This window comes from Sphingopyxis sp. (genome assembly GCF_035998965.1).
Classification (GTDB): Bacteria; Pseudomonadota; Alphaproteobacteria; order Sphingomonadales; family Sphingomonadaceae; genus Sphingopyxis.
The window spans coordinates 1-81,292 of record NZ_DASYHE010000039.1 but is presented as its reverse complement, the minus strand read 5'-3'; the positions used below and the strand labels follow the sequence as shown (position 1 = coordinate 81,292).

Genomic DNA, 81,292 nt, shown 5'->3' with positions numbered 1-81,292 from the left:
GGCGCTGGTTTCAGCGGCGTGGACGGCCGGAGTGGCCAGAGCGAAACATGCTGCGGCGCAGATTGCGACTTGATGCAACTTCTGCGTCAGAAGAGTGTTTATCAAAATACGACCCCGCGTGTGCCATGTCGCCAAAGTCATCAAAAGGCTTTGGCGCCGGTGTTTGTTGGTTTGGATGATTGCTCATCCCCCGCGAAGCCTGTGTGCTGCCGCAATGGTTAAGACGCAATAACAGCATAGTATTCTTGCGTTAAACCGGCGTCGTGGCGCGCCGAGTCGTTGAACGGAGCTTTGAGCGCCCCGCGAAAGCGCGCTTTTACGAGGGCGTGCCACGTTTGGGCGGCGTTGAATCCCCGTTCGTCGCACTTCCAGCCGAACCAGACCGTCCCCGCGCGCACATGGCGGATTTCATCGTTGTAAATGCGCGATAAAATCTGCGCCGATGTCTCGTCGCCCGCTTCGCGAAAGCGCCCAATCGTCGGCGGCGTCACATCGAGCCCGCGCGCCTCAAGCACCATAGGCACGATCGCGAGCCGGGCCAGCACGTCGTCGGCGGTGACCTGCGCCGCCTCCCACAATCCCGCATGGGCTGGCAATGCCCCATAATGGCTGCCGAGTTGGCGCAGGCGGCGGTCGAGCAGCGCGAAGTGCATGGCCTCGTCGGCGGCAACACCAATCCAATCATCGATAAACGGACGCGGAAATTCGTCGCCAAAGCGGCCGATCAGATCGACAGCGAGGTCGATCGCGACAAATTCGATGTGCGCCAGCGCATGGAGCAGCGCGATCCGGCCCCGTTCGGAGCCGCCCTTGCCGCGGCGCGGCATCCGGCTGGGTTCAAGCAATTCAGGCGCGCCAGGCCAGGCGGGCTGGTCGGGCATCGCGGTGTCACAGCGATGGTCGAGCCGACCCTGCCGCCACGCCCGCGCCAGACTCCGCGCGGCGCGGCGTTTGTCGTGCGGGTCCGGCGTCAGCAGGACCGCGCGCGCAGCTTCACCCAATGTTGGCATTTACAGCGCCTTGGCTGCCTCCAGCACCGCGTCGGCGTGACCCTTGACGCGTACCTTGCGCCACTCCTTGGCCAGCTTGCCGTCGGCGCCGAACAGGAAGGTCGAGCGTTCGATCCCCATATAGCTGCGACCGTAATTCTGCTTTTCGACCCAGGTACCAAACGCTTCGCACACCGCGCCATCTTCATCGGACGCGAGGCGGACGGTCAGGCCATATTTGTCGCGGAACTTGCACAGTTTTGCGGGTGCGTCGCGCGATACCGCGAGCACCTGCGCATTGAGATGCGCGAATTCGGGAACAAGGCGGGTGAAATCCTGCGCCTCAGTGGTGCAGCCGGGGGTATCGGCCTTCGGATAGAAATAGACGACCAACGGCGCGCCCGCCATCGCGGCGAGATCGATCGTCGCACCATCGGCGTCGAGAAGTTTCACCGCGGGAATGGCATCGCCCAGTTTCAGACCGCTCATTTTTCACTCTCCTGCTGCGGGCGAATCGACGCCCACCAGTCGGCAATCTCCTGCCGCGCCGCATCGTGCGCGGCAAGCAGTTGCGGCCAGCCGGGTTCGCCGCATTGGCTGGCGACGAGTTGCCGCGCCGCCGCGGTCGGCGGCTCGCCACCGGGCGCGGTCAGGCGCAGCATCACGAGCATCCGCGCAAGCAGGCCATGCGCTTCGCAGACGCCATCGGGCGCCAGCCCCGCCGCCTTCAGACAGCCAAGCGCGGCAGCGATATTGGGGTCGTGACATTGGCCGCTGGCCAGTTGCGTAACCTGCATCGCAAATTCCAGATCAACGAGCCCGCCGGGGCCGCCCTTGATGTCGAGCGCGCCCTGCGGCGGTTTGTGCGCAGCGATCTTGTCGCGCATATCGGCGGCATCGGCGCCCAGCTTAGCCCGATCACGCGGCGCTGCGAGCAGTTCGGCGATAATCCGCTCGACCTCGGCGCGCGCCTTGTCCGACCCATAGACCGGCCGCGCGCGGAGCAATGCCATATGCTCCCACGTCCACGCCTCCTCGCGCTGATAGCGTTCGAAGCTGTCGAGGGTGACGACGAGCGGCCCCTGCGCGCCCTGCGGCCGGAGCCGGGTATCGACATCATACAGCTTGCCCGCCGCGGTCGGCACCGACATCGCCGCGGTCACCCGCTGCGCCAGGCGGTTGTAATAGGTCGTGGCGCCGAGCGGGCGCGGCCCGTCGGATTCGGCGAGATGGTCGCCGGTGAACAGATAGATGAGGTCGAGGTCGGAGGCATGGGTCAGCGCCCGGCCCCCGAGCCGCCCGAGCGCGAGCACGACCAGCTCGCTGTCGGGAATGCGTCCATGGGCGGCGACAAATTCGGCAACGGTGGCGTCGGCAAGGACACACAGCGCGGCCTCCGCGAGCTCGGAATAGCCGCCCGCAATCACCAGTGGATCGGTCGACCCGGCGACAAGCTGCACCCCATAGGCAAAGCGCCGCTCGCCGACGAGATCGCGCACCCGGTCGAGCAGACGTTCATAGTCGAGCGTCGCCAGTCCCGGCGCCCATTCCGCCAGCAGCTGTGTCTTCTCCGCGGGCGCATCGAAGGCACGGCTGTCGATGAGCCCCTCGATCAGTTGCGCGCGGGTACCGAGCGCGTCGGCGAGCGTCGGCGCAAGCGCCAGAACGCGCGTGGCGATGCGTGCCAGCGCCGGTTGCGCCGCGAGCAGGTGGAAGAAATTGATTGCGCTCGGCAGCCCTGCGACGAGTTTGTCGAAACGCGTGAGCGTCGCGTCAGGATCGGGCGCCGCGCCCAGCGCCTTGACCAGTTCGGGCAGCATCGTTTCGAGCGCGTCGAGCGCAGCGGCGCTACGCAACGCACGCAATTTGCCGCCGCGCCATTCGGTGATCGTGCGCAGCGCCGCATCGGGCGGATCGAACCCCGCCGCCAGCAATGCCGCGGCCAGACTGTCATCGTCGCGCGGCAAGCCGGTGGTCACTGCGCGTTCGGCGACGAGCCGGTCGTAGCAGGCGCCGACATCGGCGGTGACGGGTTCGAGCAGCGCGAGCAGCGCAGCGCCGTCGGCCACGCCGTCCAGCCGCGCGATAGTGTCGAGCGCGGCGGGCTGGGTCGGCAAACAATGCGTCTGCTGGTCCTCGACCATCTGCAAGCGATGTTCGATCCGGCGCAGCGTCGCATAATGGCCCAACAGGCGCGTCGCGACCTCGGGTTCGATCCGCCCCGCCGCGGCGAGCGCCGCCAGCGCATCGACCGTCGCCGGAACCCGTAGCGACGGATCGCGCCCGCCATAGATCAGCTGGTGGACCTGCGCGAAAAATTCGATCTCGCGGATACCGCCGCGCCCGCGTTTCAGGTCGTAACCTGGCCCGAATGCCTGCCCCTGCGCGAAATGGTCGCGGATCCGGTCGCTCATCGCGCCGATTTCCTTGAGCTGGCGGAAATCGAGGCTGCGGCGCCAGATGAACGGCTGGATTGCCGACAGGAATTGTTCGCCGAGCGTGCGGTCGCCCGCCGACGCGCGCGAGCGGATGAACGCCGCCTGCTCCCACGCCAAGGCTTCGGATTCATAATAGGAAATGGCGGCATCGACAGGCAGCACGATCGGGGTGACCTCGGGATGTGGCCGTAGGCGCAGATCGACGCGCAAGACATGGCCGTCGCCGGTGCGCGCCGACAGGATTTCGGTCATTCGCCGCGCAATCCGCACTGCCGCCTCGGTCGGGTCGTCGCGCGACCGGCGCGGCAACGTGTCGGGGTCGAAGATCAGGATTGGGTCGATGTCGGACGAATAGTTGAGTTCGTGGCTGCCGAGCTTCCCGAGCGCAATCACCGACAGCCCGCGCGGCGCCTCACCCGGAACACGCTCGGCAAAGGCGGCGGCGAGCGCGGCGTCGCACGCCTGATCGGCAAAGTCAGACAGCAGCCGGGTGGTGGTCGCGACATCATGCTCACCCGACAGGTCGCCGAGCGCGAGCAGCAGCGCCATGCGGCCGCGCCACTGGCGGAGTGCGCGCATGATGTCGTCGTCGGCGGGGGGCGCAGAGACCCCTGCCAGTGCGGCGTCGGTGCCATCGGTCAGGAAGCGCGTAACGTCATCGGGGTTGAGTTCGGCGAGCCGCGCCAGAAACGGCGCGTTGGCGGTGAGCCGGTCGAGCGCCGATTGGCGGTGGGATGCGTCGAGGATGGTCATCGGCGGTGGCTATCGCCCGCGATGGCATTTCACGCAAGGCGGCTCAAAGTATCGTCGCCCCCGCGCAGGCGGGGGCCGCCACCGGTTTACGCAGCAAAGCCGAGGACGAAATGCCAGCCGCCCCCGCCTGCGCGGGGGCGACGGATTGGCCTCAGGCCGGAACCGTGCTTTCGTCGAAGAACAGCACCTGCGAAATCGCCGCGCGCAGCGTTGCCGGCTGATAGGGCTTGGTCAGCAGGAATGCGGGCTCAGGCCGATCGCCGGTGAGCAACCGTTCGGGAAACGCGGTGATAAAGATAACCGGCACATGCAGGCCGGTCAGGATTTCCTGCACCGCCTCGATCCCCGAGCTGTTGTCGGCGAGCTGGATGTCGGCGAGAACGAGCCCGGGTTGATGCTTTTGTGCTTCGGCTACGGCTTCACGGTGTGTGGTTGCGACCGCAACGACGTCATGGCCCAGATCGCGGACGATCATTTCGATGTCCATCGCGATGATCGGCTCATCCTCGATAATCAGGATGCGGGCGCGGGTCTGGCGATCGATCTCGTCGGTCGCTTCGGCGATCAGCGTTTTCACTTCGTCGGTATCGCGGCCGATGATGCGGCCGGTATCCTCGGCGTTGAAACCCTCAACCGCGGTCAGCAGCAACGCCTGGCGCGCCAACGACGGAATGCGGCGCAGGCGCGCGTCGGCGATGGCGATGTCGCTGAGGTTGGCGTCGTCATCGGACGTCGCCGCGCTGGCCATCAATCCGAAATTGTCATGCACCATCCGGTACAGCTGGATCCGCAGGTCATTGCCGGTATCGACCGCCCCCGGATTGGCCACCAATGTTTCAAGCAAACGCGCGACCAGCGCGTCGCCATTTTGCTGGCTACCCGAAATCGCCCGACCATAACGCCGCAGATACGGAAGATGCGGCGCGATCGCCTGACCCAATGACATATATTTCCCTCCTGAAACGGGACATAACCCGCCAAAAAACCAGCAAACGCGGCCCAAACCGGCGTCCGCTGGCATAATTTTACCCCATGGGAACGATTTAGCCGCAAATTAGTTTCATGGGGAAGAACAAACGCGCCATTGCGGTTTGATAAATGCGCGGTTAGCAACAGGCCCCATGTTAAGCGGATGCCCCGATAATGTCATCTAGAACCGGTTCGCCACAGGGTGCGACGTCGGGGAAGGACGCGGAAAAAAAACCGGCTGCCAAGGCGCAGGACGTCAATGGCGCCCTGCGCCGTGCGTATGAGTCGACCGTGGATGAAACAATTCCGCAGTCTTTGCTGGACCTATTGAGCAAACTCGACTGACGTCAGCGCTGATAGCGCGCGTCGAAATCACTCTGAAATGTAGCGAACTGCCCCGCGGCAATGGCATCGCGCATCGCCTGCATCAGATCCTGATAAAAATGCAGATTATGCTGTGTCATCAGCATGGCGCCCAGCATCTCGCCCGAGCGGACGAGGTGATGCAAATAGGCGCGCGACCAGGTCGTACAAACCGGGCAAGTGCAAGAGGGGTCGAGCGGCGCCTGATCCTCGGCGAATTTGGCGTTGCGAATGTTGATCGGCCCGTCCCAGGTAAAGGCCTGGCCGTTGCGCCCCGACCGCGTCGGCAGCACGCAATCGAACATATCGACCCCGCGCGCGACCGCGCCGACCAGATCGTCTGGCTTGCCGACTCCCATCAGGTAACGCGGACGGTCGGCAGGTAGCTGGGCGGGTGCATAGTCGAGCACGCCGAACATCGCTTCCTGCCCCTCGCCGACCGCGAGGCCGCCGATCGCATAGCCATCGAACCCGATGTCGGTCAGCGCCGCCGCCGAGCGCGCGCGCAGCTTTTCGTCGAGCGACCCTTGCTGGATGCCGAACAGTGCCGAGCGCGCCGCATGGTCTTCGCCCGCGTCAAACCCCGCGCGGCTGCGCGCCGCCCAGCGCATCGAGCGCTCCATGCTCGCCTCGGCGCGTTTCGCATCAACCCCGTTCGGCGGGCATTCGTCGAATGCCATCACGATGTCGCTGCACAGCAGGCGCTGGATTTCCATCGAGCGTTCGGGAGTCAGCATGTGGCGCGAGCCGTCGAGATGGCTCTTGAACGCCACCCCCTCTTCGCTCTGTTTGGTCAGCGCCGACAGGCTCATCACCTGATAGCCGCCGCTATCGGTGAGGATCGGGCGGTCCCAGCCCATGAATTTGTGCAATCCGCCCAGCCGCGCCATGCGTTCGGCGGTCGGGCGCAGCATAAGATGATAGGTGTTGCCAAGGATGATGTCGGCGCCAGTCGCGCGTACCTCGGCGGGGCGCATCGCCTTTACCGTTGCCGCGGTGCCGACGGGCATGAAGGCGGGCGTGCGGATTTCGCCGCGCTTCATCGTAATCGTGCCGGTGCGCGCGGCGCCGTCCGTCGCGGCGATGGAAAAGGTGAATCTGTCGGTCATCGCGCGCGCCTATGGCGGGGACGGCCGATAAAGTCGAGGTTTCGCCTTTAGATCATCATCCCGGCGAAGGCCGGGATCTCGACGCGGATGCCATACGCACGGGCGAGATCCCGGCCTTCGCCGGGATGACGAACGGTGGGATTATTCCTTTGCGTCCTCGCTCGAAGGCTCATCGGCAGCCGCCTTGGCCTTCTCCTTCGGCTTTTCTTTCTCAAAGATCGCCAGCAGCTCTTTCTTCTTCGCCTCGGACAGGCCTTCCTCGGCTTCGGGGAACATTTCTTCTTCCTCCTCCTCGATATGGTGGAGGTAGCGGTCCTTCATCGTGCGAAAGCGGGTTAGCCAGCCGGTCGAGGCAAAGTCCATCTCGTACAATTCGGTCAGCAGATCGTCGATTTCCTTATGCTCGGAAACACTGTGCTGCGCTTCTTCGCGCAGATTGGGCTTACCGAGCATGGTCGCATAGAGCGACATTTCTTCGGACGCCGCGTGCGCGGTCACTTCGATGCGAAACGCCTCGAACAGCTTTTCGCGCTCGGGGCTGTCGCCCTTGGTTTCGTCGATCTGATCGAGCAGCTTGCGGTGACGGTCATGATCGGCCTTCAGCCGCGCAAAGATTTTCGTATCAGCCATGGTCTTCTCCTGTTTGGGAGCAGAACGGGCGATCGCGCGGACGGTTCCACGCCTCTGATCAGGGAGCTTTCCAGTCGTTCGTCGTCGTAAACATCGGCAGCGCCATCGCGGCGGTCGATTGCGTCGCGGCGGCGATCAGATAGGGTGACACGCGGTGCCGTGTACACAGCCCGCCATTGCCATCGCTTACCATCGTCTGTTCGAATTCGATGCCCTGCTGGTGCTTCATCGATCGGCGCACGGTGGCGGTGACGAGCTGTCCCTCGCCGAAATCGACAACAAATTGGGTGCCGAGCGGGACATCCAATATCCCCTCGATAAAGGCGCCGGTCGACGACAGATTGCGGATGACGACATCATAGCGATGATTGTCATGGATCGCGCCGACCTTTCGGAACAGCGAGACACGATCGTTGCGCTGGCGGGCAGGCCCAGCGGGTTTGATCATCCACGACCCGGCCTCGGCATGGTCGAGCAGTTCGGCATGGAGAACGGGTTTGCTGTACACATAACCCTGCACATGGCTGACGTTGAGTTTGCGGATCAGGTCAAGCTGGTCGAGCGATTCGATACCTTCGGCGGTTGTTTCCATCTCCAGCGCTTCGGCCAGGGCGACGATCGCGGCAATGATCGCGCTGTTACGCGACCCCGGCTCGGTCGCCCCGCGCACGAAACTTTGGTCGATCTTGATCTTGTCGAACGGCGCCGTCTGCAAATAGCTGAGCGACGAATAGCCGGTGCCGAAATCGTCGAGCGCCAGCCGCACGCCCAAACCCTTGAGCGCCTTGAACATCTTGCCGGTATCGGCCGAATCGCCCAGAAACACGCTTTCGGTGATTTCCAGCTCAAGCCGGTCGGGCGCGAGCCCGGTCGTCGCCAATGCGCTTGCGACAATTTTGGGCAGATCCTCGTTGGCAAACTGGATCGGCGAGACATTGACCGCCACGCGCATGTCGCCCGGCCATTTGACCGCGTCCTCGCACGCGCGCCGCAACACCCATTCGCCGATCGACCAGATCAGATTGGCTTCCTCGGCAATCGGGATGAACACGGCGGGCGAGATCACCCCGCGCTCGGGATGCGTCCATCGCACCAGCGCCTCAACCCCCGTCACCAGGTTCGATTTGGAATTGACGACAGGCTGATACCGCAAGTCCATCTCGCCGCGCACCAGCGCGTCGCGCAGATCGCCTTCCAATGCGCGGCGGATTTCGGCCGCCTGATGCAGGTCGCTGGAGTAAAAACTGAACCGTCCGCGCCCGTTACCCTTCGCCGCATACAGCGCGAGATCCGCGTTTCGGACCAGATCGTCGCTGCTCAGGCCATCAAACGGCGCGATCGCAACCCCGACCGAGGCGCCGATGATGCAGCGGCTGCCCTCGACCGAATAGGGTTGCGACAGGCTGTTGATGATGTCGGCGGCCATGTCGCCGAGCTTCCCGCGGTCTTCGAGATCGGGAAGAATGATCTGGAATTCGTCACCGCCCAGGCGGCTCACCATTTCCTTGTCCCCGACGATCTTCAACAGCCGCTGCGCAACCTGTTTGAGCAACGCGTCGCCCGCCGGATGGCCCAGCGTGTCGTTGACCTGTTTGAAGCGGTCGAGATCGAGCAGCATGATGGCGCACGAGCGCTGCTGCTGCGCAAAGGTGGACAGCGTCGTGTCGAGCTTTTTCGAGATGTTGAACCGGTTGGCCAGCCCGGTCAGCGAGTCATAAAGCGCCAGGCGCGAGGCATCTTCGGCAGATCGCCGCTGCGCTGTGATGTCCGTCCCGCTGCCGCGATAGCCGGTAAATTTGCCGCTGCCGTCGAAGTGCGGCCGCCCCGAAATCGCCCACCAGCGATCATCGCCCTCGAACGCGCTGCGCAATGGCAGATCGTCGAATTTCGACTGTTTGGTCAGCAGGAAAGGCAAGGTCCGCTGGCGCTCGCCATGACTGTCGACCGGCAGGAACAGCTCGGTAAAGATCGTCCCGAGCAGCTGGTCGCTCGGCCGGCCCATCAGCCGCGCAACCGAATCGGTGATATAGGTCAGCCGCCCCTTGGCATCGGTGGACCAGAACCAACCCTGCCCGCTTTCTTCATAATTCTGGAGCAGGAGCAGCGCCTCCCGGGTGTGCAGATTCGGCGCGGCATCGCCGCGCGGTTTGCCGATCCGCGCTCCGATCAAGCCGAAAAAGCCCTTCTGGCCCTCCTCGACACTCTCATCCTCCCGCTCGCCGGACATGATCCGCGATGGTATTTCCATCAAATCAATCTCTTGCTGATCCCCACGCTGTAACCGCTATGCGCGGAAGGGATTGCGATAGTGTAAATAAGGCAGGAACCACGCCAAGTGGGTGCGCGCAAATCGCCGCGCCGCTAACGATCTCTTAATCCGCCGCGTTGACGAAGGAGATCATGGCTATCCCGGCATATCTCGACACATCGGCGCCATCGGTCACCAGACGCCGGAGCGCACGACAGAAGCTGCGCCTGCAGCTGCAAAGCACGCAGGCGAGCGGGGTCGAAAGGGCGGTGCTGGTGCACAATATCTCGGCGACCGGACTGCTGTTCGAGGGCGCGGTGACGCTGGCGACGGGCGACACGATCGAAATCGGGCTGCCGCAGGCGGGGCCGACTCCGGCGACGATAGTCTGGACCAGCGACACCCTTTATGGCTGCCAGTTCGATACACCGATCTCGCCCGCAACGCTGAGCGCGGCGCAATTGCGCGCCGTGGTCGGCCCCGATCGCGGCGAGGCTTTCCTATCCAGCGCAACGGCAACCGAAAGCTTCGGTGACCGGCTCCACCGGTTCCGCACCGCAAGGCGATTGACACAGAGTCAGCTCGCCGCCGAATTGGCGGTGAGCGAACAGTCGATATCAGCGTGGGAGCAAGGCAAAGCGCGGCCCAAGGCGGACCGGATGGAAGCACTGGCGACGCTGCTGGGGATCGATTTGGCCGAGCTGCTCGGGCTCGACGCCCCTCACAGCCTGAACGATGTCGTAGCCCGCGCCAAAGCGCAGGTGGCCGAGGCCGCCGCGGTCAGCACCGACAATGTCAAGATCGTCATCGAGATTTAGCCGGGCGGCGCCAACCGCGGCAACCAGCCTATGCTGGGCGGTCAGGTAGCAGCAAGCTGGCATCGCCATAGCTGTAAAAGCGGTAATCGCGCGCGATGGCATGGGCATAGGCCGCCTGCATCGTGTCCAATCCCATAAGCGCGCTCACCAGCATGAAGAGTGTCGAGCGCGGCAGGTGGAAATTGGTCATCAGCCCGTCGATCGCCCTGAACCGGTAACCGGGGGTGATGAAGATCGCGGTGTCGCCCGCGAACGCGGTGATCGCGCCGTCTTCCTGTGCCGCGCTTTCGAGCAAGCGCAGGCTGGTGGTGCCGACGGCGATGATCCGGCCACCCGCAGCGCGCACCGCGTTCAGTCGCGCCGCCGTATCGGCTTCGATCCGTCCCCATTCGGCGTGCATCACATGGTCTTTGGTGTCGTCGGCCTTCACCGGCAGGAAGGTGCCCGCGCCGACGTGCAGGGTCAGCGTCTCGGTCGCGACGCCTGCCTCCGTCAGCGCGGCGAGCAGGCGCGGCGTGAAGTGGAGCGCTGCAGTGGGCGCGGCAACGGCACCATCTTTCGCCGCAAACATCGTCTGGTAATCGGAACGGTCGTCGTCATCGGTCGCCCGCTTGCCCGCGATATAGGGCGGCAGGGGCATCGTGCCGGCACGTTCGAGCAGGACCTCGACGGGTTCGTCGCCTGCGAACGCCAGGATGAAGCTGCCGTCAGCCAGCCGTTCTTCGGCCAGCGCGGATACGCCCGACCCGAAATCGACCGTCTCGCCGACGCGCAGCCGTTTGGCGTTGCGGACAAACGCCTGCCAGCGCCGCAGGTCGATCCGCTTGTGCAGCGTCGCACCGATTTTGGCGTCACCGCGGCGTCCTTCAAGCTGGGCAGGAATGACGCGCGTATCGTTGAACACCAGGCAGTCGCCGGAGCGCAGCCATGTCGGTAAGTCGCCGACCCCGGCATCGGCGATCCTGTCGCCCTCAACCACCAGCATTCGCGCCGCGTCGCGCGGTCGCGCTGGGCGGAGCGCGATCCGTTCGTTCGGCAGGTCAAAATCGAAGGCGTCGACGCGCATGAAGGTTCGCGCCGCCGAAGGGTTTAGCGGATCGGCGCGTTGAGCTGGTCGGCGGTGATTTCGGCGGCGGGCGCGGGCGCCGGAACCGCTTCGACCAGAGCCGACGCCGGGGGGACCGGCTTGTTGTCGGCGGCGACCGACACCTGGACCATGCGCGACATCACCGCGGGCGGCTCGCCCTTCTGGATCGCATCGACATATTGCATGCCCGACACGACGCGGCCGAACGCCGTGTAGCGGCGGTCGAGCGCGAAGCGCGGCTGGAGCATGATGAAGAACTGGCTGTTCGCGCTGTCTTCATTCTCGGCCCGCGCCATCGACAAAGTGCCACGCAGATGCGGGGTTACATTGAATTCAGCCTTGAGGTCGGGAAGCTGCGAGCCGCCCTGCCCGGTCGCGGTCGGATCGCCCGTCTGTGCCATGAAGCCGTCGATGACGCGGTGGAACTTGATCCCGTCATAGAATCCGGCGCGCGCCAGTTGCTTCAATCGCTCGACATGGTTTGGCGCGACATTGGGATAAAGCTGGATCACCACCCGGCCGCCCGTCGAAAGGTCGAGGTTGAGCATATATTCGGGGTTATTGATGTACTGATCGGGCGTCATCGTCGGCACCGCCGGGGTTGCCGCGGCCGCAGGAGCGACCTCGGTCGCCGCAGGGGCTTCGGCGGCGGGCGGGGTTTCGACCGGCGGCGCGGGCGTTTCGACCGGCGGCGCAGGCTGGGCCGTTTCAGGCATCGGATTCGGCGCCGGCGGCGCTTCCTGTGCGACGGCCGACGCCGCGAGACCGAACGCCATCGCCGAAAGGATCATGGGGCGGAAGGATAATTTCATGCTGGATCGGCCTCTGTCAGAAAATCGGATTTGCGCCCCGTTGGCGCGCCCTAGCGGGAAAAAGCTGAACGCTCAATGATCGGTCGTTTCAAATGTTGGCGGGAGCGGGCTGGTGCCGTGTTCCTCTAACGCTCGCCCTGCAGCAAGCCGCGCTCGGCGATCCGCGTCACAACGGCCTCGCGCACCGCTGGCGTCACGAATTTCTGGATGTCGCCGCCAAAGATCGCGATTTCCTTGACAAGCCGCGATGCGATCGGCTGAAGACTGACATCCGCCATCAAAAAGACGGTTTCGACACGGGCGTTGAGTTGGCGGTTCATGCCCGTCAGCTGATACTCATATTCGAAATCGGTGACGCCGCGAATGCCACGGATGACGATCGACGCACCCTGCGCATCGGCGAAATCCATCAGCAGCGAATTGAACCCGACGACCTCGATATTCCCCTCGATCCCCGCGACTTCGCTCTGCACCATCGCGATCCGCTCGTCATCGTCGAACAAGGGCGATTTTGCGATGTTGGTGGTCACCCCGATGATCAGCCGGTCGACCAGCTTGGCGCCGCGGCGGATGATGTCCATATGGCCCAGCGTGATCGGGTCGAAGGTTCCGGGATAGACCCCAATGCGCATCAACGGTCCCTTTCCACGACATAGCGGGCGATGGCCCGCAGCAGCGTCGCCTCGTCACCAAAGCTCGCCAGATGCCCGATCGCTTGGTCGACCAGCGCCGTCGCCTGACCGCGCGCGCGTTCCAGCCCCATCAGCGTGACAAAGGTACCCTTGCCCGCCGCCGCATCCTTGTGCAGCGCCTTGCCCGCCAGCGCCTCGTCGCCCTCGACATCCATGATGTCGTCGGCGATCTGGAACGCCAGGCCGATGTCGCGCGCATAGGCGCGCAGCGCGGTGCGCCCTTCGGGCGGAATGCGCGCCAGGATCGCGCCGGCTTCGACCGAAAAGGCGATCAACGCCCCGGTCTTGAGCTGTTGCAGCCGCGTCACCGTCGGCAGGTCGAAATTAGCGGTCTCGGCGGCCAGGTCCATCATCTGGCCGCCTGCCATGCCCGCCGGTCCCGCCGCGCGCGCCAGTTCGCAACACAGCTCGCCGCGCACGAAGGGGTCGCTGCTGGTCGCAGGGTCACACAGCCATTCGAACGCCAGCGCATGCAGCGAATCGCCCGCCAGCACCGCGGTCGCTTCGTCGAATGCCTTGTGCACCGTCGGCTTGCCGCGGCGCAGATCATCATCGTCCATGCACGGCAGATCGTCGTGGATCAGCGAATAGACGTGCATGGCCTCGACCGCCGCGCCGACGCGCAGGCTGAGCCCGCGATCGACATGGAACAGGTCGCCCGCGGCGCGGACGAGGAGCGGGCGCAGCCGCTTTCCGCCCGCGATCGCGGCGTGGCGCATCGCTTCATACAGCGGCGCGCGGGGGTCATTGGGGACGGGCAACAGCTGATCATAGAGCCGGTCGATGCCCGCCATCACCTCGGCCTGCGTGCTCAGCAGCAATTGTGTTCCGCTCGAAAGATCGTCGCTCGTCGATGCCATGATCGCTCAGCTTTCGCCAAACGGCGTGGTGCCCGTCGGGCGCCCGTCGGCCCCCAGGCTCACCTGTTCGATGCGCGCCTGCGCCGCGGCGAGCCGCGCCTCGCAATGCCCGCGCAGCGCATGGCCTCGTTCATAGAGCGCCACCGATTCCTCCAGGCTGACATCGCCGCTTTCCAGCCGCCGCACGATCGTTTCGAGCTCGCCCATCGCGGCTTCGAACGACAGCGCGGTGATCGCAGGGTCGGGGGCGAGCGCAGCAGCGGTTTCGGGGGTGTCCGTCATCCCCATGCTTTGGCCCGTTCGCCCCCCAATGGTCAAGTGCGGTCAAGCTTGACGTCGCACGGTGCGCGCCTACGCTGGCGTATCCACAATCGGCCGGAACAATCGTCGGACGGTCGCCATGAAAGTTCCGCCATGAGCTTGCAAACCATCGCCGCCTATATCGCCACCGCCATCATCTTCGGCATCCTCGACGCGATCTGGCTGCGCACGATGCTGCTCAAAGTCTATCGCCCCGAGATCGGCGCGCTGCTGATGGACGGCTGGCGCCCTGCCCCGGCGCTGATCTTTTATGCGCTCTACATGCTGGGCATCCAGATTTTCGCGGTCGCGCCTGCATTGGCCGCGGGCAAATGGCAGGTCGCGGCGCAGTGGGGGGCGATGTTCGGCTTTTTCTGTTACATGACTTACGACCTGACCAACCATGCGACGATGAAGATCTGGTCGACCAAGGTGACGCTGCTCGACATCGCCTGGGGGACGCTGGCGACGGGATTTGCCGCTGGAGCCGCGGCGTGGCTGGTGCTGACCTTGCTGCCGCGAACCGCGTAGCGCCGCCTGGCCTTTAAGCCTTTCGAGCAGCTATCTGTTCCCCGGCGGAAGCCGGGGTCCAGAGCATCATCGAGCAGCGCCTGCTTTTGGACGCCCTGGACCCCGGCTTTCGCCGGGGAACAGCTCCTCACTTGTCTCGAACGCGTATGCGCCCACCCGCTTCACTTTCGACAATCACGATTCCGCTTTTTGCAATTGCCGTGCGGCGCGCGGCCAATCATGCTGCATTGCACAAGAGAGAGGGGCGTAAAGGCAAGTTTTGTTCTTCCAAACAAGGACTTGCATCATGAAAAAGATTGTTCTCCCCATTCTGGCGCTGTTCGCCGCCGTTCCCGCCACCGCCCATGCCGAAGACGCCGCCACGCAGCGGTTCGAGCATAAAGGCAGCACCTACAGCTATACCGTCACCCAAGTCGGCGACGTCCGCGTGATCAGCGGCGTCGAGGAACGCACCGGCAAACCCTTTACCCTGCGCGTCGGCACCCACCGCGTCCGCGGCACCGTCGGATCGCAGCAGGTCAGCTTTCCGCTGCGCGACGTCGAGCCGCTCGCCAAGCCCGCGACCACCCTCGCCTCGCGCTGAGACCACACCGACCGCAGACCCCATGGCGCAAAATGCGCTATGGGGTCTGTTCGTTTTGCGCGCACATCGCTAAAGGCGCGCCATGACTCAGACCGCACCCGCGCCCGCCTCCGTCATCACCCCTCAGGTCGTTGCCGAACACGGCCTCTCGCCGGAAGAATATGAGCGCGTCCTCGCCGCGCTGGGGCGCGAGCCGAACCTGGTCGAACTCGGCATCTTCTCGGTCATGTGGTCCGAGCATTGCAGCTACAAGAGCTCGCGCTTGCACCTCAAGAAACTGCCGACCGAGGCGCCGTGGGTAATCTGCGGCCCCGGCGAAAATGCCGGCGTCATCGACATCGGCGAAGGGCCGGACGGCAAGAAGCTCGCCGCGATCTTCAAGATGGAGAGCCACAACCACCCGTCGTATATCGAACCCTATCAGGGCGCGGCGACCGGGGTCGGCGGCATATTGCGCGACGTGTTCACGATGGGCGCGCGCCCCGTCGCCAACCTCAACGCGCTGCGCTTCGGGCGCCCCGACCACCCGAAGATGAAGCACCTCATCTCGGGCGTCGTCCACGGCATCGGCGGCTATGGCAATTGCGTCGGCGTCCCCACGGTCGGCGGCGAGGTCAATTTCCACAAGGCCTATGACGGCAACATCCTCGTCAACGCGATGACCGTCGGCGTCGCCGAACAGGACAAGATCTTCTATTCGGCGGCCAGCGGCGTCGGCAATCCGATCGTCTATGTCGGCTCGAAGACCGGCCGCGACGGCATCCACGGCGCGACCATGGCGAGCGCGGACTTCGGCGAGGATGCCGAGGAAAAGCGCCCGACGGTCCAGGTCGGCGACCCCTTCACCGAAAAGCTGCTGATCGAGGCGTGCCTCGAACTGATGGCGTCGGACGCGATCGTCGCGATTCAGGACATGGGCGCCGCGGGTCTCACCAGCTCGTCGGTCGAAATGGCGTCGAAGGGCGGCGTCGGGCTTCACCTCAAGATGGACGATGTACCGCAGCGCGAAACGGGCATGACCGCATATGAGATGATGCTGTCCGAATCGCAGGAACGCATGCTGATGGTGCTGAAGCCCGGCCGTGAGGATTTCGCCGCCGCGATCTTCCACAAATGGGAACTTGATTTCGCGGTCATCGGCACCGTCACCGATACGGGCCGCATGGTGCTGGAGCATCATGGCGAGATCGTCTGCGACATCCCGCTCGCCCCGCTCGCCGACGACGCGCCGCTCTACGACCGCCCGCATGTGCCGACGCCGAAGCAACCCCCGCTGACCAACGTCCCCGAAACGACCGACGTCGCCGCCGACCTCAAGACCTTGATGGGCACCCCCGACATCGCCAGCCGCCGCTGGATCTGGGAACAATATGACAGCCAGGTCGGCGCCGACACGGTGCAGACCGGCGGAGACGCCGCGCTTGTCCGCATCCACGGCACCAACCGCGCGCTCGCCATGTCGACCGACTGCACCCCGCGCTATTGCTACGCCGATCCCGTCGAGGGCGGCAAGCAGGCGGTCGCCGAAACCTGGCGCAACATCAGCGCGGTCGGCGCCACGCCGCTCGCGATCACCAACTGCCTCAATTTCGCCAACCCGCAGCGCCCCGAAATCATGGGCCAGATCGTCGGCTGTCTCGACGGCATGGCGCAGGCGTGCCGCGCGCTCGACTATCCGATCGTGTCGGGCAACGTCAGCCTGTATAACGAGAGCAAGGCGACCGGCGGCGGCAGCGCGATCCTGCCGACTCCCGCGATCGGCGGCGTGGGCGTGATCGAGGATCTGAACAAGGCGGTCGGCATCGGCTTCAAGCGCACCGGCGACATCGTGCTGGCGGTCGGCGAACGTGCCGGGCATCTCGGCCAGTCGATCTGGCTGCGCGAAATCCACGGCCGCGAAGAAGGTCCGCCGCCCGAAGTGAACCTCCGCTGCGAAAAGCGCACCGGCGACTTCATCCGCCATGCGATCAATGCCGGCTGGATCACCGCCTGCCACGACGTGTCGGACGGCGGCATCGCGGTGACGCTCGCCGAAATGGCCTTGAAGTCGAATATCGGCGTGCTGATCAGCGAAGAACAGCCCTTCGGCATCGCCGAAAGCTTCTTCGGTGAGGATCAGGGGCTTTATCTCGTCACCGTCTGCGACACCTGCCTCGCCGACTTCCTAGACGCCGCGGGCCGCGCCGACGTGCCGGTTGATCCGCTCGGCCGCACGATCAAGGACCGGATCGTGTTCGAACTGCCCGATAGCGATCATGAGGTGACCCTCGCGGAACTGCGCGAGGCGCATGAGGGGTTTTTTCCGGCGTTGATGGGCGCCGACGCGGCTTTGGCGTAACAACCCCACCCCGTCATTCCGGCGAAGGCCGGAATCTCGCCGGAGCGGCAAAACGCGACGATGAGATCCCGGCCTTCGCCGGGATGACAATAAGAGGTGGAGGAGACGGCCTTATGAGCATCCACATCGGCGTCGGCGGCTGGACCTTCGACCCATGGCGCGGTACCTTCTACCCGCCCAAACACCCGCAGAAACGCGAGCTCGAATATGCCGGCCAGCATCTGACCGGGATCGAGATCAACGGCACCTATTACAGCAGCCAAAAGCCCGAGACGTTCGCGAGTTGGGCCGCATCGATCCCCGACGGCTTCCAATTCAGCGTCAAGGCGTCACGCTTCACCACCAACCGCAAGATCCTGGCCGAAGGCGCAGCATCGATCGAGAAATTCCTCACGCAAGGCCTCACCCGCCTCGGCGACCGGCTCGGGCCGATCCACTGGCAGTTTATGGCGACGAAGAAATTCGACCGCGATGATTTTGCGGGGTTTCTCGACTTGCTCCCTGACAGCCAGAATGGCGTGCCGCTGCGCCACGCGATCGAGGTGCGGCACGAAAGCTTCCGCGACCCGATGTTTATCGACATGCTGCGCGAGCGCAACATGGCGATCGTCTATGCCGACAGCGACGAATTTCCGTGCATCGACGAACAGACCGCCGATTTTACCTACGCGCGATTGCAGCGCAGCCAGGAAGATGTCGAAACGGGCTATGACAATAAGGCGCTCGACCATTGGGCCACGCAAGCGCGCGATTGGGCCAAGGGCGACCGCGATGTCTTCATCTTTTTCATTTCGGGCGCGAAAGTCCGCAATCCGGCTGCGGCGCAGGCACTGATCGCGAAGCTAAAATAGATCCTCCCTGTCGCGCAGCGATGGGGAGGGGGACCGCTCGCGCAGCGAGTGGTGGAGGGGCCGCGACGTCGCGTCATTGCCCCTCCGTCAGTGCTCCGCGCTGCCACCTCCCCATGGCTTTGCCACAGGGAGGATCTTAAATCAGGCCGCAACCGCCTGCTGTGACGCCAGGAAATTATACGGATCGATCCCGCGGCTGCGATACGCGCGGTGCGCTTCGTGATACAGCGTCGGTTCGCCAATCCCCAGCCGGGCGCGGGCCGCGTCGAGCGGTTCGGCGAGCAGTGCGCGGATGTCCTGTTCGATGATCGCCTGTGCCGCCTTGCCGTTTCGCTGACCCTGACGGATCGCGCCGAACACCGGCGCCTTGGCTTTCACGCCGCGCTTCACTTCATATCCGCCGGCGTAGGCGATGAAGAAATTGCCGTAGTTGCCGGTCTGGCCATAGGTGAAGCCCAGCACGCATTGTTCGCCCAGCGCGTCGCGGCCATAGCCGGTCAGGATGTGGAACAGGTCGTGCGTGTCACGCAGGCGGTTGGCGTACCATTGCACCTGATCGTCGAACTTGGGGCGGCCCATCTTGTCGGCTTCGGCGACCAGCCCCGCGGCCGACAGCCCTTCGCGGCGCATGAAGGTGACATAGGCGTGTCCTACCGTTCCTTCGGGCAGCGCGTCGATCCAGCTATGATCGTCGAGCAGGTCGGGCAGATAGGGTTCGCTCGCCATCAGCCGGCGGCCCTTGTCGCTTTCGACGAAGGCGCGCGCGTCATCCATGAAGCCCTTGCGCGGCAAGCTTTCGAAGATGTGGAATACCTGCTCGGTATCCTCCTTGTCCTTGATCAGTTTGCGAAAGTGCGACAGCGCCTTGAACGGGCGAAAGGTCGGCATCTTGCGGTCGGGATGGGAGAAGATGGTCGGGGTCATGGCTGCTCTCATGCGAATCTGGCGATGATGATCAGATAGCATTACTGACATGGATGTCAATAGTGAGTTAATCGCGAGGCCTGTGTTTCAGAAACCGCTCGACGCTGGCAGCGATGAACGATAGCCCCTGTATCGATATCGCAACGGGGATTGGGCATGATAACGGGGACGAGAATCGAAAGTCTCGACGCGATCCGCGGCGTTGCGGTGATGGGCATCCTGGCGATGAACATCGTCGCCTTCGCGCTGCCCTTCCCGGCTTATTCCAATCCTGCAGCGGGCGGGCCGCCGGGCGATCTCGACCTGGCGACCTGGTTCTTCAACTTCGTCTTTGTCGATTCCAAGATGCGCGGCATGTTCTCTTTGCTGTTCGGGGCAAGTGCGCTGCTGGTGATCGATAGCGCCGTAACGGCAGGCCGCCGTCCCGCGGGTGCGCATTATTCCCGTATGTTTTGGCTCGCGCTGTTCGGCCTCGCCCATTTCTACCTGATCTGGTTTGGCGACATCCTGTTTCTTTATGCGGTGTGCGGGCTGTTGCTGTTTCTGTTCCGCAACCTGTCGGTCAAAGCGCTACTGCTCTGGTCGCTGCCGTTTTTCCTCATCGGCATCGGCATTCCGGCAAGCCTGTGGGCCATGCTGTCGATGGCGCAGGCCGGAACGCTACCCGGCGAAGCGGCGGCGGGAATGCAGGAGGCGCTGCGTCAGATGAACGCCGAAATGGGGCCTTCGACACCACTTTATGCTCAGGAAACCGCGCTTTATCTCGGCAGCTACGCCAGCATCCTGGGCCACCGCACCGGTGAAATGGCGGGCGACCCGCTGTTTTTTGTCGGGATGTTCCTGTGGGAAACAATGGGGCTGATGCTGATCGGCATGGCATTGTATAAATCGCGGATGCTGACCGGCGAATGGGATATGGCGCGCTATCGCAAATGGGCCGTCGTTTGTTTCCTGATCGCAACCCCGCCGCTGGTTGCTTTGGCGCTATACCAAATGCAATCGGACTATGGCGCAGTGTCGATTTTTGGCGCTTCGATGGCGCTGTCGATACCCTTCGACACGCTAATGACCGTCGGCTGGACGGCGCTGATCATGCTGCTGATCAAGTCGGTCGCCAGCGACGCGGTGCGCACGCGGCTCGCGGCAACCGGGCGCATGGCATTCACCAATTACCTCGTCACCTCGATCATCATGACGACGATTTTTTACGGCTATGGGTTGGGGCTGTTCGGCAGCGTCGGGCGCGCCGCGCTCTACCTGTTCTGCTTTGGCATGTGGGCGGCGATGTTGCTGTGGTCGAAACCCTGGCTGGACCGCTTCCAATATGGGCCGCTCGAATGGCTGTGGCGCAGCTTGTCGCGCTGGCAGGTTCAACCGATGCGAAAAGCGCCAGTCGCTCAGTAACCGACGGCGCGGCCGAATCCGGCTGGGCGGCGCTGGACGAGCGGATTCGCTTCGCGCTCCAGCGCGCTCAGCGTTTCCTCGAACAGCCGCCGCAGTTCGACGACGCGCGGCAGATATTCTTCGGGGCTGATCTGGCTTTCGACGCAGTGGCGGCCGAACATTTCGATGTCTTCGGCGACCTCGCCGAGCTTTTCGCCGCCGAACTGGCGTGCTTCGCTTTTCAGCGTGTGCGCGGGCATCACGAGGCCGCGCGCGTCGCGGGCGCGCATCGCCTCTTCGATCGCCGCCACCGATTTGGTGCCGTCTTCGCGGAAATAGCCCAGAATGCGCACGAACGCCGCCCCCAGCTGGGTGCGCGTGGCGCGAAATTCATCCCAATCGACCAGGATTTCGTCCAATGTAATGTCCCTTGGTATGCAAAGTCGGTCGTGGTCCCTTCCGACCCATGCCCAAGTTCGGTAAAAAAGAGGTTACGACCGGCGGCGCATGCGACCGAAACCGGCCCATTTTGGGTCAGCGGCGCACGCGCCAGCGGCCAGCGTCGTCGGTCGCGGCTTCCTCCTCGACCAACCAGCCATGCTCGTTCGCGAGCGCGACGACTTCGCGCCCCGCCTGCGGATCGTCGGCGATCAGCAATACGTCGGCGGCATCGCGCATGGCGCGCGCCAGCCGCAGCGCCGGCCAGGGGCAGCGCATCCCGCGCGCGTCGACGATCAGCGTCTCCCCGGCGTTACGTCCGGTCATTCGTCATAGGGGTTGCGCGAATTGCGGAAATTCAGCCGCACCGGCACGCCCTGAAACCCCAATTCCTTGCGCATTCCGTTGACCAGATAGCGCGTGTAGCTGCCCGGCAGGCTGTCGGTGCGCGTCCCGAACACGACAAAGGTCGGCGGCCGGGTGCGCGCCTGGGTGATGTAACGCAGCTTGATCCGCTTGCCGCCCGGCGCCGGCGGCGGATTGGCATCAACCGCGCGTTCGAACCAGCGATTGAGCGCCGAGGTCGAGACGCGGTTGGTCCAGATCGCCCGCTGTTCGAACGCCACGCGCACCAGCGTGTCGATCCCCTTGCCGGTCGCGCCCGAAATCGTCAGCACCGGCACGCCCTTGACCTGGCTGAGCCCGTCTTCCAGCGCGGCGCGAACGCCGTTGAACAGCGACGATGGTTCTTCGGCGACGTCCCATTTGTTGAGCGCGACGACCAGCGCGCGGCCTTCCTGCAACACGCGGTCGGCGATGTGCAGATCCTGCGCCTCCAATCCCTTGGTCGCGTCGAGCAGCAGCACGACGACCTCGGCAAAATCGACCGCGTGCAGCGCGTCGGCGACCGACATCTTCTCCAGCTTGTCCTGGACCTTCGCGCGCTTGCGCATCCCGGCGGTGTCGAACAGCTGAATCTCGTGAACCTCGCCGTTGTTTTCCCATTTCCAGTCGACGCGGATCGAATCGCGGGTAATCCCCGCTTCGGGTCCGGTGATCAGCCGATCCTCCCCGATCATCCGGTTGATCAGTGTCGATTTGCCCGCGTTCGGTCGGCCGACGATGGCGAGCTTCATCGGGCCGAGCGGCGCGTCCTCGTCTTCGGAGGCGGCGGCGACTTCCTTTTCGATTTCGTCAAACGGCTCGACGATCGGGCGCAGCAGGTCGAACAGATCGACCATGCCGTCGCCATGTTCGGCGCTGAGTGCGACCGGATTGTCGAAGCCAAGCGAATAGGATTCCATCAGGCCGTTTTCGCCCTGTTTGCCTTCGGCCTTGTTGACCACCAGGATGATCGGCGTGTCCTCGCTGCGCAGCCAGCGGGCGATTTCCTCGTCGAGCGGCACAACCCCGGCGCGGCCGTCGATCATGAACAGCGCCGCATCGGCCTCGCGCACCGCCTTTTCGGTCTGGACGCGCATCCGGCCGGGCAAGGTCGCCGCGTCCTGATCCTCGAACCCTGCGGTATCGACGATACGAAATTCCAGCCCGAGCAGATTGGCGTCGCCCTCACGCCGGTCGCGCGTCACCCCGGGCTGATCGTCGACCAGCGCCAGCCGCTTGCCGACCAGCCGGTTGAACAGCGTCGATTTGCCCACATTCGGGCGGCCAACAATGGCGATCGTCGCGAATCGCGACATGACAATTTATCCCTGTAGTTGCGCCGGGCCGCCCCGGCCCGGACGCGTGTCAGCGCCAGGCCGTGATCTGCCCGTCGTCCGCCAAAATATACAAAATATTATTCGCCACCACCGGCGCCTGCGACAGTGATGATTTGAATTCGGTCGATCCGAGCAACGTCCCATCGGTCGGCGAATACTCCGCCATAATCCCTTCGCTGTTGACCGCGATCAGGCGGCCACCCGCCAGGATCGGGCCCGTCCAGCGAATCGGATCCTTTTTCTTCTTTTCGGTTTCGACGCGGAAGCGCGCCAGCTGTTGCAGCCAGCGCACCTTGCCCGAAGTGCGCGCGACACACAGCAGCTTGCCGTCGTCAGTCATCGCATACACCCACTCGCCGACCACATAGGGCGTCGAGATGCCCGCGATCGAGATTTCCCAAGTACGCTGCCCGGTGAGCAGTTCATAGCTCGCCATGCGCCCACCCTGGCCCAGCGCAAAGACGCGGCCATTGTCGACGACCGGATCGGCATCGACGTCAGTGAGCGTCGACACCGACAGCGCCATCGAGGTGCGCGCCAGCGCGTCTTCCCACAGGTCGCGGCCGTTTTCGTAACGATAGGCCTGAACCTCGCCCGACGAGAAGCCGGCGACGATTGTCCCCTGCCCCGCCGCGGGCGATGCCGCGCCGAACACACTGCCGGGTTCCAGCGACGCCGTCGCCTGCCACAGCACCGCACCATTGGCGGCGTTGAGAGCGATGATCTGGTTGTCCTGGCTGATCACATAAACACCGCCAAAGGCAATCGTCGGCGCGCCGCGCAGCGGACCCGCGGGCTTCACCTTCCAGATCACCGATCCATCAGCGACGTTCAGCGCCGCGACGTCGCCCGCGCCACTGGTCGCATAAACGACATTGCCGTCGACCCCGGCGCCGCCGCCGAACAGCGAATCCTTGAAATCCTTGCCCGTGCTGCCGATCGCGGTGCGCCACAGCGGCGCGCCGGTGTCGGCGGCCAGGGCGGTGACGACGGCATCGGTGCCGACGGCAAACAGGCGGTTATCGGCGATCACCGGCGACGCGGCGAGCCGCTGTTTGTTGGTGCTCCCGGCGATATTGCCCTGCCACAGCATGCTGCGCGTCGCGCCCAGCGCCGGGTGGCCCATCGATTTCGACGCATTGCCGCCCGACTGCGCCCAAGCGGCGTTGACCGCGGGTTCGGGCAAGACAACCGCGATCGCCGCGGTCGCCGGATCGACCTTGATGCTGGCGTCGTTCGACAGAATCGACACGCGATCGCCGATCGTCGGGGTCTTTGGCCCGCCGTCGCCCTTGAACACGCCGCAACCTGTGAGCGACAGCGCCAGCAGCGCTGCGGTCATTCCTAAACGCGTCTTCCGCATATTATTTCGTTTCCTCAACTGGGGCGGCTGCCGCCGCTTTCGGCGCGGCATTGCCTGTCTGGTCTTTCGCGGCGCTTTCGGCCGCACGATCGGCGACGGCATCGACGCCGAGCATCCCTGCCATCTGGACCGATCGCGATTGCAGCGATTTGGCGACGCCGGGCAGCTTGGCGATACGGCCGTACAGCGCGCCCGCCTGATCATATTGGCCCAGTTGGTAATGGGCGGTCGCCGACAGTTCGGCGGCGCTGGCGAACCAGCTCGACACCGGATCCTTGGCATCGACCAGCGGCTTCATGCGCGCAATCGCCGCTTCGGGTTTCAGGCTGTCATATTCGAACGCCGTCTGGCGGATCAGCGCCAGATCGCGCAGCGCCTGATCGAGCTTGGTATCGGCGGCAACCTTGGCCATCAGCGCCGCGGCCGCTTTCAGATCACCGGCCTGCGCCTTGATATTCGCCTGTTGCATCATCGCGACGGCACGATAGGCGGGCTCGCCGCCCGCGGCCAGCTTGTCGAGTTCGGCGGACGCCGCGCGCGGCTGGTTCGTCGACAGCTTTTCGAACGCTGCGATCAGTTCTTCGGCCCGCTCGCCGCGCACCGCGTCCTGGCGATGGTCCCAGTAAAGATAGCCGCCGAACGCCAGCACGGCGGCCAACACCCCGCCAATGATCCAGCGGCCATAGCGCTGCATGATCGTGTCGAGGCGGTCCTTGCGGACGGCTTCATCGACTTCCTGCAACAGCGCGGCATCGTTGGTCGGGCTCAAGGCCAATCAAACCTCCATATATCGTTCAGGGCTTTGGGCATAAATCCCACCGCGGCTTCCTTAGCGACGGCGCAGAAAAAGGCCAAGCGATTCACTTGGCCTGTATCCTTGCAATACGCTCGGGTCAGCCAGCGTAGATCTGATCCTCGGTCGGGAATGAACGAGACCTGACCTGGTCGGCATATTCCTTCACCGCACCGCTGACCACGCCCGCCATGTCCTGATAGCGTTTGACGAACTTCGGGACGCGTTCGAACATGCCCAGCATGTCCTCGGTCACCAGCACCTGGCCGTCGCATTGCGCCGACGCGCCGATGCCGATGGTCGGGCAGGCAACCTTGTTGGTGACTTCGATCGCGATCGATTCGAGCACGCCTTCGATCACCAGCGAAAAGGCGCCCGCCTGCGCCACCGCCACCGAATCCTCGACGATCGACCGCGCCTCTTCCTCGCTCTTGCCGCGCACGCCATAGCCGCCGAGGATATTGACCGCCTGCGGCGTGAGCCCGACATGCCCCATCACCGGGATGCCGCGCTGGGTCAGGAATTCGATCGTCGGGGCGAGCGCGCGCCCGCCCTCCATCTTGACAGCCGCGGCGCCGGTTTCCTTCAGCAAATGCGCCGCGTTGGTGAACGCCTGTTCCGGACTCGCTTCATAGCTGCCAAACGGCATGTCGACGATGACCGCGGCATGATAGCTACCGCGCACCACCGCGGCGCCGTGCAGCGCCATCATTTCCATCGTCACCCCCACCGTGTGCGGCAGGCCGTAAATCACCTGCCCCAGCGAATCGCCGACCAGCAGCATGTCGCAATGCGGGTCGAGCAGCTGCGCCATGCGGACGGTATAGGCGGTCAGCATCACGATCGGCTCGCCGCCCTTGCGCTGGCGGATGCGCGGCACCGTCAGGCGCTTCATCGGCTGCGGCGTCGGGTTCGCGCGGCTGGTCGAGGTGTCGAAGGTGAGCGTTTTGGGCAGGGTGGACATGGGGCGCGGGCTTAGCGGCTAATGCTGCGGTGCGAAAGCGGCAAAGCTTGGTCATGTTATTAGTGATTGACTCAATGTTAAAAATAATCGACATAAAGTTTGAATCATATGACATGGAGTGGCTGACATGACCTTTCGTGAAAAGACACATTGGGTGGCACTGGTGGTGATGATCGCGGCCTTTGGCTGGTATTTCTTTCGCCTGCATACGGCGCTGCCGTATGGCCCCGGAAACATTGCGGCCAGCGGCAGCTTGCTGACGGTCGTCACCATCGGCATTATCGTGGCCATGTCGATCATCATCGGTGTGATCGCCGCGCGCAGCCCGCGCGAGGCCCATGCCGCCGCAGACGAACGCGAGCGCGCGATCCATTGGCGCGGCACCCATTATGCCTATTACCCGATCGTGATCGGCGTCTGGCTATGCATCTGGATGATCTTTGCGGGCTAATCGATGCCGACCTTGCTCAACACCATGCTGGCCGTGGTCGTGTTAGCCGAATTGGTTCGCATCGGAGCGCAGCTCTATCTCTATCGCCGGGACGGCTGAGCGATGGCGCTCCCCTTCACCAACGACATTCGCACCCTGCGCTTTCTGGCGGGCGAAATGACGCAGGGCGACCTTGGCGACCGCGTCGGCGTTACGCGGCAAACCATCGCCGCGATCGAACAGGGCAAATATTCGCCGTCGCTGGAGGTCGCGTTCCGCATCGCGCACGTATTCGGCAAGCCGCTCGAAGCGGTGTTCCAATGGGAGACCGGAACCGATTGAGACAGCGCGGCCGCGCGGCCCGGCCCACGCCTCTCCCCGGGGGCGTCGGGTCGGGTTTTGGCGCTGTTTTGGGGTGAGGAACGGACATGGACGCCTCTCCCCTTGAGGGAGAGGATAGCGCAGCTTGCTCCGTCAGGAGCTAGCGAAGCTTGGTGAGGGGTGAGCCGCCAGCGGGCGAAGAACCCCTCTCAACTGCGGCTAGGCAGCAAGCTGCCAAGCCTTCGTATCTCTCCCTCAAGGGGAGAGAGGAATATGCCTCATTTCGGCAATTGGTCGTTAGCGGTCATTCTGCCGGCAGGCTGGAACTCAGCGCCGTGTCGCCGCCACCGCCTCACGCGGGTTGTCGCTGAACAACCCGTCGATGCCGGTCGCCAGATAAGCCGCAATCTCCGCGCCCAAATCGCCATGCCCTGCCGGGCTCACTCCGCCCTTGTCGCCCAGCGGCAGGAAATAATTTTCGCGGCGGAACGTCCACGGATGCACTTTTAGCCCCGCAGCATGGGCATCGCGCACCAGGCTGGTCGGTTCGGCCAGCGACCCTAGCGCCCCGCGCGGGATCACCATCGCCTTGTTCGGGCCAATCCCGTCGGCATAGGAGGCGATGGTTTTCAGGCCCGCGGGTGACGCCATGGCGGCATAGCTGGTGTCGGGCCGGTCGGGTGGCCCGCCTGCCGCGTCCATCAACTGGATCAACGGCAGGTCGCTTTTCGCGCGCAGGTCGATCAGGTTCCGCACCTCGAAGCTCTGGATATAGACCGGCGCCTTGCGGCCGCGATAGCCGAAGCGGTCGAGCAGCGCGAGCAGCGGCGCCTCGTGCGGAAGGCCGATCGACGCAAAATAGCTGGGGTGCTTGGTTTCGGGATAGACCCCGACAGGTATCGTCCGGTCCTGATTCACATCGGCCAACAGCGTCAGGATTTCCTCAAACGTCGGAATATCGAACTGGCCGTCATAATCGGTCGAGCGCAGTTTCGGCAGTCGCTCGCGCGCGCGCAGTGTCTTGAGCTCGGCCAAAGTGAAATCTTCGGTGAACCAGCCGGTCACCTCGCTGCCGTCGATCATCTTAGTCGTTTTGCGCGCCGCAAATTCGGCGCGATCGGCGACGTCGGTGGTCTCTGAAATCTCATTCTCGTGGCGCGCGACCAGCACGCCGTCCTTGGTCAGCACCAGATCGGGTTCGATAAAGTCGGCGCCCTGCGCAATTGCCAGCCGATACGCCGCGATCGTATGCTCGGGTCGCTCGCCCGATGCCCCGCGATGCGCGATGATAATCGGCGGCCGGCCGTCCAAGGTGGATTGCGCCGTCACCGGATCAGCCGCGCAACCGGCGAGCAGCGTCAGGGCCAGCCAGGCCGCCATCCACCGGATCATGCCGCAAACCGCGCCTGCCAGTCGGCGGCTGAAAAGCCGACGCTGATAGTGTCGGCTGCCTCAACGACCGGGCGGCGGATCATCGCGGGTTGATCCAGCATCAGCGCCTTGGCCGACGCCGCGTTCAAGCCGTCTTTCTGCGCATCGGGCAGCTTGCGAAAGGTCGTTCCCGCCTTGTTGAGCAGTTTGTCCCACCCAAGCGCATCGATCCAGCTCTGCAGCCGTTCCGCGTCCAGCCCATCCTTGCGGACGTCGTGAAAGCGGTAGGCAACGCCCTGCTCATCGAGCCAGCGCCGCGCCTTTTTCACCGTATCGCAATTCGAAATGCCATAGAGAATCATCGTCATGGCGCATGGATTAGCAGGCCGCGATGACAAGTTCGAGGCGGCGCGGCCGCAAATATGCTCATGCAATCGGCGGCCGATCGGCGAGCCGCGCGTTGGCACTGGCCAGCTTGCCGCGCAGCGCCCGGGCAAAGCCCTCGTGCAGCACGCTGGCGATCGCCGGGTTCGCGGCCAGATAGGCGCGGAGCGCCGCTGCCGGGACAAACCACAGCCGCGCATTGCTACCCAGCAACACCGTTCCCGTCGCGTGGGTGCCGTCGAGCACGGTCGCTTCGCCGATCAGCGCGCCGTCGGACAATTTGCCGACCTCGGCGCCCTCGCGGTGGATCGCCGCCTGCCCTTCGGCCAGATAGAATAAACTCGGCGCCGCCTGATTCTCGCGGATCAATATCTCGCCGCGCTTCGCCGAAATCCAATGCCCCTGATCGATCAGCCCGCGCGCCGCGACAGGGCTCAGCGCGCTGAAATGCTCACGCCGCAGCGCCTCCTCTTCCGCCGAAAAGCTGACCTGGCGTTCGCGGAGCCACAAGCGCGTCAGGATGCCGAGGTTGACGACGAGGATCGCCAGCACCAACATGCCATAACCGACGTCGGGTTCGCGGAACAAAACCAGCGGCACCGCGACCAGCGCCGCCGCGGCGAGCCCGATCCGGACATAGTCGATGCGCACGACAAAGCTGGTCGCCAACAGCAACAGCAATGCCCCATATACAAACCATGCGGACTCGAAATTCGCCATAGCCAGTCGCTTTGCGTGGAGACCCGGAATCGGGTCGTTGCATGTATAACGTCGCCGATAGCCAGATGCCTTGGATCCGCGGATCCCATTCCAAAGCAGTGAAACAAACTATCAGTTTTTGGGCCCCAAGAAAAGCATAGGTGCGCAAATGTCACGATAATGCTAATTTTCGCGTTTGCAGGAAGGGCGCGCATTGCGTCCAAGCGACATTCGCGCCATGGCGGCGCCCGGTTCGAACACAAGAAGACACAGGCAGATGACGAAGAATTGGCAACCGCATAGCTGGCGCTCGCACGAGGCCCGCCAACTCCCCACCTATCGCGACGCCGATGCGCTCGCTGCGGCGGAGCGCGAGCTCAGCAATTACCCGCCGCTGGTGTTTGCCGGCGAGGCGCGCGACCTGACCGCCGACCTTGGCCGCGTGGCCGAAGGCAAGGCGTTTCTGCTCCAGGGCGGTGACTGCGCCGAGAGCTTTGCCGAATTCCACCCGAACAATATCCGCGACACGTTCCGCGTGCTGCTTCAGATGGCGGTGGTGCTGACCTTTGCATCGAAAATGCCGGTGGTGAAGCTCGGTCGCATGGCGGGGCAGTTCGCCAAGCCGCGTTCGGCCGACATGGAAGATATCGATGGCGTGTCGCTGCCCAGCTATCGCGGCGACATCATCAACGACATCGCGTTCGAAGAAGCGGGGCGTGAGCCCGATCCGCAGCGCATGGTCAAGGCGTATAACCAGTCGGCGGCGACGCTGAACCTGCTGCGCGCCTTCGCGAACGGCGGCTATGCGAACCTGCACCAGGTCAACGCGTGGACGCACGACTTCATGGACCGCAGCCCGTGGGCGAAGAAATATCAGGAAACCGCAGGCCGGATTTCCGAAGCCCTTGCCTTCATGGAAGCGTGCGGCGTCACCCCCGAAACGGTCCCGCAGATCAAGGGCACCAGTTTCTACACCAGCCATGAAGCGCTGCTGCTTCCCTATGAGCAGGCGCTGACGCGTCAGGACAGCCTGACCGGCGGCTGGTACGACACCTCGGGCCACTTCCTGTGGGTCGGCGACCGCACCCGCTTTGAAGGGTCGGCGCATATCGAGTTCCTGCGCGGGATCGGCAATCCGGTGGGTATGAAGTGCGGGCCGAGCCTCGAGCCCGACGTGCTGCTGCGGCTGCTCGACACGCTGAATCCGAACCATGTGTCGGGGCGGATGACGCTGATCACCCGCTATGGCCATGACAAGATCGAAGCGCATCTGCCCAAGCTGGTGCGCGCGGTGAAGGAAGCGGGTCATCCCGTCGTCTGGTCGTGCGACCCGATGCACGGCAATGTCATCAAGACACCCAACGGCTACAAGACGCGCCCGTTCGAGCGCATCCTGGCCGAAGTGCGCGGCTTCTTTGCCGTCCACCGCGCCGAGGGCACGCATGGCGGCGGCATCCATATCGAAATGACCGGCCAGAATGTCACCGAATGCACTGGCGGCGCGATGGACGTGACGCAGATGGACCTTGCCGACCGCTATCACACGCACTGCGATCCGCGCTTGAATGCCGGGCAGTCGCTGGAACTGGCGTTCCTGCTGGCCGAAATGCTCAATCAGGAAATGAACGAGCGGGCGAAGCAGGCGGCGTAGCCGTTACCATCGCCCCCGCGAAGGCGGGGGCCGCTGGAAGGCCGATGCCGCGCTGCGTAAACCGATTGCGGCGCCCGCCTCGCGGGGGCGACGGGATAACTACTTCCCCGGCCACGCCTTCACGTCAGCAAACGCCCGCCCCAGCGCGACATGCAAATCGGCATCCTCCGCCGCGCCGCCGAGCGGGATCTTGTCGCTGAAATTGTCGTTCGGGCCGTGATAGTCGCTGCTCAAAAAGGCCTCCAGCAGCGGCATGTCGGAAAAACTGCCGCCTACCATCAGCGACGTCACGCCCTTGGCGCCGAGCGCCCAGCCATCCTGCCGCTGGATAAACGCGTCGGCCTCGCCGTCGTCGTCTAGCTTGCGGCCAAGCTTCGTCGCCGCGGCGCGCACCACCGCATCATAGGCGGGCTTGCCGCGGCCGATCGTCGCGACCGGTGTCCCGCGCGGTGAAATCGCGATCGTATCGACATTCAGCGCGACGGTGATGTCGGACAGCGGCACCACCGGATTGTCGGCAAAATAATGCGCGCCGAGCAGGCCCTTTTCTTCCGCCGTGGTCGCCAGGAAATAGATGTCGCGGTCGGGGCGCGGCCCCTTCGCCAGCCGCTTGGCGACCTCGATCAGCACCGCGATGCCGCTCGCATTGTCGACCGCGCCGTTGCAAATGCGATCGGCCTCGCCTTCTGCGCCGCAGATGCCGAGGTGGTCCCAATGGCCCAGGAACAGCACCGCCTTGCCGTCGGGCTTGGCGCCGGGCAGCTTGGCGAGAACATTGTTGCTGACGAAGGGCCGGATCGCCGATTGGGTCGTCAGATCGGCGGTCACCGGCAGCGCGATGCCCTTATAGTCGGGCGATTTCGCCGCCTCGCGGAGCGCGCCGCCATCCTGTCCGGCTTTATTCAGCAGCGCGTCGGCGGCTTCGAGCGACAGGAAGCCGCTCACCGGCGCGCCAGGCGTGGCACTCGCCAGCCGCACCGCGGTGCCGCCCGCACTCTCGCGCAGCTGCGCCCATGGCACCGCGTCGGTCGCGATCACCAGCACCGCCGCGGCGCCCGCATCGGCCAGCATCTGCCGCCGCTCACGATAACGCGGCAGCTTGTCACCGAACGGCGCATTGTCGAACAACATGATCGCCAGCTTGCCCTTGACGTCGGCATTGACCTGACCCGCGCCATCGACGCCGTATCCGACGAAGACCGCAGGGACGTCGGTCAAGGCCACCACGGCGTCCCGCCCGGTCAGGATGACGCCGTCATCCTCGATCGCGAAATCGCGGCCATTGACCTGAAATTTCGCGGCGCCGCTGATGGCCCGGCTTTCGACGAACGGGATCGGTTGCAGCCAGGGCGTCGCGCTGCCGGGAACCGCTTCCAGTCCAGCCTTGCCCCATTCACCGACGATATAGGCGATGGTGCGATCCTCACCATCGGTTCCCGGGGCACGACCTTCGAACGCGTCGTCGGCAAGCACCTTGATATGCGCGGCGAGCTGGGCCTCGGTGACCGGCGGGTCGGCCTTTGCAGGCGCGGCCGAAGCAGCGGAAGGGAGGCAGGCGATGAGGGCGACGGCCGCAATGGCGGCGTGGAAACGAATGATCTTCATGGGGCCGCCGCATGGCATTTCCGCCCCGGTCAGGCAAGGCGCGTTCGTCGAACGACGAATGGCCTTCACCTTCGTCATCCCGGCGAAGGCCGGGATCTCAACCTCGCGTCCTGACGTACCGGCGAGATCCCGGCCTTCGCCGGGATGACGATGATTTGGGTATTAGGTTGCCGCCCGCATCAGCAGCGCCCGCGCCGCCGCGACGTGCATATCCTCGATCATCCGTCCGTCGTGCCGCTGCGCCCCACCGGTGGCTGCCGCGACCAACGCCTCCGCAGCGGCGATCTCCCGCGCCGACGGGGCAAAGGCGGCGTTGCACGGATCGACCTGCGACGGGTGGATCAGCGACTTGCCATCGAAACCCAGTCGTCGCCCCTCGGCCGCCTCGGCAGCAAAACCAGCGGCGTCGTCGATGGCGTTATAAACCCCGTCGAACGCCCACACGTCGCCCGCCCGCGCCGCGAGCACGATCGCCTGGATCGCATGACTCATCGCACTGCGGTCCATGCCGTCCGGCAGCTTCAATTCATGCGCCAGATCGTTGAGCCCCGCGATCAGTCCGGCCACCGCGGGGTCGGTCGCGATGTCGCGCGCGGCATAGATCGCCGCGGGTGTTTCGATCATCGCCAGCACGGGCAGGCCCAACCCACGCACCGGCCCTAGATCGGCAGGGGCATCGACCTTGGGCAGCACGACGGCATCGAGCGTCAGATCGGCGAGCGCGTCGATGTCGGCTGCCTGCTCCGCCGTCCCGGTTGCGTTGACCCGCACCGCGACGCGCTTGCCGGGAAAGCCCGCCATGACTGCGGCGCGCATCGCGGCGCGCGCTTCGTCCTTGCGATCCGCGGGGACTGCGTCCTCCAGATCGATGATCAGCATGTCGGCGGCCAGCCCGCCCGCTTTTTCCAGCGCACGCGCATTCGAACCGGGAACATAGAGCAGCGAGCGGGGCGCGAAGATGTCTTGGGTCATGCGCTTTTGTCTGGCGCAAGGCGGCCATTCTCGCAATAAAGGAGTGCGGTCTGCCCGGCCGGTATCGCAGAGGGGATTTTCGATGGACTATTGGTTTCTGATCGCCGCAGTCGTGCTGGCGGCGGTGTTCGTGCTATGGGCGCTGACCCCGGTTCGTCAGGGTTTCAGCTACACCATCGAACGCTTCGGCCGCTACACCCACACCGCGCAACCCGGACTAAACTTCATCATGCCGATTTTCGATCGCGTCGGCCGCAAGGTCAATATGATGGAGCAGGTGCTCGACATTCCCGGTCAGGAAATCATCACCAAGGATAACGCGATGGTTGCCGTCGACGGCGTCGTCTTCTTCCAGGTGCTCGACGCCGCCAAAGCCGCCTATGAGGTCAGCGACCTGTATCTGGCGATCATGAACCTGACGACGACGAACCTGCGCACCGTCATGGGGTCGATGGACCTCGACGAAACATTGTCGAAGCGCGACCATATCAACGCCCGCCTGCTCGTCGTGGTCGACGAGGCCACGACGCCATGGGGGGTCAAGATCACCCGCGTCGAGATCAAGGACATCCGTCCCCCCGCCGACATTTCGAACGCGATGGCGCGGCAGATGAAGGCCGAGCGCGAAAAGCGCGCCAACATTCTGGAAGCCGAGGGCATGCGGGCGTCGGAAATCCTGCGCGCCGAGGGCGAGAAGCAGGGCCAGATCCTGCAAGCCGAGGGCCGCCGTGAAGCCGCCTTCCGCGATGCCGAAGCGCGCGAACGCGAAGCCGAGGCCGAGGCCAAGGCGACGCAGATGGTGTCCGACGCGATCGCGGGCGGCAATGCGCAGGCGATCAATTATTTCATCGCGCAAAAATATGTCGAGGCCGTCAGCCAGTTCGCGACGAGCCCGAACAGCAAGACGATCCTGTTCCCGGTCGAGGCAACGCAGCTGATCGGCACGCTCGGCGGCATCGGCGAACTCGCCAAGGATGCGTTCGAGCGCGGCCCGACGCCACCGACAACCCCGGGAGTGCGCTGAGATGCCCGATTGGCTGTCGAACATGGAACCGCATTGGACGTGGCTCACCGTCGGCGTCCTGCTGTGCGCGGCAGAGATCATCACGCCGGGATTCTTCCTTGTCTGGATGGGCGCGGCAGCGATAGCGACCGGCATCCTTGCTTTTGCCTTGCCGATCAGCGTTCCAGTTCAGCTCGGCGTGTTTGCCGTGCTCGCCTTCATCGCGCTCTATAGCGCGCGCCGCTGGCTCAAGAATAACCCCATCGTGTCGGCCGACCCGCTGCTCAACCAGCGCGGTGGGCGGCTGATCGGCGAAGTGTTGACCTTGGTCACCGCAATCGAAAACGGCCGCGGTCGTGCCAAGGTCGGCGACGGCGAGTGGCCAGTGCGCGGGCCGGATGCTGCCGAGGGTACCAAGGTCCGCGTGGTCAGTGCCGACGGCGGGGTGCTGGTGGTCGAGGCGGCGTAAACATCCTCCCCGCTCGCGGGGAGGTGGCAGCGGCGTAGCCGCTGACGGAGGGGGGTCGCGTCCTGCACCCGCCGCTCGATGCCGATAGCCCCCTCCAACGCTTCGCGGTCCCCCTCCCCGTTCCGGGGAGGATCTTATCCCCCACGCGGCCGCGCATAAATCCCGACCACATGGCCCAGCGCATCGCTCTCGCCGATCCGCCGAAACCCCAGCTTCGCCGCCACCCGCTCCGACGCGTCATGCCCCGGATCGATGATGCAGCGCACCTCGACGGCATCCAGATTGGCGTCGGCCCAGCCGAGTGCCGCGCGCATCGCCTCGGTCGCATAACCCGCGCCCCAATGGTCGGCGTCGAACGCCCAGCCCGCCTCTGGCAAGCCCTCCAGCTCGGGGATGCCGCGGCCAAAATAGCTTAGCCCCCCCATACCGACCAGCGCGTCGCTCACTTTGTCGGCGAACACCCAATAGCCAAAGCCCATCACCGGCCACAGCCCCGCCGAGCTCAGGAATTTGCCCCAGCTGACATCCGGCGCGCGCGGTTCGCCGCCGATGAAGCGGGTGACGCGGGCGTCGGCCCACATCGCGATATGGGTGTCCTTGTCGGACAGACGCCCGGGGCGCAGGCGCAGGCGATCGGTCTCGATGACGGGGGCGATGCTGAACATGCACGCGGGTGTGCCGAAGCGCGTGAAGCGGGTCAATCGGGGATCAGATAATGGTCGAACAGGTCGTGCAGCACCGCCTTGCCATCGACCTGCGCCTTGGCGCGCATCACTGCGAGCGTATCGACGCGGGTCAGCACATCAACGTGCTTCAGCACGACATGATAATGCGGCCGATCGGTGAAATCGTGAAAGAGTAAAATGCAGTCGGGTTTGCAGTGGATGATCGCCTGCAACAGGCACGCGACGCGAAAGCGCCCGTCGATCAGTACCGCATCGGGACTGCCGCCCATACCGCGCCAGATTTTCGTGTGATAGCGCGGCCAGTCGCGCAGGCGGCTTTCGTCGGCCGGATAGCCCCATTTCCCGACCGCCCCGATGTCGATGTGGACCGGCGTGAATTCGACCGCCTCACCCGCAATGTCGGCCTGCACTTTGGCCAACCAGGCCGGATCGCTATCGACGCTGACGATCCGCCGCACTTGCCGCGCCGCGACCAGCGTGCTGCCGCCGCAGCCGAATTCGAGCAGCGACGATAGCCCCGCCAGTTGCAGCTCCATCTGCGTGATCTCCGCAGCGGTCATCTGTGGTTGCATGGTCCCCTCCACCCGCAAGGGGATATGGGACCGCGGCCACTGCGTCCAGCCCGGCATTGGCGGGCGCGCGCAGGACTGTTAATATCGCGTCATGTTGACGCCCCTCTGGCCGCAGCGCCTGCTCGCCCTTCCCTTTTTGATCCTCGGCGCCTGGTGTCTGGTCGCGCCGCACATGGTCGAACGGCTGGGGATCCGTCCCGAATATCAGCATCTCAGCACGACGAGCGCGCTCTTGATGGGCTGTTTCGGGGCGCAGGCGGTGCTGGGCGGGCTGTTTATCGCATTCAGTCGTTGGACGAAGTCCACGTTCGCGATTTACGCCGTCGCCCTGCTGCCCTTCTTCTGGTTCAACTATTATTTCGTGTTCGTCGTGCCGGTGATGACGCGATTGATGGCGATCGACCTCGTTTCGAACCTGTTCATGCTCGGGCTGTGCGTCTGGGGCTACCGCATTGCACCGCGGTCGCTCGTTGCCGCCGCCGACTGATCCTCAGGCCGCTGCAAGCTCCTCGCGCGGCCCCGACGCCTGCGCCGGCATGACCGCGTCGGCATAGTCGCTTTCATATTTCTGGATCAGCGCGCGGTCGTCGTGGTTCCATGGGTGGAAACCGGGCAGGAAATAGCTGAGCCAGGGCAGGAAGCTCTTGCGCAGCACCCCCGGCGACCCGAGCAGGTACCACCAGATGCGCGCGGTGACGCGCCAGCCGGTCAGCCCGTCCTGCTTCAGCAGATTCTTCATGCCCTTGATCCGCTTCGGCCAGAAGCGGCTGGTGACGAGCAGCATCATGATCGACTTGGCGCGCCAGCGCTTGAACCGGCTCCAGTCCTTCGTCGCGTGCAGCCAGGTGTCGTAAGCAACGCCCTTATGCTCAATCTCTTCGATCGCGTGCCATTTCCACAGTGCCGCCCATTCGGGTTCAGCGCCCGCGTACATTTTATCGTCGCGCAGCATCACCGATGCCATCATCGCGGTATAATGTTCGAGCGCGATCGTCGCCATCAGGTTGACGATCTGCGGGCGCTGCTTGATCAGGTCGAGCACCTGATTGACGTCGGCCTCCAGCTCGCTGAGGTCATAACCCGCCTCCGCCGCCTTTTTGTTGAACACGACATGCTCGCGGCTGTGGATCACTTCCTGCTGCGTAAACGCCCGGATTTCGCGCGCCAGCTTGTCGGGCACGCCGTCACGGTGCGCCTTTACCGCCTCGATGAACATCGCCTCGCCGCGCGGGAAGGTGACCGACAACGCGGTATGGAAAGCCGACGCGATCGGGTCGCCGTTCAGCCACCAGCGGCCCTGCTTGTACTCACGGCCAAAGCGCATGTCGCGCGGCGTGATCGACAGGTCGGCGGGGGTCGGGGAGAGGGAAAGGCTGGACATATGGTTCATACCGTCGAAAAGGGGCGATGGGGAAATATCTAGGGTTTACTTACATATATGTCAATAGTGAAGAAGCGCCTGAGTCCTGAGGAGAGCCGGTTCGTCGCCCTCCAGGCCGCGCGCGAAATTTTGATCGAAACCGGGCCGGCGGCAGTCACGCTAAAGGCCGTCGCCGGACGCATCGACCGCACCCACGCCAATCTGCTCCACCATTTCGGCAGCGCGGCGGGGCTGCAAAAGGCGCTCGCCGCCTATCTCGCCGAAACCGTGTGCGCGACGATCGGCGAAAAAATGGCCGCATCGCCCCCAGGCGAGCGCAATGTCCGCGAGATTGTCGATCTCGCGTTTGACGCCTTTGACAGCGGCGGCGCGGGCGCGCTCGCAACGTGGATGGCAGCGACGGGCAATGAGGACGCGCTCGACCCGATCGTCGAGGCGATCCACAAGCTGATCGACGGCATGGCCCCCGACGCACACGAAAAACGGCTGATGCACGAGGACACGCTGGCGCTGGTGCTCATGGCGCTCGGCGATGCGCAGCTCGGCGGCGCCATGGCCGAAGCGCTCGGCCTGCCGCGGGACACCGCGCGTGCGCTGGCGTGCGAGCTGATCACCGGCCGTATCGCCAACTTCTGGGCGCAAAACACCAAATAAAAACGGCGGCCCCGGATATGGGACCGCCGTTTCCATGCTTCTCCGGGAGGGTGGGAGAACGTCTTAGCTGGCGTTCAGCTGGTGCTTGAGCGCCGACATCTGATCATGGCCGTCGCGGACCGAAGCAAAGCTGCTCTGGATCAGCTGCTGCACGGCCGGATCAAGATCGCCGTCCTTCAGCGCGCTTTCAAACTTCGCCTTGATATGGTCCTCGCCGCGCTCGACTTCGGCAACGACCGCCGAATCGTCACGATCACCGGTCAGCGCGTCGCGCAGGCCCAAAAACGCACGGTGCGCCGATGCCAGCACGGTGCCGTCGTCTTCGGGATTGCCGCCAAGCTCGCGCACCTTCGCCTGAAAGGCGGCAACGATGGTCTGACGCTCGTTCGCGCGGTTTAAAAAGGTTTCACGAAACTGTGCCGCATTGGCTTCTTCGGCGGCCTTGCGATAGCCATCGACGCTGTCGAGCGTAGTGGCGATCAGTGAATTGAGCGTGCTGACATTCTTGTTGTCAAACATTTGAAATCCTTTCGGGAAAATTCAGGGGCAAGCATCATGCGATGCCTTACCCACCCAACGAGCGCCAACCCGTAAAGTTGCGTCGGCCTGGCGCTGGCGCAGCGCATTTCATCGAACCGTTGGCTCGCGCATCACAAAACTGGCCATTTCGGCGCGCTGCGACTAAGGGGTGCGCAACCCAACCCCATAGTTCGTGCCGAGCGACGTCGCCAAAGGTGACGCCACCACATGAACAAGGACCATCGCCGACGCCGCTTCACGCGATGCGAACGCGATGTTTTCCGCTCCAAAGGCTTCCCATGCATTTCCTCGACCAAGCAAAAATCTATATCAAGTCCGGCGACGGCGGCCCTGGCGCCGTGTCGTTCCGGCGCGAAAAATATGTCGAATATGGCGGCCCCGATGGCGGCAATGGCGGCAAGGGCGGCGACATCATCTTTGAAGCCGTCGCCGGGCTCAACACGCTGATCGACTTTCGTTATACCCAGCATTTCAAGGCGAAGCGCGGCACCCCCGGCGCGGGACGCGACCGCACCGGCGCGGGCGGCCCCGATCTGGTCATCCAGGTTCCGATCGGTACCCAGATCCTCGACGATGACGAAGAGCGCACCCTGCTCGCAGATCTCACCAAGGAGGGCGAGACGCTCGTCTTCCTGCGCGGCGGCGATGGCGGCCGCGGCAACGCGTCGTACAAGACCAGCACCAACCGCGCCCCGCGCCAGCACGGCCCCGGTTGGCCGGGTGAGGAAAAATGGGTTTGGCTGCGGCTCAAGCTGCTCGCCGACGCGGGCCTCGTCGGTCTGCCCAACGCGGGCAAATCGACCTTCATCAACGGCGTCACCAATGCGCAGGCCAAGGTCGGCGCCTATGCCTTTACCACGCTGCGCCCGCAGCTTGGGGTGGTCAGCCACAAGGGCAATGAGTTTGTCGTCGCCGACATCCCCGGCCTGATCGAGGGTGCCGCCGACGGCGCCGGGGTCGGCGACCGCTTCCTCGGCCATATCGAACGCTGCCGCGTCCTGCTTCATCTGGTCGACGCCAATGATGAGGATGTCGCCACCAGCTACCGCATCGTCCGCGACGAGCTCGAAGCCTATGGCGCCGAGCTGATCGACAAGCCGGTGATCGTCGCGCTCAACAAGATCGACACCCTCGACGATGAACTGGTTGCGGCGCTGTCGGCCGAGCTGGCCGAAGCCAGCGGCGCGCCCGTCATGGCGCTGTCGGGCGCCAGCGGTGCGGGCGTGCCCGCGATCCTCGACAAGCTGCTCGAAATCATCGGCCCCGAAAAACGCCCGGTTGTCCGCAACGAAGACGGCGAAGAAACGACCGACTGGTCGCCAGTCTAGAGTCAGCAGCTTAGGAACTTAATCGGGGCGCGCGCCTTGTAGCATAAACAACAAGGAATTCCGGATGTTCTCTCCCCGTCGTGCGATCAAGTTTCTGCTCTGCGCTTCGCCCATTCTCGGCGTCGCCGCATTTCCCGCCGACGCACAGGACACCACCAGCAGCGCCGAAAAGCGCACCCGCGTCATCCTCGGGCCGCAGCTGTCGCCGTCCTGGCCGGGATCGAAAGATCTGTCGTTCGGCCCCTATGTCGATGTCTCGCGTGAGCGCGTTGGAACCGACTTCACCTTCGAAGCCGCCGACGAGAGCTTTGGCGGACCGCTGATCCAGTCCGGCAATTTTGCTTTCGGGCCGGCGCTGGGCTTCATCGGCAAACGCACCGCCGCCGACATCGGCGCCGATCTGCCTAAAGTGGGCTTTTCGTTCGAAGCCGGTGGGTTTGCGCAGGTCAATGTGACCCCGGCGATCCGGGTCCGCGTCGAAGGCCGCAAGGCGCTGAGCGGTCACAAAGGCTGGGTCGGCGAAGTCAGCGCCGACTATATCGCGCGCGAGGGCGACGACTGGCTGTTCTCGATCGGCCCGCGCGTAACGCTGGGCGATGCCAAATTTTCTAACGCCTATTTCGGCGTGACCCCCGCCGCCGCACTGACCTCCGGGCTGCCCGCCTATGATACCGACGGCGGGATCCATTCGGTCGGTGTGACCGCCGGCTATCACCGGATGCTTGGTCGAAATTGGGGCGCCGCGATTTACGGTCGCTACGACCGGCTAGTCGGCGATGCGGCAGACTCGCCGGTGACGCGCCAACTCGGCAGCCGCAGCCAGCCGTCGGTCGGCGTCGCGCTCAGCTATACCTTCGGCGGCCCTCGCTGACGTAATAGCATTGGCGCGGGCGGCGGCGCGCGCTATCGGCGGCGTCATGTTGTTCGCGCCCACATCTTGCCCGAGGCTGATCGTCAAGATCGGGTCGGCGCTGCTCGTCGATCCCGACGGCGCGGTGCGGCGTGACTGGCTGGCGGGCATCGCCGCCGACATTGCTGAACGAACCCGCGCGGGCCAGCAGGTCGCGGTCGTTTCGTCGGGCGCCATCGCGCTCGGCGCGCGGCGGTTGGGACTGGCCAAGGGCGGGCGCGGGACGCTGGAGGATGCACAGGCAGCCGCCGCTACGGGACAGATCGCGCTGTCGCAGGTGTGGGCCGAGGTGCTGGCGGCCGAAGGGCTGACCGCGGCGCAGATATTGGTGACGCTTGACGATCTGGAGGACCGGCGGCGTTATCTGAATGCCGCGGCAACGCTCGACCGACTGCTCAGCCTAAGCGTCGTGCCGATCATCAACGAGAATGACAGCGTCGCGACCGAGGAAATCCGCTTTGGCGACAACGACCGGCTGGCGGCGCGCGTCGCGCAGGCGGCGGGCGCGGGCGGTGTCGTACTGCTGTCCGACATCGACGGACTTTACGACAAGAACCCGGCGCTGCCCGGCGCGAACCATATCGCGCGGATCGAGCGCATCGACGCGGCTATCGAGGCGATGGCCGATACCGGATCGGCGTCAGGCATGGGATCGGGCGGCATGGTGTCGAAGATTGCCGCCGCGCGCATCGCCAACGCCGCGGGCGCGCATCTGGCGATCGCATCGGGACGCATCGACCGGCCGCTGTCGACCGCAGCGCGGCACAGCCTGTTCGTCGCCGAAAAAGGCGCGAGCGCGCGCAAGGCGTGGCTCGCCGGTGGGCTGACCGCGAAAGGGCGGCTGACCGTCGACGCCGGGGCGGCGCGCGCACTGCGCGGCGGCGCTAGCCTGCTCGCCGCCGGGGTCAGCGGCGTTTCGGGCAGCTTTGCCCGCGGCGACGTACTCGACATCGTCGGCCCAGACGGCGCGGTGATCGCGCGCGGCCTGTCGGAGTATCCCGCCCCCGATGCCGCAACCATCGTCGGCCTTGGCCGCGAAGCGCAGGAAGCCGCACTCGGCTATGCGCCGCGCAGCGCGATGGTCCACCGCGACCATATGGTGCTGCTGTGACCGGGCGCGTGCTGGCGATGACCGGCGCCACCGGCTTCGTCGGCGGCGCGACGATGCGGCAGGCGATCGCTGCCGGTTGGCATGTCCGCGCCCTCACCCGCCGCCCGCAGCCCGCACGCGACGGCGTCACGTGGATCGCGGGCGCGCTCGACGACACGGGCAGCCTGGCCGAGATGGCCACGGGCAGCGATGTCGTGATGCACATTGCCGGGGTGGTCAATGTCCCGACCCGCGCGGCGTTCGAGGTAGGCAATGCCTGGGCGACCGCCAATGTTATCGACGCAGCGCGCACCGCCGGGGTAACGCGCTTCGTCCATGTCTCGTCGCTCGCCGCGCGCGAACCCGGCCTGTCCGACTATGGCTGGTCGAAGGAACGCGCCGAGGCCGCCGTGACCGCCAGCGGGCTTGACTGGACGATCGTCCGCCCGCCCGCGGTGTTCGGTCCCGGCGACTCCGAAATGCTTGACCTGTTCCGCATGGCGCGGCGCGGCATCGCGCTGTTGCCGCCGCGCGGACGCATGTCGGCGATCTATGTCGAGGATCTGGCGCGCCTGCTCGTGGCGCTGGCCGCCGATCGCAGCGTGAGCATCGGCGCGATTTACGAACCCGATGATGGCCGACCGACCGGCTGGTCGCACCGCAGCTTTGCCCGCGCGATCGGACGCGCAGTGGGGCGCAGCCATGTTTCGACGCTTGCGGTCCCCGGCGCGGTGCTGAAGGCTGGCGGGCGGATCGACAGACTCGTCCGCCGCGGCCGCGCCAAACTGACCCCCGACCGCGCGCGCTATATCGCGCATCCCTACTGGGTGGCGACCGCGGGCGCGCAACCCCCCGCCGACCTGTGGCATCCCGAACACGGCACCGACGACGCACTCGCCGAAACGGTGCGCTGGTACCGCTCCAAAGGCTGGCTCTGACGTCGTCCATGGGGCCACATGACCCGCCGGTCGAAGCGTGCATTGCCAACGGCCAGCCGCATCCCTAGGTTCGCAGCCATGACCGAAACCACCGCCACCCCTCCGAACGATCCCGCCGGCCCCTGGGCGATCCCCGTGCGCCGCCCGCTCCCCGGCGACGACAAACCCAAATCGCGGACCAGTTTCCCGCGCAAGGTGTGGAATCTGCTCGTCGGGATCAAGGACGCGCTGGCGCTGATCTTTCTGCTGCTGTTCTTCGTCGCGCTGTTCGGCCTTCTTGCCGGACGCCCCAACGCCGGACTGCCGGTCAGCAAAGGCGCCTTGCTGATCGAACTCGACGGCGTGGTCAGCGAACAGCCGGCCGAGGTCGATACCTTCACCGCGCTGTCGGGCGGCAACCAGCTCAAGGAAATCCGCGTCCGCGACGTCGTTCATTCGCTCGAAACCGCCGCGAACGACCAGCGCATCACTTCGGTCGTGCTCGATCTCGACCGCTTCCTTGGCGGTGGCCAGGTCTCGCTCGCCGAAATCGGTCAGGCGATCGACAAGGTTCGCGCCCAGAAAAAGCCGGTGCTCGCCTTTGCCACCGCCTACACCACCGACAGCTATCAGATCGCTTCGCACGCCAGCGAAATCTGGGCCGACAGCATCGGCGGCGTCGCAATTGCCGGTCCGGGCGGTTCGCGGCTCTATTATAAGGGGCTGATGGACCGACTGGGCATCACCGCGAACATCTATCGCGTCGGCACCTTCAAAAGCGCGGTCGAACCATTCCTGCGCGGCGACCAGTCGCCCGAAGCGAAAGAGGCCAATCTCGCCTATGCCAGCGTGCTGTGGGACAATTGGCTGACCGACGTCAAAAAAGCGCGTCCGGCGGCGAAGGTCGACGCCTATATCGCCGACACCGCAAGCGCGGTGCGCGCGGCGGGCAATGATATGTCGAAGGCGTCGCTCGACGCGGGGCTGATCGACAAAGTCGGCAGCCGCATGGCGTTCAACACCCGCGTCGCCGAAATCAGCGGCGCTTATGACGACAGCAAGCCGTGGGAATATAATGCGATCCCGCTCGAAAACTGGGTCGCCGCCAATCCGCCTGCAACAAAGGGTAGCGCGATCGCGGTCGTCCCGCTTGTCGGTGAAATCGTCGATGGCGAGGCGCCGACGGGCGTCGCTGGCGGCACCACGGTCGCGCAGCACATCCTCGACGCCGCCGCCGACAGCAGCACCAAGGCGATCGTGCTGCGCGTCGATTCCCCCGGCGGATCGGTGCTGGCGTCGGAAGAAATCCGTCAGGCGCTGCTTGCCGCCAAGGCCAAGAAGCTGCCGATCGTCGTATCGATGGCCAATGTCGCGGCATCGGGCGGCTATTGGGTCTCGACCCCCGCCGACCGCATCTTTGCCGAGCCCGAGACGATCACCGGGTCGATCGGCGTGTTCGGCATCCTGCCCAGCTTCGAACAGGCGCTTGGCAAGATCGGGGTCACCGCCGACGGCATCGCGACGACGCCGCTGTCAGGCCAGCCCGACGTGTTCGGCGGTGTGAACGAAGACTTCAACGCGCTGGCGCAGGCAAGCGTCGAGGATATTTATGCACGCTTCACCGGGCTGGTGGCGAAAAGCCGCAAGCAGCCGCTGGATAAGATCGAGGCGATCGCGGAAGGGCGCGTGTGGGCTGGGGGGACGGCGCGGCAATTCGGACTCGTCGATCAGTTCGGCGGCCTGCCCGAGGCGCTGGCGGCGGCGGCCAAGCTCGCCAAGGTCGACGGCGATTTCCATGCCAAATATTATGAGGACGAGCCGAGCGAATTTTCGAAAATGCTCGCCAGTTGGGGCAGAGGCGAAGAAGAAACCGCCGCCACCCCGCGCGGCTGGTTCGGCATCGCCGCGATGAACCGCCAGCTGACCGAAAGGCGGCTGATGCAGGACATGGCGCTGCTCACCCAAACGGGATCGGTGCAGGCCGCATGCCTCGACTGCCGCGGTTATCTGCCTGCGGTGCCGCGCCCGGGCAAGGCCGAGGCAAAGGGGTTCTTTGCGACGATCGCGTTGCTGCTGAAGTAACAGTTCGTCATTGCGAGCGCAGCGAAGCAATCCAGAGCGGTTTACGCTACTCTGGATTGCTTCGCTGCGCTCGCAATGACGGGCAAAATGCTAGGCGCCCACTAAGCCGCCACTTCAACCCCCTTCGCATGCTCCGCGATCGCGCCCGCCAGCGTCTCGACCAGCGCCAGTGGCAGATCATGCCCCATCCCCGGGATCGTCATCAGCCGCGCACCCGCGATATTGGCCGCCGTATCGCGTCCGGCCGCCAGCGGGACTAGCGGATCATCCTCACCATGCAAGACCAGGGTCGGTGCGGTGATCGATTTCAGCAAGTCGCGGCGGTCGCCATCGGCCACGATTGCCGCCATTTGTCGCGCAACCCCCTGCGGATACCAACCGCGTTCGAAATCGGCACGGACGCGGCGCTGTAGCCGCTCCTCGGCGGCGGGATAGGCCGGGCTGCCGATCACCCGCGCGGCGCGCACGGAATAAGCAATCATATCCTCGGGATCGCCGCTCATCGGCCGGTTAGCCAGCACCTGCATCGCTTCCTTGCGCGCCCGCGGCAGGCGGCGGTTGCCGCTGCTCGACATGATCGAGGTCAGCGACAGCGTGCGGTCGGGGTAACGCGCCGCAACATGCTGCGCAATCATCCCGCCCATCGACGCCCCGACGATGTGGGCGCGCTTGATCCCCAGATGGTCGAGCAGCGCAATTCCGTCGGCGGCCATGTCGGCTAGCGTGTAGGCCGGGCGCACCGGCAAACCGAGCGCTGCCTTCACGAACATCCATTTCAGGTTCGGCACCCCCGCCGCATCGAAGCGTGTCGACAAGCCCACGTCGCGATTGTCATAGCGGATGGTGCGAAAGCCATGCGCGTTCAGCGCATCGACGAATTCGTCGGGCCATAGCGTCAGCTGACCGCCCAGCCCCATCACCAGCAAGATCGTGGGTGCATCCTTCGGGCCCTTCTCCTCAAAAGTGATCGTGATGCCGTTGGCGGTCGTTTGCGCGATGGTCATTCTGCGGGAATCCTCTGGCCGGTTTCGCCTAGCATGGCGTAGTTGACGCGAACTTCAAGTCAGGCGCCTAGAGCATCATGGTTGGCTTAGCGTCCTCATCGTCCGTTCGTGTCGAGCGAAGTCGAGGCACGCGAAGGCGGGCACGAACTCAGCGTGTCTCGACTTCGCTAAACACGAACGGGAAGGAGGCGAGCGCCCTAATCCCCTGTTTTAGGATCGCGATAGGCGGGGAGCGCGAGCGACCAGCGGATCGCCGCGCCGCGCAGGATGAACCCGGCCACCGCGCCGACCACCGCCGCAACCGGCGTGCCGACCCCGAACCACATGAGCAACAGGAAAAGCCCCGACGCGAGCGCCGCCGCGGTGACATAGATTTCCGGGCGCACGATGATCGACGGCACCCCCGCCAACACGTCGCGGATGATCCCGCCGACGCAGCCGGTGATCACTCCCATCAGCAAGGCAGGCATCGGCGGCACGCCCCACGCCATCGCCTTGGCGGTTCCGAACACACTGTACGCGGCCAGCCCGACGGCGTCGGCCCATTCGAGCAAGCGTCCCTGCCACCAGCGTTCAGGCGTCGACCACACGATCAGCGCGATCGCGATGCAAACCACCGAAATCGCCTCGTCCTGCACCCAGAACACCGGCGCGCCGATCAGCAGATCCCGCACGCTGCCGCCGCCAACTCCGGTAACCAGCGCAAAGAAGCTGGCGGTGAGCAGCGTCTGCCGCAATCGCACCGCCATCAACGCCCCCGACAGCGCGAACACGCCGATACCCGCCAGATCGAGCAAGCGGACGATCAACGCGTTGTCGATATCGGGCACGTGTCGCCCCTACGTCAGATGTGGATCGGCTTGCCCGTCACCGCCATCGCGGCTTCCTTCACTGCCTCGCTGTGCGTCGGATGCGCGTGACAGGTATAGGCGATGTCTTCGGATGTCGCGCCGAATTCCATCGCCTGCGCCGCCTGCGCGATCATCGTGCCGGCGACGCTGGCGATGCACCATACGCCGAGCACGCGGTCGGTCTTGGCGTCCGCAATGATCTTCACGAAGCCGTCGGGTTCGTGGTTGGTCTTGGCTCGGCTGTTGCCCGCCATCGGGAATTTGCCGACCTTGACCTCGCCGCGCTCTTTCGCCTGCTCTTCGGTCAGGCCGACCCCGGCGATTTCGGGCCAGGTGTAAACGACCGAGGGGATGACATCATGGTTCACGATTCCAGTCTGGCCCGCGATATTTTCTGCGCAGGCGATGCCTTCGTCCTCGGCCTTGTGCGCGAGCATCGGGCCGGGGATGACGTCGCCGATCGCCCAGATGCCCGGCACCTGGGTGCTGAAATCATGGTCGGTTTCGATCTGCCCGCGCGCGTTGACCGCGAGGCCCGCCTTGTCGAGCGCGAGGCCGTCGGTGTTCGGACGCCGCCCGATCGACACCAGCACGACATCGGCTTCGAGCGTTTCGGCATCGCCACCCGCCGCAGGTTCGAGCGTGAGGACGGCCTTCTTGCCCTTGACCACCGCGCCGGTAACCTTGGTCTTCAGCTTGAATTCGATGCCCTGCTTCTTGAAGATGCGGTTCGCATCCTTGCGGATATCCGCGTCCATGCCGGGCAGGATCTGGTCGAGATATTCGACGCAAGTGACCTTCGCGCCCAGACGGCGCCACACGCTGCCCAGTTCCAGCCCGATTACGCCGCCGCCGATGACTACCATATGATCCGGCACCTTCGCGAGTTCGAGCGCGCCGGTCGAATCGACGATGATCTGCTTGCCATTGTCGACATCGACACCCGGAAGCGGGGTCACCGACGAACCGGTGGCGATGATGATGTTTTTGGCGCGATAGGTCTTGCCCGCGATCTCGACACTGTCCTTGCCCGTGAACGCAGCATAGCCCTTGAGCCAGTCGACCTTGTTCTTCTTGAACAGGAACTCGATGCCGCCGGTCAGCCCCTTGACCGCATCGACGCGCTGCGCGTGCATCGCGGACAGGTTCAGCTTGGGGGTCACATCGATCCCCATCTTGGCCATCATGCCATTGGCGGCGGCGTCATAATATTCCGACGCGTGCAGCATCGCCTTTGACGGGATGCAGCCGACGTTGAGGCAGGTGCCGCCGAGCGTCGCACGGCCATCGGCGCACGCGGTCTTGAGCCCGAGCTGCGCGGCGCGGATCGCCGCGACATAACCGCCGGGGCCGGCACCGATGACAAGGACGTCGTAGTCGTAATCAGCCATGATTCACTCCGTTTGTGTTCCTGCGAACGCAGGAACCCAGGGCGTCAAAGAACAATCTTATCGAACAAATCCAGCCATTGCGGATTGTCCCGTTCGATCAGTTCAATCTTCCACGCCCGTTTCCATTTCTTCATTTGCAGCTCGCGATGCCGGGCCTGCTGAATGTCATCAAATGCTTCGTACCAGACCAGGGTGTGACAACCATATTTTTTGGTAAAGCTTCCCACCACCCCATTGCGATGTTGCCACACCCGCGCGAGCAGATCGCTGGTAACGCCGAGATACAACGTGCCATTTCGTGCGCTGGCCATCAGATAAAGAAAGCCCCGACGGGTCATTTCATACCTTCGTGTTCCTGCGCACGCAGGAACCCAGGGTCAGATTGCACCATCATTTCATCCTACCCTGGACTCCTGCATTCGCAGGAGAACAGCTAAACGATGTACGGTTTACACCGCCTTACAAATCGATCAGCAACCGCGTCGGATCCTCGATCGCTTCCTTGATCGTCTTGAGGAAGGTCACCGCTTCGCGGCCATCGATCAGGCGGTGGTCATAGCTGAGCGCCAGATACATCATCGGGCGGATCACAATCTCGCCGTTCCGCACAACCGGGCGATCCTCGATGCGGTGGAGGCCGAGCACTGCCGACTGCGGCGGGTTGATGATCGGGGTCGACATCAGGCCGCCGAACACCCCGCCGTTCGAGATGGTGAAGGTGCCGCCGGTCATGTCGTCCATCGTCAGCGTGCCGTCCTTGGCCCGCTTGCCGAGGTCGGCGATCGCCTTTTCGATCTCAGCAAAGCTCAGGCCATCGGCGTTGCGGACGACCGGCACGACCAGCCCGTTCGGCGCGCTGACCGCGACCGAGACGTCGAGATAGTCGTGATAGACGATCTCGTCGCCGTCGATCCGCGCATTGACCGCGGGAATGTCATGCGCAGCGAGTGCCACCGCCTTGGTGAAAAAGCTCATGAAGCCGAGGCGCACGCCATGCTTCTTCTCGAATGTCTCGCGATATTTGTCGCGCGTCGCCATCACCGCCGACATGTCGACGTCGTTGAACGTCGTCAGCATCGCGGCGGTATCCTGCGCCGCTTTGAGCCGCTTCGCGATCGTCTGACGCATCCGCGTCATCTTGACGCGTTCCTCGCGCCGGCCCGGAGCGCCCGATGTGGCGGGCGTTGCCGCCGCAGGAGCCGGCGCAGCGGCGGGCGCCTCAGGCGCCGCATTGGCTGCGGCTAGGACGTCTTCCTTCGTCAGACGCCCATCCTTGCCGGTGCCTTTGATCCGGCTCGGGTCGAGGCCATGTTCGAGCACCAGACGGCGCACCGCGGGCGAGAGGGTGGTGACGCCATCGCCGCTGTCCTCGGTCGCGGGCGCCGGAGCGGTCGCGGCGGGAGCCGGAGCGGCTGCCTCGGCTTTTGCAGCGGGAGCAGCTGCTGGCGCAGCCGCCTTGCCGTCACCCACTTCGATCGTTGCGATCGTCGCGCCGACATTGACCGTATCGCCGACCGCGGCGACCTGCTGGCCCATAACCCCGGCCACCGGCGAGGGAACCTCGACCGCGACCTTGTCGGTCTCTAGGCTGGCGATCGGCTCGTCGAGCGCAACGGCGTCGCCCGGCTGTTTCAGCCATTCGCCGATCGTCGCTTCGGTGACGCTTTCGCCCAGCGTGGGGACTTTGACTTCGGTGCTCATAGGTGCAGTTCCTTGGGGGTCTTATGCCTGAATCAGGCTTTATTCTTGCTGCGGCGAATTTCGGCGCGGACGCTCAGGCCGAGCGCATCAGCGACCAGCGCCGCCTGCTCGGTCTGATGTCGGCTCATCAAGCCCGTCGCGGGCGAGGCCGCGGCGGTGCGACCGGCATAGCGCGGCCGCATGCCCTTTTTGCCAGCAGCGGTCAGCGCGTCCTCGATGAACGGCTCAACGAACGACCAGCCGCCGTTGTTGCGCGGTTCTTCCTGCGCCCACACCACATCTTCCAGCTTCGGCATCCGCTTCAGGCGCACGGCGAGCGGATCGCCGGGGAAGGGATAAAGCTGTTCGATGCGGATCACCGTCGTGTCGGTCAGCCCCGCTGCATCGCGCGCTTCCATCAGATCGTAGCCGACCTTGCCCGAACAGAGCACGACGCGTTTGACGTCCTTGTCTTCGGGCGCGGTGCGGTCGGACATGATGCGCCGGAAATGCGCCTCGCCGATAAAGTCGCTGCGCTGCGACACCGCCAGCTTGTGGCGGAGTAGCGATTTCGGCGTCATGATGATCAGCGGCTTGCGGAACGGGCGCAGCATCTGGCGGCGCAGGACGTGGAAATAGTTCGACGGGGTCGAAATATTGCACACCTGGATATTGTCGCCCGCGCACAGTTGCAGGAAGCGTTCGAGGCGCGCCGAGCTATGCTCCGGCCCCTGCCCTTCATAACCGTGCGGCAGAAGCAGCACGAGGCCGTTGGCGCGCAGCCACTTGGCCTCGCCCGACGCGATGAACTGGTCGATCATGATCTGCGCGCCATTGGCGAAGTCGCCAAACTGCGCTTCCCAAAGCACGAGGCTCTTCGGATCGGCCATCGCATAGCCATATTCGAAGCCGAGCACGCCATATTCGGACAGCGGGCTGTCGAGCACTTCGAAGCGGCCGTGCGGGACGGTGGTCAGCGGCACATATTTGCGCTCGTCCTTTTGGTCGACCCAGACGGCGTGGCGCTGACTGAAGGTCCCGCGCCCCGAATCCTGCCCCGACAGACGGACCTGATAGCCTTCGCTCAGCAAGGTGCCGAAGGCGAGGCTTTCGGCGGTCGCCCAGTCGAACACTTCTTTGTCGCTCTTGTCCGCGAACATCGCGCCGCGTGCGTCGATCACCCGGCGCAGCGTCTTGTGGACGTCCAGATCGTCGGGGACGGTTGTCATGATGCGGCCGATCGAATCGAACAGCTTCTCACTGACCCCGGTCGAGATATTGCGGCGGGAATTTTCGGGATCGGCAGGAGCGTGCAGCCCCGACCAGCGCCCGGCAAACCAGTCGGCCTTGTTCGGCTTGTAGCTTTTAGCACCCTCGAAATCATCTTCGAGCCGCGCGATGAACTCGGCGCGGCGGGCGTCGGCCCAACCGGCGTCGATCACGCCTTCGCTTTCGAGCTTCGCGGCGCACAGCTGTGACACCGGCGGATGTTGGCGGATACGCGCATACATCAACGGCTGGGTGAACGACGGCTCGTCACCTTCATTATGGCCAAAGCGGCGATAGCACCACATGTCGATCACGACGTCGCGCTTGAACTGCTGGCGGAAATCGATCGCGAGCTTGCAGGCGAAAGTCACCGCTTCGGGATCATCGCCGTTGACGTGCAGGATCGGCGCCATCACGCCCTTGGCTACGTCCGACGGATAGGGCGACGAGCGCGCATATTGCGGGCTGGTCGTAAAACCGATCTGGTTGTTGACGATGAAGTGGATGCAGCCACCGGTATTGTAGCCGCGGATGCCCGAGAAACCGAGGCATTCCCAGACGATCCCTTGCCCCGCAAACGCCGCGTCGCCGTGGATCAGCACGGGCAGCACCTGCTCATGCTTTTCCAGATCGTCACGCACCACCTGCTGCGCGCGGACCTTGCCGAGCACAACGGGATCGACCGCTTCGAGGTGGGACGGGTTGGGGACCAACGACATATGCACCGACGCGCCGCCGAACTCGCGGTCGGTCGAGGTGCCGAGGTGATATTTGACGTCGCCCGAACCGCCGATGTCGTCGGGGTTCGCCGATCCGCCGGCAAATTCGTGGAAGATGATCTTGTACGGCTTGGCCATCACGTTCGCGAGCATGTTGAGGCGCCCGCGATGCGCCATGCCATAGACGATTTCCTTGACCCCGTACTGGCCGCCATATTTGATGATGGCTTCCATCGCGGGGATCATGCTTTCGCCACCGTCGAGCCCGAAGCGCTTGGTCCCGACATATTTTTTGGCGAGGAATTTTTCCCACTCCTCGGCCTCGATCACCTTGTTCAGGATGGCGCGTTTGCCCTCGACCGAAAATTCGATGATCTTGTCGGCGCCTTCCATCCGTTCCTGCAGGAACTGGCGCTCTTTCAAGTCGGCGATGTGCATATATTCCAGGCCGACATTGCCGCAATAATTGGCGCGCAGGATCGCGACGATCTCGCGCACCGTCGCGCGTTCGAGCCCCAGCGTCCCACCCAGCCACACGGGGCGGTCCTGATCGGCGCCGACAAAGCCATGATATTCGGGGGTGAGATCCGCGGGCAACTCGCGCTGGCTGAGCCCCAGCGGGTCAAGATTGGCGGCCAGATGGCCGCGCACGCGATAGGTGCGGATCAGCATCATCGCGCGGATCGAATCATTCGCGGCGCGTTCGACTTCGGCATTCGACAGCGGCGCGCCGCCTTTCGCGGCAGCAGCCTTGACCGCAACCTGCATCTGCTGCGGATCGAGCGCGGCGGTCAGGTCGTCGCTGTCGATCTGCGGCCAGTTTTTCGGCGCCCAGCTGGGACCAGTCTGCGGCTCGTCGATGTCAAAGCTTTGTCGTTCGAGGTTCATCATCTTTTCCATTCTCGAAAGAGAAATGGCTCCGGGGAGGATATGGGAGCAACGCCCGCCAACAACGACCGTTGCCGGCGGGCGCTTAAATCAAACGCGTTCTTTCAGCACTTCGACCAGCGTGGTGCCGAGTTCGGACGGGCTCGCCGACATGGTGATACCCGCGGCTTCCATCGCCGCGATCTTGCTTTCGGCGTCGCCCTTGCCGCCCGACACGATCGCGCCGGCGTGGCCCATACGGCGGCCCGGAGGCGCGGTGCGGCCCGCGATGAAGCCCGCCATCGGCTTTTTGCGGCCGCGCTTCGCTTCGTCGATCAGGAACTGCGCCGCCTGCTCTTCGGCGTCGCCGCCGATTTCGCCGATCATGATGATCGACTTGGTCGCTTCGTCGGCGAGGAAGAGTTCGAGCACGTCGATGAAATTGGTGCCGTTGACCGGATCGCCGCCGATGCCGACCGCGGTCGTCTGACCCAACCCCGCATTCGTCGTCTGGAACACCGCCTCATAGGTCAGCGTGCCCGAGCGCGAGACGACGCCGACGCTGCCCTTCGAAAAGATGCTGCCGGGCATGATGCCGATCTTGCATTCGCCCGGCGTCAGCACGCCGGGGCAGTTCGGGCCGATCAGGCGCGACTTCGAGCCCGAAAGGGCGCGCTTCACCTTAACCATGTCGAGCACCGGAATGCCCTCGGTGATGCAGACGATCAGCTCCATCTCGGCGTCGATCGCCTCGAGGATCGAGTCGGCGGCGAACGGCGGCGGCACGTAAATGCAGCTCGCGGTCGCGCCGGTCGCAGCCTTGGCTTCTTCAACGGTGTTGAAGTTGGGCAGGCCGATGTGCGTCGTGCCGCCCTTGCCCGGCGTCACGCCGCCGACCATTTTGGTGCCGTAAGCCAGCGCCTGTTCGGTGTGAAAGGTGCCGGTGGCACCGGTCATCCCTTGCGTGATGACCTTGGTGTGTTTGTCGATGAGAATGCTCATGGATATTTCCTCAAATTATTATCACCTGATCGCGAAACCCCATGACCATCGTAAGGCCATACGGCGCATAAGGATTGAAATTCTCAATCCGCTTATTGAATGACGAAACCTTCCAACCACCGAAGCCGAAATGGACTTCCAAATACCCGATCCGCCCTTTGCCCGCTTGCCATGAATAAGCCGTGCTGCCGAATGCACCGGCAGCGGTCTTGGGTTTCGCACCGAAGACCTGTTCGACAACCGGAGACGCAATCGGGTTCTTCTGTACGCCGTCGCCTAGCAAGTCGTGTATTCGACATTCGCCGACTGTTCGGGCGCCGTCGTCCGCTCCAAAAACTGAGAGATAGAGGGTACGCCCCGCGACATCTTTGCGAAACACCTGACCGCCCAGCATCTCGGTCGGCACAGATGCATAGTCGTTCGCCATCGCAAAGCTACCAAAGAGCAGATGATTGAGCGACTCGATCCTTCCTGACGCCGAAACATCGCGCCGGGAGAGGTTGGGCGTATCACTTTCAATCAGAGTCCAGCCGTTGGCTCCCGCTTCGCTTGCCCAATGGACAATCGCGTCCGATGCGGGGCCGATGAAACCCGCCCGCTTCGCCGACCGATAGTCGATGGAACAGACGGATTTCAGTTCCCGTATTACCAGCTCGGCCGGGTAAACCGGCTGAACCGCAGCTAAGGCAAACGCAGCGAGCATTTATGCCAGCGAGGGATCCAGCGCCTTGCACGCATCCAGCAGCTCCTTGACCGCATCGACCGACACCTGCAGGCCCGCCTTGTCTTCGGCATCGAGTTCGATCTCGACGATCTTCTCGACCCCGCCCGCACCGATCATCACCGGCACGCCGACATAAAGGCCGTCGAGGCCGTACTGGCCGTCGACATAGGCGGCGCAGGGCAGGATGCGCTTCTGGTCGCCCAGATAGGCTTCGGCCATCGCGATGCCCGAAGCAGCCGGGGCATAGAAGGCCGAACCCGTGCCGAGCAGCGCGACAATCTCTCCGCCGCCGCCGCGGGTGCGCTTGACGATCGCGTCGATCTTGTCCTGCGACGACAGACCCATCTTGACGAGGTCGGGAACGGGGATGCCGTTGACCGTCGAATAGCGGACGACGGGGACCATCGTGTCACCATGGCCGCCGAGGACGAAGGTGTTCACATCCTTGACCGACACGTCGAATTCGTCGGCGATAAAGTGGCTGAAGCGCGCCGAATCGAGCACGCCGGCCATGCCGACGACCTTGTTATGCGGCAGGCCCGAGAATTCGCGCAGCGCCCACACCATGGCGTCGAGCGGGTTGGTGATGCAGATGACGAACGCGTCGGGGGCGTTGGCCTTGATGCCCTCACCCACGGCCTTCATGACCTTCAGGTTGATACCGAGCAGATCGTCGCGGCTCATGCCCGGCTTGCGAGCGACACCCGCGGTGACGATGATGACATCGGCGCCCGCGATGTCGGCATAGTCGTTCGAGCCGGTGATCTTGGCGTCAAAGCCCGCGATCGGACCAACCTGCGACAGGTCGAGCGCCTTGCCTTGCGGTACGCCTTCGACGACGTCGAACAGGACGACATCGCCGAGTTCCTTTTGCGCGGCGAGCAGCGCCAGCGTTCCGCCGATATTCCCGGCTCCGATCAATGCGATCTTCTTGCGTCCCATGGCGCGCGGCACTCCCTTCCTGGCAAGCCCGGCAATGCTTCACAGACCGGCGGCACACGGGCTAAAGTGCCATCCCGATCCCAAGACTGGGGTCGCCCCTACGCCGATTCCCTTAACGAAACAACCGCGAAAAGGTCGAAAATCCGCCTTTTTTTGCAAATAGTTCGCAATAACAAAAAGCGGTGTCGCCGCTGACCTCGCGCGGGTTTGGATGGACAATGCTGTGCTTGCATGACAGGTTTCGGACCATCGGGGGATGGCCGCATAGCCGAGTTAACCCTCCTTTATCGCTGGGGTGCTAGGCGCGAGCGGATGACGCGGGCAATCATCAGTTTCGATACCGAATTATCGGCCGGACTGTACCAGCGCGGCGCCGATGCGCGCGCCAATTTCGAAAGCTCGATCCTGGGGCGTTGCCGCGACGGCGATTTCGGCATTCATTTCCAGATGGACATGCTCGACCGCCACGGCCTGACCGGGGTGTTCTTTATCGATCCGATGCCGGCGCTGGTTTACGGCCCAGAGGTCATCGATGCGATCGTGCGCCCCGTCGTCGAGCGCGGGCACGAGGTGCAGGTGCATATTCATACCGAATGGCTCGCCTTTGCGCGCTTCAACCCGGTCGGACGCCTCACCGGACGCAACATTGGCGATTTCCCGCTGGCGGCGCAAAAGAAGCTGATCGCGCTTGCCCGCGATATATTGTTGGGCGCCGGCGCGCCGAAACCCAACGCCTTTCGCGCCGGCAATTTCGGCGCCAATGATGATACGCTGCGCGCGCTGGCCGCGCTCGGCTTCCGCTTCGACAGCAGCTTCAACGGCGCGTATCTGGGCCACGGCTGCGCGATCTCGCTCGATGCGAGCAATTTGGGGATGCGCGAGCATCATGGCATCGTCGAAGTGCCGGTCAGCGGCCTGATGGACCGCGCGAATCGCTTTCGCCCCGCCCAGCTGTGCGCGATGTCCGAAGAGGAAATGCGCGATGCGCTCGATCATGCCGCGGCCAGCGGCGCGATCCAGTTTTCGGCGTTCAGCCACAGTTTCGAATTGCTCAGCCGCGATCGCAAGGTGGCCAACCGGCTCGCCATTTCGCGGATGGAGGCGCTGTGCCGCGCGGTTGCCGACGATCCGCGGGTGACCAGCGGCGGCCTTGCCAACCTGCCCGCACCGCCCCCTCGTCCGGCGCGCATCCATGTCCCCGCCCCGCGCCCGCTGCGCACCCTGCGCCGCGTCATTCAACAGGGCTTTGGACATCTGGCCCATGAGGTGCGTTATGTCCGCGATGTCATTGCGGTGACGATCAACTCGTCACGATGGGGAAAAATTGTCAGCGGCGTACTGTTGGCCATGGCCTAGCGCCAGATAGTCGTCGGACTGCATTTCGGACAGGCGGCTGGCCGTGCGTTCGAACTCAAACGCCCCATCGCCTGCGACGTAAAGATCATCCGGCATCGCCGCCGCGCTTGCCAGCAGCTTGACCTTATATTCGTAGAGCGCGTCGATCAGCGTGACGAAGCGCGCCGCTTCGTTGCGGTTTTCCGGCCCCATGCGCGGGATGCCGACGATAATCACCGTGTGGAAGTGGCGCGCGACCGCCAGATAGTCGGGCGCCCCGCGCGCTTCGGCGCACAGCCGCTTGAACGAAAAAACTGCGACGCCTTTCAACGCTTTCGGGACATGCAATGTCCGCCCACCGCCCAGATCGAGATCGAGCGTCGGGACATGCGCGCGATCCTCGGGCGGATAGTCGGTCAGGCGGAAAAAGGCCGCCGACAGCGCCGCACTCGCGGCATCGTCGGCGGGCACGAACCAGCGCGCGCCATCGCCCAGCCGGTCGCGGCGATAGTCGGTGGGGCCGTTCAATCCCATCACGTCGAGCTTCGCCTCGACCAGCGCAATGAAGGGCAGGAAATGCTCGCGGTTGAGTCCGTCCTTGTACAGGTCGCTCGGCGGACGGTTCGAGGTTGCGACCACCGTCACCCCGCGATCGATCAGTGCGGTGAACAGCCGCGAGAGAATCATCGCATCGGCGCTGTTGTTCACCACCATCTCGTCGAACGCGAGGCAGCGAACGTCGGAGACCAGCGCGTCGGCGACCAGCGGGATCGGGTCGCCCGCCTCGCTTTTGCGTACCTCGCGCATCCGGGCATGGACGTCGAGCATGAAGGCGTGGAAATGGACGCGGCGTTTGCGCTGGATGTGCAGCTGGTCGTAGAACAGGTCCATCAGCATCGACTTGCCGCGCCCGACCGCCCCCCACAGATAGACACCGCGTGGGCTCTCGGGCTTGCGCCCGGTCAGCCGCCACAGCAGACTGCCGCGCGGCGGCACCGCCTCGAGTTCGGCCTGCAATGCGTTCAGCCGCTCGGCGGCCGCGCGCTGTTCGGGATCAGGGCGAAGCTCGCCGCCCGCGACGAGCGCGTCATAGGCCGCCAGCACCGACATCAGCCGCGATCCTTGCTCGCCTTGCGAATGGTGCCGGCAAAGCTGAGGACGATATGACTGTCGCCCTCGCCCTGCACGACCAGCCCGCGCAGGAAGATCAGGCGACCCGTCTCGCGCACCAGCTCCACCACCGCGTCGAGCGGCTCGCCGAGCCGACCGGCGCCGACAAATTGCGTCGACAGGTCGAGCGTTACCGAATGACCGGCGTTGAGCGAGCCAAACTGATGCGACGCCGCGAACAGCGCAATATCGACCAGCGCCAGCGTCACCGCGCCATGGACATTGTCGCCCAGATTGCTGTGCTTGCGCTCAGGGATCATGCGCACCCGCGCGCAGGGACGGCCATCGGGCGTCGGCGGCTCAACCCGTACCGTCAGCGGTTCGATAAAGCTGTTGAACCGCGTCGCATCCTTGAGATCCCAGCTCAGCCAACCATCGTCCAGCGCCTCGGCGCTGAAATGGTCGGCGCGCTTTGGTTCTTCGATCCCGTCATTCATGGAGTACCTATCCCGGGCCATAATCTACGCGGCTCAGCCCGCTGATATGGCTCAAGCGCGACCCGCCTTACGACGCAAGCAATAATTGAAAACGGGCCGCGCTAATCGGTTAGGTCGAGCGCCATATGAATAATCGCCGCCATTCGATGTCCGTCGTCGGCAGTCGCACCGCGCACGCCTTTTACTACCGCAAGCGGTCCCGAAAGATATGGTCTCGCGGTTCCTGCTACCTTGAAACCAAGGTCTGCGAGCTGAGCAATCCGCTTCGTCCCAGCATAGGTTTCACCGATCACATGGCGACATCCCTGAGCCCTTGCATGATTGATCCGGATGCTATCAAGAGCCGCTGAACATCCCCGGCCGCTATGCGACGCGGCGACAACCAATCGATTCAACGACCCAATCGGACCATCAAGAGATTCTGAAAATACGCCGTCAAATATCTCGGCATGCGGAAGCTCAGCCAGCGAATCGTGAACGCTCAACCGCGCCGCGGCAACGATACGCTCGCGGTCGCGAACCGCCCAATGGGCTGCAATCGTGTCGTGAGCGTCGGTCCACTGCCCGATGTCGGGAAAGGATTCGACCCGCGCCCGCCACGCCGCAACGCGCAGCGCATAGATTTCTTCCAGATCGGCCGGATCGTAGATCCGCTCGGCATACATCGCCGTGACTGGAAGCGCCGCGGACGCCCGATCAGACCTGCCGCTCGGCCTCGAGCTTCTTAATCTCGGCAATCGCGCGCGCCGGGTTGAGCCCCTTCGGGCAGGCGTTGGCGCAATTCATGATCGTGTGGCAGCGATAGAGGCGGAAGGGGTCTTCGAGCTCGTCGAGCCGTTCGCCGGTCATTTCATCGCGACTGTCGGCGAGCCAGCGATACGCCTGAAGCAGGATCGCGGGGCCAAGGAACTTGTCGCTGTTCCACCAATAGCTGGGGCAGCTGGTCGAACAGCAAGCGCACAGGATGCACTCGTACAGCCCGTCGAGCTTTTCGCGTTCGGCGGGCGATTGCAGCCGCTCCTTGCCGCTCGGCGTCGTCGTCTTGGTCTTCAGCCACGGTTCGATCGACGCATATTGCGCATAGAAATGGGTGAAGTCGGGGACCAAATCCTTGATCACATCCATCGCGGGCAGCGGGGTGATCGTGATGTCGCCCTTCAGATCCTCAATCGCGGTGGTGCAGGCGAGGCCGTTCTTGCCGTTCATGTTCATCGAACAGCTGCCGCAAATCCCCTCGCGGCACGAGCGGCGGAAGGTCAGCGAACTATCCTGCTCGCTCTTCATCTTGATCAGTGCGTCGAGCACCATCGGGCCGCATTTTTCGGTGTCGATCTCGAACGTGTCGAAGCGCGGATTCTGACCGCTGTCGGGATCGTAGCGATAGACTTTGAACTTTTTGACCGCAGCCGCGCCCTCGGCCTTGTGGACCTTGCCCGTCTTTTGCGGGCGGCTGTTCTTGGGCAGGCGAAATTCGGCCATGACACGAGCTCCTTGGGCAATTGCGGGCTGACTAGACCCGATTGGCGGGGACGACAAGGGGGTGATCGGGGGTTGAACGCGCGAAAGCCGCTGGCAGGGGCGCGGGCAAGGCGCTAGGGCGGCTGCGATGAGCGAAAGCGCCGCCCACCCCGCCGTCACCAGCCGCAGCGTCGCACGCGGACTTGGCACAACGGTGCTCGCACGGCTGGGCGCGGTCGTCGAAATCGTGGCGCAGCCGCTGTATGTGCTGATGTTCGGGCTCGCGGGTTATGGCCTGTATGCGGTGCTTTGGGCGGCGATAAACCTGCTCGAAAACATCTTCGACATGGGCATGACCAGCGCGATGCAGCGCACCGTGCCGCAATCGGCGAGCGATACCGAGGCGGCGGCGGCACTGCGCACCGCGATGATTTTTGGCGTCGGGCCGTGCATCGTCGTCGCGGCGCTGATCGCGGCGTTCGCCGCCGATCTTGGCCCGTTACTCAACGTGGCGGAACAGGACCGCGAACTCGTTACCCCGGCGATCTGCATTTTCGTCTGGGCGCTGCCGCTCTGGGCCTTTGTCGAGATCGCAACCTCGGCGCTGCGCGCGCGGATGGTGTTCGGCGCCGAGATCCGGCTGCGGATCGTCTGGGAACAGGTGTTGCGGCTGGTGTTCGCAGGGCTGTTCTTTGCCGGCGGACTGGGACTCAAAGGTCTGTTCATTGCGCATCTCTGCTCGCTTGCCATCACGGCCATCCTCTGCGTGCGCCTGCTCGGCCAACATTATGACCTGGAGGCCTTTTGGCGCAGTCCGCGGGGCACCGATATTTCGCGCAACACCTTCTGGGCCGGGCTGTCGATCCTGCCGTCGAACATCATCGCGCGATTGTTCGGCGATGCCCCGGCATTGATCCTCAACCTGTTGCTGCCGGGTGCCGCTGGAGCCGCGGCGGCAGGCCTATTCACCATCGCGCGCAAGCTGTCGAGCGTCGTACAGCTTGTCCGCATCGCTTTCGTCTATGTGATGGCGCCGCTCGCCGCGAGCGCCGAGCGCGAGGACCGGCGCCAAGTCGCCGACATCTATGCGTATGCGACGCGGCTGATTTCGGCGATCGCATTGCCGCTCGCTGCGGTGCTGGCCGCGGGCAGCGCCTCGCTGCTCAGCCTGTTCGGCGCGCAGGCACAGGCGGCGCAGGCGGCGCTGGTCATCCTGCTGTTCGCGCGCGCCGCCGAAGCGGTGCTAGGCATCTCGTCGCCGGTGTTGCAGGTCGTCTCCGCCTTTCGCCACCAATTGACCGCGAGCATCTTTGGCGTCGGCGTGGCGATCGGTGCAGGCTGGCTGATCGTCGATCATATGGATGCCCTGACCGGGGTCACGCTCGCGACGTCGATCGGCTTGGTCGTGATGGCCGCGATCCCGACGCTCCAATTGGCGATGAATGAAAAACTGCATCCGTTCGACCATCAGTTCCCGGTCGTCGCGATCCGCGGAATGACGCTGACCTTTGTCGCCGGCGGGGCCACGCTGCTGGTCGATCAGCTACCCGATCCCGTCGCGCTGCCGCTGATCGTGATCATCGCGCTGGCGTCGATCTGGGCCGCGATCCGCTTTGCGCTGCCCTATGCCGACCGCGCCTCGCTGGGGAGGGCGGGGCGAAAACTGCGCCTGATCGGAAGCGAGCCGACATGACCGACCCGGCCCCGCGCGTCGCAATCTATGATCTTGACCGCACCGTCCTTCGCAAACCGACCTTCACGCTGTTCCTGCTGTGGGCAGCGGCGCGCGAGGCGCCGTGGCGCCTCCTGCTGGTGCCACTGCTGGCCGCGCTGATGATCGGCTATGCGCTGCGCCTCTATGGCCGCGACCGGTTCAAGCCCGCCGCGATCCGCCTGATGCTGGGACCGCATCTGACCCCTGCGCGCGCCGCGGGTCTTGCAGCGAAATTCGCCTCCTGGCGTGTACCGCGCGACGTTCCGCCGGGCGCGCAAGCCTGCATCGCGCGCGACCGGGCCGAGGGGTACCGGCTGCTGATGGCGACCGCGGCGCCCGAATTTTACGCGGGCGCGATCGCCGACGCGCTGGGGTTCGATGCGATCGTCGCCTCGCGCCACCAGCGCGATCCCGACGGCAACTGGCTGCCGGGGCTCGACGGACCCAATTGTTACGGCGCCGAAAAAGCGCGGCGGGTCGCTGAATGGCTGGCTGCCCATGCACCCGATGGCGCCGCGCATATCCGCGCCTATTCGGATCATGTCAGCGATGCGCCGACCTTTGCCCTTGCTGATCAAGCCTGGCTCGTCGGGCGCGGCAAAAAATTCGTCCGGCTGGCGGCGCAGCATGGCTGGCAGGTGGCCGATTTTGAAGAAGCGACGGCAGGCGCCGCCGCCAAGGTTCAATAATGCGCATCCTCTTCTTGTTCATCGGCGAACCGCATCAGATTTTCCACGCGCTGCCGATCGCGGCCGAAATGGCGGCGGCGGGATCCGATGTTGAAGTTGCCGTTGCCAGCACCCGCCATCTGCCCGTGGTCGACCAAGTCGCGGCCGCTTACCCCGGCTTTGCTCCCCGCATTAAACTGCTGGGGCAGCGGGGGATCAGCCGCTGGCTTCGCGCCCGCGCCATCATTCGCCATCCGCGTCTGCCGATCCTGTTTGGCGCGCTGCGCTTCCTTCGCCAGTTCGACGCGATCGTCGTGCCCGAGCGGACAACCACCGCGATCCGCCACTTCCTGCCGCGCCGCACGCGACTGATCTTTACCCCGCATGGCGCGGGCGACCGTGCAATCATGCTCGATCCGCGCGACCGACATTTCGATTTCGTGCTGGTCGCCGGGGAAAAGAGCGAGCAGCGACTGCTCGATGCCGGGACGATCCGGCCTGGGCACTACGCGCTCAACGGCTATGTAAAACTCGACTTGATGGCGCGTCTCGACAAGACGCGCACGCCTCTGTTCGACAACGATCGCCCAACTGTCCTGTATGCGCCGCACTTTCATCGCGGGCTATCGTCATGGGACCGTTTCGGGCGTGACATCATCGACTGGTTCGCGGCGCAAGATCGCTATAATCTGGTCGTCGCGCCGCACATTCGCCTGTTTGCCGAGGCGAGCGATGCCGACCGCGCCGCGGTGAAGGCGCTCGCCGTGCCGGGCAAGATTTTGATCGATCTCGGCACCGATCGCTTGTTCGACATGAGCTATACCAGCGGCGCCGATATCTATCTGGGCGATGTCAGCAGTCAGGTGTACGAATTTCTGTCGACGCCGCGCCCGTGCCTGTTCCTCAACGCGCATGACGTCGATTGGGTCGGTGATCCTGACTATCTGTTCTGGACGTTGGGCGACGTGATCGACGATCTTGCCGACCTGCCCGAGGCGCTCGATAAGGCGACTGCGCGCCACCCGCACTATATCGACGCCCAACGCGAACGGTTGGCCGAATCAATCGGGGGCGATCCGGCGGGCGCAGCGCGGCGGGGGGCCGAAGCGATTGCGCGCTTTCTTGCAAAGGATGCTGCACAGGATAAGAGCGGCGGATGAGCGAATTAACGACCCTGCCCGCCTTGGCACTGATCGGCGACAATGCGACCCTGCTGTGGGGGATGACCAACGACGAAAGACTGCGCCGGATGGCGCGGGCCGAGGGACTACCCGATACGCCGCCCGCGTCGGGAGCGCAGTTGTTCGTCAATCTCGACTATGTCTTCGATCCGGTGTGGCTGCGCCACATCATCACCCTGCCTGGCACGGTGGTGATGGACGGCGACGCGCTGGTGATGGCGCACCTGACCGGCGGCATGACCCCCGATGATATCGCGGCGCATCGCGACGCGCTGACGCTCATCGATTACCGCGACAATCCGCAAATCTACAACCGCCAGCTGCGCAAGCTGGATACGCCGTTTATCCAGCGGCTGACCCCCGAGACGCGGCGCGAAATCGAGCGCAAAAGCTATTTTGGTGCCTACAAGGGCGTCACCGATTTGCTTACCAAATATCTGTGGCCCGAACTGGCGCTTTGGCTGACGCGGATTGCCGCCAGCATCGGCATGACCCCGAATATGGTCACGGCGATCGGTGCGGCGCTTTGCATCTACGCCACCTATCTTTTCGCTTACGGCCATTATTGGACCGGGATGCTCGCTGCCTTCATCTTCATGGTGTTCGACACCGTCGATGGGAAGCTCGCGCGCTGCACGATCACCTCGTCGAAATGGGGCAATATCGCCGACCATGGCGTCGATTTGGTCCACCCGCCCTTTTGGTGGTATTTCTGGGGCGTCGGCTTGGGCAGCTGGGGGCTCGCATTGTCCGACCAGACCTTCCTGCTGGTGATGATCGCGGTCGTCGCGGGCTATGTGCTCCAGCGCGTGATCGAGGGGATGTTCATCAAGGATTTCGGCATGGACGTCCACGTCTGGCGCCGTTTCGATAGCCAGTTCCGGCTGATCACCGCGCGCCGTAATCCCAACATCGCGATCCTGTTCTTCGCGACGCTCGCGGGTCGCCCCGACATCGGGCTGATCGCGGTCGCATGGTGGACGATCATCTCGCTGGTCGTCCATGCGGTGCAGCTGGTGCAGGCCTATGCCCAGCGGCGCGCCGGGCGCCCGATTGTCAGCTGGATGGAGGAAGCATGAACGACACCATCGCCAAATTCGGCCATCCCGCGACGCTGATCGCCGAATATGATCATTGGGTTGTGCTGCTGCGTCCGGCGCAGCCGACACTCGGCGCGCTGGTGCTGGCGGCGAAATCCGACGCGACGGCGTTCGGCGATCTGCCCGCGGCAGCGCATGCCGAGCTCAAGATCGTCACGGCGGCGATCGAGGCCGCGCTGGGTCACGCGATCGGCTATACGCGGATCAATTATCTGATGCTGATGATGGTCGATCCGCACGTTCATTTCCACGTCCTGCCGCGCTATGACGGCGAACGGATGGGCGCAGGCCTTGCGGTCACCGATACCGGTTGGCCGGGGCCGCCCGATCTGGCGCAGGCGGTGAAGCTCGGCGATGCACAGATCGCGGCGCTCACCGACTGGCTGAAGTCCTATTTCGCGTAACGGCCTTCTGCCGCCCATTTCGCGGTAAGCGCATCGGCGGCTTCGACATCCTGCGGGAAGTCGACCTCCTGCCACTCCAGACCTTCGATCGATACGGTGCCGACGCGATTGCCCTTGGCGATGACGTCGATCGCGCGCAGATACCAGCGCTCGACCCCTTCGGGGGTGCGCATCATCTGATCGATTTGGTTGCGAAAGATTGACGGGCCATCGCCGACAAAGGCCAGCATCCCGATCGATTCGGCGTTGGTGTCGGGGGGCAGCAGCCGCTTGCCGATATGGTGCAGTCGCCCCGCGGCGTCGCGATTCACCTTCATATCGTCGTCGTCATAGTCGGGTTTGACGTCGACGGTGACGGTGATCGGTTCGTTCGCCCCGGCGATAAGCTTGGCGACGATCTCTTCCGAAATGATGGTGTCGCCGTTGAGAATGATGAAATCGCGGTCCATTTCCTCACGCGCGATCCAGCACGTGCCCAGATTGTCGGCGACCTGGAAAAAGGGGTTGAACAAGGTGCGGATACGCACCCCGGTGTCGCGATAGAGCTGCAACGCATGATCCTCGACGCGTTCGGTGCGGAATCCCGTTACGACGACGATGTCCTTGATGCCGTTCGCGGCCAGCGCCGCGACCTGCCAGCCGATCAGCGTGCGACCGTTCAGGTCGATCAGGCATTTGGGGATGTCGCGGGTCAGCGGCAGCAGGCGCGAACCCTGCCCAGCCGACAGGATGATGGCTTTTTCGATGGTCATAGGATTGGCCCTATAGCGGCTTGGCCCCGTGCGGCAAATATCCGCTCGATCAGCTCGATATCGGAAGGCTTGTCGGCGTCGATGCACGCCTCGGCCTCGGACATCGGTATGATCGTCGCCTTCAGTCCGAAGCGCAGCCCGGCGCGCGCCACCCCCTGCTGGATCGTGAACAGGCGGAGCAGCGCGCCGATCAGCAGCCATGGGCCGAACGCCGCAATGATCTTCAGTCCCTTTTTGCGGTCGCGTTCGATCCGCCCCCAGAAGTCGAGCAGCGGCAGCACGCGCCGCCCGCGCAGGTAGAACAGGTTCGCGCCCGACCACCCGCCGCCGCGGAATTTGAGCCAGGTGCGTCTGGATTCTGGATAGCGTTCGAACAGCACGGCGCGCTCAACCATCGCCACTGCAACATCGCTATCCGCGGCGCCGCGCAGGAATTCGGCGAGCATCGTCGGGGTGAGCAGGACATGGTCGGCGGTGGTCACGAGCAGCGGATCGTCGCCCGTAGGCAGCGCCGCCGCGAGCGAGCTGCTGATCCCTTGTCCCGAATCGACGAAATGCAGGTCGGCGAAATCCGCCAGCTCCGGCTGGACGGCAAGTTCGGCACTGTTCTGCGCGAGGATCGTGATCGGGCCGACCTCTGGTGCGGCGCGCAGCGCGCGCACGACATGGACCAACATCGGCTGTCCCGCGATGGGCAGCAACGCCTTGGTCGATACCCCGCTGCCGGTCAGCAGCGGGTCGGGGCCGGGACGGCTACCCGCGAGGATGATCGCCGGAATCATTCGGCGATGGGTGCAGGCGCAACCGGGCGCGCGGTGACGCCGCGCAGGAAATCGGTCATCTCGGGCAGGATTGGGCCTTTGTATGCGAGGGGTTTGGTGAGGGCCATCACCAGGTCATTGTGGCTGAGCCCGTCATATTCGCGCAGCGCCGCCGAGCCGCCGAGCTTTTGCATCGCCGCCGCCAGTCGCTGGCTGTTGCGCACGCGCACTACGGTGTCAGCGGTGCCATGGCCGAGCCACAGCGGCGGCGCATCGGCGCGCACGAAAGTGATCGGCTGGGTCCGCTCGACCGGGCGGATGTCGCCCATCGCGACATCGGCGCGGCCGCCCTCCTCGAAGGGCGCGAAATCATAGGGGCCAGCCAGCGCCGCGACGCCGCGGATCACCGACGTGTCGCTGCCCGCCGCCTTCATCCACTGCGGGTCGAGCGCCAGCATCACCGCATTATAGGCACCCGCCGAATGACCCGACAATGCGATGCGATCGGGATCGCCGCCATAGTTCGCGATATTGGCGTCGGTCCATGCGACGGCGGCGGCGCTGTCGTGGAGGAAGTCGGGCCAATGCCCGTCGGGGACGATCCGGTAGTCGGGGATGACGACAATGAAGCCCTGCCGCGCAAAGGCGCGCCCAGCGAAGCCATAATCGTCGCGCTGGCCGCTGTACCAGCCGCCACCGTAAAGCCAGACGAGCACCGGCAGCTTGTCGGTCTTCTTGGTCCCCGTCGGCACCCAGATGTTGAGCTTGTTGCGCTCCCCCGAACCATAGGGCTGCCCCGCCACCTGCAAGGTCGCGCCGTCACTATCGCCGAGCAGTCGGTCGCCAAGGTTGAGCGATTTCGCGCCGCCCGCGACAATGATCCGCGCCGCGCCGCCGAACAACAGGATCAGCAGGACAGCCACGAGCAGGAATTTGATCAAGCGTCGTCCTTTGGAAATTGGTGCTGCCATTGTCACGCCCTATCGCGCGGTGAAGCGGGGAACAAGCGGCGGGCATGACCGACACCGCACTTCGTCACTCCGGACTTGATCCGCAGTCCATGAATTCTGAGGAAGGGCATGCCGGAAAGGAAAGATGGATCCCGGATCAAGTCCGCGATGACGAAAAGGAGGACAGCAATTCGGCTACCTTTTTCGTCCTCATGCGTAGAACAGCGCGATGACCAGTTCCTTCACCCGCCCCGCCCTGATCTGCAACACGCAAAGCGGCAGCCATGACGCCGCTGTCCGCGAACAGATTGCGGATCTTTGCCGCGCCCATAACGCGCCGCTTGTGACGACCTTTGCCCTGCCCGACGGCGACATTCCCGATACCGACGCGCTGAAGCAGCGCGGCATCGATCTGTTGCTGGTGTGGACCGGCGACGGCACGATCAACGCGGCGGCGACCAAAACCGCAGGTTGGGATGGTGCAATCCTGGCGCTGCCCGGCGGCACACTCAACCTATTGTCAAAAGCGCTGCACGGCGACCGGTCGGCACCCGACATTCTGGCTGATGTCCTGCAGGGCAAGACGCGGCGCAGCGCGATCCCGACGGTCCAGTCCGACGCCGGTACCGCCTTCATTACTGTCGTCGCCGGTCCCGCAACGCGCTGGGCCGAGGTGCGCGAGACGATGCGGCAGGACGGGATTATCGAGGCGAGCCGCGCGGCACCCGAAGCGCTCGACGAAATGCTGAACGCGCCGGGCGTCCGCGTGGGATCGGAAGGCGAAGCCTATCCAGCGGTCATTCTGACCCCGACCGCTGATGGCATTCGCGCCGACGGCATCCTGGCCGAGGGAACCGGCGACGTGCTCCGCCATGGCCTCGCGTGGCTCGGCGGTGATTTTCGCGACGGGCCGAGCGAGCTGATCGCCACCGCCAATACGATCGTGCTGGAGAGCGAGCAGACGATCAGCCTGGAATTTGACGGTGAGCTGGACGAGGTGGCGTCCCCGGCGAAATTTTCGCTCGGCGCCAGCGCGGTCGACTTCGTCGCGACCGCATGACGCGGCTGTTCCATATCAGCGACCTGCATTTCGGGCTGGAGGATCGCGCCGCGCTCGACTGGTTCCGCGAATGTGTGCGGCGCGAACAACCTGACGCCGTGCTGATTACGGGCGACCTGACGATGCGCGCGCGCAGCCATGAATTTGCCGCCGCTTGCGACTGGATCGAGGCGCTTGATGTACCGGTGACGGTCGAGGTCGGCAACCACGACCTCCCTTATTTCAACCCGCTCGCGCGCTTCTTTTGGCCCTACCGCCGTATCCGCAGGATCGAACGGCTGGTCGAGCGCAAGTTGAATCTTGCCGCGGTGGCCGTCGTGCCGCTCAAGACCACCGCGCGCGCGCAATGGCGGCTCGACTGGTCGAAGGGTTGGGTGACAGGCGACGCGCTCGCCAAGACGCTGGCCGCCATCGATGCGCTGCCCAGTGGAACCACCACGCTCGTTACCGCACATCATCCGCTGGTCGAAGCGGGAACGAAAGGTCGCGCCCTGACCCGCGGCGGCGCCCGCGCACTCGAAGCATTGGCATCACGCGGCGTTGCGGCGGTGCTGACCGGCCATGTCCATGACGCGTTCGACCTGGTCGCGCCCACCGCCGCCGGGCCGATCCGGATGATCGGTGCGGGAACCTTGTCACAACGCATCCGGTCCACCCCACCCAGCTTCAACGAGCTGCGGATCAAGGATGGTGACGTGGCGGTTCGGGTCCGCAATGTCGACGCGGTGCCGACCCCGGACATGCAGATTGCCGACGTCCCGCCCGACGCGCTGCCTCCGCGCGAACCGGGCGAGCCGGTGGCGCCAATCCACGCCATTCCGCCGGTCGATCCGCCGGTGCATTGACGCGGGCCGGCGCGCGCCCACTGTCGCTAATGCGAGCGACTTTCAATCTTTCGCGCATTCGGATACGGGTTGCAGTTGCCGCGCACGGCGCTTACGCCAGCCGACAAAAGGAGCCGTATTTCGATGACCACACCCACGCGTTTTCTTCCCTCGTTCGGATTGGCCCTTGGCGTTCTTGCCCTGATCGCCGGCTGCTCGCAGGAGGCCGGGGACGGCAAGGCGGCGGGCGGCGAGAAAGTCGTCAATCTTTATAGCGCGCGCCATTACGACACCGACCTTCCCCTCTATGAACGCTTCACCCGCGAAACCGGCATCCGGATCAACCGGATCGAGGGCAACGCCGACCAGCTCATCGCGCGCATGAAGGCCGAGGGCGCGACCAGTCCCGCCGACCTGTTTATCACCGCCGATGCCGGCGCGCTGTGGCGCGCCGAACAGGCGGGGCTGTTCCAGCCGGTCGAATCGGCAGTTATTTCAGAGCGCATCCCGGCTAATCTGCGCGAACCATCGGGGCTGTGGACCGGTTTCATGCGCCGCGCGCGCGTCGTCGCCTATGACAGCGCCAAGGTCCGTCCCGAAGAAGTCGATAGTTATGACAAGCTCGCAGGTCCCCGTTTTCGCGGTCAGATTTGCGTCCGGTCGGCGGACAGCATCTATAATCTTTCGCTCGTCGGAGCACTGATCGAAGCCTGGGGGCCGGAACGCGCCCAAGCCTGGACGCGCGGTATCGTCGCCAATATGGCGCGCCCGCCCGAAGGCGGCGACCGTGACCAGATCCGTGCCGTCAGCGCCGGGGTTTGCCAGATCGCGCTGACTAACAGCTATTATTACATCCGCATGGCGAGCGGTGACGATGCGGCGGACAAGGCGGTGACCGACCGGGTCAAACTCGCCTTTACGTCGCTCGACGGCCAGGGCGCGCACGTCAATATCTCCGGCGGCGGGGTGGCCCGAGGCGCGCCCAACAAGGCGAATGCGATCCGCCTGCTCGAATTTTTCACCGAGGCCGCGACGCAGGAACATATCGCGCGCCATAATAATGAATTTCCGGCCAGTCCCGCGGTAAAGGCTCCGGAACCGGTCGCGGCCTATGCGAACTTCGCGGCCCATCCGATGGCGGTCGCGGCCTTTGCCCGGCGACAGCCCGAAGCGCAGAAGATGATGAGCGCGGCGGGCTGGCGCTGAGACCGGGTCCACTCGGCCTCGCCGCCGCCCTGGCCGCGCTGATCGCGGCGCTGCCACTGGTTGGCGTCGTGATAGCGGCGCTGGGCAGCGGCGGCGACCAGATCGCGGGGTCTGAAATCGCGCGCTATGCGGGGACTTCAGCGCTGCTGGCACTGGCGGTCGGTGTCATCACGGCAACCGTCGGGACCGTCACCGCCTGGCTGACCGTGATACACGATTTTCCGGGGCGCCGTATCTTTACTTGGGCGCTCGTCCTGCCGCTTGCTGTCCCCGCCTTTGCGCTGGCTTATGCCTATGGCGATATGTTCGATGTGGCCGGTGCGCTGCGCACCGGCCTGCGCGCACACTGGGGTGTCGATCTGCCGATCGCGATGCGCTCGGTACCCGGAGCAGCCTTTGTGCTCGGCATGGCTTTCTACCCTTATGTTTATCTGGCGATGCGCGCGGCGTTCCTCAACCAGTCCGTCGATCTGATCGATGCCGGACGAATGCTGGGCGCGTCGCGCTGGCGAATCGTCCGCGCGGTGGCGCTGCCCGCCGCGCGACCCGCGCTGGCAGCGGGCGTGGCGCTCGCGGTGATGGAAACGCTCGCCGAATATGGCGCGCTCCAGTTTCTGAGCGTGCAAACCTTGACCACCGGCATCGTGCGCACCTGGTCGGTCTTTGGATCGACCGCCGGTGCGGCCCGGCTGGCGCTGCCGTTGCTCGCCGCGGCGGCGCTGCTGCTGTGGATCGAACGGGCGGGGCGGCGCGGATCGGTGCAGGAAGGCGGGCGAGGACGGATGCGGCCGATCCCGGTGGCGGCTCTCAACGGCTGGCGCGCCGCAGCCGCGACCGCCACCTGCTTGCTGCCGGTCATCGCGGGCCTGTTGCTGCCGGTTGCCTGGTTGCTGACGCTTACCCTGGCCCAAACGCCCGACTGGACGCGGTTGATAGCGGCAGCGGGGCGCACCCTCTCGCTCGGCATGGCGGGTGCGGTGCTGACGGTCATGCTGGCGACGGCGCTGGCAATCGGCGCACGTAAGATGCCTTATGCCGTCCGGCTGGCGAGCCTCGGCTATGCCACCCCCGGCGCTGTCATGGCGATCGGTCTGCTCGTTCCCGCAGGGATGGTGTGGCGCGGTACGGGCATATCCTCGGGCGTCGCGGTCGGCGTCGGGCTGTTGCTGTTCGCCTATGCTGCGCGGCTGATGGCGGCGGCGCTGGAGCCGATCGAGGCGGGGCTGGCGCGCATCGCGCCGTCCACCCGCGATGGCGCGCGATTGCTGGGGCGAAGCGAAATGCGCACGGCGTGGGACGTCGATCTGCCGATCGCGCGCGGCGCAATCCTGACGGCGGGGCTTTTCGTGTTCATCGACATCGTCAAGGAACTGCCCGCGACGCTCATCCTGCGGCCATTCGATTTCGATACGTTGGCGGTAATTGCGAGCAATTATGCGCTCGACGAACGACTGGGACAGGCGGGGCTACCGTCGATCCTGATCCTGCTGCTGGCGATCGGTCCGGTGCTGGTGCTGTCACGCCGCATTGCCACCTCGCGTCCGGGAACTTAGGTCGCTTTCCATGACGGAATCTGCTGCCCTGACAATCGAAAATATCGGCAAGCGCTTTGGCGATGTCGTCGCCGTGACGGACGCGTCCCTCACGCTGGAGGCGGGAACGGTGACCTGCCTGCTCGGGCCATCGGGGTGCGGCAAGACCAGCCTGCTGCGGATGATCGCCGGACTCGAACGGGCCGACATAGGGCAAATCCATGCCTCCGGCCGGATGCTGGCGGGCGAAGGCCATCATGTCGCGCCCGAAGATCGGGGCATTGGGCTGGTGTTCCAGGACTATGCGCTGTTCCCCCATCTCGACGTAGCGGCGAATATCGGCTTCGGGTTGCGTAATCTGGGTGCAGCGTCGCGGGCAGCGCGGGTGGCGGCGTTGCTCGACCGGTTCCGGATCGCCCCCCTTGCCAGCGCTTATCCGCACAGCCTCTCGGGGGGCGAGCAACAGCGGGTGGCGATCGCCCGCGCCTTGGCCCGCGATCCTGCCGTGGTGCTGATGGACGAGCCCTTTTCGGGCATCGAGGGTGCGCTCCGGCGCGAGATTCAATCCGCGATCCTGGGGACGCTGCGTGCATCCGGCGCGGCGGTGCTGATCGTCACCCACGATCCCGAAGACGCGATGCGCAACGGCGATCGGATCGTGCTGATGCATCGGGGGCGGATATTACAGGCGGGCACGCCCCAGACCTGCTATCGCGCGCCGACCAGCCTTGCGGCCGCGGCCATGTTGGGTCCGATCAATGCGATACCGGGCATCGTCAAAGCCGGACGCCTGCAATGCGATTTGACCACATATCCCGCGCCCGATGTCGCCGATGGACCGGCGTTACTGCTCGCCCGGCCAGAGGACGTCACGATTACGCCCAGCGACGACGACACGGCGAAGGCCGTCACCATCCTTGGCAATGCTTATATCGGCGGCAAATATGAGGTGACGATGGCCATCGATGACCTGACGCTGGTTGTCCATCAACCCGAGCCCGCCATCGACGGCCGATATGCGCTGGCCATCGATGGGGGCTCGGTGGTACCTGCCTGAAGGATTGCAGCCGACCGCGCTGCTATGATGCTGCGACCTTCGCCGCCGCGAGCGCATCGACAATCGCATCGCAGAAAGCCGGCAGATCGTCGGGGCAGCGGCTGGTGATGATATGGCCATCGACCACCACCGCCTGATCGACAAAATCGGCCCCGGCGTTGACCATGTCGGTGCGGATCGACTTGTAACTCGTCATCTGCTTGCCCTTGACCAACCCGGCCTCGATCAGCAGCCACGGGGCGTGGCAGATCGCGGCGACCGGCTTGCCGGCCGCGGCAAATTCACGGATCAGCGCGATCGCATCGGCATCTACGCGGAGCAGGTCGGGGTTCATCTGGCCGCCGGGCAGCACCAGCGCACCATAATCATCGGCTTTGACGTCGCTGATCTTCAGGTCGACCTCGATCTCGTCACCCCAATCGCCGTCGTCCCAACCGGCAATATCGCCCATTTCCAGCGATGCGATATCGACGTCCGCGCCAGCATCTTGCAGCCGTTCCAGCGGCACTTCGAGTTCGGACTGTTCAAAGCCGTGCGTGGCCATGATCAGGATACGCTGCGATGCGAGCGGTTCGGCGACGGCCATGCGATATTCCTTTCAACAATGAATATCCTGAACGCCGTCGTCGCCGCGCTTGTTGCATCGCCCCGCAATCGCGGCAGCATAGAAAAAGGGCGGCCCGTCGCCGGACCGCCCTCCTCTTCTCCACCCGTCGGTGAAAAAAGCTCTTAACGCTTCGAGAACTGGAAGCTGCGGCGAGCCTTGGCCTTGCCGTACTTCTTACGCTCGACGGCGCGGCTGTCGCGGGTCAGGAAGCCAGCCGCCTTGACCGGGCTGCGCAGCGCCGGTTCGAAGCGGGTCAGCGCCTGCGCGATGCCGTGCAGCACGGCGCCTGCCTGGCCCGACAGGCCGCCGCCCTTGACGGTGGCGACAATGTCATAGCTGCCGACGCGATCGGTCAGACCGAAGGGCTGATTGATCACGAGGCGCAGCGTCGGACGTGCGAAATACACTTCCTGGTCACGGCCGTTGATGGTGATCTTGCCCGTGCCGGGCTTGAGCCACACCCGGGCAACGGCGTCCTTGCGGCGGCCGGTCGCATAGGCGCGGCCCTGCTTGTCGACGATCTTTTCGCGCAGCGGCGCGGTCGAAACCGGAGCGGCGGTACCTTCGACGGCGCCACCAAGGTCCTTGAGATCGGTCATGGTCTGTTCGTCAGCCATTATGCACCCACCTTGTTCTTGCGGTTCATCGACGCAACGTCGATCACTTCGGGGTTTTGCCCTTCATGCGGATGTTCGCTGCCGGCGAAAATGCGCAGGTTGCGCATCTGCTGGCGACCGAGTGGGCCACGCGGGATCATGCGTTCGACGGCCTTTTCGAGCACGCGCTCGGGGAACCGGCCTTCGAGGATCTTCGCGGGGCTGGTTTCCTTGATGCCGCCGGCGTAGCCGGTGTGCTTGTAATAGCGCTTGTCCTGCAATTTCTTGCCGGTGAACGCCACCTTCTCTGCGTTGATGACGATGACATTGTCACCGCAATCGACGTGGGGGGTGAACGACGGCTTGTGCTTGCCGCGCAGGATGCTGGCGATGATCGATGCAACGCGGCCCACAACGAGACCCTCGGCGTCGATCAGCACCCATTTCTTTTCGACCGTGGCGGCGTTCGCCGATACGGTCGTCTTGGTCAGCGCCTTCATCATGGCACGCTCCTTGACAGATGGGACTGGGCGATAGAGCAATACCCCAACGCCCGAAACAAACCGCGCCGCCTGATCCATGATGGACGCAGCGGCGCTTCGGAGCGGGCCAATGGCGCCAAGGGGGCGGAAAGTCAAGCAGTGCGCGGCTTTGCTGACGGGTATTATGATACCTTAGGCTTTACGGGACCGCCTCAAGCGCCCGCACCCGCTCTTCGACCAGCGTTCGCTCGCTGACATCATCCGCGACGATCCAGCTCTGCCGCCGCTCCTGCACCAGCAGTCCAGTGACGGTATCAATCGTCCAGCGGTGATCGATTTCGAGGGGCTGAGTGCGACCTCCCGCTGCGGTCGAACTGCGCTCAACCTTGGTGATCGTGCGCAGCTTAGCGTCCTGGACAATCGACACCTTCGCGTCATTCTGCGCCGCCTGGGTGGGGATCGCAGCGTTCGCGGTGACGACAAGAGCGCGCACGTCGGCCGTCGCCAACCGGTCCCGTTCGGCGGTCGGCAGGGCCGCAATCACCTGCGCCAACTGCCGGGCCTCGGCGCGCCCGCCATCGGCGCCGGCGGTTTCGATCCGCACCGTCGCCCGCTCCCACAGGCCTTCGGGATCGACCAGATCAATCCGGCTGCCATCGGGAGCGACCAGATAGACCAAAGCTTCGCCGACGAGCGGCTGGATCATCAGGGTCAGGGCGCGGGTCACCGCGGGCGGCGCATCCGAATCGATCCGCTGCAACACCGCTTCGAGTTGATAGCCGCGGCCGATCCGCTGCCATTGCAATGCATAGACGAGCGAGAAATTGATCAGCGACCCGTCGCGGCCAATGCGGCGCGTCGTGATGCGATAAGACATCGGACGGCCGACCGGCGGGGCAAACTGGATCGGCGCGAGGATCTGCGCCGACGATGCATCGGCTGGCACGGGTGGGGGTTGAAGGACCAGCAGCAGCGCGCTGCCGAGCCCGCCAAGCAGCATCATAGAGTCGCGCGGCCCAGCCGGTGAAGCGCGGCGGCGGCGATGGCGACCAGAATCGCCCCCACCACCTGATGCGCGACCGCGACCCACATCGACACGCCAGACACCACCGTCCAGATGCCCAGCAGCATCTGGCCCGCGACAACCGCGACGAGCAGCGCCGCTTCGCGCTTTGCGCCAAGCCGCGACAGGGTGCGCGCAAGCCATAGCAGCGCAAGTGCGGCGATCCATGACCACCAGCGATGCAGAAAATGGATCAGGAAGGGGTCGTTGGTCAGCGCCAACCATGCGCCGCCGGCCCAGTCGATGCCCTCTGGCACGACATGATCGTTCATGAGCGGCCATGTGCTCGATACGAAGCCCGCATTAAGCCCCGCTACCCACGCCCCTAGCAAGAGCTGGACAAACAGGATGGCGATCACGGCGACGCCGCCACCGGTCAGCCGTGCGGGCCGCGCCGCCGGGTCGCGCGCCTGGGCATCAAGGTCGCGCGCGGTCCACACCAAACCGGCAAGCAAAAACAGCGCGGTCAACAAATGCGCCGCCAGCCGGAAATGGCTGACGTCGGTGCGATATTCGAGCCCCGACGCGACCATCCACCAGCCGATCGCGCCTTGGAGACCGACGAGTGACGTCAGCGCCAACAGGCGTAGGCTATAACCAGCCGGGATTGCGCGGCGCCAGGCGTACCAGGCCAATGGCAGCACCATCGCCATGCCAACCACCCGCCCCAGGATGCGATGCAGCCATTCCCAGAAGAAAATCGCCTTGAACCCCGCCAGCGTCATGCCGAGGTTGATTTCCTTATATTCGGGGATCTGCTTGTACTTTTCGAATTCGGCAACCCAGTCGGCCTCGTTGAGCGGCGGCAGCACCCCCGAGACGGGCCGCCATTCGGTGATCGACAATCCCGATTCGGTCAGGCGCGTAATTCCGCCGACGCCGACCACGATGACCACCAGCAACGCGACCGCCCACAGCCAGCGCGCGAGCGCCGCAGGGCGGGGTTGGCGGGCGGCGGGCGGAGACAAGGTTGCAGCTTGCGTCATCGCTTCGTCCTATCGCCGCTCGGCCGTCGATAGGCAAGCGTCCGGCAAAAACCGACGTCAGGAAATTCATGGCAGTGACAGGGGCGCATTGATAAGCGGGGCCGATGCACCATCATGCGTCCATCCTGCTTGCCGTCCTGTCGCTGCTGACCGCGACCCCCGCAAACGCCGCAGCGTCCGGCGACCCTTCCCCCTATAAGGCACTGGCGGCGCTGGAGGCGCGCGTCGCGGCGATCGGGTTTCGTTTGACCACCGCCAACGCCGCATGGTGCCGCGTGCAACAGCCGCAATTTGGTTGGATCTGGGGTGACCCGCGGCTTTATGCTGCGGATCGGCGGCCCGCGGCGCTGGCCGCCTATGGCGCTTCGCATCGCGACGCACCCTTTGTTGCGGCCATTGCGCCGACGTCGCCCGCCGCCAAGGCCGGGATGCGCGTCGGCGCCGCCGTTATCGGGATGCAGGGTCGTGGTCCGCCGGAGGGCGCGGACGCCCACCCCTTTGCGCGGATCACCGCAATCGAGAAAATGCTCGCGGCGCTGCCGCCGACCGCTCCGCTCGTGCTCGACACGGGCGAGATCGGCGCGCTGACCCTGATGCCCGTGGCCGGTTGCATCAGCGATTTTCGCGTGGAGGCCAGTGACAGGGCCGCCGCGGTCGCCGACGGCCGGATGGTACTGGTCCATCAGGGCCTCGCCGAATTTGTGCGCGACGATGACGAGCTGGCCGCGGCGATCGCTCACGAGCTGGCGCACAACATCCTGCGTCATCGTGCCCGCCTTGATGCCGCAGGCGTCGATCGCGGGCTGGGCAAGCAGTTCGGGCGTAGCGCCCGACTGTTCAAGCAGACCGAGATCGAGGCGGACAGGCTGTCCGTCTGGTTGCTCGCCGGCGCAGATTATGACCCTGGCGCCGCCGCCCGATTCTGGCAGACATTCGGTCAGCGCCCGGGCCGCCCGATGTTTCAGGCGGCAACGCATCCGGGGTGGCGCGATCGTGTCGCATCGCTTCAAGCCGAAGCGGCGCTGATCGCTGCGGCGCGCGCAGCGAACCAGCCGCTGCATCCGCCGCTGATCGACGCCCCGCCGCCCTTGGAATAGCGGCCGCGCCTTCCTATCTGTCAAACTCTTCTCCCCCGACCAAGGATCGACCCCATGACGCATGAAACCGCCATTTTCGCCGGAGGCTGCTTTTGGTGTACCGAGGCGGTGTTCCAATCGCTCGCGGGGGTCGCGACGGTCGAAAGCGGCTATATCGGCGGCCATGTCGCCAACCCGACCTACAAGCAGGTGTGCGGCGGCGATACCGGTCATGCCGAGGCGATCCGCATCACCTTCGACCCCGCGGTCATCACCTATGACGACCTGCTCGACGTGCATTTCGCAACGCATGATCCGACGACGCTGAACCGCCAGGGCAATGACGTCGGCACCCAATATCGCAGCGCGCTGTTTCCGCTGAACGCCGCGCAGGGCGATGCCGCGCGCGCCGCGATCGAGCGGGCGCAGGGTGACTGGCCGACACCGATCGTCACCACAATCGAGCCGGTGTCCGACTGGTATCCGGCCGAGGATTATCATCAATCCTATTGGGATGGCGAAGGCCAGCGCAATCCGTACTGCATGGCGGTCATTCCGCCGAAGCTCGCCAAGTTGCGCAAGGGTTTCGCGGACCGGTTACGCACCGAATAAACGGCCGACGGACCACCGACCGACTGTTGCCAAATGGTCGCATGACGTCCTTTTCATTGACTTTCCAATCCTTTTGGCTAGCGGACGCCCCCGCGCTGGGGCAGACTAGGGTCAAGCGCAGTTGGGGGTCGCTGCAAAGTGCTGGCATCGCTGTTTCTGATTGGCGCGTCGTTGACGACGCCCCAGATGTCGGTTCAGGCCGCAAGCCAGACGATCGTCGAGGACAGCGACGACGGCATGGCGCGCGCTGTGAACCGGATGGTCGGCGGCATCGTCAGCTATGCCCGCTGGCCCGATGGCGCAGCGGGTTCAGCGCGCGTGATGTGCGTGGTCGGTACACCGCGGTTGACCAATCGCATGGCCCCCGACGTCCCGGGCGCCGGATCGGTGCTGGTGCGCCGTTTGAGTGCCGCCGCGGTGATGGGTCGATCCGACTGCGACATCCTGTTCCTCGGCCGCATGGCGGTGGCCGACCGGCGACAACTGATAGCATGGGTTCGCGGCCGCCCGATCCTGACGATCACCGACGACGATGCGGCGTGCATGTACGGCGCGATGTTCTGCCTGAGTAGCCGGGCGGCCAGCCTCAGCTTTTCGGTCAATCTGGACGCCATCGGGCGCGGGCCGCTTCGTATCGACCCGCGGGTGCTCAGCATCGGTCGCAGCGTGGGAGGCGCGTCATGACGGGCCAGACATCCGAACGGATCGGCGCGCGCACGACGTTGCAAAAGCTGCTGTCGCGCTTTCATTTCGGTATCACCTTGTTCGCGGTGGCGCTGTCGGGTCTGACCATCCTCCTCGCCGGAGTGTCGGCGCTGCGCGGTTATGCCGATCGCAATATGGAGTTGGCGGCGCAGCTTGGCGCGTACGGCGTCGAACCGGCGCTGGTGTTCAACGATCCACGAGCGGCACGCGAGGGTCTGGAACCGCTGACCCGCATCCCTGGAATTGCTCGGCTGCGCGTGCTCAACGACCGCGGCGAACCGCTCACCCAATGGGCGTCGCCGATAGCCGACCCGGCGCCGACGCTGACGCGCATTTTCTTTCCGCGGCCTTTTGCGGTTGCGGTCGAGCGCAACGGATCGGCGATCGGGACGATCGAGGTCTGGGGCGATAGCTCGACCCTGATCGACTATGTCCGCATCGGCCTGCTCGCCGGGCTCGGGTGCCTGCTGATTACGGCGTTCGGCACGATCTTTCTGGCACGGCGGTTCGAATATGAGCTGGTCAAGCCGCTCAACGAAATTGCGACGGTCGCGCATGACGTGCGGCTGCATCGCCGGTTCGACAAGCGGGTCAAGGCCTTGGGGATTGCCGAACTCGACCGGTTGGGCGGCGACATCAACGCGCTGCTCGACGAATTGCAGGGGTGGCAGGGCCATATGGAAAGCGAGCGGGCCGTGCTGGCGCACCGCGCATCGCACGACGCGCTGACCGCGCTGCCGAACCGGGAATCCTTTGACCAGAAGCTGGCGCAGCGTATTGCAGCAGCTGGCACCCCGGACGACCGCTTTGCGTTGATGTTCATCGATGCCGACAATTTCAAGGCGGCCAACGACAATTTCGGCCATGCCGCGGGCGACGCGGTGCTGATCGCGCTGTCGCAGTGCATTCGGGACGCGTTGGGGCCGGAGGATTTCGCCGCCCGCATCGGCGGCGATGAATTTATCGTCGTCGTCGATCGCATCGCCGCCGAAACCGTTCGTGAGGATCTGGCCCGAAATATCCGCAATTGCGTCGCGCAGCCGATAACCTTGCCCGGCGGCGAAACCTATTCCGCATCGGTGAGCGTGGGGGTTGCCATCTATCCCGACGATGGCACCGATGCGACCGCGCTGCTGACCGCCGCCGATGCAGCCATGTATGACGAAAAATTGAGCAACCGTTCCCGGACATGACAACGGAGTGACCCCGTGATCCAGACTGCCCCCGCCACGATCAGAAGCCTTTTCGTGATCGCTTTCGCTTCGCTGCTCGCCGCGTGCCAGACGGTGCCGCCGCAGACCGGCTTCACGCCCGAGCAGGTCGCCGTCCTGACGGCGGAAGGCTTCGTCGATCAGGGCTTCGAATGGTCGCTCAACATGCCCGAGCGCCTGCTGTTCCACACCGACGAAAGCACGATTTCCGCCGAGCAGCAGACGCATATTGCCCGCATCGCGGCGCGGCTGGTCGGGGTCGGCATCACCACCGCGCGGGTCGAGGGACACACCGATTCGGTCGGCGCAGCCGATTATAATGTGAAGCTGTCGAAAGCCCGGGCCGATGCCGTCGCGGCGCCCATGCAAGCCGCCGGAATGCCGCTGTCGCCCGATCGGATCGTCGGCCGCGGCGAGGATTTCCCGATATCGAGCAACGACAGCGCAGACGGACGGCAGGACAATCGCCGCGTCGTCATCATCGTGTCCCCCGAGTAAGCGTCGGAGCGCTCAGCCAAGCGCGCTCTTTTCTTGCGCACGCCTGGCGGCTAAGCCGCAGCCCATGAAACCGATCCGCAAAGCCGTTTTTCCCGTTGCCGGTCTCGGCACCCGCTTTTTGCCGGCGACCAAGGCGATCCCCAAGGAGATGTTGCCGATCGTCGACCGTCCGCTGATCCAATATGCGGTCGATGAGGCGCGCGAGGCGGGGATCGAGCAGATGATCTTTGTCACCGGCCGCGGCAAGAGCGCGATCGAGGATCATTTCGACATCGCGTTCGAGCTGGAAAAGACGATGTCCGAACGCGGCAAGGATCTGTCGGTGCTGGAACCGACGCGGCTTGGTCCCGGCAATTGCGCCTATGTCCGCCAGCAG

General features: G+C 64.6%; 86 protein-coding genes. 37 read left to right on the top strand and 49 right to left on the bottom strand.

From position 1 onward, the window contains the following. Nucleotides 1-218: 218 nt before the first annotated feature. From VGN68_RS06150 to VGN68_RS06135, 4 genes are all read right to left on the bottom strand, one after another. Nucleotides 219-1,010, bottom strand: a complete 792-nt coding sequence (locus VGN68_RS06150; protein ID WP_327474846.1) for a ferritin-like domain-containing protein — start codon at nucleotides 1,008-1,010, stop codon at nucleotides 219-221. Further along, on the bottom strand, nucleotides 1,011-1,478 hold the full coding sequence (locus tag VGN68_RS06145; RefSeq protein WP_327474844.1) for a peroxiredoxin: 468 nt from the start codon (nucleotides 1,476-1,478) through the stop codon (nucleotides 1,011-1,013). Next, nucleotides 1,475-4,180: a bifunctional [glutamine synthetase] adenylyltransferase/[glutamine synthetase]-adenylyl-L-tyrosine phosphorylase gene (locus VGN68_RS06140; protein WP_327474842.1), complete on the bottom strand. Its 2,706-nt coding sequence runs from the start codon at nucleotides 4,178-4,180 to the stop codon at nucleotides 1,475-1,477. The genes VGN68_RS06145 and VGN68_RS06140 overlap by 4 nt, the downstream gene beginning before the upstream one ends. 151 nt (nucleotides 4,181-4,331) lie before the next feature. Beyond that, nucleotides 4,332-5,126, bottom strand: a complete 795-nt coding sequence (locus tag VGN68_RS06135) for a response regulator (RefSeq protein WP_327474840.1) — start codon at nucleotides 5,124-5,126, stop codon at nucleotides 4,332-4,334. A 197-nt stretch (nucleotides 5,127-5,323) separates the two neighbouring features. On the opposite strand from VGN68_RS06135, the gene VGN68_RS20500 reads away from it, so the two are divergent. Beyond that, nucleotides 5,324-5,494, top strand: coding sequence for a NepR family anti-sigma factor (locus tag VGN68_RS20500; RefSeq protein WP_349256059.1), 171 nt, complete (start codon nucleotides 5,324-5,326; stop codon nucleotides 5,492-5,494). Nucleotides 5,495-5,496: 2 nt separating this feature from the next. Here VGN68_RS20500 and tgt read toward each other — a convergent pair whose 3' ends face one another. The 3 genes from tgt to VGN68_RS06120 all read right to left on the bottom strand — a co-directional run bounded on the left by tgt (nucleotide 5,497) and on the right by VGN68_RS06120 (nucleotide 9,499). Continuing rightward, entirely contained in the window at nucleotides 5,497-6,621 is a 1,125-nt protein-coding gene (gene tgt / locus VGN68_RS06130; RefSeq protein WP_327474838.1) for a tRNA guanosine(34) transglycosylase Tgt, read from the bottom strand. 141 nt (nucleotides 6,622-6,762) lie between these two features. Then, nucleotides 6,763-7,251: a hemerythrin domain-containing protein gene (locus VGN68_RS06125; RefSeq protein WP_327474836.1), complete on the bottom strand. Its 489-nt coding sequence runs from the start codon at nucleotides 7,249-7,251 to the stop codon at nucleotides 6,763-6,765. A 58-nt stretch (nucleotides 7,252-7,309) separates the two neighbouring features. Then, nucleotides 7,310-9,499, bottom strand: a complete 2,190-nt coding sequence (locus VGN68_RS06120; protein WP_327474835.1) for an EAL domain-containing protein — start codon at nucleotides 9,497-9,499, stop codon at nucleotides 7,310-7,312. A 152-nt stretch (nucleotides 9,500-9,651) separates the two neighbouring features. Between VGN68_RS06120 and VGN68_RS06115 the strand changes: the two genes are divergently transcribed. After that, on the top strand, nucleotides 9,652-10,317 hold the full coding sequence (locus VGN68_RS06115; protein WP_327474834.1) for a helix-turn-helix domain-containing protein: 666 nt from the start codon (nucleotides 9,652-9,654) through the stop codon (nucleotides 10,315-10,317). A gap of 28 nt (nucleotides 10,318-10,345) precedes the next feature. On the opposite strand, the gene queA is transcribed toward VGN68_RS06115, so the two are convergent. The 5 genes from queA to VGN68_RS06090 form a co-directional block, all read right to left on the bottom strand. Then, nucleotides 10,346-11,383: a tRNA preQ1(34) S-adenosylmethionine ribosyltransferase-isomerase QueA gene (queA, locus tag VGN68_RS06110; protein WP_327474833.1), complete on the bottom strand. Its 1,038-nt coding sequence runs from the start codon at nucleotides 11,381-11,383 to the stop codon at nucleotides 10,346-10,348. 23 nt (nucleotides 11,384-11,406) lie between these two features. Continuing rightward, nucleotides 11,407-12,216: a peptidylprolyl isomerase gene (locus VGN68_RS06105; protein WP_327474832.1), complete on the bottom strand. Its 810-nt coding sequence runs from the start codon at nucleotides 12,214-12,216 to the stop codon at nucleotides 11,407-11,409. A gap of 125 nt (nucleotides 12,217-12,341) precedes the next feature. Beyond that, nucleotides 12,342-12,848, bottom strand: a complete 507-nt coding sequence (coaD, locus tag VGN68_RS06100) for a pantetheine-phosphate adenylyltransferase (protein ID WP_327474831.1) — start codon at nucleotides 12,846-12,848, stop codon at nucleotides 12,342-12,344. Next, nucleotides 12,848-13,702 carry a polyprenyl synthetase family protein gene (locus VGN68_RS06095; protein ID WP_414713019.1) on the bottom strand — a complete coding sequence of 285 codons (855 nt, stop codon included), beginning with the start codon at nucleotides 13,700-13,702 and terminating at the stop codon, nucleotides 12,848-12,850. The genes coaD and VGN68_RS06095 overlap by 1 nt, the downstream gene beginning before the upstream one ends. Before the next feature lie 72 nt (nucleotides 13,703-13,774). Beyond that, on the bottom strand, nucleotides 13,775-14,050 hold the full coding sequence (locus VGN68_RS06090; RefSeq protein WP_293700302.1) for an exodeoxyribonuclease VII small subunit: 276 nt from the start codon (nucleotides 14,048-14,050) through the stop codon (nucleotides 13,775-13,777). Nucleotides 14,051-14,182: 132 nt separating this feature from the next. Here VGN68_RS06090 and VGN68_RS06085 point away from each other — a divergent pair, with 132 nt between their 5' ends. From VGN68_RS06085 to VGN68_RS06070, 4 genes are all read left to right on the top strand, one after another. Beyond that, nucleotides 14,183-14,599 (top strand): DUF2177 family protein, encoded by a 417-nt coding sequence (locus VGN68_RS06085; protein WP_327474829.1) that lies wholly within the window; start codon nucleotides 14,183-14,185, stop codon nucleotides 14,597-14,599. 286 nt (nucleotides 14,600-14,885) lie between these two features. After that, nucleotides 14,886-15,182: a hypothetical protein gene (locus VGN68_RS06080; protein ID WP_327474828.1), complete on the top strand. Its 297-nt coding sequence runs from the start codon at nucleotides 14,886-14,888 to the stop codon at nucleotides 15,180-15,182. A gap of 82 nt (nucleotides 15,183-15,264) precedes the next feature. Beyond that, nucleotides 15,265-17,520, top strand: a complete 2,256-nt coding sequence (gene purL, locus VGN68_RS06075) for a phosphoribosylformylglycinamidine synthase subunit PurL (protein ID WP_327474827.1) — start codon at nucleotides 15,265-15,267, stop codon at nucleotides 17,518-17,520. Nucleotides 17,521-17,633: 113 nt separating this feature from the next. After that, nucleotides 17,634-18,371 carry a DUF72 domain-containing protein gene (locus VGN68_RS06070; protein ID WP_327474826.1) on the top strand — a complete coding sequence of 246 codons (738 nt, stop codon included), beginning with the start codon at nucleotides 17,634-17,636 and terminating at the stop codon, nucleotides 18,369-18,371. 141 nt (nucleotides 18,372-18,512) lie between these two features. Here VGN68_RS06070 and VGN68_RS06065 read toward each other — a convergent pair whose 3' ends face one another. Next, complete coding sequence (locus tag VGN68_RS06065) at nucleotides 18,513-19,295, bottom strand: Coq4 family protein (RefSeq protein ID WP_327474825.1); 783 nt, start codon at nucleotides 19,293-19,295, stop codon at nucleotides 18,513-18,515. A gap of 156 nt (nucleotides 19,296-19,451) precedes the next feature. Here VGN68_RS06065 and VGN68_RS06060 point away from each other — a divergent pair, with 156 nt between their 5' ends. Continuing rightward, nucleotides 19,452-20,699 carry a DUF418 domain-containing protein gene (locus VGN68_RS06060; RefSeq protein ID WP_327474824.1) on the top strand — a complete coding sequence of 416 codons (1,248 nt, stop codon included), beginning with the start codon at nucleotides 19,452-19,454 and terminating at the stop codon, nucleotides 20,697-20,699. On the opposite strand, the gene VGN68_RS06055 is transcribed toward VGN68_RS06060, so the two are convergent. The 6 genes from VGN68_RS06055 to panB all read right to left on the bottom strand — a co-directional run bounded on the left by VGN68_RS06055 (nucleotide 20,693) and on the right by panB (nucleotide 25,957). Beyond that, nucleotides 20,693-21,097, bottom strand: coding sequence for an Hpt domain-containing protein (locus VGN68_RS06055; protein WP_327474823.1), 405 nt, complete (start codon nucleotides 21,095-21,097; stop codon nucleotides 20,693-20,695). The two genes, VGN68_RS06060 and VGN68_RS06055, sit on opposite strands and share 7 nt — an antisense overlap. Before the next feature lie 115 nt (nucleotides 21,098-21,212). Beyond that, nucleotides 21,213-21,443, bottom strand: a complete 231-nt coding sequence (locus VGN68_RS06050) for a sulfurtransferase TusA family protein (protein WP_327474822.1) — start codon at nucleotides 21,441-21,443, stop codon at nucleotides 21,213-21,215. Further along, on the bottom strand, nucleotides 21,440-22,816 hold the full coding sequence (der, locus tag VGN68_RS06045; protein ID WP_327474821.1) for a ribosome biogenesis GTPase Der: 1,377 nt from the start codon (nucleotides 22,814-22,816) through the stop codon (nucleotides 21,440-21,442). Before der ends, VGN68_RS06050 begins: the two co-directional genes overlap by 4 nt. Nucleotides 22,817-22,865: 49 nt before the next feature. Next, on the bottom strand, nucleotides 22,866-24,179 hold the full coding sequence (locus tag VGN68_RS06040) for a PQQ-binding-like beta-propeller repeat protein (protein ID WP_414713018.1): 1,314 nt from the start codon (nucleotides 24,177-24,179) through the stop codon (nucleotides 22,866-22,868). 22 nt (nucleotides 24,180-24,201) lie between these two features. Further along, on the bottom strand, nucleotides 24,202-24,975 hold the full coding sequence (locus VGN68_RS06035; RefSeq protein ID WP_327474819.1) for a tetratricopeptide repeat protein: 774 nt from the start codon (nucleotides 24,973-24,975) through the stop codon (nucleotides 24,202-24,204). A 118-nt stretch (nucleotides 24,976-25,093) separates the two neighbouring features. Continuing rightward, complete coding sequence (gene panB / locus VGN68_RS06030; RefSeq protein ID WP_293700280.1) at nucleotides 25,094-25,957, bottom strand: 3-methyl-2-oxobutanoate hydroxymethyltransferase; 864 nt, start codon at nucleotides 25,955-25,957, stop codon at nucleotides 25,094-25,096. Between the two features lie 127 nt (nucleotides 25,958-26,084). Between panB and VGN68_RS06025 the strand changes: the two genes are divergently transcribed. Next, nucleotides 26,085-26,408: a hypothetical protein gene (locus tag VGN68_RS06025; RefSeq protein ID WP_327474818.1), complete on the top strand. Its 324-nt coding sequence runs from the start codon at nucleotides 26,085-26,087 to the stop codon at nucleotides 26,406-26,408. Nucleotides 26,409-26,510: 102 nt separating this feature from the next. Continuing rightward, a complete protein-coding gene (locus VGN68_RS06020; RefSeq protein WP_327474817.1) occupies nucleotides 26,511-26,729 on the top strand; it encodes a helix-turn-helix transcriptional regulator in 219 nt (72 codons plus the stop codon). 306 nt (nucleotides 26,730-27,035) lie between these two features. Here VGN68_RS06020 and VGN68_RS06015 read toward each other — a convergent pair whose 3' ends face one another. From VGN68_RS06015 to VGN68_RS06005, 3 genes are read right to left on the bottom strand one after another with little or no spacing between them, the layout of a single operon-like run. Further along, nucleotides 27,036-28,100, bottom strand: a complete 1,065-nt coding sequence (locus VGN68_RS06015) for a glycerophosphodiester phosphodiesterase (protein ID WP_327474816.1) — start codon at nucleotides 28,098-28,100, stop codon at nucleotides 27,036-27,038. Beyond that, nucleotides 28,097-28,447 (bottom strand): ArsC family reductase, encoded by a 351-nt coding sequence (locus tag VGN68_RS06010; protein ID WP_327474815.1) that lies wholly within the window; start codon nucleotides 28,445-28,447, stop codon nucleotides 28,097-28,099. Before VGN68_RS06010 ends, VGN68_RS06015 begins: the two co-directional genes overlap by 4 nt. A 58-nt stretch (nucleotides 28,448-28,505) precedes the next feature. Next, nucleotides 28,506-29,183, bottom strand: coding sequence for a cyclic nucleotide-binding domain-containing protein (locus VGN68_RS06005; protein WP_327474814.1), 678 nt, complete (start codon nucleotides 29,181-29,183; stop codon nucleotides 28,506-28,508). A 256-nt stretch (nucleotides 29,184-29,439) separates the two neighbouring features. On the opposite strand from VGN68_RS06005, the gene VGN68_RS06000 reads away from it, so the two are divergent. After that, a complete protein-coding gene (locus VGN68_RS06000) occupies nucleotides 29,440-30,813 on the top strand; it encodes a class II 3-deoxy-7-phosphoheptulonate synthase (RefSeq protein WP_327474813.1) in 1,374 nt (457 codons plus the stop codon). 99 nt (nucleotides 30,814-30,912) lie between these two features. On the opposite strand, the gene VGN68_RS05995 is transcribed toward VGN68_RS06000, so the two are convergent. Together VGN68_RS05995 and VGN68_RS05990 are read right to left on the bottom strand one after the other, a co-directional pair. Beyond that, a complete protein-coding gene (locus VGN68_RS05995; protein WP_327474812.1) occupies nucleotides 30,913-32,418 on the bottom strand; it encodes a M28 family peptidase in 1,506 nt (501 codons plus the stop codon). 162 nt (nucleotides 32,419-32,580) lie between these two features. Further along, nucleotides 32,581-33,390 carry a CoA ester lyase gene (locus VGN68_RS05990; RefSeq protein WP_327474811.1) on the bottom strand — a complete coding sequence of 270 codons (810 nt, stop codon included), beginning with the start codon at nucleotides 33,388-33,390 and terminating at the stop codon, nucleotides 32,581-32,583. 82 nt (nucleotides 33,391-33,472) lie between these two features. On the opposite strand from VGN68_RS05990, the gene VGN68_RS05985 reads away from it, so the two are divergent. Both VGN68_RS05985 and VGN68_RS05980 read left to right on the top strand, forming a co-directional pair. After that, nucleotides 33,473-34,414 carry an SPFH domain-containing protein gene (locus VGN68_RS05985; RefSeq protein WP_327474810.1) on the top strand — a complete coding sequence of 314 codons (942 nt, stop codon included), beginning with the start codon at nucleotides 33,473-33,475 and terminating at the stop codon, nucleotides 34,412-34,414. Between the two features lies 1 nt (nucleotide 34,415). Further along, nucleotides 34,416-34,862, top strand: coding sequence for an NfeD family protein (locus VGN68_RS05980; protein ID WP_327474809.1), 447 nt, complete (start codon nucleotides 34,416-34,418; stop codon nucleotides 34,860-34,862). 134 nt (nucleotides 34,863-34,996) lie between these two features. On the opposite strand, the gene VGN68_RS05975 is transcribed toward VGN68_RS05980, so the two are convergent. Both VGN68_RS05975 and VGN68_RS05970 read right to left on the bottom strand, forming a co-directional pair. Continuing rightward, entirely contained in the window at nucleotides 34,997-35,563 is a 567-nt protein-coding gene (locus VGN68_RS05975) for a GNAT family N-acetyltransferase (RefSeq protein ID WP_327474808.1), read from the bottom strand. Then, complete coding sequence (locus VGN68_RS05970) at nucleotides 35,560-36,120, bottom strand: hypothetical protein (RefSeq protein ID WP_327474807.1); 561 nt, start codon at nucleotides 36,118-36,120, stop codon at nucleotides 35,560-35,562. The genes VGN68_RS05975 and VGN68_RS05970 overlap by 4 nt, the downstream gene beginning before the upstream one ends. Before the next feature lie 91 nt (nucleotides 36,121-36,211). Between VGN68_RS05970 and VGN68_RS05965 the strand changes: the two genes are divergently transcribed. Further along, nucleotides 36,212-36,607 (top strand): hypothetical protein, encoded by a 396-nt coding sequence (locus VGN68_RS05965; RefSeq protein ID WP_327474806.1) that lies wholly within the window; start codon nucleotides 36,212-36,214, stop codon nucleotides 36,605-36,607. Between the two features lie 3 nt (nucleotides 36,608-36,610). Here the strand turns inward: VGN68_RS05965 and VGN68_RS05960 are convergent, their stop codons facing one another. After that, nucleotides 36,611-37,501: a metal-dependent hydrolase gene (locus VGN68_RS05960; RefSeq protein ID WP_327474805.1), complete on the bottom strand. Its 891-nt coding sequence runs from the start codon at nucleotides 37,499-37,501 to the stop codon at nucleotides 36,611-36,613. A 57-nt stretch (nucleotides 37,502-37,558) separates the two neighbouring features. Between VGN68_RS05960 and VGN68_RS05955 the strand changes: the two genes are divergently transcribed. After that, a complete protein-coding gene (locus VGN68_RS05955) occupies nucleotides 37,559-38,155 on the top strand; it encodes a TetR/AcrR family transcriptional regulator (RefSeq protein WP_293700254.1) in 597 nt (198 codons plus the stop codon). 63 nt (nucleotides 38,156-38,218) lie between these two features. Here the strand turns inward: VGN68_RS05955 and VGN68_RS05950 are convergent, their stop codons facing one another. Next, nucleotides 38,219-38,674, bottom strand: coding sequence for a PA2169 family four-helix-bundle protein (locus tag VGN68_RS05950; protein WP_327474804.1), 456 nt, complete (start codon nucleotides 38,672-38,674; stop codon nucleotides 38,219-38,221). 299 nt (nucleotides 38,675-38,973) lie between these two features. On the opposite strand from VGN68_RS05950, the gene obgE reads away from it, so the two are divergent. From obgE to sppA, 5 genes are all read left to right on the top strand, one after another. Beyond that, a complete protein-coding gene (gene obgE, locus VGN68_RS05945; RefSeq protein ID WP_293700252.1) occupies nucleotides 38,974-40,023 on the top strand; it encodes a GTPase ObgE in 1,050 nt (349 codons plus the stop codon). Nucleotides 40,024-40,087: 64 nt separating this feature from the next. Then, nucleotides 40,088-40,894, top strand: coding sequence for a MipA/OmpV family protein (locus tag VGN68_RS05940; RefSeq protein WP_293700250.1), 807 nt, complete (start codon nucleotides 40,088-40,090; stop codon nucleotides 40,892-40,894). Nucleotides 40,895-40,940: 46 nt separating this feature from the next. Next, nucleotides 40,941-42,044 carry a glutamate 5-kinase gene (gene proB, locus VGN68_RS05935; protein ID WP_327474803.1) on the top strand — a complete coding sequence of 368 codons (1,104 nt, stop codon included), beginning with the start codon at nucleotides 40,941-40,943 and terminating at the stop codon, nucleotides 42,042-42,044. Between the two features lie 17 nt (nucleotides 42,045-42,061). Beyond that, nucleotides 42,062-42,961 (top strand): NAD(P)H-binding protein, encoded by a 900-nt coding sequence (locus tag VGN68_RS05930; protein ID WP_327474854.1) that lies wholly within the window; start codon nucleotides 42,062-42,064, stop codon nucleotides 42,959-42,961. 78 nt (nucleotides 42,962-43,039) lie between these two features. Then, entirely contained in the window at nucleotides 43,040-45,022 is a 1,983-nt protein-coding gene (sppA, locus tag VGN68_RS05925; protein WP_327474802.1) for a signal peptide peptidase SppA, read from the top strand. A gap of 101 nt (nucleotides 45,023-45,123) precedes the next feature. On the opposite strand, the gene VGN68_RS05920 is transcribed toward sppA, so the two are convergent. From VGN68_RS05920 to mdh, 9 genes are all read right to left on the bottom strand, one after another. Beyond that, nucleotides 45,124-46,026 carry an alpha/beta fold hydrolase gene (locus VGN68_RS05920; RefSeq protein ID WP_327474801.1) on the bottom strand — a complete coding sequence of 301 codons (903 nt, stop codon included), beginning with the start codon at nucleotides 46,024-46,026 and terminating at the stop codon, nucleotides 45,124-45,126. Nucleotides 46,027-46,223: 197 nt separating this feature from the next. Then, nucleotides 46,224-46,856, bottom strand: a complete 633-nt coding sequence (locus VGN68_RS05915) for a trimeric intracellular cation channel family protein (protein WP_414713017.1) — start codon at nucleotides 46,854-46,856, stop codon at nucleotides 46,224-46,226. A 14-nt stretch (nucleotides 46,857-46,870) separates the two neighbouring features. Beyond that, nucleotides 46,871-48,268: a dihydrolipoyl dehydrogenase gene (lpdA, locus tag VGN68_RS05910; protein WP_327474800.1), complete on the bottom strand. Its 1,398-nt coding sequence runs from the start codon at nucleotides 48,266-48,268 to the stop codon at nucleotides 46,871-46,873. 44 nt (nucleotides 48,269-48,312) lie between these two features. Beyond that, entirely contained in the window at nucleotides 48,313-48,606 is a 294-nt protein-coding gene (locus VGN68_RS05905; RefSeq protein WP_327474799.1) for a GIY-YIG nuclease family protein, read from the bottom strand. A gap of 121 nt (nucleotides 48,607-48,727) precedes the next feature. After that, entirely contained in the window at nucleotides 48,728-49,969 is a 1,242-nt protein-coding gene (gene odhB / locus VGN68_RS05900; protein WP_327474798.1) for a 2-oxoglutarate dehydrogenase complex dihydrolipoyllysine-residue succinyltransferase, read from the bottom strand. 32 nt (nucleotides 49,970-50,001) lie between these two features. Next, nucleotides 50,002-52,824, bottom strand: coding sequence for a 2-oxoglutarate dehydrogenase E1 component (locus tag VGN68_RS05895; protein WP_327474796.1), 2,823 nt, complete (start codon nucleotides 52,822-52,824; stop codon nucleotides 50,002-50,004). A 90-nt stretch (nucleotides 52,825-52,914) separates the two neighbouring features. Then, nucleotides 52,915-53,805 (bottom strand): succinate--CoA ligase subunit alpha, encoded by an 891-nt coding sequence (sucD, locus tag VGN68_RS05890; protein WP_327474794.1) that lies wholly within the window; start codon nucleotides 53,803-53,805, stop codon nucleotides 52,915-52,917. Nucleotides 53,806-53,815: 10 nt separating this feature from the next. Then, nucleotides 53,816-54,508 carry a hypothetical protein gene (locus VGN68_RS05885; RefSeq protein WP_327474792.1) on the bottom strand — a complete coding sequence of 231 codons (693 nt, stop codon included), beginning with the start codon at nucleotides 54,506-54,508 and terminating at the stop codon, nucleotides 53,816-53,818. Continuing rightward, entirely contained in the window at nucleotides 54,509-55,471 is a 963-nt protein-coding gene (mdh, locus tag VGN68_RS05880) for a malate dehydrogenase (RefSeq protein WP_327474790.1), read from the bottom strand. Between the two features lie 312 nt (nucleotides 55,472-55,783). Between mdh and VGN68_RS05875 the strand changes: the two genes are divergently transcribed. Next, nucleotides 55,784-56,827, top strand: a complete 1,044-nt coding sequence (locus tag VGN68_RS05875) for a hypothetical protein (RefSeq protein WP_327474788.1) — start codon at nucleotides 55,784-55,786, stop codon at nucleotides 56,825-56,827. On the opposite strand, the gene zapE is transcribed toward VGN68_RS05875, so the two are convergent. The 4 genes from zapE to VGN68_RS05855 form a co-directional block, all read right to left on the bottom strand. Then, nucleotides 56,780-57,919 carry a cell division protein ZapE gene (gene zapE, locus VGN68_RS05870; protein ID WP_327474850.1) on the bottom strand — a complete coding sequence of 380 codons (1,140 nt, stop codon included), beginning with the start codon at nucleotides 57,917-57,919 and terminating at the stop codon, nucleotides 56,780-56,782. The two genes, VGN68_RS05875 and zapE, sit on opposite strands and share 48 nt — an antisense overlap. Continuing rightward, nucleotides 57,916-58,413, bottom strand: a complete 498-nt coding sequence (locus VGN68_RS05865; RefSeq protein WP_327474786.1) for a PaaI family thioesterase — start codon at nucleotides 58,411-58,413, stop codon at nucleotides 57,916-57,918. Before VGN68_RS05865 ends, zapE begins: the two co-directional genes overlap by 4 nt. Before the next feature lie 101 nt (nucleotides 58,414-58,514). Next, on the bottom strand, nucleotides 58,515-59,078 hold the full coding sequence (locus VGN68_RS05860) for a GNAT family N-acetyltransferase (protein WP_327474784.1): 564 nt from the start codon (nucleotides 59,076-59,078) through the stop codon (nucleotides 58,515-58,517). Nucleotides 59,079-59,109: 31 nt separating this feature from the next. Further along, nucleotides 59,110-59,892, bottom strand: a complete 783-nt coding sequence (locus tag VGN68_RS05855) for a succinate dehydrogenase iron-sulfur subunit (protein WP_293700229.1) — start codon at nucleotides 59,890-59,892, stop codon at nucleotides 59,110-59,112. A gap of 127 nt (nucleotides 59,893-60,019) precedes the next feature. On the opposite strand from VGN68_RS05855, the gene VGN68_RS05850 reads away from it, so the two are divergent. From VGN68_RS05850 to VGN68_RS05830, 5 genes are read left to right on the top strand one after another with little or no spacing between them, the layout of a single operon-like run. Continuing rightward, nucleotides 60,020-61,564, top strand: a complete 1,545-nt coding sequence (locus tag VGN68_RS05850) for a lipopolysaccharide biosynthesis protein (protein ID WP_327474779.1) — start codon at nucleotides 60,020-60,022, stop codon at nucleotides 61,562-61,564. Further along, nucleotides 61,561-62,274: an HAD-IB family phosphatase gene (locus VGN68_RS05845; RefSeq protein ID WP_327474777.1), complete on the top strand. Its 714-nt coding sequence runs from the start codon at nucleotides 61,561-61,563 to the stop codon at nucleotides 62,272-62,274. Before VGN68_RS05850 ends, VGN68_RS05845 begins: the two co-directional genes overlap by 4 nt. Next, the gene (locus VGN68_RS05840; protein ID WP_327474775.1) at nucleotides 62,274-63,413 is read left to right on the top strand and encodes a hypothetical protein; all 1,140 of its coding nucleotides are present in this window, start codon (nucleotides 62,274-62,276) and stop codon (nucleotides 63,411-63,413) included. Before VGN68_RS05845 ends, VGN68_RS05840 begins: the two co-directional genes overlap by 1 nt. Beyond that, nucleotides 63,410-64,513, top strand: a complete 1,104-nt coding sequence (locus tag VGN68_RS05835; protein WP_327474773.1) for a CDP-alcohol phosphatidyltransferase family protein — start codon at nucleotides 63,410-63,412, stop codon at nucleotides 64,511-64,513. The genes VGN68_RS05840 and VGN68_RS05835 overlap by 4 nt, the downstream gene beginning before the upstream one ends. After that, entirely contained in the window at nucleotides 64,510-64,938 is a 429-nt protein-coding gene (locus VGN68_RS05830; RefSeq protein ID WP_327474771.1) for an HIT family protein, read from the top strand. The genes VGN68_RS05835 and VGN68_RS05830 overlap by 4 nt, the downstream gene beginning before the upstream one ends. On the opposite strand, the gene VGN68_RS05825 is transcribed toward VGN68_RS05830, so the two are convergent. From VGN68_RS05825 to VGN68_RS05815, 3 genes are read right to left on the bottom strand one after another with little or no spacing between them, the layout of a single operon-like run. Then, the gene (locus tag VGN68_RS05825; protein ID WP_310088572.1) at nucleotides 64,926-65,690 is read right to left on the bottom strand and encodes a phosphocholine cytidylyltransferase family protein; all 765 of its coding nucleotides are present in this window, start codon (nucleotides 65,688-65,690) and stop codon (nucleotides 64,926-64,928) included. The genes VGN68_RS05830 and VGN68_RS05825 overlap by 13 nt on opposite strands. Further along, a complete protein-coding gene (locus VGN68_RS05820; protein ID WP_327474768.1) occupies nucleotides 65,687-66,472 on the bottom strand; it encodes a nucleotidyltransferase family protein in 786 nt (261 codons plus the stop codon). The genes VGN68_RS05825 and VGN68_RS05820 overlap by 4 nt, the downstream gene beginning before the upstream one ends. Beyond that, nucleotides 66,469-67,392, bottom strand: coding sequence for an alpha/beta hydrolase (locus VGN68_RS05815; RefSeq protein ID WP_327474767.1), 924 nt, complete (start codon nucleotides 67,390-67,392; stop codon nucleotides 66,469-66,471). Before VGN68_RS05815 ends, VGN68_RS05820 begins: the two co-directional genes overlap by 4 nt. 74 nt (nucleotides 67,393-67,466) lie before the next feature. Between VGN68_RS05815 and VGN68_RS05810 the strand changes: the two genes are divergently transcribed. From VGN68_RS05810 to VGN68_RS05785, 6 genes are all read left to right on the top strand, one after another. Beyond that, complete coding sequence (locus tag VGN68_RS05810) at nucleotides 67,467-67,634, top strand: hypothetical protein (protein ID WP_327474766.1); 168 nt, start codon at nucleotides 67,467-67,469, stop codon at nucleotides 67,632-67,634. After that, complete coding sequence (locus VGN68_RS05805; RefSeq protein WP_327474764.1) at nucleotides 67,631-68,461, top strand: diacylglycerol/lipid kinase family protein; 831 nt, start codon at nucleotides 67,631-67,633, stop codon at nucleotides 68,459-68,461. The genes VGN68_RS05810 and VGN68_RS05805 overlap by 4 nt, the downstream gene beginning before the upstream one ends. Next, nucleotides 68,458-69,306 carry a metallophosphoesterase gene (locus VGN68_RS05800; protein ID WP_327474762.1) on the top strand — a complete coding sequence of 283 codons (849 nt, stop codon included), beginning with the start codon at nucleotides 68,458-68,460 and terminating at the stop codon, nucleotides 69,304-69,306. The genes VGN68_RS05805 and VGN68_RS05800 overlap by 4 nt, the downstream gene beginning before the upstream one ends. 123 nt (nucleotides 69,307-69,429) lie before the next feature. After that, on the top strand, nucleotides 69,430-70,491 hold the full coding sequence (locus tag VGN68_RS05795) for an extracellular solute-binding protein (RefSeq protein WP_327474760.1): 1,062 nt from the start codon (nucleotides 69,430-69,432) through the stop codon (nucleotides 70,489-70,491). A 68-nt stretch (nucleotides 70,492-70,559) separates the two neighbouring features. Further along, nucleotides 70,560-72,044, top strand: coding sequence for an iron ABC transporter permease (locus VGN68_RS05790; RefSeq protein ID WP_327474758.1), 1,485 nt, complete (start codon nucleotides 70,560-70,562; stop codon nucleotides 72,042-72,044). A gap of 10 nt (nucleotides 72,045-72,054) precedes the next feature. Further along, complete coding sequence (locus VGN68_RS05785; protein WP_327474756.1) at nucleotides 72,055-73,080, top strand: ABC transporter ATP-binding protein; 1,026 nt, start codon at nucleotides 72,055-72,057, stop codon at nucleotides 73,078-73,080. A gap of 22 nt (nucleotides 73,081-73,102) precedes the next feature. On the opposite strand, the gene VGN68_RS05780 is transcribed toward VGN68_RS05785, so the two are convergent. The 5 genes from VGN68_RS05780 to VGN68_RS05760 form a co-directional block, all read right to left on the bottom strand. Further along, on the bottom strand, nucleotides 73,103-73,666 hold the full coding sequence (locus VGN68_RS05780; protein ID WP_327474754.1) for a type 1 glutamine amidotransferase domain-containing protein: 564 nt from the start codon (nucleotides 73,664-73,666) through the stop codon (nucleotides 73,103-73,105). A 143-nt stretch (nucleotides 73,667-73,809) separates the two neighbouring features. Continuing rightward, on the bottom strand, nucleotides 73,810-74,304 hold the full coding sequence (gene rpsI / locus VGN68_RS05775; RefSeq protein ID WP_327474752.1) for a 30S ribosomal protein S9: 495 nt from the start codon (nucleotides 74,302-74,304) through the stop codon (nucleotides 73,810-73,812). Continuing rightward, complete coding sequence (gene rplM, locus VGN68_RS05770; RefSeq protein WP_293700938.1) at nucleotides 74,304-74,783, bottom strand: 50S ribosomal protein L13; 480 nt, start codon at nucleotides 74,781-74,783, stop codon at nucleotides 74,304-74,306. The genes rpsI and rplM overlap by 1 nt, the downstream gene beginning before the upstream one ends. Nucleotides 74,784-74,964: 181 nt before the next feature. Then, entirely contained in the window at nucleotides 74,965-75,768 is an 804-nt protein-coding gene (locus tag VGN68_RS05765; RefSeq protein ID WP_327474750.1) for a hypothetical protein, read from the bottom strand. Next, complete coding sequence (locus VGN68_RS05760) at nucleotides 75,765-76,814, bottom strand: COX15/CtaA family protein (RefSeq protein ID WP_327474748.1); 1,050 nt, start codon at nucleotides 76,812-76,814, stop codon at nucleotides 75,765-75,767. The genes VGN68_RS05765 and VGN68_RS05760 overlap by 4 nt, the downstream gene beginning before the upstream one ends. 104 nt (nucleotides 76,815-76,918) lie before the next feature. Between VGN68_RS05760 and VGN68_RS05755 the strand changes: the two genes are divergently transcribed. The 6 genes from VGN68_RS05755 to VGN68_RS05730 form a co-directional block, all read left to right on the top strand. Continuing rightward, complete coding sequence (locus VGN68_RS05755) at nucleotides 76,919-77,911, top strand: M48 family metallopeptidase (RefSeq protein ID WP_327474746.1); 993 nt, start codon at nucleotides 76,919-76,921, stop codon at nucleotides 77,909-77,911. A gap of 54 nt (nucleotides 77,912-77,965) precedes the next feature. Next, on the top strand, nucleotides 77,966-78,502 hold the full coding sequence (gene msrA / locus VGN68_RS05750) for a peptide-methionine (S)-S-oxide reductase MsrA (RefSeq protein WP_327474744.1): 537 nt from the start codon (nucleotides 77,966-77,968) through the stop codon (nucleotides 78,500-78,502). 171 nt (nucleotides 78,503-78,673) lie between these two features. Next, nucleotides 78,674-79,186 carry a YfiR family protein gene (locus VGN68_RS05745; RefSeq protein ID WP_327474742.1) on the top strand — a complete coding sequence of 171 codons (513 nt, stop codon included), beginning with the start codon at nucleotides 78,674-78,676 and terminating at the stop codon, nucleotides 79,184-79,186. Next, nucleotides 79,183-80,400 (top strand): diguanylate cyclase domain-containing protein, encoded by a 1,218-nt coding sequence (locus VGN68_RS05740; protein ID WP_327474740.1) that lies wholly within the window; start codon nucleotides 79,183-79,185, stop codon nucleotides 80,398-80,400. Before VGN68_RS05745 ends, VGN68_RS05740 begins: the two co-directional genes overlap by 4 nt. 15 nt (nucleotides 80,401-80,415) lie before the next feature. Further along, the gene (locus VGN68_RS05735) at nucleotides 80,416-80,916 is read left to right on the top strand and encodes an OmpA family protein (RefSeq protein ID WP_327474737.1); all 501 of its coding nucleotides are present in this window, start codon (nucleotides 80,416-80,418) and stop codon (nucleotides 80,914-80,916) included. A gap of 64 nt (nucleotides 80,917-80,980) precedes the next feature. Next, on the top strand, nucleotides 80,981-81,292 hold a 312-nt coding region (locus tag VGN68_RS05730), incomplete at its 3' end, for a sugar phosphate nucleotidyltransferase (protein ID WP_327474735.1).

Bases quoted from the DNA above. Each gene is read 5' to 3' on its own strand.
- VGN68_RS05845 (WP_327474777.1), top strand. From the start codon at position 61,561: ATGACCGACCCGGCCCCGCGCGTCGCAATCTATGATCTTGACCGCACC.
- VGN68_RS06140 (WP_327474842.1), bottom strand. From the start codon at position 4,180: ATGACCATCCTCGACGCATCCCACCGCCAATCGGCGCTCGACCGGCTC.
- VGN68_RS05800 (WP_327474762.1), top strand. From the start codon at position 68,458: ATGACGCGGCTGTTCCATATCAGCGACCTGCATTTCGGGCTGGAGGAT.
- mdh (WP_327474790.1), bottom strand. From the start codon at position 55,471: ATGGGACGCAAGAAGATCGCATTGATCGGAGCCGGGAATATCGGCGGA.
- odhB (WP_327474798.1), bottom strand. From the start codon at position 49,969: ATGAGCACCGAAGTCAAAGTCCCCACGCTGGGCGAAAGCGTCACCGAA.
- VGN68_RS06090 (WP_293700302.1), bottom strand. From the start codon at position 14,050: ATGACGGACACCCCCGAAACCGCTGCTGCGCTCGCCCCCGACCCTGCG.
- VGN68_RS05930 (WP_327474854.1), top strand. From the start codon at position 42,062: ATGACCGGCGCCACCGGCTTCGTCGGCGGCGCGACGATGCGGCAGGCG.
- VGN68_RS05940 (WP_293700250.1), top strand. From the start codon at position 40,088: ATGTTCTCTCCCCGTCGTGCGATCAAGTTTCTGCTCTGCGCTTCGCCC.
- VGN68_RS06050 (WP_327474822.1), bottom strand. From the start codon at position 21,443: ATGACCGGACGTAACGCCGGGGAGACGCTGATCGTCGACGCGCGCGGG.
- VGN68_RS05995 (WP_327474812.1), bottom strand. From the start codon at position 32,418: ATGAAGATCATTCGTTTCCACGCCGCCATTGCGGCCGTCGCCCTCATC.
- VGN68_RS06145 (WP_327474844.1), bottom strand. From the start codon at position 1,478: ATGAGCGGTCTGAAACTGGGCGATGCCATTCCCGCGGTGAAACTTCTC.
- VGN68_RS05875 (WP_327474788.1), top strand. From the start codon at position 55,784: ATGACGCGGGCAATCATCAGTTTCGATACCGAATTATCGGCCGGACTG.
- VGN68_RS05955 (WP_293700254.1), top strand. From the start codon at position 37,559: ATGTCAATAGTGAAGAAGCGCCTGAGTCCTGAGGAGAGCCGGTTCGTC.
- VGN68_RS05785 (WP_327474756.1), top strand. From the start codon at position 72,055: ATGACGGAATCTGCTGCCCTGACAATCGAAAATATCGGCAAGCGCTTT.
- rplM (WP_293700938.1), bottom strand. From the start codon at position 74,783: ATGAAGGCGCTGACCAAGACGACCGTATCGGCGAACGCCGCCACGGTC.
- VGN68_RS05985 (WP_327474810.1), top strand. From the start codon at position 33,473: ATGGACTATTGGTTTCTGATCGCCGCAGTCGTGCTGGCGGCGGTGTTC.
- VGN68_RS06005 (WP_327474814.1), bottom strand. From the start codon at position 29,183: ATGGCGAATTTCGAGTCCGCATGGTTTGTATATGGGGCATTGCTGTTG.
- VGN68_RS05765 (WP_327474750.1), bottom strand. From the start codon at position 75,768: ATGATGCTGCTTGGCGGGCTCGGCAGCGCGCTGCTGCTGGTCCTTCAA.
- VGN68_RS05885 (WP_327474792.1), bottom strand. From the start codon at position 54,508: ATGCTCGCTGCGTTTGCCTTAGCTGCGGTTCAGCCGGTTTACCCGGCC.
- VGN68_RS05865 (WP_327474786.1), bottom strand. From the start codon at position 58,413: ATGAATGACGGGATCGAAGAACCAAAGCGCGCCGACCATTTCAGCGCC.
- VGN68_RS05840 (WP_327474775.1), top strand. From the start codon at position 62,274: ATGCGCATCCTCTTCTTGTTCATCGGCGAACCGCATCAGATTTTCCAC.
- VGN68_RS05825 (WP_310088572.1), bottom strand. From the start codon at position 65,690: ATGACCATCGAAAAAGCCATCATCCTGTCGGCTGGGCAGGGTTCGCGC.
- VGN68_RS05970 (WP_327474807.1), bottom strand. From the start codon at position 36,120: ATGCAACCACAGATGACCGCTGCGGAGATCACGCAGATGGAGCTGCAA.
- VGN68_RS06025 (WP_327474818.1), top strand. From the start codon at position 26,085: ATGACCTTTCGTGAAAAGACACATTGGGTGGCACTGGTGGTGATGATC.
- VGN68_RS06120 (WP_327474835.1), bottom strand. From the start codon at position 9,499: ATGGAAATACCATCGCGGATCATGTCCGGCGAGCGGGAGGATGAGAGT.
- VGN68_RS05990 (WP_327474811.1), bottom strand. From the start codon at position 33,390: ATGACCCAAGACATCTTCGCGCCCCGCTCGCTGCTCTATGTTCCCGGT.
- VGN68_RS05860 (WP_327474784.1), bottom strand. From the start codon at position 59,078: ATGTATGCCGAGCGGATCTACGATCCGGCCGATCTGGAAGAAATCTAT.
- msrA (WP_327474744.1), top strand. From the start codon at position 77,966: ATGACGCATGAAACCGCCATTTTCGCCGGAGGCTGCTTTTGGTGTACC.
- VGN68_RS06010 (WP_327474815.1), bottom strand. From the start codon at position 28,447: ATGACGATGATTCTCTATGGCATTTCGAATTGCGATACGGTGAAAAAG.
- proB (WP_327474803.1), top strand. From the start codon at position 40,941: ATGTTGTTCGCGCCCACATCTTGCCCGAGGCTGATCGTCAAGATCGGG.
- rpsI (WP_327474752.1), bottom strand. From the start codon at position 74,304: ATGGCTGACGAACAGACCATGACCGATCTCAAGGACCTTGGTGGCGCC.
- VGN68_RS05805 (WP_327474764.1), top strand. From the start codon at position 67,631: ATGACCAGTTCCTTCACCCGCCCCGCCCTGATCTGCAACACGCAAAGC.
- VGN68_RS05905 (WP_327474799.1), bottom strand. From the start codon at position 48,606: ATGACCCGTCGGGGCTTTCTTTATCTGATGGCCAGCGCACGAAATGGC.
- VGN68_RS05960 (WP_327474805.1), bottom strand. From the start codon at position 37,501: ATGTCCAGCCTTTCCCTCTCCCCGACCCCCGCCGACCTGTCGATCACG.
- VGN68_RS05895 (WP_327474796.1), bottom strand. From the start codon at position 52,824: ATGAACCTCGAACGACAAAGCTTTGACATCGACGAGCCGCAGACTGGT.
- VGN68_RS06135 (WP_327474840.1), bottom strand. From the start codon at position 5,126: ATGTCATTGGGTCAGGCGATCGCGCCGCATCTTCCGTATCTGCGGCGT.
- der (WP_327474821.1), bottom strand. From the start codon at position 22,816: ATGTCGCGATTCGCGACGATCGCCATTGTTGGCCGCCCGAATGTGGGC.
- VGN68_RS05795 (WP_327474760.1), top strand. From the start codon at position 69,430: ATGACCACACCCACGCGTTTTCTTCCCTCGTTCGGATTGGCCCTTGGC.
- VGN68_RS05950 (WP_327474804.1), bottom strand. From the start codon at position 38,674: ATGTTTGACAACAAGAATGTCAGCACGCTCAATTCACTGATCGCCACT.
- VGN68_RS06060 (WP_327474824.1), top strand. From the start codon at position 19,452: ATGATAACGGGGACGAGAATCGAAAGTCTCGACGCGATCCGCGGCGTT.
- VGN68_RS05980 (WP_327474809.1), top strand. From the start codon at position 34,416: ATGCCCGATTGGCTGTCGAACATGGAACCGCATTGGACGTGGCTCACC.
- sucD (WP_327474794.1), bottom strand. From the start codon at position 53,805: ATGAGCATTCTCATCGACAAACACACCAAGGTCATCACGCAAGGGATG.
- VGN68_RS06070 (WP_327474826.1), top strand. From the start codon at position 17,634: ATGAGCATCCACATCGGCGTCGGCGGCTGGACCTTCGACCCATGGCGC.
- VGN68_RS05740 (WP_327474740.1), top strand. From the start codon at position 79,183: ATGACGGGCCAGACATCCGAACGGATCGGCGCGCGCACGACGTTGCAA.
- VGN68_RS06040 (WP_414713018.1), bottom strand. From the start codon at position 24,179: ATGACCGCAGCGCTGCTGGCGCTGTCGCTCACAGGTTGCGGCGTGTTC.
- VGN68_RS06015 (WP_327474816.1), bottom strand. From the start codon at position 28,100: ATGATCCGGTGGATGGCGGCCTGGCTGGCCCTGACGCTGCTCGCCGGT.
- VGN68_RS06150 (WP_327474846.1), bottom strand. From the start codon at position 1,010: ATGCCAACATTGGGTGAAGCTGCGCGCGCGGTCCTGCTGACGCCGGAC.
- VGN68_RS05810 (WP_327474766.1), top strand. From the start codon at position 67,467: ATGACCGACACCGCACTTCGTCACTCCGGACTTGATCCGCAGTCCATG.
- VGN68_RS20500 (WP_349256059.1), top strand. From the start codon at position 5,324: ATGTCATCTAGAACCGGTTCGCCACAGGGTGCGACGTCGGGGAAGGAC.
- lpdA (WP_327474800.1), bottom strand. From the start codon at position 48,268: ATGGCTGATTACGACTACGACGTCCTTGTCATCGGTGCCGGCCCCGGC.
- coaD (WP_327474831.1), bottom strand. From the start codon at position 12,848: ATGCGCATTGGGGTCTATCCCGGAACCTTCGACCCGATCACGCTGGGC.
- VGN68_RS05850 (WP_327474779.1), top strand. From the start codon at position 60,020: ATGAGCGAAAGCGCCGCCCACCCCGCCGTCACCAGCCGCAGCGTCGCA.
- VGN68_RS05760 (WP_327474748.1), bottom strand. From the start codon at position 76,814: ATGACGCAAGCTGCAACCTTGTCTCCGCCCGCCGCCCGCCAACCCCGC.
- obgE (WP_293700252.1), top strand. From the start codon at position 38,974: ATGCATTTCCTCGACCAAGCAAAAATCTATATCAAGTCCGGCGACGGC.
- VGN68_RS06000 (WP_327474813.1), top strand. From the start codon at position 29,440: ATGACGAAGAATTGGCAACCGCATAGCTGGCGCTCGCACGAGGCCCGC.
- VGN68_RS05830 (WP_327474771.1), top strand. From the start codon at position 64,510: ATGAACGACACCATCGCCAAATTCGGCCATCCCGCGACGCTGATCGCC.
- tgt (WP_327474838.1), bottom strand. From the start codon at position 6,621: ATGACCGACAGATTCACCTTTTCCATCGCCGCGACGGACGGCGCCGCG.
- VGN68_RS05855 (WP_293700229.1), bottom strand. From the start codon at position 59,892: ATGGCCGAATTTCGCCTGCCCAAGAACAGCCGCCCGCAAAAGACGGGC.
- VGN68_RS05835 (WP_327474773.1), top strand. From the start codon at position 63,410: ATGAGCGAATTAACGACCCTGCCCGCCTTGGCACTGATCGGCGACAAT.
- VGN68_RS06095 (WP_414713019.1), bottom strand. From the start codon at position 13,702: ATGGCGGGCATCGACCGGCTCTATGATCAGCTGTTGCCCGTCCCCAAT.
- VGN68_RS06085 (WP_327474829.1), top strand. From the start codon at position 14,183: ATGAGCTTGCAAACCATCGCCGCCTATATCGCCACCGCCATCATCTTC.
- panB (WP_293700280.1), bottom strand. From the start codon at position 25,957: ATGTCCACCCTGCCCAAAACGCTCACCTTCGACACCTCGACCAGCCGC.
- VGN68_RS06125 (WP_327474836.1), bottom strand. From the start codon at position 7,251: ATGGCTGATACGAAAATCTTTGCGCGGCTGAAGGCCGATCATGACCGT.
- VGN68_RS05920 (WP_327474801.1), bottom strand. From the start codon at position 46,026: ATGACCATCGCGCAAACGACCGCCAACGGCATCACGATCACTTTTGAG.
- VGN68_RS06080 (WP_327474828.1), top strand. From the start codon at position 14,886: ATGAAAAAGATTGTTCTCCCCATTCTGGCGCTGTTCGCCGCCGTTCCC.
- VGN68_RS06065 (WP_327474825.1), bottom strand. From the start codon at position 19,295: ATGACCCCGACCATCTTCTCCCATCCCGACCGCAAGATGCCGACCTTT.
- sppA (WP_327474802.1), top strand. From the start codon at position 43,040: ATGACCGAAACCACCGCCACCCCTCCGAACGATCCCGCCGGCCCCTGG.
- purL (WP_327474827.1), top strand. From the start codon at position 15,265: ATGACTCAGACCGCACCCGCGCCCGCCTCCGTCATCACCCCTCAGGTC.
- queA (WP_327474833.1), bottom strand. From the start codon at position 11,383: ATGCGCGTCGACGCCTTCGATTTTGACCTGCCGAACGAACGGATCGCG.
- VGN68_RS05780 (WP_327474754.1), bottom strand. From the start codon at position 73,666: ATGGCCGTCGCCGAACCGCTCGCATCGCAGCGTATCCTGATCATGGCC.
- VGN68_RS05965 (WP_327474806.1), top strand. From the start codon at position 36,212: ATGTTGACGCCCCTCTGGCCGCAGCGCCTGCTCGCCCTTCCCTTTTTG.
- VGN68_RS06115 (WP_327474834.1), top strand. From the start codon at position 9,652: ATGGCTATCCCGGCATATCTCGACACATCGGCGCCATCGGTCACCAGA.
- VGN68_RS06020 (WP_327474817.1), top strand. From the start codon at position 26,511: ATGGCGCTCCCCTTCACCAACGACATTCGCACCCTGCGCTTTCTGGCG.
- VGN68_RS05755 (WP_327474746.1), top strand. From the start codon at position 76,919: ATGCACCATCATGCGTCCATCCTGCTTGCCGTCCTGTCGCTGCTGACC.
- VGN68_RS06105 (WP_327474832.1), bottom strand. From the start codon at position 12,216: ATGAAATTATCCTTCCGCCCCATGATCCTTTCGGCGATGGCGTTCGGT.
- VGN68_RS05820 (WP_327474768.1), bottom strand. From the start codon at position 66,472: ATGATTCCGGCGATCATCCTCGCGGGTAGCCGTCCCGGCCCCGACCCG.